The sequence below is a fragment of the Azospirillum aestuarii genome (genome assembly GCF_016632405.1).
GTDB lineage: Bacteria > Pseudomonadota > Alphaproteobacteria > Azospirillales > Azospirillaceae > Azospirillum > Azospirillum aestuarii.
Map to the genome: position 1 here is coordinate 82627 of NZ_JAEPIV010000012.1, position 90451 is coordinate 173077.

Here is a 90451-nt window from a genome sequence, read left to right on the forward strand (position 1 = left end):
AGCAACGCCGGCACCGTCAGCAACAGCGCGGTCGGCATCGGCAACACCGCCCAGCAGCAGGTCAAGGCCATGCAGTTCGGCGCGCCGGGCGCCCTGTTCAACCAGAACCTCGGCACCGTCTCCAACCTCGCCGCCGGCATCGGCAACAAGGCCCAGCAGCAGGTCACCGGCATCCAGAAGTAAGGCTCCCCCGCTTCGCGTCCCTCCCTCCCCGAACCTCGCGGCCGGCAGAACCTCTGCCGGCCGTCTTTTTGCGTGGCGCAGGAAATGGGTGGAACTCCATCGCGGCATCCGCGACGATCCCGGCTTCAGGATCGGGAGGACGCCATGGACGAGGACGCGATGTGGAGTGCGGTGACGCGCCGGGAGCGGGATGGTGACGGGCGCTTCGTCTACGCGGTGCGCACCACCGGCGTCTATTGCCGGCCGTCCTGTCCGTCGCGACGGGCCAAGCGGGAGAACGTCTCCTTCCACCCGGACGCCGCGACAGCCCAGGCGGCGGGCTTCCGCCCCTGCAAGCGCTGCCACCCCGACGCTCCGTCCTCCACGCTCACATGATTCCCAGCAGGCGGATCAGACCCAGCCCGATGGCGCCCAGTGCGGCCAGCGACAGCACCACCGCCGCGGTGACGCGCAAGCCCGCCCGTGACAGCATCCGCACATCCACCCCCAGCCCCAAGGCGGCCATCGACAGCACCGTCAGGACGCCCGCCGCGGTCTGGCTGGCCGCCAGGGCGGCCTCCGGGATCAGCCCCGCCGCCCGCAGCCCGGCCAGCGCCAGGAAGCCGAGGATGAACCACGGCACCAGCCGGCGCAGCGGGGGACGAATCTTGGCGCCCCCTTCCCGAGCAGCCCCTTCCGGCTTCGCCATCAGGGCCAGCCCCACCACCACCGGCCCCAGCATCAGCACGCGCAGCAGCTTCACCAGCGTACCGACCTGGACACTCAGCGCGCCGACCGGCGCCGTCGCCGCCAGGATCTGCGGCACCGCGTAGACGGTCAGCCCGGCGAACACGCCATACTGCATGGGGGTGAGGCCGAGCAGCGGCACCAGCAACGGCAGACCCAACACCACCAGAACACCCAGCACCGCCGTGAAGGCGATGGCCGCGGCCACGTCGTCGCCGTGCGCCCCGATCACCGGCGCCGTCGCCGCGATGGCCGAGTTGCCGCAGATCGAGTTGCCGCAGGCGACCAGCACCGCCATGCGCGGCGGCAGCCCCAGCAGGCGCCCGATGCCGTAGCTGACCGCCAGGGCCAGACCGACCACCCCGGCGATCCCCGCCACCAGCCCCGGCCCGGCCGCCAAAATCGTCTCCGGATCGATGGAGGCGCCCAGCAGCATCACCGCGACCTCCAGCAGGGTCTTGGCGCTGAAATCCGTCCCCGCCTTCCAGCGCCGCCCCGGCGCCCAGACGCTGCGCAGGGCCACCCCGATCAGGATCGCCAGGACCAACGCCTCCAGCCAGACCTGCCCGAAGACCTGCACCTCCAGGCTTTGCAGGGCCAGCGCCGCGCCGCTCACGCCGGAGCAGAGCAGAATCCCCGGCAGCAGGGCGCCCAGGGTGGGGTGAGGCGATGAAAGAGCGTGGTTCGGCATGGCGTCCTCGATTTCCGATGCCGGGAAGCTGCGCCCTCTGGACCGTTCGCTCCAACGGAATATAGTGGATGAATCGTTCGATGAAATCGAACGTTTGAAGGGACAAGGGGCCGGATGACTCTCGAGCAGCTCCGCATCTTCGTGGCGGTGGCCACGCAGCAGCATGTGACGCGGGCCGCCGCCGCCCTGAACCTGACGCAGTCCGCGGTCAGCGCCGCCGTCTCCAGCCTGGAGGCGCGGCACGCCGTCCGCCTGTTCGACCGGGTGGGCCGCCGCATCGAGCTGACGGAGGCCGGGCGCCTGTTCCTGGGCGAAGCCGTCGCGGTGCTCGCCCGCGCCGAGGCGGCGGAGCGCATGCTGGCCGATCTGTCGGCGCTGAAGCGCGGGCGCATCGCCATCCACGCCAGCCAGACCATCACCGGCTATTGGCTGCCCGAACGGCTCGTGGCGTTCCACCAGCGCTATCCGGACGTCGACGTCGCGGTGAAGGCCGCCAACACCGCCCAGGTCGCCAAGGCGGTGTTGGACGGCGCCGCCGATCTGGGGTTGGTCGAAGGGGAGGTGACGGACCCGCTGCTCGACCAGGACCGGCTGCCAGGCGACCGCCTGCTGCTGCTGGTGGGCAACCATCACCCCTGGCGTGGGCGGGGCGATCTTCTGGCGGAGGAACTGCACCGCTCCCCCTGGGTTCTGCGGGAGGCAGGGTCGGGCACCCGCTCCGAATTCGAGGAGGCGTTGCGCGGGCAGGGCAGGGCGCCGGAGGAGTTGTCGGTGGCGCTGGAACTGCCGTCGAACGAAGCGGTGCTGTCGGCGGTCATGGCCGGGGCGGGGGCCACCGCCCTGTCGGATCTGGTGGCCCGCGGCGCGCTGGCGGGCGGCCACCTGCACCGCGTTCCCTTTCCGCTGCCCGAGCGTCCCTTCCGCCTGCTGCGCCACCGCGAGCGCGGGTTGAGCCACGCCGCCCGCACCCTCCGCGATCGGCTGCTTGATGAGTAGGGAAGGGGAGGGGGGTCAGACCACCTCGTCGAACTCGACCCTGGGAATGTCGATCCAGCTTTCCGGCTCGCCGGCGTCCTTGCGCCAGAAGATGACCGGCAGATCGGCGTTCAGCACGCGGGCGATGGTGGCGCCGCGCGCCGTCATCAGCTCCTTGTACTCCGCGGTTTCGACGATGCGCACGCCGTAGCCGGGGATGCGGTCGGCCTGGAGCACGGGGCCGAGCGCGTTCTTGAACTTGCGCAGGTCGTTGTCGGAGCCGACCCGCTTGCGCAGCGGCTCCAGCGCCATCCAGAAGGCGTTGCCATGGCCCAGATGGGCACGGGCGATCTCGTAGAGCCGCTTCTCGATGGGCTTCAGCGCGAAATAGTCTTCCGAATAGGTCAGCAGGTTGTTGCCGAGCGCCGCGCGCACCACCCAGTTCGACAGGACCAGGGTGAGGCCGCGCACCTGCCGCTCGCCGTCCTTCTTGCCGCGGCGGTACAGCAGCTTGTAGTCCGAGATCCAGGAGAAGGCGCCGCTTTCGCCCTCGCCCCCGGCCTCCAGGTTGGTCTTGATCTGGGTGCCCTGGAGCCGCTCCAGCGCCCCTTCGATCTTGTCGTAGGCGCTGCCCCCGGCGGTCTTCCCGACGATGCGCTGAAGGTCGCTGGTGGTGAAGTGCAGCTTCCCCACCTCCGGCCCCATCTTGCCCTCCGCCATCTTCTCGCGCAGCAGCGAGACGGCGTAGATCAGCACCGACTTGTCCCAGATCGTCGCGACGCCGACGTCGCGCGGGGCGCGCACCTCGATCTTCACCTTGCCGTCGTCGTAGGTGGGAAGGCTTTCCACCTTGTCCTTGGACAGGCCGAACAGCGAATAGGCCATCAGGGCCCGGTCGTTGTTCACGTCGCCGCGCAACGGCGAATCCAGCCGCAGCGCCAGCTGGACCGGGCGGTCCAGCAGTTCGGCGTTTTCCTGGTCGGTCTTGTGGTCGTCCATGCACCAAATCTCCCCGGCCCCGCCGCTGGCGGTTACGGTATTGATTCCCGATACGCCCGGCATGTTCCACAGCGCAGGCGCAAACGTCGCCATTCTGCCGAAAGATTCCTCACCGGCCGGAAACGACGCTGTGACCGTGCGGACGAATGTCGCCGTTCTGCCAGTTTCCCCGGACGCTGTGCCCCGCCGGGGCGCTGCCCTGCCGAAAGCGTCCGCGTTCTGACGGTCCGGACTCCCGACAAGCCGGAAAATGGCGCTGAAAGGCTTGGATTCCCTGACTCTTTCCGGACTCTTGGGGGTCCGGAGGCCGCTGCGGAAGGAGCACATTGGCAGAACGGCGACACTCGGTTGCGCGAGTCGGAGTCCGATTCTCGGCCGATTCCCGGAGTCACCGAGGGGCCACAGCCCAGATTATTCGGCAGAACGGCGACATCCGGCGGACTCCGACGTCCCGGCGCGCCACCCCGTGCGCTGGAATCTTTCGGCAGAACGGCGACGTTTTCCACCCGGTTTCTCGGCAGAACGGCGACACCCAGCCGGTCCCAGCCACCGCCCCGAGGGGCTCAAAGCCTTGATTCCACTGACTCCACGCCCCCGCATCGGCGCAACCGGAGCGATTCCGACGCACGCATTTGAATCGTGGACAGCCTGTTGGGGCCACGACAACATCTTGCGTAACGGGCTCACCGAAGCCCGAACCGGTAGCTTTTGGATCATGATTTTCGGGCCATGGATTTGGCCTGCGGCTCCGAACAGCCGCGACACGCCGAAGAAGGCGACGATAAGGAGGCGACGATGACGTAACGGAGGACACGACCTCCGGAAACACAAAGGGCACAGGTTTGGCGACCTGTGCCCTCGTGCACACCGAAGTGTCGAAAACCGATGGAAGACCGGGAGAACCGGACCCCGCATCAGCGGTTTGGCGACTTCATGATGCCAGGGTAGGTCCGGAAAACCAAGTGGAATCGCGGATTCCACTGACGCTCCCGCTTTGTCTTCCGCCGGGATCGAAGCGCTGGATCATGGGAAGACAATGACTCCGTACACGACCTTGTACCGGCGATGGATCGCTGTGCCCGGCGTGGGAGCCGCGGAAATCGCGGTGCTCTCCGGCCTCTACGCGCGTGCGGATTCCGCCGGTGTCTGCGCCGGCCTGGTCCAGGACGAGCTGGCCGCCGAACTCGGCAGGAGCCGTCCCTGGCTGTCCGCCGTGCTGACGAAGCTGCAGGCGCCGGACCTCTCCCTGGTGGAAGCCCGCCGCGAACGCGGTTTCCGCGGGATGGTCTACGCCCTGGCGGGTGTGCAGGACACCGACTCTTCCGGTCGGTCGGCCGACTCCACCGGTCAGCCGGCTGACGGACTCCTAAGGACAGGGAATCCCCTGAATCCTGAATCTCAAAACTCCTCCTCCTTCCGGGCGGGGGGATCGGTTGGGCCTTCGGGCATCAGGAACCGGGACGCTCTCGCCGAAGACTGGCAGCCGGACGCCGCCGATCTGGCCTGGGCCGCGGACACCCGCCCGGAGGTCGATCCGGCCACGGTGACCCGCAAGTTCGTGTCCTGGTGCCGCAAGGCCAACATCCGCAACGGCTACAGCCCGGCCGACCCGTCCGGCGCCTGGCGCAAATGGGTGGCCCGCGAGCTGGTCGCCCCCGCAACGGCGCCAGCCGATGAAAAGCCCGAAGGCACCGTCGTCCCCTTTGAAACCGTTTCCCGCCGCCCCTCCAACCGGAGCGACCAGAATGACCGTCACAGCCCTGATCGCCAACCTTCCGAGCCTTCCCGTCAGCGCCGCCCCGCAGACGCCGGACACGGCGTGGCTGCCCGCAACGCCGGCGTCCTCTCTGCCCTGCGCGATCGCCTCGCTCGCCCGGCTTGAGCGCGCCGACCTGCGCTTCGAGATCGCCGACTGCGCGCCAGAGGAGATCGGCGCGCTGGCCGAGCGGGTGGAGGCCGCCCTTGAGACCGTCTGCCCGACGATCGGCGTCGAGAATGTGCTGACCGGCATCGAGAAGCTAGCGGCCCGCTTCGGCCTGGAGCTTCCGGACGCCGACATGCTGGAGGCCGACATTCTCGAAATGGCCGGCTGGCCCGCCGAGGACTGGATCGCCGGTTTCCGCGGCGTCTGGTCGTCCTTCCGCTCCGGCTACCGGCGCTTCCCCACGGTCGGCGACTTCCGCGCCGCTGTCGGGCCGGCATCGGCGACCGGCGGAACGGCGTCGCTGCGCCGGCTGGCCATGGCCCTGCGCCAGGAACAGCAGATCCGCGCCCGCGAGATCGCCCATCGCCGTCGCCAGAAGGAGAAGGAGGCGGAAACCGCTCGCCGTCAGCAGGCCGCCGCCCTGGCCGCTCCTCCCGTCGCCCCGGCGACGCCAGCGGTCCCGACGTGTCCGGCTCCGGTTTCCACCACGATCTCCGTCACGCCGGACGATCCGCAAGTGGACCTGGCTCGCGCGCAACCGTCGTCTCAGACGACACGGGCCATTCCCAAGAGCTTTAAAAGGGATCGGTCGGCCGGCGCTCCTCATACTAGGGTATGTGAAGGACAGGACTCCGCATTTTTCAGTAAGCGACCGCGCATGAAAAGTTCAATTCGAGAACCCAAGCGGTCCCATGACTGTGGATCGGGCCGAGCAGGTGGAGCGGAAGCTTGGCAGACCATTCATTATTCCGACAGGGTAATGCCGATATAATCAGGCTCATCCGATCGTTTCAGATTCCGGTGGCGAACCACGAAAGGGCGGAGCAAGATGCGATAATCTGTTTGTGACCCGAACCTTTCGGAATGTCCGTCCATGCCGCTGAAGACGGTGCCCCGTCAGCAACCGATGACTCTGCACGGGTACCTGCTGAGGCTTGTGCTCGTGACGCTGGTGCCGATGCTCCTGCTCGGCGGCATGCTCATCGGCTGGCTGGTGCAGCAACAGCGTGAGGCCGTCGAGAACAACATGTCCGACACGGCGGAGGCGCTGGCCCTGATCGTCGACCGGGAGTTGGAGGCGACCATCGAAGCGCTGCGGGCCTTGTCCCGCACGGACGCTCTGGCCGGCGACGATCCCGCCGGTTTCTATGAACGGGCGACGCTGGCGCTGACCCAGCATCCGTCCTGGACCAACATCGCGCTGATCGAACCCTCGGGGCGGCAGATCGTCAACACGGCGGTCAGGCTCGGCGTCCCATTGCCGGACGTGCCCCAGCGCGACGCGCTGCAGCGGCTGACCGCGACCGGTCAGCCGGCGGTGTCCGATCTGGTGACCGCGACGGCGGCAGAGCGCCCGTCGATCGCCGTGATGGTGCCGGTGCAGCGCGACGGCAACCTGCGCTACGTCCTGTCGGCGGTGGTCGATCCGCAGACCTGGAGCACCCTGCTGGAGGGTTTCGAAACCCGGTCCGGCCTGATCGCCGCAATCATCGACGGCCGGAACCGGATCGCCGCGCGTTCGCGCGATCATGCGGAGTATCTGGGGCGGGCGGTGCCGGATTGGTTCCTGGCGGCGCGCGGCACGGCGGACACCGGCAACTACCGCGGGGCCACGCTGGACGGGGTGGAGATCATCGGCGCCTTCCACCGCACGCAGCGCGCCGACTGGACCCTGGTGGCGGCGACGCCCACGGAAGCCGTGCTCAACCCGCTGAACCGCACGGTGGTTCTGGCGCTGGGGCTGGGCTTGGTCCTGCTGGGCGTCTCGCTGGCGTCGGCGGCGGTCTTCGCGCGGCGGCTCGCCCACCCCGTCCGCGAACTGGCCGCCCATGGCGGCAGCCTGATGGAGGGGCGGCCGATCCGCTACGACGGCGGCGTGCCGGTGCGCGAGATCGACGACCTGCACCGCGTCCTGGCCGAGGCCAGCGCCGCGCTGGTCGGCGCCAGCGAATCCGCCGCCCATGCGGAGGCGCGCTACCGCGCCATCGTGGACACGGCGGTTGACGCCATCGTGGTCATCGACCGGGTCGGCACCCTGCACGGCTTCAACCGCGCCGCCGAGCGCATCTTCGGCTACGCCGCGGAGGAGGTGATGGGCCGCAACGTCAGCATGCTGATGCCCGATCCCGACCGCAGCGCGCACGACGGCTATCTGAAGCGCTATCACCGCACGGGGGAGCGCCGGATCATCGGCATCGGGCGCGAGGTGACGGGCCAGCGCAAGGACGGCTCGGTGTTTCCGCTGGAACTGTCGGTCGCCGAATGGAAGGCCGACGGCGAGGTGCGCTTCACCGGCATCGTGCGCGACATCACCGCCCGCAAGACGGCGGAGGAGGCGTTGCTCGCCGCCAAGGACGCGGCGGAGCAGGCGATGGAGCGCGCCCTGAGCGCCGCGGACGAGGCCCGGCGGGAAAAGACCCGCGCCGAGAAGGCGGAGCGGGCGAAGACCCAATTCCTGGCAGCGGCCAGCCACGATCTGCGCCAGCCCGTGCAGTCGCTCTATTTCTTCGCGCAGGTGCTGGGCGACAAGCTGCATGGCCATCCCAGCCACGAGCTGGTGACCAGCATGGGCCATTCGCTGGACGCGCTGAAGCTCCTGCTGGACGGTCTGCTGGACGTGTCGCGGCTCGACGCCGGGGCGGTGGAGCCCAGCGTCACCGAATGCGCGGTCGGTCCGCTGCTCGACCGTCTGGCCGCGGAATACGGGCCGCGGGCGGACGGGCAGGGGTTGCGGCTGCGGGTCGTGCCGACCTCGCTGTGGGCGCGCACCGACCCGATGCTGCTGGAGCGCATCCTGCGCAACCTGATCGAGAACGCGCTGCGCTACACCGAACGGGGCGGCGTCGTGGTCGGCTGCCGGCGCCGCAACGGCGCGCTGCGCATCGAGGTGGCCGACAGCGGCATCGGCGTGCCGGAGGAGTTGCAGCAGGCCGTCTTCGAGGAGTTCTTCCAGATCGCCAACCAGGAGCGCGACCGCGCCAAGGGGTTGGGTCTCGGTCTCGCCATCGTGAAGCGGCTGGCCGGACTGCTCGGCCACACGGTCGCCCTGCGCTCCTGGCCCGGACGGGGCAGCGTCTTCTCGGTGGAGCTTCCCTCGGTGCGCGCCCGCGCCATCCTGCGCCGGGCCGGACCGGAACGGGCCAACGACGACGGGCAGGGGCTGGTGGTGGTCATCGACGACGAGGCCATCGTGCTGCTCAGCCTGCGCACCCTGCTGGAGCAGTGGGGCTACGAGGTGGTGGCCGCCGTGTCGGCGGAGGAGGCGGTGGACCTGCTGCACGGGCTGGGCCGGCTGCCGGACCTCATCATCGCCGATTACCGCCTGCGCGAGGGGCGGACGGGGGTGGAGGCGATCCGCGACATCCACGGCGTCTGCGGCGTGCGCATTCCCGCCGTGGTGCTGACCGGCGACACCGCGCCCGAGCGCATCACCGAAATCCGCGGCGCCGGCTTCCGCCTCGTCCACAAGCCGATCACCCCGCACATCCTGCGCGAACTGCTGAAGCCCGCGGCCTGATCCCGAAAGGCCCGAATGCGAAGGCTTGGTTCATCGAGGCCCGGTTTTTGACCCTGGCTGACCGCGGGCCGGGTCTTTAGCGTCTCCGCCTCCTTGGGGAAGACGGAGACGGGACATGAACTGGAGCAAGGGCCTGTGGCGGGGCTGGCTGGCCGCCGCCCTGCTGTGGGTGGCGGTGGTCGCCGCCTTCGCCGTTGCCGATCTGCAAGGGCGCCACCCTTTCGCCGGTCTGTACGCCTATTCGGACGCGAAGGACGCCTTCCTGCCGCAGCACTACGCCGCCGACGAGGCGGTGGTGGAGGACGGGGTGAAGCGGGGCGTCGTGGCGCGGACGGACTTCCCCGACGGCACCACCCTGGCCGCCCCGCCGGACCTCGGCGAGGAGCGCGTGCGGCAGATCGCCGACCGTTTCTGGGCGGAGCGCTGGGCGCGCCGGGCGGAGGTTCTGTGGCCCTGGGGCCTGCGCGCCGCCGTGCCGCCGCTGCTGATTCTGCTGTCCGGTGCGTTCGCCCTGTGGATCGTCCGCGGGTTCCGCAAGCCGGGCACCCTCGCGGAGACGGTTGCGGAGGAGAGGGTGGAGGAGGACACGCCGAAGGCGGCCTTCAACACGCGTTCCGCCGGCGGACTGCCGCCCTTCATCCGCTCGCTGGGTCCGGACCCCAAGCGCCGCCGCGTTTTGGGGGCGGGCCGGTAAGGGCGGCAAATTCCTTCCATGCATCGTTCGGACGGCGACCGTCCAACATCGCGGTACCCCGCGGTGGAGCGCAAGCGTCCCCGGCGGTCGGCATCCCGAAGGCAAAAAGGAACAGGAACACCGGCATTGGGTTGATGGTGGCGGAGCCGCTCCCGCGACGGGCGGGTGTTCTCCAGGCTGCGGCTTTGTCCGTCCGTTCGGGCGTTCGGGCCGTTCGCCATCACGGCGACGTGTGGCGCAAGGTGTTGCCAGCGGGCCAGACCAAGAGGAGACCTGGGTGTCGGAGCCGACCAAGACGGACAAGATCCTGACCGGAATTCCAGAATTCGACCTGATTCTACGGGGTGGCCTGCCCCGCGCGCGGCTTCATCTTCTGGAAGGCGCGCCGGGAACCGGCAAGACGACCATGGCTCTTCAGTTCCTGTTGAAGGGTCTGCGGGACGGCAGGCGCGGTCTTTACGTGACCTTGTCGGAAACCGAAACGGAGCTTCGCGCCTCGGCCGCCAGCCATGGCTGGTCGCTGGACGACATCGGGATCTTCGAACTCGTGCCGCTGGAAGCGCAGCTCGACCGCCAGCAGAGCATCCTTTATCCGTCCGAGGTGGAGCTGGGCGAAACCATGCGCCTGATCACCAAGCGGATCGAGGCCGACAAGCCGGACCTCGTGGTGATCGATTCCCTGTCCGAACTGCGCCTGCTCGCCCAGGACCAGCTTCGCTACCGGCGGCAGATCCTGGCGCTCAAGCAGTTCCTGCAGGGGCGCCACTGCACCACGCTGGCGCTGGACGACCTGACCAGCCAGACCGGCTCCATGGAACTGCACAGCCTGATGCACGGCGTGGTCAGCCTGGAGCAGATCGAGCGCTCCTACGGCGCGGCGCGGCGGCGCCTGCGGATCGCCAAGATGCGCGGCTCGGAATACCAGAGCGGCTGGCACGATTTCGCCATCACGCCCGGCAATGTGCTGATCTTTCCGAGCCTGATCGCGGACGAGCACAAGACGGAGTTCGAGCCGACCGCCGTGTCGAGCAGCCTGAGCGAGCTGGACGAGCTGATGGGCGGCGGGCTGACGCGCGGCACGACGACGATGCTCGTCGGCCCCTCGGGCGTCGGCAAATCCTCCCTCGCCCTGCAATATGTCATGGCGGCGGTGCGCCGTGGCGAGCACGCCGCTTATTTCTCCTTCGACGAATCCTTCGAAACCCTGGCGTTGCGCAGCACCGCGCTCGGCATCGACATCGAGGAGGCGGTGCGCCAGGACGAACTGGGCTGGCAGCGCGCAAACCCGTCGCGCCTGTCGCCGGGCCAGTTCGTCTGGCAGGTCCGCCGCCAGGTGGAGGACCAGAAGGCGCGCGTCGTGGTCATCGACAGCCTGAATTCGTACCTCAGCACGATGCCGGAGGAAAAGGCGCTCATCCTGCAGATGCACGAGTTGCTGACCTATCTGAACAACCAGGGCGTCGTGACCATCCTCATCCTGGCCCAGCAGGGGATCGTCGGCGACATCCAGAATCCGGTGGACCTGTCCTTCATGAGCGACACCGTGGTTCTCCTGCGCTTCTTCGAGGCGGCGGGAGAGGTGCGCAAGGCGATCTCGGTGGTCAAGAAACGCACCGGCGTTCACGAACTGGCGATCCGCGAGTTCCGGCTGTTCCCCGACGGCATGCAGGTCGGACCGCAGCTTCTGGAGTTCCAGGGTGTGCTCACCGGTGTGCCGAGCTATGACGGGGCGGTGGACCCGTTGTTGCGCGGGCGGAGCGGGACGGGCTGACGGCAGCGCATGGACGCCCCGATCCTCGTGCTCGCCCCGCATGGCCGGGACGCGGAGATCATCCGCCTCGTGCTGGGCGAGGTCGGCCTGACCGTGCAGCTCTGCGCCGATCTGCCGACCCTGTGCGACGGCCTGACGAGGGACGTCACGGCGCTGATCCTCTCGGAAGGCGCGTTGCCGGGGGCGGGGATGGAGCCTCTGATCGCCGGACTGGAGGCCCAGCCGCCCTGGTCGGATCTGCCCGTTCTGGTGCTCACCTCGCGGGGCAACCGGTCGGCCAGCAAGGCGCGTTGGGTCCAGTTCCAGCGGCTCGGCAACGTCACGCTGCTGGACCCGCCCCTGCACGCTGAGGCCCTGCAGAGCGCGGCGCAGTCAGCGGCGCGGACCCGCCTGCGCCAATACCGCACGCGAACGCTTCTGGCCGACATCGAGCGGGCCAACGACGCATTGGAAAGCCGGGTGGCGGAGCGGACCCGGTCCCTTCAGGCCGAAATGCAGGAGCGCCAGAAGGCCGAGGAGGCTTTGCAGCAGGCCCAGAAGATGGAGGCGGTTGGCCAACTCACCGGCGGGATTGCCCATGACTTCAACAACCTGCTTCAGGTCATGCTCGGCAACCTGCACATGCTGCGGGGCGCGCTGTCCGACGACGAGGCGCTGCTGCGGCACGCCGCCATGGCCATCACCGCGGGCGACCGCGCCGCGGCGCTCACCCGGCACCTTCTCGCCTTCGCCCGTCGCCAGCCGCTGACGCCCCGCAGCCTGGATATGAACACCCTGGTCGCGGCGATGAGCGGCCTGATCCAGCAATCCGTCGGCGAGTCGATCCAGGTGGAGACGGTGTCGGCCGACGGGCTCTGGCGCACCTGGGCGGACGCCAATCAGGTCGAAAGCGCCCTGCTCAACCTCGCCATCAACGCCCGCGACGCCATGCCGGACGGCGGGCGCCTGCGCATCGAGACGAGCAACGCCGTTCTGGACGAGACCATTTCCGACGCGCAGGGGGACATCCTTCCCGGCCGGTACGTCCTGCTTCGCATCACCGATACCGGAATTGGCATGCCGCCGGCCGTCCTGGAGCGGGCGTTCGAACCCTTCTTCACGACAAAGCCGATCGGCCAGGGCACCGGCCTCGGGCTGAGCCAGCTCTATGGCTTCGCCCGTCAATCGGGCGGGCACGCGGCCATTCGGTCGCAGCCCGGCCGCGGCACCACCGTCAGCCTGTACCTGCCGCAGCACGACGGTGAGGACGGCGCCGATACCGCAGTCCCCGCTGCGGAGGCGGTGCCGCAGGACCCGTCCCGCAACGATGAAACCATCCTGGTGGTCGAGGACGAGGCCCTCGTCCTGATGCTGTGGGTCGAGGCGCTGGAAGGGCAGGGATACCACGTCCTGCAAGCCGCCGAACCCGAGGCGGCGACCGCGATCCTGGAGTCGGACGCGGCGATCGACCTTCTGGTCACCGACGTCGGGCTTCCCGGAATGACCGGGCGGGATCTGGCGACCCTTGCGCGGGGCCTTCGCCCCGGGCTGAAGGTGCTGTTCGTGACCGGCTACGCGCATTACGCCGCTCTCGAAGCGGACAGCCTGGGAGCGGGCATGCGGATGCTCAGCAAGCCGGTCGGCGTGGACACCCTGCAGATCACGGTTCGCGGCCTGCTGGACGGGGATTCGGCCTGACGGTGCGCCGGCGGGCAAAGCAGGGAGGGTGAACGGCGGCAACTCGACAAGCTCCACGCACATCGCCTACAACCGCTCATCCGTCCTGTGGGTGGAATGGGAGCCGGTTTGAACGGGGCAATGTCAGCACGGCCATCGGCCTCCCCTCTCCGTTGCGGGGAGAGGGGAAGGGTGAGCGGGCATCGCGAGGAAGGCGCCGCGCTTGTGGCGCTTGCGACCCGCTGGCGATCCGGGCTGGCCGCGGCGCTGGCCGCCGTCCTTCTGCTGATGCTGGCCCAGGTGCCGGGGCAGGCGGTCGCCATGCTGTCCGCCGGGCTGGCCCAGTCCTTCTGGGCCGCGTCGATGTGCGGCCCGGATGGCGCATCGGACCGGATGCCCGCCGCGCCCGATCAGCCGAAGCACGATCTGGAACATTGCCTGGACTGCCAGATCGGCTGCGCGCCGCCGGCGATGCTGACCCCGGCGGACGTCGCCGTTCCGCCGCCGCGCCTGACCGCTGCGCTGCGCCGGCGTCCTCCCCCGAACCGCAAGCGCCGCCGTCCGCGCGGCCTGCGCCCGAACGCCCGTGCCCCGCCGATGACGTGTCCTGCCCCGACCAACTGACCCTTCGATTCATCATTCTCTTTGCAGGACATCGTCATCATGAAAAAGCACACCCTGGCGCTCGCCGCGCTGATCGCCCTGACCGCCGGCACCGCCCTGGCCCATGGTTTCAAGGCCGGGCCGGTCGACATCGAACATCCCTGGGCACGCGCCACGGCGCCCTCGGCCCCGAACGGCTCGGCCTACATGGTGCTGAGCACCCACGGCCCGGACAGCGACCGCCTGCTGTCGGCCAGCACGCCCGTCGCCGACAAGGCGGAACTGCACACCCACCTGATGGACAACGGCGTCATGAAGATGCGCCAGGTCGACGCCATCGAGGTGGCGCCCGGCTCGCCGACCGCGCTGCAGCCCGGCGGCCTGCACGTCATGCTGTTCGGCCTCAAGCAGCCGCTCGCTCCGGGTAAGGCGTTCCCGCTGACCCTGACCTTCGAGAAGGCCGGGCCGGTGACCGTCCAGGTGGACGTGCAGAGCGCCGGGTCCGCCGCCCCGTCGCATGGCGGTGCCGGCGGGCCGCAGGCCGGCGGCACGCAGCACAAGCATTGACGGACACGCGCCGCGCCGGCCTCTTGCACAGAACCGGCGCGGCCGCAGCCCGAGGTCCATACTGATATACCAGCATCGCATTTGACCGTCCGGCCCCATGGGCGCAGGGTGTGGCGCGCCGGTTCGGGATAAGGGCCGGCGCGCCACAGGAAGAACCGCCCCGCCCATGAGCGCCGCCCGATGACCGCCACCGAAAAGGCTCTGTCCGCCAATTCCTCCGGGCGGGCCGGCATCGCCTGGATGCTGCTGACCACGCTTCTGTTCGTGACGCAGGACGCGACCTTGCGCGTCCTGGTGCAGACCTACCCCTTCGCGGAGGTCGCCTGGGCGCGCTTCGCGGTGCATCTGGCCATCGCCTTCGTCGTGGTGGCGGTGCGCTCCCCCAGCCACCTGATCGCCAAGCGTCCGGGGATTCAGATCCTCCGCTCCGCCCTGCTGGCGGTGCTGACGCTGCTGGTGGCGGTGTCCTACAAGACGCTGCCCTTCGTGGACGTGGCGGCCATCGCCAACGTGGCGCCGGTCCTGGTCACCGTTCTCTCCGTTCCGCTGCTCAAGGAGAAGGTCGGCTGGCGGCGCGGTATGGGCGTGCTGGGCTGCTTCATCGGGGCGATGATCATCATCGGCCCGGCCAGCATCGTCTTCCAATGGGCGATCCTGCTGCCGCTGGCCGCCGCGCTGTGCAACGCGCTGTACCAGATCGTCACCCGTTTGCTGCGCGGCGGCGATTCCACCCTGACGACCTTCTTCTACACCAGCATGGCCGGGACGGTGCTTTGCGGGCTGCTGCTGCCCCTCGGCTGGGTGACGCCGGACCTGACGGGGGCGGCGCTGATGATCATGCTCGGCGTGCTGGGGGCGTGCAGCCATTACTGTCTGATCCGCGCCTACACGGTGGCGGACGCGGCGACGGTGGCGCCCTTCGGCTACACGACGCTGATCTGGGCGGTGCTCTACGGCCTTCTGGTCTTCGGGGAGTCGCCCAGCGCCTCGACCCTCGCGGGCGGTCTGGTGATCGTCGCCAGCGGCATCTACATCTTCCACCGCGAGCAGGTGCGGGCGCGCGAGGCAGCGGCCAAGGGGGCCTGAATGGCCCCCGTTTTCCCTATGCCGGAGGCACGTACACAGGACGTTCAGGTACCCGAAATATCACGGGCCGTACGCGTCGAACTGTAACATGCTCCGCGTACCGTACGCCTGCCGGTGAGGGCCGGCGTTTTTTCAACCCACAAGCAACGAGAACAGCAATGAACGGACTGCCCAAGCAGACGTGGCGCTGCCGCGTTGCCGAACTGTTGAACGATCCCGTGGTCCAGGCCGTGTTGCGCCGGGACCGCCTGACCCACGAGCAGGTTCTGGCACAGCTCACCCCCATTGCCGAGCACCTGCGCCGCAACACCTCCCCCGATCGACCCGCAAGGCGGCTTCCGCGCGAAGCCTTCTGACCTTTCCAACGAGAAAAGGCCGCCCGGTGAACGGGCGGCCTTCTTCTTCTTGTCAGCCGATTCCCTGCAAACCGGTTGAGGATCAGCCGGCGATCTCGAACTTGATGCCCTGGGCCAGCGGCAGGGAGCGGGAGTAGTTCACCGTCGCCGTCTGGCGGCGCATGTAGGCCTTCCAGGCGTCGGACCCGGACTCGCGCCCGCCGCCCGTCTCCTTCTCGCCGCCGAAGGCGCCGCCGATTTCAGCACCCGACGGGCCGATGTTGACGTTGGCGATGCCGCAGTCGCTGCCGGACGCCGACAGGAAGCTCTCCGCCTCGCGGATGTCGGTGGTGAAGATGCAGGAGGACAGGCCCTGCGGCACCGCGTTCTGAAGCGCGATGGCCTCCTCCAGCGTCTCGTAGGTCAGGACGTAGAGGATCGGGGCGAAGGTCTCGTGGCGGACGATGTCGGTCTGGCCCGGCATCTCGACGATGGCCGGCTGCACGTACCAGGCGTCCGGATACCGGTCGGCGAGCGCGCGGCCGCCGCCGGTCACCACGCCGCCGTCGGCCTTGGCCTGCTCCAGCGCGCGCTGCATGCCATCATAGGCGCCCTTGTCGTTCAGCGGGCCGACCAGCACGCCGGACTCCAGCGGGTTGCCGATGGGAACCGAGGCGTAGGCGGCCTTCAGGCGCGGCAGAAGCGTGTCGCGCACGTCCTTGTGGACGATCAGGCGGCGCAGCGTGGTGCAACGCTGGCCGCAGGTGCCCACCGCGGAGAAGACGATGGCACGCACCGCCATGTCGAGGTCGGCCGACGGCGCCACGATCATGGCGTTGTTGCCGCCCAGCTCCAGGATCGGACGGGCGAAGCGCTCCGCCACCTTCAGCGCGACCTCGCGGCCCATGCGGGTCGAGCCGGTGGCCGACACGATGGGGACCAGCGGGCTGGCGACCAGGGCCTCGCCGACGTCGCGTCCGCCGTTGACGACCTGCAGCAGGTCCGCCGGGGCGTCGCCGAAGCGGGCCACCGCGCGCTCGAAGATGCGCTGGCAGGCGAGCGCGGTCAGCGGGGTCTTCTCCGACGGCTTCCAGATCACCGGGTCGCCGCAGACCAGCGCCAGGGCGGCGTTCCAGGCCCAGACCGCGACCGGGAAGTTGAAGGCGGAAATCACCGCGCAGGGACCCATCGGGTGCCAGGTCTCGCGCATCGCGTGGCCCGGACGCTCCGACGCGATGGTCAGGCCGTAGAGCTGGCGGGACAGGCCGACCGCGAAGTCGCAGATGTCGATCATCTCCTGGACCTCGCCCAGGCCCTCCTGGACGATCTTGCCCATCTCCAGCGTGACGAGACGGCCGAGATCCTCCTTGGCGTCGCGCAGCTCCTCGCCCAGAAGGCGGACCAGCTCGCCGCGGCGCGGCGCCGGGACAGAGCGCCACGCCTCGAAGGCGCGCTGGGCGCGGGCGGCCACCTCCGGAATCTCCGACGCCGGGGTGACCGGCGCCACGCCCAGCGCAGCGCCGTCGATGGGCGAGCGGACGGACAGGCCGGCCCCGTCGGCGGGAAGCTCAAGGCCGAGGCGGGAGAGAAGGTCGCGGTGCTGCATGGAAAAGGTCCTCGGTAAGGCAACCGGTGGAGGGGTGGCGCATGGCGGGAGGTCCGGCAAAAGCGCAACCCCCTCACCCTAACCCTCTCCCCAGAGGGGAGAGGGGACTTTTGGTTAGCGCTGGCGCCCGGCGGCGCGGATGTCGGACAGGCTGCGGTTCGGCGTCAGGGCCTCGGGGTCGAGCCTGACGTGCAGGATGGCCGGCCGGCCGGCGGCGCGGGCGCGCTCGAAGGCCGGGGCGAACTCCTCCGTGCGCACCACCGTCTCGCCATGGCCGCCATAGGCGCTGGCGAGGGCGGCGAAGTCCGGGTTGGTCAGGGCGGTGGCGGACACGCGGCCCGGATACTCGCGCTCCTGGTGCATGCGGATGGTTCCGTACATGCCGTTGTCGATGACCAGCACGATGAGGTTGGCACCCTCCTGCACGGCGGTGCCGAACTCCAGCCCGGTCATCTGGAAGCAGCCGTCGCCGGCGAAGCAGACCACGTCCCGCTCCGGGTGGAGCAGCTTGGCCGCGACGGCGGCGGGCAAGCCGTAGCCCATCGAGCCGCAGACCGGTGCGGCCTGCGTGGCGAAGCGGCGGAAGCGCCAGAAGCGGTGGACCCAGGTGGCGTAGTTGCCGGCGCCGTTGGTCAGGATGGCGTCGTCGGGCAGGGTGTCGCGCAGCCAGGACATGACGGCGCCCATCTGGACGTCGCCGGGGATGGTGGCCGGCGGCTCGCTCCAGGCGGTGTAGGCGGCGTGCGCGGTCTCGGCCCGACCGGCCCAGGCGGGGGCGGTGGGCGCCTCCAGCCCGGCCACGGCGTCGAGGAAGCCCCCCGGCGTGGCGTTGATGGCGAGGTCGGGGTTGTAGACGCGGCCCAGCTCCTCCGGTCCCGGATGGACGTGGATCAGCGTCTTACCGGTCTCCGGGATGCCGAGCAGCCCGTAGCTCTGCGACGGCACCTCGGAGAAGCGGCCGCCGAGCAGCAGGATCACGTCGGCGTCCTTCACCAGGGCGACCAGCTTCGGGTTGATGCCCAGCCCGATGTCGCCCGCGTAGTTCGGGTGCGTGTGGTCGAACAGCATCTGGCGGCGGAAGGTGACGGCCACCGGCAGCGCGAAGGTCTCGGCGAAAACGCGCAGCGAGGCCACCGCGTCCTCGGTCCAGCGGGACCCCCCGGCGATCACCAGCGGGCGCTTCGCCCCGGCGAGCAGACGCCCGACCTCGGCGACCTGGGTGGGGGTGGGGGCGCTGTCCACCGGCTGGGCGGGGCGGGCGATGGCGACGTCCGCCGTCTCCACCAGCATGTCCTCCGGCAGCACCAGGACGACCGGGCCGGGACGGCCGGCGAGCGCGGTGTGGAAGGCGCGGCTGACCATCTCCGGCACGCGGTCGGCACTGTCGATCTCCGCCACCCACTTGGCCATGCCGCCGAACATGAGGGTGTAGTCGACCTCCTGGAAGGCGTCGCGCCCGCGCATGCCGCGCTCGATCTGGCCGATGAACAGGATCATCGGGGTGGAGTCCTGCTGCGCCACATGGACGCCCGGCGCGGCGTTGGTGGCGCCGGGGCCGCGGGTGACGAAACAGATGCCCGGCCGGCCGGTCAGCTTGCCCTCGGCCTCCGCCATCATGGCGGCGCCGCTCTCGTGGCGGGCGTTGATCGTGCGGATCGAGGAATCGTGCAGCGCGTCCAGCACGGCGAGGTAGCTTTCGCCCGGCACGCAGAACACGCGCTCGACGCCCTGCGCCTCCAGCGCCTCGACGATCAACTGGCCTCCGGTCTTCATGGCGCGCTCGTTCCTCGGCTGGGCGTTCAAATCCTCCTCAATCTGGCGGCAGGCCCCGCCCCGCGCAACCGACTTTCTTTCCCCGGGTCATGAGCTATAGTCATGACCCATGGGTCTGCAACGCCGCCTTCTCCCCTCCATGAGCGCGCTCTCCGCCTTCGAGGCGGCGGCGCGCACCGGCAGCTTCACCGCCGCGGCGCAGGAGCTGGCGCTGACCCAGGGCGCCGTCAGCCGCCAGATCAAGGCGCTGGAGGACCAGCTCGGCGTCCCGCTGTTCGTGCGCCGCGACCAGCGCGTGACCCTGACCCCTGCCGGCGAATCCTACGCGGCGGAGGTGCGGGAGGCGCTGCACCGGGTGGGGGCGGCGACGCTCAGGGTCATGACCGCGCCGCAGGGGGGCGTGCTGAAGCTGGCCGTTCTGCCGACCTTCGGCACGCGCTGGCTGGTGCCGCGCCTGCCCGCCTTCCAGGCGGCGCACCCGCAAATCATCATCCATTTCATGACGAAGATGGAGCCCTTCGACTTCCGGTCGGAGGATCTGGACGCCGCCATCCATTTCGGCGCCGCCGACTGGCCGGGGGCGGTGTGCGAACGGCTGATGGAGGAGGAGGTTCTGCCGCTCTGCGCCCCGTCCTTCCTGGCCGCCTACCCGATCCGCGCGGCGGCGGACCTCGTGGCGCTGCCCCTGCTGCACACCACCAGCCGTCCGGAGGCCTGGAGGGACTGGTTCGCCGCCCAGGGCATCGAGCGGCACGAGGGCGCCGGCATGTTCTTCGAGCAGTTCTCCACCACCGCCCAGGCGGCGATCACCGGGCTGGGGGTGGCGCTGCTGCCGACCCTGCTGGTTCAGGCGGAGATGCGGGACGGGGCGCTGGTCCCGGCGCTGGACCGCCCCTACCGGAACCCGGACCGCGCCTATCACCTCGTCCACCCCTCCTCACGGGCGCATCACCCGCCGCTGGTGGCGTTCCGGGAGTGGTTGCTGGGGGCGTGCGCGTCGGCTTCCGCCGGTCGCGGCTGCTGAAGGCACATGTCAGGATCGGCGGCTTGGCCACCCGGTGGGAACGTTCGATACTTGCGCCTCCGATCCGCTCCGCATCGTTGGGAGAAAGCCGCCTGTGATCGCCTTGTCGTCCCTGCGCCGTTTCTTCGAAGCCGGCTCGTTCGAGCGGGGGCAGCGCTATGAGCGGGAAGGCCACGTCGTCACGCTTGACGCGGTCGCCTGCGGGAAGGGCATCGTGTCCCTCACCGCCAGCGTCCAGGGCTCGGAGCGCCGGCCCTACGGGCAGGACATCGACGTGACGATCAAGGGCGATGCCGTCCAGCGGGTGGATGGCGAATGCAACTGTCCGGTCGGTTACAATTGCAAGCACGTCGCCGCCGCCGTGATCGCCTGGGCGCGGCGTCAGGACACGGCGGCCGTCGGCGCCGCCCGGCAGCCTCCCTCGCACCCTCCGGCCCATCCCGCGCCATCCTTTCCGCCGGAGCGGGCGCCCGGCCTGTCGGCCCCGACGCAAGCGCTGCTGTCCCGGCTGGATGAGGCTGCGGCGCGCGATGGCGGAGACCACTACCCCGAGACGGTGCGCAAGCGCCTGCTCTACGTGCTCGGGCTGGAGGAGGGCACGGACGGCGGGCGCCGGCTGACGCTGCGCGTCCTGTCGGTCTCGCTGCGCAAGGACGGCGGCTTCGCCAACGATGACAAGACCTACGACGGCCATCATTCGGGCAACAAGCCGGCGGCGAAGTTCGTCATGCCGTCGGACCACGCCATTCTGTCCGTCGCGATGCGAACCGGGTCCTATTCCTCCTCCGGCGGTTTTGCGCTGAACGTGGAGTGGGGGGCGTGGCTGGTGGAGCGGATGCTGCAGACCGGGCGCCTCTACTGGAACGACTTCCGGAGCAGCCGGCCCCTGGGCGCCGGAACGGTGCGGCCGGGGACCCCCCGTTGGGATCGAGACGCCGCCGGTCGGCAGCGCTTCACCATCACCCTGGATGCGCCTTCGGCCATCGCTCTGCCGACCGTGCCGCTCCTTTACCTCGACCCGGACAGCGGGGAGTGCGGTCCCATCGACACCGTGACGGCTCCGCATGTCGCGTCCACCTTGCTGGGCGCGCCGCCGCTGCCGCCACAGGAGATCGCCGCCTTTCGCGCGGCGGCGGAACGCCTTGGCGACCGGCTGCCGGTCCTGCCCGACCCGCCGACCCGCAAGGAAGAGCGGCGTGTGACGCCCCGGCCGCTGCTGCGTCTGCGGCTTGCCCGGATGCCGTACGGCTATGGGTATGGCTACGGCTACGGGACTGGCGCCCGTGGTTTGGTCATGGCGGACGGCATCCCCGTCGCCGAGCTGGCCTTCGATTACGCCGGCACGCGCGTCGCTTCGAACGGGCCGGCGGCGCCGCTGCAATGGCTGGAGGGCAGCGTTCTGTTCACGGCCGTCCGCCGGCCGAAGGACGAGGCGAAGGCGGCCCGGCGTCTGCGCGAGGCTGGGCTGCTCCCCAACACGGTGCCGCTCAGCGTCGGCGGGGGTCCGCCGGTGCAGAAGGCGCTGTTCGTGGCGTCCGGTGACGCGTTGGAGGAGCGATCCGTGTGGCTGGGCTTCTGCCATGCGGTGCTGCCGGGCCTGCGCGCCGAGGGGTGGGGCGTCGAGATCGACCCGGACTTCCCGGTCCAGGTTGTGGAGGCACCCATGGATTGGGCCTTCGAGATCAGCGACGGGACGGGGATCGACTGGTTCGGCCTGTCGCTGGGGGTCGAGGTCGGGGGTGAGCGCATCGACCTGCTGCCTGTGCTGCGGTCCGTCATCGAGGCGCTGGGCCGCTTCGATCCCGACGCATTCGCGGCCGAAGACCCGTTCTTCGACGATCCCGATTGGGACGGCGTCGACGGGGAGGCCGCCCCGCCGCGGGGGCTCGACGCGGTGCTTGAAATGATTGCTCCGGACGGGGTGCTGTTCGTTCCGGTGGACGGCACCCGCTTCCTGCCGCTGGAACTGGACCGTCTGCGTCCGCTGATCGGCGTTCTGATGGAGTTGTTCGGGCTGCAGCCGGACGGTGCGGGTTTGCGGATCGGACGGGCGCATCTGGGTGACCTCGCCGCGCTGGAGGAGGCCGCCGGCGCCGCCGGCATCCCGCTGCTGGGTGCCGACGCGGTCCGCCGCATGGCCCAGGCCCTGCGCGCCTCCGGCGGCGTGCCCGCCACGGCGGTGCCGGAGGGTTTGAGGGCGGACTTGCGACCCTACCAGAAGGCCGGGCTGGACTGGCTGCAGTTCCTGGCTGCGCACGGCTTCGGCGGCGTTCTGGCCGACGACATGGGGCTGGGAAAGACGGTGCAGGCGCTGGCTCACCTGCTGGCCGAGAAGGAGGCCGGGCGGCTCGACCGGCCCTGCCTGCTGGTGGCGCCGACCAGCGTGCTGGGCAACTGGCGGGCCGAGGTGCGGCGCTTCGCGCCGGGGCTGCGCACGCTGGTGTTGCACGGGCCGCAGCGCAAGGCGGCGCATGGCGCGCTCGGCGACTTCGACTTGGTGGTGACCTCCTACGCGCTGCTGCCGCGCGACCGCGAGGCGCTGGAGGCGCAGCCCTGGCATCTGGCGATCTTCGACGAGGCGCAGTACCTGAAGAACCCCGCCGCGCAGGCGACCAAGGCGGCCCTGGCGCTGGAGGCGCGGCAGCGGCTGTGCCTGACCGGCACGCCGGTGGAGAACAACCTGGACGAACTGTGGTCGCTGTGCTCCGTCGCCGTCCAGCCGCTGCTGGGCGACCGCACCGGCTTCCGCCGCCAGTTCCGCATGCCCATCGAGAAGCACGGCGACGCCGACCGGCAGCGCGTGCTGGCCCGGCGGGTCCGCCCCTTCCTGCTGCGCCGGACCAAGGAGGAGGTGGCGTCCGAGCTGCCACCCAAGACGGAGATCCTGGAGGCGGTGGAGCCGCACGCGGCGCAGCGTGACCTGTACGAGACGATCCGGCTCGCCATGGACAAGCGGGTGCGGGAGGAGGTGGCCCGCAAGGGGCTGGCGCGCAGCCACATCACCCTCCTGGACGCGTTGCTGAAGCTGCGGCAGGTGTGCTGCGACCCGCGGCTGGTGAAGCTGGAGAGCGCGCGCAAGCGGGTGGCGAAGGGGGCGGCCTCGGCGAAGCTGGAGCGGCTTCTGGAGATGCTGCCGGCGTTGCTGGAGGATGGACGGCGCATCCTGCTGTTCTCGCAGTTCACCTCCATGCTCGACCTGATCGAGCCGGAGCTGGAACGGCTGGCGATCCCCTTCGTCGCGTTGACTGGCGAGACGCGCGACCGCGAAACCCCGGTGCGGCGCTTCCAGGCCGGCGAGGTGCCGCTGTTCCTGATCAGTCTGAAAGCCGGCGGGACCGGGCTGAACCTGACGGCGGCCGACACGGTGATCCATTACGACCCCTGGTGGAACCCGGCGGTGGAGGCCCAGGCGACCGACCGCGCCCACCGCATCGGCCAGGACAAGCCGGTCTTCGTCTACAAGCTGGTGACCACGGGTACGGTGGAGGAGCGCATGGTCCAGCTGCAGGAACGCAAACGCCAGTTGGGCGAGGCTGTCTTCGACGAGGCGGGCGGCGCGGAACGCCTGCTCAGCGCCGAGGATGTGGACTTCCTGCTGGCGCCCATCGACGTCTGAGATGGCCTCCGTTTCCCGTCTTCCTGCGCTTTGCGTGGATTCGGATCGCCCTGGTCGGGCAGTCGGCGGGTGACCAGGCATCCGTGCCGGCACGGCCATGAGGCCAGGCCGCCGTCGCACCACGCAGTGCGCTTCAGCGGGCCGGCCTCACCCTTGGTCATCGTGGCGCATGGGAGAGCCTCGCTTTTCCCAGCGCGAACGTATCACAACTTGCGGTTCGCCAGGACGTAGACGACCTTGGCCGTTATCGTATTGTTGGCCAGCCAAGCATTGAACATGCCGCCCAAGTTATCGATCTTTGGCTTATAGGCATTGGGGCCGTTGTTGCACGAAGCATAGGTGCCGCTCGGGCCGAGGCCGTAAGTGCCACCGCCTTCCGCTTTGATTTGGCAGGGGTGGTCAACCGACCACTGTTTGAAAAGCCATCCTTCGCTATCCGTACCGAATTCGAAGACAACACCGGGTTCCGTATTGCTGATATATTGTGTAACGTAAGAAAATTTCGGTGCGATCCCAACGAAGGACTTTGGAGGTAGTCCAATTCTTGAGTAATTGCTGTTGATAAAGTCATTTGCCTGTTGCGTCGGCATGCCGCGATACCAGAATTTTGCGTTTCCAGCTTCAGCATCCGCGAAGGCCGCATAGTTTCTAACCAATTTCATGGCGTTATTGGTGGTGTTCTTGCTATCGAGAATCAGTACGCCTTTTTCATACATTGGGATAAGAACATCCATGTTGTTTCTTTTCAGGGTGTTGACGATATCGTTGGAGGTCATGGTATCGGCGGCAGCGATGCTGGGCAGCAAAGCCAAGATGATGCAAAACAGGAACCTCTTCATGATCGATTATTCCTTTCTGAAGTCGCATGGTGGGGCCTCTTCGGACCCAGGCGCTTGATGCAAGAACTGACGCCTGGATTGCGGTCTTTGTGAACGGAGACCCGCTTGTTTACTCATGGCGATTTAGCCCACCGGCTTGTTCAGAAAGCGCAGGCGATCGATCGATCTTGGCGAGACGGTGTCGATGGACTTGGTCCGCACGAAAGGCTTGGCGTCCGTGTTGCGGGCGCGAATGCCACGGGTAACGGCGTCTTTCAGACCGTCAACGGATTGGAGGATGCCGCGTGCGGTGCGTCGCCTGCAGGGGCTCGCGCGGTTGTTCTCACTGTGCCGCGCTTGTGCTGGCACAGCGAAAATCGGCATCATGAAATGCCTGGATTTCAACGACTTGGTAAGCGAGGGAAGGTTTTCTTTGTGGCTGTGCCAAGTCTGCGCTGGCTAAGCCGGTTTCACCTGATCCGCCATCAACGGCTTGATCGGTAAAAGGAAAATGGTGCCCAGGGACGGAGTCGAACCGCCGACACGGGGATTTTCAGTCCCCTGCTCTACCAACTGAGCTACCTGGGCGCCGCTGCGTGCGGGGGCGTCTTATAGGAAGAACAGGCGCGCTTGTCCAGCGCAATTCGTCACCCGTTCGAAAGAGATTTTTCCAGGGCGGCCGGGTGGGTCGGGCTTGCGGATTAGGGCCGGCGCTACCTCGAAAGTGGTCATACCAATTTTGACCTGAGTCATGTCGCTCCACCCGCGATGGGGGGATAGTTCTCTCGCCGCGCGGACCAGGGAAAAGCGCCGCCCGGCCATGACCGATTTTCCGTGCGTGCCCTGGATGCTGTTCAGAGGGGCCTCAAGCCCGCATCCGGTTTCCAGGACCGGCCCGACGAGGCCGGCGGCGCGCCAACCGCAGAGGCGACACGATATGCCCGTCACCACGCTTGCAGAACTGAACGATCTCGTCCTTCGGGTCCGGGAGGCGCAGAGGATCTACGCCGGCTTCCCGCAGGAGACCGTGGACCGCATCTTCCGCAGTGCCGCCCTGGCCGCGGCCAACGCGCGCATCCCGCTGGCGAAGCTGGCGGTTGCCGAGACGCGCATGGGCGTGATGGAGGACAAGGTCGTCAAGAACCACTTCGCCTCCGAATACATCTACAACAAGTACAAGGACGAGAAGACCTGCGGCATCCTCGAGGAGGACCCGGAATACGGCATCATGACGATCGCCGAGCCGGTGGGCCTGATCTGCGCCATCGTGCCGACGACCAACCCGACCTCGACCGCCATCTTCAAGGCGCTGATCAGCCTGAAGACGCGCAACGGCATCGTCTTCTCGCCGCACCCCCGCGCCCGCAAGGCGACCTGTGAGGCGGCCCGGATCGTGCTCCAGGCTGCGGTGGAGGCCGGCGCGCCGCCGGACATCATCGGCTGGATCGACGAGCCCTCGGTGGAGCTGTCGAACGCGGTGATGCACCACCCCGACATCAACCTGATCCTGGCGACCGGCGGGCCGGGCATGGTCAAGGCGGCCTACTCCTCGGGCAAGCCGGCCATCGGCGTCGGCGCCGGCAACACCCCGGCGGTGATCGACGAGTTCGCCGACATCAAGCGGGCCGTCGCCTCCATCCTGATGTCCAAGACTTTCGACAACGGCGTGGTCTGCGCGTCGGAGCAGTCGGCCATCGTCGTGGACGCGGTCTATGACGCGGTGCGCGACCGCTTCGCCCACCATGGCGGCCACATCCTGTCGGCGACCGAGGTCGACGCGGTGCGCAAAGTGCTGCTGAAGAACGGCGCGCTGAACGCCGACATCGTCGGCCAGTCGGCCGGCGCCATCGCCGCCATGGCCGGGCTGAGCGTTCCCGCCCACACCAAGGTGCTGATCGCCGAGGTCGAGGCGGTGACCGAGGACGAGCCCTTCGCCCACGAGAAGCTGTCGCCGACCCTGGCGCTCTACCGCGCCCGCGACTTCATGGACGCCTGCGACAAGGCGGCGGCGCTGGTCGCGCTGGGCGGCATCGGCCACACCTCCGCCCTCTACACCGACCAGGACCAGCAGCCCGACCGCATCCGCCATTTCGGGCAGGCGATGAAGACGGCGCGCATCCTGATCAACACGCCGTCGTCGCAGGGCGGCATCGGCGACCTCTACAACTTCCGGCTGGCGCCGTCGCTGACGCTCGGCTGCGGCTCCTGGGGCGGCAACTCGATCTCCGAGAATGTCGGGCCGCAGCACCTCATCAACCGCAAGACCGTGGCGAAGAGGGCCGAGAACATGCTGTGGCACAAGCTGCCGAAATCCATCTATTTCCGCCGCGGCTGCCTGCCCTTCGCGCTGGAGGAGCTGCGCGGCAAGAAGCGCTGCCTGATCGTCACCGACCGCTTCCTGTTCGAGAACGGCCACGTCGACGAGACCGTGCGCATCCTCAAGGGGCTGGGCCTCGCGGTGGAGACCTTCTTCGAGGTCGCCGCCGACCCCACCCTGGCGGTGGTACGGCGCGGGCTGGCGCTCGCCAACGCCTTCCAGCCGGACGTCATCCTGGCGCTGGGCGGCGGCTCGCCGATGGACGCGGCCAAGATCATGTGGGTGATGTACGAGGCGCCGGACGTCGCCTTCGAGGACCTGGCCCTGCGCTTCATGGACATCCGCAAGCGCATCTACACCTTCCCCAAGCTGGGGGTGAAGGCGCAGTTCGTCGCCGTCCCGACCACGTCCGGCACCGGGTCGGAGGTGACGCCCTTCGCCGTGGTGACCGACGAGCGCACCGGCATCAAGTACCCCATCGCGGACTATGAATTGACGCCGAACATGGCGATCATCGACGCCAATCTGGTGATGGACATGCCGAAGGGCCTGACCGCCGCCGGGGGCATCGACGCGGTGACCCACGCGCTGGAGGCCTACGTCTCCGTCCTCGCCAACGAGTACACCGACGGGCAGGCGCTGCAGGCGCTGAAGCTGCTGAAGGAGCATCTGCCCTCCGCCTACGCCAACGGCGCCAAGGACCCCAAGGCGCGGGAGCAGGTGCACAGCGCCGCGACGCTGGCCGGCATCGCCTTCGCCAACGCCTTCCTCGGCGTCTGCCATTCGATGGCGCACAAGCTGGGGGCGGAGTTCCACCTGCCGCACGGCGTCGCCAACGCGCTGCTGATCGCCAACGTCATCCGCTACAACGCCGCCGACATCCCGACCAAGCAGACCGCCTTCAGCCAGTACGACCGGCCCAAGGGTGTCGCCCGCTACGCCGAGATCGCCCGGCACCTCGGCCTCGGCGGCAGCCGCGACCACGAGCGGGTGGAAACGTTGGTGGCCTGGGTGGAGGAGTTGAAGCGCACGCTGGACATCCCGGCCTCGATCCAGGCCGCCGGGGTGCCGGAGGCGGAGTTCCTCGCCCGGCTGGACGCCATCGCCGAAGCCGCCTTCGACGACCAGTGCACCGGCGCCAACCCGCGCTTCCCGCTGGTCGCGGAGATCCGGCAACTCCTGCTCGACAGCTATTACGGCCGCGCCTACGTCGAAGGGGCGGAGCGGGCGCCGGAGGCCGGGGCGGAGCGCAAGCCGGTGGCGCTGGTCCGTTCGCGGTGATGCCTTTCTGATGGGCCGCCCGGCGCCGGGACACCGGACGCCGGGCGGCCCATTCGTTTGTCCGGAAAAAAAGCCGGTCCGCCGAAGACTTCACGCCCTGACGCCATGAAGCGTCGATTGGCTGTGAACCCATTGTCTGAAACGGCGGCAGGTGATTCCGGTCATGATTCGATCCTATCAATCCGATTACCGTCATCGCGGCTCCGCGATGCATGCATTCGTCTTCAAGGTGCGGCGCTCGCGGAAGACGCGGCACGGCTTTACCAAGGAGGCGGTGCGATGACTGTGTCGGTCTGTGGCACGCTGGACGAGATCCTGCACCCGGCCTCGGCCGATTTCCGCAGCCTGCCGGACCTGATCGGCGGGCTGATGGACCGGCTGGCCGACCGCGCGCCGCTGCGCGGCGGGGCGCTGTGGCTCCAGGACATGGGGACGCTGGTGCTCGCCCAGGACCAGGCGGGCGGCCGCCTGTGCTGGACGGCGGACGGCGACCCCAACGACGCCGCGGCCGATCCGGAGGCGGTGGTGGTGCCCATCACCTACGCCGACACGCCGGTCGGCGAGATGCGGCTGGTCCTGGACCACGCGCCGGACGGCGTCGCGCCTGAGGCGCCGATCCTGCACGACGTCGCCCGCCAGTGCGGCTATCTGGCCAAGCGCTACGAGGTGCGGCGCTGGGCGGAGCGGCGGTTCGGGCGGCCCCTGATGATGGTCGGCATGAGCCGTGCGCTGCGCGAACTGGACGCCTTCCTGGAGCAGGCGGCCCACAGCGCGCTGCCCGTTCTGCTGAGCGGGGAGTTCGGAACGGAGAAGGCGCCGTTCGCCGCGGCGATCCACGGCTGCGGGCCGCGGCGTGATGGCCCCTTCGTCCAGGTCAACGGGGCGGACCCGGCGGGGACGCCCGCCGACTGGTTCGCGCGGGCCGCCGGGGGCACCCTGTTCCTCAGCGGCGTGGACGAGATGACGCCGGCCCTTCAGGGGCAGATCGTTCAGCACATGCCGTCCCAGCTCGGCCAATGGCTCGACGCGCCGGGCGGCTGGACGCACTCCGCCAACGGGGCGGGCAACGGGGCGGCCAATGGGATTGGGGGCACGCGGGTCATCGCCTCGACCACCGCCGACCTGCGGCGGCTGGCGGAGGAAGGGCGCTTCTCCCGCCCGCTGCTGGCCGAGCTGGATTTCCTGTGCGCCACGGTGCCGCCGCTGCGCGACCGGCCGGCGGACATCGAGCCGCTGGTCCTCGCCGCCCTGGAGCGCCACGGCGGGCGGGCCGACGAGACGCGGACCGACGAGCTGATCGCCCTGTGCAAGGCCCACAGCTGGCCGGAGAACCTGTTCGAGCTGGAGCGGGTGATCGCCCGGCTGGCGGTGATGACCGGGGGCAGGCCGATCCGCCATGGCGACGTGCGGCGCCATGCCCCCTGGATGGTCGGCGGCGCCATGCCGGCGGAGCCGGAGTCCGCTGTCCATCCGAACGGCCATCCGAACGGCCATCTGGTTGGCCATCCGGAGGCCGCTCCGCTTTCCCCGCCGGCTCCGGCACCCGCCGATCATTGGGTGCATTGCGCGCTGACCCGTGAGCAGGCCGCGCTGGCCCGGCTGCACGGCGGCCTGCGCAAGGCGCTGGTGTTCCTGGGCGAGCGCTTCGCCGACCCGATCACGCTGGACGCGCTGTCCCGGCAGGCCCATGTCAGCCCGTCCCACCTCAGCTACCTGTTCCGGACGGAGCTTCAGACCTCCTTCAAGGGGCTGCTCGGCCGCATCCGCATCCACAAGGCGCGGGAAATCCTGGCCGCGGATCGCCGCCTGCCCATCACCGAGGTGGCGATGAACGTCGGCTACGGCGACCTCAGCCATTTCGAGAAGAGCTTCCGACGCATCGTCGGGCAGAGCCCTCGGGAATACCGGCGCAACCTGCCGGGAACCGCCGCGCGCGGCTGATCGGAGGAATCGTGGACGCGGGCCCGTTGGGTTTTCTCCCAACGGGCCCGTTTCATACGTGCGTCGGTACGCGGGACCGTGCCTGTGAGCGGATCGTGTGCCGGGCGTCGGACGGAATCGACAGGCTTCCGGCGCGTTGTCGGGCGGCCACCCGTCACATCCGCATCAGATTTGCCAGGCGCGCCACCAGACCGGGCGTGATGTCGGTGTTGGCCTCGATCACGGCCATCAGCATTCTCACGTCGTCCGGGTGGTCCAGAACGATGCCTATGGCGTCGATCTTGGACCTGTCCAACGATTCCGGTTGGGCGCGGATAAGCTGTTTGATCGCGCGCCCGAAGTCCGTTTCCTTCAAATTCGACTCTTCCAGGGCATGGTCGACCTGGCCTTCGAACGCGACCTGGACCCCGAAATTGAAATCCAATCTTTCATAGATCGGGAAGAGCCCTTTCTCGATCGCCTCGGACAGCGAGAAATTGCCGGTCGCCAGGGTGAGCGGCATGGCCACCATTTGCAGCGCGTTCATGACCGGGGCCGGCACGCTGTCCGAGATGATGACCGTGGAACTGGATTTGACTTTGGCCGGTAGCGCCGTCAATTGACCGGTCTTTCCTTCGGAATTGGGAATGCGATCGTTGACGAAGATCGCGTCGCTTTGGTCCATCTGAAACAGATCGGCGATCTTGGCCGCGCCATAGACTCCGATGATCAGCGCCGGCCTGCCGATCCTGGCCACATGCGCGCTGACCGCGGTGACCCAGCCCTGAACGCTGGGCGCCTTGTTGGCATAGCCGATGTAGATGTCGGGCTTTCCGTCGATGAGCTTGAGAATTTCTCGGGCGGTCCGGTTGGTCTCGGCGCCCGCCTTCAGCGCGGCGGGCAGATCGACCAGCCCGGATCGGCCTCCGGAATTGTAGAAGGCGCCGATTTCGCCGTGCCCCATGCCCATGAAGGCGTGATGCGGGCCGTTGGCGAAGTTGACCACGTTGGCCCTTCCGACCGGCGTGTTCTCACCGTCCTTTCCCAATTGCACCAATTGGCCGCCCCGGTAATCGATGGTTCCATATTCATAGAGCCGCAGATTGCGGACGTTCTCCAATTGCACATTGGTTTTGCGCATCGCATCCACCCGCGTGGGCAGCGACCCGTCTTTGAACGCAACCGGATCGGACAACGGCCCCTCGATCACGAAATCCCCGGCTTTGATCGCCTTCAGCATGGTTTCCGGAGTCATGAACCGGTTGGCGTTGAAGGAGGTGCCGGGGGAGAAGGCGCTTTTTTCCTCCTTCACCCCCGTCGCTGTCAGACCCAGCCCCTGGAGCAGACCGACCGTGCGCACGATGAAGGCGGTATCGCCCTGACCCATGGCGCTGAAACCCATCACATAGAACGTCGTGTCCGTGTCGGAGCGCAGAAGCGCCAGATTTTCCTCGTAGGAGGGACCATTCGCGAGGTGTTCGTTCAAGGCCTGCGCCGTTTCCTTCGCCCCGGTCGTTTTGGTCGGCGGACGGTCTGGCAACAGCGCCGGCGGGCGGAACCTGCCCGGTTTGATCGCCTGGCGGAGTTTCGCCTCCAGCTTGGAGAACCCAAATTCCTCCCGGGCCTGGGTGGCGCTGTGCATGAACCCCTCCCACGCCCGGCCCGAGCCGGGACTCTGGCCGAGGTTCTCGACCCACCGAAGCGTCGCGTTGCCCTGACCGCGCCGCAGTTCCGTCAGGGCTTCGCCGGCTTGCCGGTCGGCGGACGGCGCCGCGCGGCGGAGCATCCCCTCCAGCTTGCCGTCGAAGGTTTCGAAGGCGGCGTCGAGGCAAAGCTCGCCGGTCCCGGCGCTGTAGAGCGCGATCCTGGACGGGCAGCGCGACAGGCCGGGATCGAGGGCCAGAAGATGGGTCCAGCGGCTGTCGAGCCGGCTCCACAGATCATCCGCTTCCGATCCGGACATTTTCGATCTGAACAGGGGCAGGTCGGCCAGAGCCTCCGGGGCCAGGCCGATCCGCCAGACGGGATCGGTGAGAACCGCCATCACCCGGCTGCGCAGCCGGTTGCGCAGTTGCTCCAGGGAGTCCGTCGTCATCGCCCCGACCTCCGTCGGGAAATCCTTCAGCACGGCCTTGTCCGCGTCGGCGAAGTCGTTCCAGGGAAGGGGCGTGGTCCGCAGGGTCCGCAGCATGGTCTCGATGCGGTCGAGCGTCGCGTCGGGACTGCCGAGCGTCTCGCCGAGCGGCTTGAGGCAGCGCAGGAGCGACACCGCGTCCCGCCCGTCGGGATCACCGGTCAGGTAGCTGTTGATCTCCGTGTCCGTGGCGGTGAGGAAGCTCTTGAGATGGACGTGGCCGGTCATGCCGGTGGTCAGCCACCCGATCCGTCCGTCGATGGCCTTGTCGATGGATTTCGCGTCGTTGTCGGCGAGCGCCGGGCGGACCGCCTCCCACAGGCCGCGGTCCATGACGGGTTCGGTGCCGCCGTAGATCGTGCCGCCGTAAATGGTGCCGATGATCCGGCCGTTCGGGGCGCACAGCGGTGCGAAGGCCGGCATCGCCGCCACCGACATCGGATAGTCCAGAATGATGGTCCGGGCATCCAGCCCCGACTGCGTCAGCGGCAGCACGATGCTGCGGACCATCTCCTCCGTCGTCCACGGCCCCGGCGACAGGCGGTCGGCCCCGCCGCTTCCCTGGTTGACGACCAGCAGACTCAGGGTCCGGCCAGTGGCCCACTTGGCGAGGCGGGAAAGCTGGAGCGCGATCTCCGCCGGATTGGCGCCCAGCGTGATCCTTGCGGCGTCGTCGGGATAATAGCTGCGCGGGTAATCGGCGTCGGCGCCCTGCGCCAGCTCCGCGCTGCTCAGCATCAGATGGCGGCAACGGCCCAGGCGCGGAGCCGCCAGCGCCGGGTCGGCGCCTTCCGGCGTTCCGGCGCGCAGGCTTGCGTCGATCAAGGCGTTCAGCGTGCCGGCCAGCCGGTTGTGGACGGCGACATCGTCTGTCCGCACCACGCTGTCGCAGACCGACCGGATCGTGTCGGAGAGGGTGGCGACGGGCAGTCCGGCGATCAGCGAGAGGGGTGGCCCGCCTTGTGCGGCGACCGTCGCGGTGAGCGTGGCCCCGACCGGGGCGTAGCGGAAGGGGCCGAGATCCACCTCGGCGTTCCAGACGATGACCAGCCGCCCGCCGTCGCGCGTCAGCGCGAGGTTGCTGCCGTGGGTGACCAGCCAATCCTCGATCAGCGGGGCGGTGGCGGTGAGCAGCTCGTCCGGCTGGCGCCCGGTCTTGCCGTCCTGGAGCCGGATCGTGACGGGGGCCGCCGTCGCGGCGTTTTCCCGCCGCGGCCCGGAATGCTCCAGATGCAGCACCGCCGCCCACGGACCCTCGATCACCGGTTGGACGCCCGGACCTTTCAGCGTCGCCACCAGGGTGGGCAGCGTGTCGGGGTCGTCGAAGCGGGCGCGCAGGAAGGACGCGCGTTTCTCGATATGGCCTTCCATGACCGTCGACACCCACAGGCCGAAGCCCACGGCGCTCGCGGTGGTCGCGGCCCCGTCGTTCCAGGTCCCTTCGCTCTTGGCCCCTTCGCTCTTGGACGCCCTGATCGCCTCGCAGACCGTCTCAGGCAGGGTGGCCAGCTCCGCATAGTCGGGAAGCCGGGCGGCGAACCAGCCGTCGAAGGCCGCCGCCAGCGCCTTGTCCGTGGCAAGGCCGTAGCCCTGGCAGACCTGCTCCAGCGTCACGACGAGCAGCCGCCGGACCGTGGTGTCGTCGAGTCCGTCGATGGCCTTCAGCGACAGGGGGACGACGCCCTCGCGGATGCGGGCGCGGATCGCCGCGATGCCGTCCGCCGTGGCCTGATCCTGGCCCGCCAGCAGGCCGTGAAGCCGCGTGATCAGCGCTGGAGCGGCGTTCCGTGGCGGGGGCGAGGATTGGCACAGCGCATTGACCGCCCGCAAGGCCGAGGTGATGCGGTAAGCCTGTCCGGGGCGGGGCAGGCCGTCCTCAAGCCGCACGTCTCCGGTGAAGCGCCGCCACTGCTGCTGCACGGCCAGCGTGCCGTGGCGCGGGATGGTCACGTCGACCAGCACGGCGGCGCAGCCGTTGCGCCCGTAGTCCGCGGCGCCCCGGCTTCCGGTGCCCGCCACCCCGCCGTCCAAGTCGTCCGTCGGGAGTTCCGTGGGCGTCGCGCCGGCCAGCCGGTGCAGCAGGCCGTACAGCTCCAGCTTGAGCGAGAACAGCGCCATGACGAGTATGTTGTGCAGTCGCTGGAACAGGGCGAACCAGGACGGCGCCGGCAGGCTGGGGTTGACGAGCAGCTGGGCGGTCCAGCCGTTCGCGCCTTTGCTGCCGTCCTCCAGGACGATGAACCGGCTGTTCCCGGACGGATCGGTTTCCGCCATCCGCTGCGCCAGCGTCCGCAAGCGGCTGCGCAGCCACCCCGCCAGTTGCGGATAGCCGCCGTTGAGAAGGCGGGTCATCGCGCGGTCGGCGGCGGCCAGACGGTCCGCGGGCAGCGGGAGGTCATGCCGGACCTTGAAGCGGATGGCGAGCCGGAGGCGGCAGGCGGCTTCGGCGGCGTAGGACAGACGAACGCCCCCGGCGGCCTGCGTCGCGTCGCCCAGAGCGTCGGTGATCCGGGCGAGACCCGCCACGATGGCCTCCACCGCCTCCCAGCTCTGTGCGGCCGCGATGTCCTGGTCGAGGCCGAGCAGCTGGCGCCGCTCCTCCGCAAAGGGGGGGGTGCCGCCGGCCTCCTCCGGCCCGGCCAAAGCCGCGATCAGCGGCATCAGGATGTCGCGCACGTCGCGCAGCCGGCGCGAAATGGCGTCGGCCCCGATGGGCTTGTCGGCCTTCGCCTCGCCGACGACGCGCAGCGCCTGCTTCAGCAGATCGAGGGCGCCGTTCAGCCGGTCGTCGGGAAGGGGAAAGCGCCCGCCTTCATAGACCGCTCCGGGCGCCACCCCCAGCAGTGCCGCGTTTCCGTCGTCCGCCACGAACAGCCGGTCCATGGCGGCGATCTGGGCAGCGGCCCGCTCGCCGGGTGCCTCGATCCCCAGGGAGGACTCCCGGACCATCCGCAGCCAGGCGGTCTGCAGTGGTTGAAGCGGGTGGACGGCGGCGGCGGTCCAGCCGCGCATGGCGTCGCGTTGGGACGCCGCCGCCACCGGCAGGCCCAGCGCCGTTGCGGCGGCGGCCACCGCGTCCATGCTCGCCTCCACCGGGGTGGAGGACGGAATGTCGGACGCGACAACGATCAATCTCCGGCGCGTGCGGGACGGCATGCGGGATGTCCTTCGGCTCGGTTGGGGGCGTGTTCGGAAATGGGCGGAAACGCGCCCGCCCCGCGCGCCCTGAAGGGGCCGCGCGGCGTCGCGGTCCTTCCGGGGCGGCGGATCGTCGGGGGGGCTTACAGGGCCGGGTCGCCCTTGCTGTTCATCGCCCGCGCGATCTGAGCGCTGGCCGCGGCCATGGCCTGCTGCGCCGCCTCGCTGGCCGCGGTGACGGCCTTCTGCTGCTGCTCGCTGGCCTGCTGCATCGCCTGACCGCCGGCGCCGGTTCCGCTGGCGGCCTGGAGCGCCTGCGACATCGCCTCGTTCGCCTGGGACATCGCGCCCTGTTCGTCGGCGTGGCCGCCGGGGTGCGCGGTCAGGCCGGGGATCGCCTCGACGGCGTGGCCGGCAAGCTGGATGGCCTGTTCGACGGCGGCCAGCGCCTGCTCGGCGGCGGCGTTCACGCTCTTCACCGCGTGGTCGAGCAGCGCGCTGGCGATTTCGGCGGGCGTCTTGGTGCTCACCTCGAACGGCGCCGTATCGGGAGGCGCATTCGCCACGGGCGCGGTCGGAGCCGACGTATCCGGCGCCGCCGGAGCGGCCGCCGGTTCAGGGTTCGGGCTGTTGGGGGGCTGGGAAACGCCCATCCTTCGATCTCCTTCGTCCGGTTCGGATTTGCGGTGCGCTGACCGCCACGGCGGTCGGGGTGGATGGCGCAGAGGGCGGTGCAGAGGGCGGTGCGGAAGGGGCCGCCCCGGTCGCAGCCAGCTGAAGCGAGTCAGGCGGCGGTGGCAGCAGTGGTGGTGGCGGCAGTGGTGGTGGAAGCCGCTGCGGGGGGATCGGGGCGAAAGCAGCGCAGCGAGATCACCCCCGCGGCCCCCATCTGGATTTCCGCCTGATTGCCCTTGCCGAAGACGGGAAAGAGACAGGACGCGCCGTCCTGGCCCATGATGCCGCGCTGCGGCGGCGTCGCCGACAGCAGGGCCTGCGCCCCGGCCAAATAACCCGCCACCAGCACCCGCACCGCGTCGCCGGTCTCGTCCCGGAAGGCCGTGTCGCGGACGATCTGCAAGGCCCCGTCCGACAGGCGGGCGAAGCCGATCGGCCGGCCGCGCTTCTGCCAGTCGGAGACGGCCCGTGCCACCTCCGCCGGAGCGGCCAGCGGGCCGACCTGCGGGCATTCCAGAAAGCCGAAGAGCTGCGGCAGGATGGTGTCCAGCGCGCCGCCGGCCCGCTTCTTCCGGTCGTCCGGCGTCGCGGTCAGGGAACCCAGCCGGTTCACGTAGATCAGGTAGAATTGATAGTAGTCCGCGAACTCCTGCACGGTGCGCGCCTGATCCACCGCGAAGGCGGCCGCTTCCCTCTGAAGCTCGGGGTTGGCCGTTCCCTGGCTCTCCTTGCGATAGAGCAGCTCCTGCACCGCCAGCTGCTCGTCGAAGCCCATGAACTGGAAGACCGGAGCCCCGGAGACGGCCAGCCCGGCGAGGAAGGAGGCGCCAGCGGCGAAGTCATCCTGGGTCAGAAGGTTGTGGTCGGCGAGGATGCGCTTGACCTGGGCCGACACCGTGGCGCTGGTGTCGCCGGATTCGGCGTCGGCCAGCGTGCGCAGGCTGTCCACCCCCAGCGTCATCAGCTTCACCGGGCTGACCATCAGCTTCAGATTGGGCAGCAGGGCCAGCCGCGTCGCGTGAAGACCCTGCTGGACCTGCTCCACGAGCGTGCTCTCGTCCGGGAAACCGTAGCGCGGGCCGGCGTTGCTGATGGCCCAGTCGAGCCACTCCGACCCGCCATCGATGAAGGCGAGCGCAAGCCGCCCCAGGTCGGTGAGCCCGGCGCGGTTCTGGATCATCTTGTTGGCGACAGAGACGGTCATGGTGGGGACACCTGCGTAAGGGTCAGCTCGACGGGAAGCTATTCAGGACCGTGGAGGCCGCGGTACCGATGCTCGTGAAGTCGTTGGCGGCGCTGGTCATCATTCCCTGGGCCTGGGTCAAGGCGGTGACGTATTTCGGGTCGCCCGTCGCCAGAAGCTGCGCCATCGCGACGCCGATCGCCGTGGTGGCGATGGTCGAAACGTTGCGCAGCGTGTCCGTCGCGTCCTGCACGGCCATGGCCGTGGACTGGGCGACCGCCTGATAGGCTTTCCCCGCGCCGCTGGTGGTGACGACCTGCGGGCTCATGGTCGCCGTCTGCGTCTGGTTTATGACGTCAATGATCTGCGCATTGACCTTCGTGGGCTCCGACATGAAGGCTCCTTGCTCGTTGTGGCCTGGAAGGCCGGCCGCTGGGGGATGGGCGCGGGGTCAATCACGACCCGCCGGCGACGGTGCTGTTCCCGGCTCCGCCGGTGACGGTGCTGTTTCCGGCTCCGCCGGTGACGGTGCTGTTTCCGGTTCCGCCGCTGACGGTGCCGTTGCCGGTGCCGCCGGCGACGGTGCTGTTCCCGGCGCCGCCAGTGACCGTGGAGGGCAGGGTGGTGAGCGAGGTCGTCAGCAGCGGGGTCAGCGGCTGCAGCGGCGACGCGTTGCCCCCGGAGGTGGGCGAGCCCGAGGGCGGCGGCGGGGGCGTGGTGGGGAAGGGCACGGACAGCATCTTGGCGCAGGCGGCGGTGACCGCGGCGGAGTTGACCATGCCGGCGTTCTGCTGGCGGTGCACGGCGTTGTGCATCGCCATGCCGAGCGTCTCGACCATCACGGCGTCGAGCATGGCGAACGACTGCGCGGGGGACTGTCCCGTCAGAAGCGTGACGATGTCCGACGTCGCGTCGATCACCTGGGTGTTCACGGTGCCTTCGTCGCTCATGATTTTGCGGTTCCCTTGGTGATGATCAGCGTGAGGACCTGGGCGAGCGCGGCCTCGGTGATGACCTGGGCGCGCTGCTGGTTGGCGACGGCGTTCTGCATGGCCAGGCCGAGGCTGTCGGCCATGGCGACGTAGGTCATGTCCATCGCCAGGGATGGGGTCAGGCCAAGCGGTATCGCCGTGTTCGCCGCGACCGATCCGGCAAGACTGGCGGAGCTTCCATCCGGCATTCACACACTCCAGCCTTCAGACTCCCGCCACAGGCTCCTGCGGACACGGACTCATGCGCGACCGGGCGCTTCAACCTGCGGCGGAGGCCGCCCCCGGTATCCCGAGGGCGGCCCGCCGGCTCTCCTTAGGAGAGGCCCAGGATCTGGGTGGTGACGACGCCGGTCGAGGCCGTGTCGACCGAGTACAGGGTCGACAGGCCCTGCGTGGTGGCCGCCTGCATCACCACGTAGGACTGCTGCTGGTTGTTCGTGGCGTTGTGGGCCGCGTTCGACAGCGCCTGGCTGGTGGCGACGAACAGGTTGCCCATCGCAATGGCCGGGGCGTCGCCCAGGACCTTGGTGTTGACCTGGGAGACCGAGTCCGTGATCTGGTTGTTCAGGGCGGTCGGGAAAGCCATCGTGTTTGCTCCTTACATCGGATGTTGCGTTGGTTTGAGGCCAAAGCGCCGGCGGCGGTCCGGCGGACGGCGGCGGGTGCCGCGTCCGCCGTCCGGTCAGCCGAGGAGCTTCGACGTGGCGGCGCCGGTGGTCGCGGTGTCGATCGAGTAGAGCATCGCGACGCCCGTCGTCGTCGCGGCCTGCGCCGTGACGTACATCTGCTGCTGCGCCAGGGTCGCGTTGTGGGCCGCGTTGGCCAGCGCCTGGGCGGTGGCCTGATACAGGTTGCCCATGGCGATCGCCGGCGAGCTGCCAACGACCTGGACGTTGCTCTGGGCTACGGAATCGGTGATCTGGCTGTTGACTGCCGTCGGGAAAGCCATCTGACGTTATTCCTTGGCGAATGGTTCGGGTTGGACGGCCGGCGGCCTGTTCCGGGCGCCTGCCGGCCCCCGGTCCGGGCCGGTCGGCTCATCAGGCGCCCAGGATGCTCTTCGTGGCGACGCCGGTGGAGGCGGTGTCGATCGAGTAGAGCGTGGCGACGCCCATGGTGGTGGCCGCCTGCATGGTCACGTAGGACTGCTGCTGGTTGTTGGTCGCGTTGTGGGCCGCGTTGGCCAGCGCCTGGGCGGTGGCCTGGAACAGGTTGCCCATGGCGATCGCCGGGGCGTCGCCCAGGACCTTGGTGTTGGCCTGGGTGACGGAATCGGTGATCTGGTCGTTCACGGCGGTCGGGAAAGCCATTTGTTCGTCCTCTTCGGTTGCCTGTCGCCCACCCGCCGCCCGTCATGGAAGGCGGGGTGGCGCAGATGGTGTGAAACGTCGATGGTGGCGTGGGTCCGGCTTACGAGCCGAGGCCCTTGACGCCGGTGCTGAGGATGCTCTTCGTCGCCACGCCGGTGGTGGCGGTGTCGATCGAATAGAGCGTGGCCACGCCCTGGGTGGTGGCGGCCTGCGCGGTCACGTAGGACTGCTGCTGGGCGTTGGTGGCGTTGTGGGCCGCGTTGGCCAGCGCCTGAGCCGTGGCCTGGAACAGGTTGCCCATGGCGATCGCCGGAGCGTCGCCCAGGACCTTGGTGTTGGCCTGGGTGACGGAATCGGTGATCTGGTCGTTCACGGCGGTCGGAAATGCCATTGTCTTTCCTCACTGGTGGGGCCGGTTTCAAAGGCGGCCGCTGGTGGCGTCGAACATTCACGCAAGCCGCATGCGACCACGGGATGCGTGAACAGCGGACGATGCGACTGTAGCGAGGTGCCTTGCCGCGCGATTGGTCTATCCGGCGAAAAAATCCGGCGGACCGCGCGAATTTTGTGCGCTTGGGTTGCGCTTTGGCGAGCGATGCGGGGAAAGCGTGTGACGTCGGCGCGATCGATTCTTACGCGGCAAGCGCAACGATGGACGCAAGACCGTGCAATTCCGCGTCCCACCACCCACGCCCCCTGGTGCGAAAAACCGGCGCCATCCGGAGGAATCGACGGCGAGGGGAGGGACGACGGGACGCGAAGCGGCATCGCCCCACGGATTGCGGGAACGGCAAACGAACTCACGCCGCTCTATTCTTGGTCTGGTCTTTGATGATACTGTTGATGTGGAATGAAGTCTGGAAGGTGCCCAGAGTGCTCAAGAAAAATGCAGTATCCGTAGCCGTCAACACTGCCGCTGCAACAAATGAAGCCAAAAGGGCCTCGCACAGCGCATTTGATAATGCGCAGGGGCAGCTGTTCGGCATCATCATGACCGCGTTCGGAATTTCCATACTGCATGCCGCCGGATTGATCACCGGGCAGGCGGCGGGGCTGTCCTTCGTCATCGCCTACGCCACGGGGCTGGATTTCGGCCCGGTGTTCTTCTTGGTGAACCTGCCCTTCTACGCGCTGGCGCTGGCGCGTATCGGCTGGCGCTTCACCGCAAAGTCGCTTCTGGCGGTCACCAGCATCTCGGTGCTGACCACTCTGGCGCCGCAAGCGATCCGCTACGACGCGCTGCACCCCTATGTGGCGGCGGTGCTGGCGGGCTTTTGCATCGGCATCGGGGTCATCGGCCTGTTCCGCCACGGCTCCAGCGGCGGCGGGGTGGGCATCCTCGCCTTCTACATCCAGGAGAAGACGGGCTTCCGCGCCGGCTGGTTGCAGGCCATGTTCGACGTGGTGATCTTCTCCATGGCGGTCTTCGTGATCGACGGGAAGGCGGTGCTGGCCTCGATGCTGGGGGCGGCCGTGCTGAACGCCTTCGTCGCCTTCAACCACCGGACGGACTGGTACGTGGCCCGCTGACGGGCCGGGGTGAACCGGCCCATCCCGGCGGGCGCTATTCCCCCGTCGCGGCCTTCAGCAGGGTGATGCTGATCCGCCGGTTCTGCGGGGCCAGCGGGTTGGCGGCGTCGAGATGGTCGAGGTCGGCGCGGCCCTCCACCCGGACGATCCGCCGGGCCGGCACGCCGGCGGCGATCAGTTCGCGGCGGGCGGCGTTGGCGCGGTCGCTGGACAGTTCCCAGTTGCCGTACTTCGCCCCGTCCGCATAGCCCAGCGCGTCGGTGTGGCCGGTGATGCTGAGACGGTTCGGCGACGACGCGACGGCGCCGGCGACCAGCCGCATCAGGCGGCGCCCCTGCTCGTTCATCTGGGCGGAGCCGACGTTGTACATCGACACCTTCGCCTGATCGGTGAGCTGCACGCGCAGGCCCACGGACGTGTGCTCGATGACCACGCTCGCGGTGAGCGCCCCCAGCTCCGGCATCGTCTCCAGTGCCGTGCGCAGGTCGCGTTCGGCCTTCTCCAAGCCCTGTTGTTCGCTCAGCGCCGCGGTCTGGCGGTCGAGCAGGGCCTCCAGCTCCGCCCGCGCGTCGCGGTCCGTCTGGCTCCGTCCGCCGGGCGGGTTGGGCATGGGGTCCTTGCGCCCGGCGGGCTCGCGGTCGCTCTCGCCCAGCGAGGCGACGACGGGCGGCGCGGCCACCGGCACGCTGTGCTCCCCCGGCGCGTTGGGGGTGGACAGCGACCCCGTCCTGTCCACCGCCCGCCCGGCGAGCATGCCGTCGGCGCCCGAGTTGGACTGGGACAGGGCCACCGGGTTGAAATAGTCGGCGATGCCCTTGCGCTGCTCCACCGTGGTGATGTTCATCAGCCACATGATCAGGAAGAAGGTCATCATCGCCGTCACGAAGTCGGCGTAGGCCAGCTTCCAGGCGCTGTTGTGCTCCTCCTCCTCCTCGCCGTAGCGGCGCTTGATGATGATCGTCGGCTCGATGCGCTTGCGGGGCATGGCGGGGCCTCAGGCGGTCTGGCTCGCCTCGCGGGCCTTTGCCTGCGAGGAGAGGGTGGTGGCGACCTCGACCTCGGCGAGGCTCGGCTGCGTGTCGGCGAACAGCACCTTGCGGGCGAACTCCGCGCAGACCTGCGGAGGGCTGCCGCGCAGATAGGCGCCCAGCCCCGCGCGCACGCAGATGAACAGCGTCAGCTCCGACTCGCGGCGATGGCGGGCGGCGGCGGCAATCGGGCCGACCAGCCCGTAGGACAGCAGCACGCCCAGGAAGGTGCCGGTCAGCGCCCCGCCGATCATGTGGCCCAGCACCTCCGGCGGCTCGCTGATCGCGCTCATGGCGTTGATGACGCCCAGCACGGCGGCGACGATGCCCAGCGCCGGCAGCGCGTCGGCCAGATTCTGCAACGCCTTCGGCACCTGGTTCAGCTCGCGCCCGATGGTCTCGATCTCCTCGTTCATCAGGGCTTCCAGGTCGTGCGGGTTGTCCTGGCCCAGCGCGATCAGGCGCATGTAGTCGCACAGGAAGGTGACGCAGCGCGGCTGGCGGAAGACCGAGGGATACTGGGCGAAGATCGGGCTGTCCTCCGGCTTGTCGATGTCGCTCTCGATGTTCGACACGCCCTTGGACTTCGCCTGCCGCAGCAGGGCGTAGAGCAGCGAGATCAGGTCCAGATACTCGTCCTTGCTGGTGTGCCGCCCGCGCGCCACCGCGCCGATGGTGCGCATGGTGGCGCGCAGCACCGCCATCGAGTTGGCGATGACGTAGCCGCCGATGCCGGCGCCGACGATGATGACGATCTCCACGGGCTGCCACAGCACGCCCATCCGCCCGCCCATGGCGGCGAAGCCGCCCAGCACGCTCAGGAAGACCGCGACGATTCCGAACAGCAAACGCATGATGTGAGTCCTCCGGCTCGGCCGAAAAGGGGGATCGGGCTCAGGGAGCCGTCGTGTAAGGCGGGAGCGTTCAGGGTGTCTTCCACCGGCGCAACATGCCGGCCAGCGCGTCGGCGGCGGCAAGCTGGCCGTTGACCGTGGCGCTGGACAGCGGCTTGCCCGCCGGGTCGGGCGGGATGGCCAGGGCGTCGAGCAGACCGGCCCAGCGGGTGCCGGCCAGCGCCTTGCCGTGGCGCTCCGAGGCGGCGGTGACCGCAGCGTCGTCGCCCGCCCGGAAGGCGGCCAGCGCGTGGAAGGCGATGTCGTCCGCCAGGGGCGTGTCCGGTCCGCCGATCGGTTTGGCGATCAACTCGGCGTAGGCGGCGCGGGCCGCCGGCCACTCGCCGGCCCGGAACAGGCTGTCCGCCCGGATGCGCGCCGCCTCGGGGCCGGTCAGGCCGCGCAGCGCGTCGAAGGCGCGCATCGCCTCGCCCTCGGCGGCGAAGGCCTCGGCGCGCAGCAGAGCGCGGCGTTCGGCTGCGGCGGCGTCCGGTGCGGGGCCGGCGGTGTGGTCCAGCACGGCCAACGCCTCCGTTCCGCGCCCGGCGTCCAGCAGCACGCGGGCCAGCTCCAGCCCGACCGCCGCGCGCTCGGCGCCGCGCGCGGTCTCGGCGACGGTGTGGAGCAGGCGCGCGGCCTCCAGCGTGAAGCCGCCGCGGGCCAGCAGCCGGGCGAGCCGGCGCTGCCGCGTTCCGGCATCGTCGTCGGTCAGCGCCACCGTGCGGCCGTAGCGCACTTGGAGGGACAGCGCGTCGAGCGCGCTGCCAGGGGTCGTCTCCAGATGGCCGATCACCGCGTCGAGAAGCCCGCGCCCGGTGGTCAGCGCCGCCCGCCCGCGCGCCGTCGCGCCGAAGCGGCGGCCGAGCAGGCCGAAGATGTCGAGCGCAGCGTCGATCCGTCCGGCGCGGGTGTAGGCGGCGCCGAGGGCGGCCAGCGCGTCCGTCTCGACGTCGCCGCCGCGCCAGGCGTAGCGCAGGCTTTCCAGCTCAGCGATGGCGCCGGGATCGTCCAGCGCGCCGCTGGCCAGCCGCAGTTCGATGGAGCGGACCTGGGCGCGGTGGCCGTAGAGGTTGGGCAGGGCGGCGGCCCGCTTGTAGTGGGTCAGCGCCTCCGCCGTCTCGTTGTGCAGCTCCGCCAAACGCCCGCGGAAGAAGTCGAGCCGCCCGTCGGTGGAGCCGATGCCGTCCAGCGTGATCATCTCCAGCACGATCAGGTTCAGCGCCGCGCCGTCCGCCGCCTCACCCGCCGATTCGGCCAGCAGGGTCAGCAGCCGGCCGCGCAGATCGACGGGGTAGGACAGCAGCCGCTTCAACGCGATGGGCAGGCTCGACTTGGCGGCGGTCCAGCGGCTGGGGGCCAGGGTGGCGCTGCGCCAGACATGGTGGTCGGCGGCGGCGGGGGTGGGCTGGGCGCGGACGAACTGGCTGTCGCCGGGATCGGCGGTGCCGTCCAGCGCCCGGAAGGCGTCGCGCAGCAGGCGCAGCTCGTAGCGCTGGTCCGGCCCCGGTGTCAGGCTCTCCGCGGCGTCCAGCGCGGCGCGGCCCTCCTCCGGCAGGGCGCGGGCCAGTGTGAAGCGGGCCATGGCGAGCAGCGCGTCCACCCGCGCGCGGCCCTGGCTCTCGGCGATGCGTTGCTCCAGATGCTGCTTGCGCGCGGGGTAGTCGTCGCCGGCCCAGGCGTCCAGGTCGAAGGCTCGGATCGGCGGTTCGGTCTGGACGGCGGGGGCGGGGGCTACGGCCTGAGGCACGGCCGGCGGCGGCACGGCTGACGGTGACACGGCGGCCACCGTCTTGGCGGCCACCGTCTTGGCGGGCTCCGGCTTCGGCGTCGGGGCGGGGGGCGGGGCCTTGGCGACCAGCGGCGCTTGTACGACTGGCTGCGCCTGGGCGCTGGCGACCGGGTTCAGCCGCTCGGCGAGGCTGATGGGCGCTGCTTGGGCGGGCGCTGTCGGGGCGGGCGCCGGTTCGGGAGCCGGCGGTGGCGCGATCACCGGAAACACCGACGCGCCCGGCGCCTCGGCCAGCAGGCTGGCTTCAGTTGGGACCGCCGTGCCGGGCTTGCGCGCCGGGCGCGGCGGGTCGGCCACGTCGATGAAGGTGATCCGCCGCTCGCGGCGCACGGTGACGCGGGCGCCGCAGGGCCAGTCCACCGTCAGGCTGCGCCCCTCCTCCCCGGTCTGGAAGCCGGTCAGCCGCCGCGAATAGGTGCCGTTCAGCGCCTCCAGCGGCCAGGGGACCGTCTGCGAAAAGGCGATGCGCCCGCCGCAGCTTCCCACATCGACCGCCGGGGCGCCCTGCGCGTTGACCAGGGCCAGCCGCGAGAAGTCGGCATGGTCGCCCGTCTGCACGGTGATCGGCGCCGGCTCCTCCGCCGCGGCGGGAGGCGCCGTCAGGGCGGTGGTGACCGACAGCAGGGCCAGGGAGATGGACAGAGTCCGGCAGGGATGCATCGCGACTGCCCCAAATTTTATCTAAATCGGAATCAAATCCCCCAAGACACCGGTCAGTTCCCGTCGCGGTGCCTCAGGTTGAAACCCGGCTTTAAACTGCATCACCTAGGTTAAGGCGGCGTTCAAACCGAAGGTGTCCGGCGATGGAGAATCCCCTTTACATTGGATTGTCGCGGCAAGTGGCGTTGCGCCGGCAGCTCGATGTCGTGGCGAACAACGTCGCCAACATGAACACTGCGGGGTTCCGCGGTGAACGCATGCTGTTCGAAGCGGCGATGGAGCGCGGCGGCATGAAGCCGTCCGACAAGATCGCCTTCACCATCGACCGCGCCACCTACACCGACTTCACCGCCGGCAGCCTGAAGCCGACCGACAACCCCTACGACGTGGCGCTGGACGGCGACGGCTGGCTCCAGGTGCAGACGCCGGACGGCCCGCGCTACACCCGCGACGGGCGGATGCGGCGCGATGTCGACGGGCAGCTCGTGAACGCCGGCGGCTTCCCCTATCTGGACGACAACCAGCAGCCCATCGTCATCCCGGCCGACCGCAGCCGGATGGAGATCGGCAGCGACGGGCTGGTCTCCGCCGACAACGAGATGATCGCCCGGCTGCGCGTCGTCCGCTTCGAAAGCCCGCAGGCGCTCGCCCAGACCGGCGACGTGCTGTTCGACGCCATGGACGCCCAGCCCCTGCCGGCCCCCGACACCCGGATCATCCAGGGCAAGGTGGAGCAGTCCAACGTCCAGGCCATCGCCGAGATGTCGCGGATGATGGAGCTGACGCGCGACTACCAGTCGGTCACCCGCATGATGGACGACGGGCAGGACCTGCTGCGCTCCGCCATCAACCGCCTCGGCAAATCCGCTTAAATCAGGAGATTGCGTCCATGCGCGTGCTCAGCATCGCTTCGACCGGCATGATGGCCCAGCAGTTGAACGTCGAGGTCATCTCCAACAACATCGCCAACATCAACACCACCGCCTTCAAGCGCGGGCGCGCCGAGTTCCAGGACCTGATGTACCAGTCGGAGCGTCGCCAGGGCAGCCAGTCCACCGACGCCGGCACCATCATCCCGACCGGCATCGAGGTCGGCCTCGGCGTGCGTCCGGGGGCGGTCAACCGCATCAACACGACCGGCAACCTGACCTCCACCGGGAACGAGCTGGACCTCGCCATCGAGGGGCGCGGCTACTTCAACATCCGCATGCCGGCGGGCGAGACCGCCTATTCCCGCGCCGGGGGCTTCAAGCTGTCGCCGGAGGGCACCATCGTGACCAGCGACGGCCATCCGGTGCTGCCGGAGGTCACCGTGCCGCAGGGCACGCGGGAGATCGCCGTGAACGCGTCGGGCGAGGTGCAGGCCTTCGTCGACGGGCAGACCCGCCCGCGCGTGCTGGGCCAGCTGGTGATGACCGTGTTCGTCAACGAATCCGGGTTGGAGGCGATGGGCGACAACCTCTACCGCGCCACCCCCGCCTCGGGCGAGCCGCAGGACGGCACCGGCGGGCAGGCGGGCTTCGGCACCATCCGGCAGAAGTATCTCGAATCCTCCAACGTCAACGTCGTCCAGGAGATCACCGAACTCATCTCCGCCCAGCGCGCCTACGAGATGAACGCGAAGGTGGTCGAGGCCGGCGACCAGATGGCCTCCACGCTCTCCAACATGCGGTGACCGCCATGCGGCGTTCCGTTCGGCGTCTCACTGGCCTCGCGCTGGCCCTGCATCTGCTCTGCGCGCCCGCCCAGGCGGCCTATCTGTCCGACGGCGAAGGCACGGTGGAGGCGCTGCTGGCGCAGGAGCTGGCGGCCTCGCTCGGCCCGGCGGTGCCGCCGGACGCGCGGGTGTCGGTGGTGCTGACCGTGCCCTTCTCCGGCACGGTGGAGGCGGTGCGCGACCTGTCCTACGACCCGCGCGGCGGGCTGGTCCGCGCGCTGGTCAGCAGCGACGGGCGCATCGTCGAAGTGAAGGCCAAGGCCGACATCATGGTGGAGGTGCCGGTGCCGACGCGCCGTATCCTGCCCGGCGAGGTGATCGCCGACAGCGACCTGACCACCATCCCGATGCCGCTGGAGCGGCTGAACGGCGCCGTCGTCACCTCCCGCGACGCTCTGGCCGGGCTGGCCAGCCGCCGCCAGCTGTCCGCCGGGCGGCTGATCCAGACCTCCGCGGTCGGCGCCCCGCTGGTGGTCCAGCGCAACAAGCCGGTCAGCCTCGTCTACGAGGACGGGCCGCTGCAGCTGATGGCGCGCGGCCGCGCCCTGCAGGACGGCGGGGTGGGGGAGCTGGTGCGGGTGATGAACGTCGCCAGCAACATCGTCGTCACCGGCACCATCACCGGTCCGCAGACCGTCACCGTCAGCGGGCCGCCGGACGCCATGCCGCCCTCCGCGGCTTCCGCGAAATTCTGAGTCCAATCAAGGACACGCCCATGCGCACGCTCCCGCCCCGCCTCCTGTTTCCGTTCCTCGCCCTGACGGTGGCGCTCGCCGGCTGCGGACGGCTGGCCGACGTGGGGCAGGCGCCGCGCCTGTCGGAGATCTCAAACCCGGCCATGGCGCCGGAGGCGCGCGTCATCTCCATGCCGATGCCGCGCCCCAACACCAACGAGCAGGTGCCGAGTTCGCTGTGGCGCACCGGGTCCCGCGACTTCTTCCGCGACCCGCGGGCCAAGCAGGTGGGCGACCTGCTGACCGTCATCATCAACATCGCCGATCAGGCGCAGTTGCAGAACCAGACGCAGCGCCAGCGCTCCAACGCCGAATCGGCGGCCGTGCCGAACTTCTTCGGGCTGGAGTCGCGGCTGCCGGCGGTGCTGCCCGACGCGGTGAACCCGTCCAGCCTCGTCGACATGGACAGCTCCTCCTCCTCCTCCGGCACCGGGACCATCCAGCGCAACGAGCGCATCGCCATGCGCGCCGCGGCGGTGGTGACCGAGGTGCTGCCCAACGGCAATTTCGTGATCGCCGGCCGGCAGGAGGTGCGGGTGAACTACGAGCTGCGCGAGATGCGCATCGCCGGGGTCATCCGGCCCGAGGACATCACCAACGTGAACACCATCGACTACGACAAGATCGCCGAGGCGCGGATCACCTACGGCGGGCGCGGCCAGATCACCGACGTGCAGCAGCCGCGCTACGGTCAGCAGGTCTTCGACATCATCATGCCCTTCTGAGCCAAGAGCCATGCCGTCACGCCCCGGACCCAGCCGTTACTCCGTGTTCGTGCTCTGCGCCGCCCTGGCGGCCGCGACCGGGTACGGCATCGGGCGCCTGCAGCTGACGCTCGGTGCCGAGGAGAAAACCGCGGAGCAGCAGGCCGGCGTCGGGCCGGACCTGCCCACCGACGGCCCCGGCCCCTTCTATGTCGAGGTCGGGCAATTGATGGTGCCGGTGCTGGTGGAGGGCCGCACCAACGCCTTCATCCTGACCCAGATCACCTTGCAGACGGGCAGCACCGATCAGGCCAACCTCTTGCGCCGCCATCTGCCCCACGCGCGCAACGCCCTGCTGCAGGCCCTGTTCGGCATGGCGGGGGCGGGCGCCTTCGACGGCCCGTCGGTCGATCCCGCCGCCGTCGCCAAATCCCTGAAGCAGGCCGCCGCCGAACAGCTCGGCCCCGACCTGGTGCGCGGCGTGCTGATCGACCGCCTGATGCGCCAGGAGAACACCCGGCTGTAAGCCGTTCAATCCCGGTTCGCTTCCTCAACCCCTCCCCCGCACCCGACGAGGGAGGGGTTTTGCGTTGACGTGCGGCAAAACGTCCAGAACGACAAAAGTACCGGTACTTAAGGACGGAGTAGGTGCCGGCACTTGACCTCGGTCAAGCCGCTCATGATGCGAAAGGATGAAGCTCCGCCGTGACACCGCAAGGTGATCGCATTTGCCCTTCATAGCCCTCTTCCCCCTGGGGAGAGGGAATCTCAAGTGCGAAAGCCGTGCGCGATACCGTCCGATCAATTTATGGGATCGCCATGAACGCGCCCGCCCGCACCGCCGACACCGCCGCTCCGACCCGCCGCTTCGAAGGGCTGGTCTTCTTCGTCCTGTCCATCCTGATCTGGCCGTTCCTGGCGATCGGCATGGTCGGAGCCTACGGCTTCTCCGTCTGGATGTACCAGATCCTCTCCCACTCCGGCGGGATGTGAGGCGGCCATGCCCGAACTGCACATTTCCAGCCTCGTCATCCAGCACGCGCCGGACCGCACCGCCGCCCTGAAGGAGGTGGTCCTGGCGCTCGCCGGCGCCGACTGGCACGCGTCGGAGAACGGCAAGGCCATCGTCACGCTGGAAACGGCGTCCGAGGCCGAGGTTCTGGACCGCATCGCCGACATCAACGCGATGGCGGGCGTCCACACCACCACGCTGGTCTATCACCACTACGAGGACGCCGAGCGCTGCGCGGAGCCGATGCCCGCCGACACCGCCCTCGTCCCGCACACCCATTGACGCCCGTCCAAGAAAAGACGACCGCCCCAGGAGGCACCCCCCTATGTCCCTGACCCGCCGTGATTATCTGAAGGTCCAAGCCGCCGTGACCGCGGCGGCGGCGGCCGGCGTGAGCCTGCCGGCCGCCCTTCAGCCCGCCGAGGCCGGCACCTTGCCGGCCGGCGCCGACGCCAAGCTCACCTGGTCCAAGGCCCCCTGCCGCTTCTGCGGCACCGGCTGCGGCGTCATGGTCGGCGTGAAGGAGGGGCGTATCGTCGCCACCCACGGCGACGTGAAGGCCGAGGTCAACCGCGGCCTGAACTGCGTGAAGGGTTATTTCCTGTCCAAGATCATGTACGGCGAGGACCGGCTGACCCAGCCGCTGCTGCGCATGAAGGACGGCCAGTTCCACAAGGAAGGCGAATTCACCCCGATCAGCTGGGACCAGGCCTTCGACATCATGGCCACCAAGTGGAAGGAGACCCTGAAGAAGAAGGGTCCGACCGCGGTGGGCATGTTCGGCTCCGGCCAGTGGACGATCATGGAAGGCTACGCCGCCTCCAAGTTCATGAAGGCGGGCCTGCGCTCCAACAACCTGGACCCCAACGCCCGCCACTGCATGGCGTCGGCGGTGGTCGGCTTCATGCGCACCTTCGGCATGGACGAGCCGATGGGCTGCTACGACGACATGGAGCAGGCCGACGCCTTCGTGCTGTGGGGCTCCAACATGGCGGAGATGCACCCCATCCTGTGGACCCGCGTCACCGACCGCCGGCTGACCCACGAGGGCTGCAAGGTCGCCGTCCTGTCCACCTACGAGCACCGCAGCTTCGACCTCGCCGACATCGGTCTGGTGTTCACGCCGCAGTCCGATCTGGCGATCCTCAACTACATCGCCAACCACATCATCAAGACGGGCCGCGTGAACCAGGAGTTCATCGCCAAGCACGTCAACTTCAAGCGCGGCCGCGACGACATCGGCTACGGCCTGCGGCCCGAGCATCCGCTGGAGCAGAAGGCGAAGAACGTCGCCAAGGCCAACGAGTCCGACCCGATCTCCTTCGAGGAGTTCGCGAAGTTCGTCGAGCCCTACACCCTGGATAAGGCGCACGAGCTGTCGGGCGTGCCGAAGAACCGGCTGGAGGCGCTGGCCGAGCTGTACGCCGACCCCAAGGTGAAGGTCATGTCCTTCTGGACCATGGGCTTCAACCAGCACACCCGCGGCGTCTGGGCCAACAACCTCGTCTACAACATCCATCTGCTGACCGGGAAGATCAGCCAGCCGGGCTGCGGCCCCTTCTCGCTGACCGGCCAGCCGTCGGCCTGCGGCACGGCGCGCGAGGTCGGCACCTTCGCCCACCGCCTGCCCGCCGACATGGTGGTCACCAACCCGGAACACCGCAAGCACGCCGAGGAGATCTGGAAGCTGCCGGAGGGCACGATCCCGGACAAGGTCGGCTATCACGCCGTGCTCCAGGACCGCATGCTGAAGGACGGCAAGCTCAACGCCTACTGGGTCCAGTGCAACAACAACATGCAGACGGCGCCGAACACGGCGAACGAGACCTACCTGGGCTATCGGAGCCCGGAAAACTTCATCGTCGTGTCGGATGCCTATCCCACGGTGACGGCGCTCGCCGCCGACCTGATCCTGCCGACCGCCATGTGGGTGGAGAAGGAAGGCGGCTACGGCAACGCGGAGCGCCGCACCCAGGTCTGGCACCAGCTCGTCGGCGCGCCCGGCGAGGCGCGCTCCGACCTCTGGCAGATCATCGAGTTCTCCAAGCGCTTCAAGATCGAGGAGGTGTGGCCGGAGGAGCTGATCGCCAAGAAGCCCGACGTGCGCGGCAAGACCCTGTACGACGTGCTGTACTGCAACGGTCAGGTCAACGCCTTCCCGCTGTCGGACTGCGACCCCGCCTATGAGAACCGGGAATCGCAAGCGTTCGGCTTCTACGTCCATAAGGGCCTGTTCGAGGAATACGCCGCCTTCGGGCGCGGCCACGGCCACGACCTCGCCCCCTACGACATGTACCACCAGGAGCGCGGCCTGCGCTGGCCGGTGGTGAACGGCAAGGAGACGAAGTGGCGCTACCGCGAGGGCTTCGACCCCTACGTTCCGGCGGGCGAGGGCGTGCGCTTCTACGGCAACAAGGACGGCAAGGCGAACATCTTCGCGCTGCCCTATGAGCCGGCGGCGGAATCGCCGGACAAGGACTACCCGTTCTGGCTCTGCACCGGCCGCGTGGTCGAGCATTGGCACTCCGGCTCCATGACGCTGCGTGTTCCGGAGCTGCGCAAGGCCTTCCCCAACGCCGTCGTCTTCATCCATCCCGACGATGCCAAGGACCTGAACCTGCGGCGCGGGCAGGAGGTGCGCATCGCTTCCCGCCGCGGCGAGGTGCGGGTGCGGGTCGAGACGCGGGGCCGCAACAAGCCGCCGCGGGGCCTCGTCTTCGTGCCCTTCTTCGACCACACGGTGCTCATCAACAAGGTGACGCTGGACGCCACCGACCCGCTGAGCAAGCAGACCGACTTCAAGAAATGCGCGGTCAAGATCATTCCTGTCGCGTGAGGAGCCCGTCCATGAAGACCCGCATCACCTTTGCCGCCCTCGCGCTGGCCGCGGCCATGCCGCTCCTGGTGTCCGGCGTGTTCGCCGCGGACGGGGCCGCCCCCGCGAAGGTTTCCTCCGGCCCGCACCCGATCACCCAGGAGATCCCCGCCGACCCGATGGCGAAGGAGATCACCGACGATCACAAGCGGGCGCGGAACTACGCCGACCAGCCGCCGCTGATCCCGCACGCGATCCGCGACTACCAGATCGACCTGAACATCAACAAGTGCATGACCTGCCATGACCGCAAGAACACCGAGGGCTCGCAGGCCCCGATGGTCTCGGTCACCCACTTCCAGGACCGCGACGGCCAGACGCTCGGCGCGGTCAGCCCGCGGCGCTACTTCTGCACCCAGTGCCACGTGCCGCAGACCGACGCCCAGCCGATCACCGGCAACCGCTTCCGCGACATCGACAGCATCCTGGCGGGCGGAAAGGAAGGCGCCAAATGAAGGGCCTTCTGAGCCTCGCCGGACGCTTCTGGCGCGTTTTCTCGCGGCCCAGCGTGCATTTCAGCCTGGGCTTCCTGACGCTGGGCGGCTTCCTGGCCGGCGTGATGTTCTGGGGCGGCTTCAACACCGCCCTGGAGGTCACCAACAAGGAAGCCTTCTGCATCTCCTGCCATGAGATGAAGAACAACCCCTACGAGGAATTGAAGCAGACCATCCACTTCACCAACCGCTCCGGCGTGCGCGCTACCTGTCCGGACTGCCACGTCCCGCATGACTGGACGCAGAAGATCGGACGCAAGATGCAGGCCTCGAAGGAGGTCTGGGGCAAGATCTTCGGCACCATCGACACCCGCGAGAAGTTCCTCGACAAGCGGCTGGAACTCGCCACCCACGAATGGGACCGGCTGAAATCCAACAACTCCCTGGAATGCCGCAACTGCCACAGCGCGGAATCCATGGACATCACCCGCCAGAACCCGCGGGCCGCCAAGATGCACGAGACCTACCTGTTCACCGGCGAGCGGACCTGCATCGACTGCCACAAGGGCATCGCCCACCGGCTTCCCGACATGAAGGGCGTCGAGCCCGGCTGGACCGGAACCGTATCGGCGAAGTGAACCACTAAGGGTTGATCTTTGGCTCCGGCCTCTCCGTCTCGCGGCGGAGGGGCCGGAGTCGTTTTGAAAATTATCTATTTTGATAACATATCTGGAGTTCCTGTTCGACTTCAGGATCAATTTCCGCGTTATGATGTATTCTGTAAGTTGTTCTCCTTGGTCACCGGTTGCTCATAAGAAGAAGTACCATGATCGGCATGGGAGGCCCTTTCTCATGGCATTGTGGCGCTATCTCTAAGGTCCTGTTTTTACGGGAATTTGCATGCGGCATGTTGCCGCATAAGATGTTTTCATGGGATTAAACGCAGTTTCTGGTTTTTGCGGATGCATGCCATGCTTCTTAATCGCGTAATTCGCAGCATAGATGACACCTGAAAAATACACAGAATTAAACATTTTTAATTTTAAGATGATTTAAGGATCATAGAAAAAACTAGAAGTTGATATGACATTCGCACAAAGGTAGGAGGAAAGTAGAAGAAATTTCTTTCCAACGGGGTATTCGATGTCCGAGCTGACTGGCACTTCGGGAAGCGACACGCTGACGGGCGGTAACGGCGACGACACGCTGGACGGTTACGGCGGCTACGACGTCCTGACCGGCGGTGCGGGCAACGATACCTTCCGCTTCTCCAGCCTGAGTGACATCGGCTATGACCGGATCACCGATCTCGCGCCGGGTGACCGCATTGACCTGTCGGCGTTCAACCTGACCTTCATCGGCGACGGGGCCTTCACCGGGTCCCCGCAGAACAAAGGGCCGGCGCAAGTCCGCACGCGCACCGACTTCACCGGCCCGATCTTAGAGATCGACAGCGACGGCGACGGTTTCCCCGATCGGTTCATCACCGTCAGCGGCTCTGTCGTCCTTCGGCAGGTCGACGGCGTGCCCGGCGTGCTGGAGGCCACGCCCGGCCAGTCGCTCACCGGCACAAGCGCGGCGGATATATTGGAAGGCGACGGCGGCCCGGACACCATCAGCGGCGGCGACGGCAACGACACGCTGCGCGGTTTCGCCGGCAACGACAGCCTGAGCGGTGGCGACGGCGACGACACGCTGGACGGCGGCACCGGAAATGACACGCTGACCGGCGGCCTGGGAAACGACACCTTCCTGATCTCCAAGCCCGCCACCATGGGCTACAACGAGGTGCGGATCACCGACCTCGCGCCGGGGGAACGCATCGATCTGTCTGCCTGGAACGCCACCTTCATTGGCGAAGGGGCCTTTACCGGGACGAACGCCGCCCATGGGCCGGCTCAGGTGCGCGTGCGCACCGACATGGCCAACACCACGCTGGAGATCGACAGCAACGGTGACGGCTACAACGATTGCTCCATCTACATCGCCGGTTCTCCCGGATTGCAGGCGGTGGCCGGTTCCCCCGGCGTGTTCGAGCGGGCCCCGGACCAGTCGATCACCGGCACCGCGGCGGGCGAGACGCTGGAGGGCGCCGCCGGGCGCGACACCATCAGCGGCGGCGGCGGCAACGACCTGCTGCGCGGCCTGGGCGGCCATGACAGCCTGTCCGGCGGTGACGGCGACGACACGCTGGACGGTGGCACCGGCAACGACACGCTGACCGGCGGGGCCGGCAACGACATCTTCGTGATTTCCAAGCCGGCCACCGTGAGCTACGGCGAAGTTCGCATCACCGACTTCGCCCAGGGCGACCGTATCGACCTGTCGGCCTGGAACGCCACCTTCATCGGCGAAGAGGCGTTCACCGGGAAAGATTCGGCCCGTGGTTCGGCGCAGGTGCGTGTGCGCACCGACATGTCCGACACCATGCTGGAAATCGACAGCAACGGCGACGGCTGGAACGATTATTCCATCCGGATCGCCGGATCACCCGGATTGCAGCCGGTGGACGGCTCGTCCGGCCTGGTCGAGCGGGCGCCGGACCAAGCGGTCACCGGCACGGCGGACGGCGAAACGCTGGAGGGCGGCCCCGGGCGCGACACCATCGACGGCGGTGCCGGCAACGATCTGCTGCGCGGCCTGGGCGGCAACGACAGCCTGATTGGCGGTTCGGGCGACGACACGCTGTCCGGCGGCTCCGGCAACGACACGCTGGCCGGCGGGGCGGGCAACGATACCTTCCTGATCTCCAAGCCAAGCACGACGGGTTACAGCGAAAAGCGCATTATCGATTTCGCGCAGGGCGACCGCATCGACCTGTCGGCCTGGAACGCCGCCTTCATCGGTGAGGGACCCTTCACCGGCTTCTACAAGTGGGATGGGACGACCGCTTCCTACGGGCCGCCGCAGATGCGCGTTCGCGTGGATTCCACTTCCACCGTGCTGGAGATCGACAGCGACGGCGACGGCATGGCCAATAACTACCTTTACTTGACCGGCGCGCATATGCTGCAGGAGGAGACGGCGGGTTCGGGCGTGTTGGTGCGCATCCCCGACCAGACGCTGACCGGCACGGCGGAAGCCGAGACGCTGGAGGGTGGCGGCGGTCGTGACATCATCAGCAGCGGCGGCGGCAACGACCTGCTGCGCGGTCTGGGAGGCAACGACAGCCTGTCCGGCGGTTCGGGCAACGACACGCTGGACGGTGGGGCCGGCGGCGATACGTTGACCGGCGGCCTCGGCAGCGACACCTTCCTCTTCGCCAGCGCGGCCGAGATCAACGGAGACACGATCACCGACTTCGCCCAGGGCGACCGTATCGACCTGTCGGTCTTGAACGCCGCCTTCATTGGCGAGAAGTCCTTCAATGGAGTCTCCATCGTCGGTGGAGGGGCGGCGGAGATCCGTCTCAACCAGAACTATTACGGTTCCACCGCGCTGGAGATTGACAGCAACGGCGACGGCATGGCCGATCGCTACATCTATCTGACCGGCGCGCCTTCCCTGCAGGAGGAGACGGCGGGTTCGGGCGTGTTGGTGCGCATCCCCGACCAGACGCTGACCGGCACGGCGGAAGCCGAGACGCTGGAGGGCGGGGTCGGGCGCGACACCATCGACGGCGGAGCCGGCAACGACCTGCTGCGCGGTGTGGGAGGCAACGACAGCCTGATCGGCGGTTCGGGCGACGACACGCTGGATGGCGGGGCCGGCGGCGACACGCTGACCGGCGGCCTCGGCAGCGACACCTTCCTCTTCGCCAGCGCGGCCGAGATCAACGGAGACACGATCACCGATTTCGGCCAAGGGGACCGCATCGACCTGTCGGCCTTGAACGCCGCCTTCATCGGCGAGGGACCCTTCACCGGTTCCTACAAGTGGGATGGGACGACCGCTTCCTACGGGCCGCCGCAGATGCGTGTTCGCGCGGATTCCGCTTCCACCGTGCTGGAGATCGACAGCAACGGCGACGGTATGGCCGATCGCTACCTTTACCTAACCGGCGGGCAAGCGCTGCAGGAGGAGACAGCGGGTTCGGGCGTGCTGGTGCGCATCCCCGACCAGATGCTCGCCGGCACGGCGGAAGCCGAGACGCTGGAGGGTGGTGCAGGTCGCGACACCATCAGCGGCGGCGGCGGCAACGACCTGCTGCGCGGCCTGGGAGGCAACGACAGCCTGTCCGGTGGCGAGGGCGACGACACGCTCGAAGGCGGCGCCGGAGCCGACACGCTGACCGGCGGGGTCGGCAACGACACCTTCCGCTTCGCCAGCCTGAGCGACGTCAACGGCGACGTTATCGAAGACTTCGCCCTGGGCGACCGTCTCGACCTGTCTGCCCTGGGCGCCACCTTCATCGGTGATGGGGCTTTCACCGGCTCCTTCATGAACACCGGGCCGACGCAGATCCGCGTCCGCATGTACTCTGGGCAGACGTCTCTGGAAATCGACAGCGACGGCAACGGCTACGCCGACCGCTACATCTATCTGAACGGCGCACCCGCGTTGCAGCAGGTGGCCGGTTCGCCCGGCGTCTTCGAGCGCATCCCCGACCAGACGCTGACCGGAACGGCTGAGGCCGAGACGCTGGAGGGCGCCGCCGGGCGCGATACCATCAACGGCGGCGGCGGCAACGACCTGCTGCGGGGAATGTCCGGCAACGACAGTCTGACGGGTGGCGAGGGCGACGACACGCTCGAAGGCGGCGCCGGAGCCGACACGCTGACCGGCGGTCTCGGCAACGACGTCTACCGCTTCGCGCTCGCCGACATCGACGGCGACATCATCGCCGACTTCGGCTTCGGCGACCGGCTGGAGATCACCGGCCTGACCGCCAATTTCATCGGCGAGGAGCCCTTCACAGGCACCTATTCCAGCAACGGCCCGGCGCAGATCCGCGTCCGTGCCGACGCCACCGCGACGGTCCTGGAGATCGACAGCAACGGCGACGGCTATTCCGACCGTACCATCACTCTGACCGGTGGGCCGGCGCTGCAGCCGGTAGCCGGTTCCCCCGGCGTCTTCGAGCGCATTCCCGACCAGACGCTGACCGGCACGGAGGAGGCCGACACGCTGACCGGAGGACTCGGGCGCGACACCATCAACGGCGGCAACGGAAACGACCTGTTGCAGGGCCTGGGCGGCAACGACAGCCTGTCTGGCGGCTTCGGCAACGACACGCTGGACGGCGGGCCCGGCGGCGACAGCCTGACGGGCGGGGCGGGTAACGATATCTTCCGCTTCTCCAACCCGACCGACGCCGGCGGGGACATCATCACCGACTTCGCGAACGGCGACCGCATCGACCTGATGGGGTTGGATGCTGCCTTCATCGGCGAAGGCAACTTCACCGGCACCAGCATCGGCAACGGACCTGCGCAGGTGCGGGTCCGCCAGGACTACGGCACCACCGTCCTGGAGATCGACAGCAACGGCGACGGCTATTCCGACCGCAGCATTTCCCTGACCGGTCAGCACGCGCTGCGGGAGGTGGCCGGTTCGCCCGGCGTGCTGGAGCGTGTTCCCGACCAGACCCTGACCGGTACGGCGGATGCCGATATCCTGACCGGCGGCGCCGGCAAGGACACCATCAGCGGCGGCGCCGGCAACGATCTGCTGCAGGGTCTTTCCGGCAACGACAGCCTGTCCGGCGGCGACGGCGACGACACGCTGGAGGGTGGCGAGGGCAACGACACGCTGACCGGCGGCAACGGCACGGACACCTTCCGCTTTGCCGCGGGGCCGATGAGCAACGGCTTCACCACCTACAGCTATGATGACATCACCGACTTCGCGGTGGGCGACCGCATCGATCTGACCGGTCTGAATGCCACCTACATCGGCAACGGCGCCTTCACCGGCAGTTACAGCAACAAGGGGCCGGCGCAGGTGCGCCTGCGCCAGGACAGCACCAGCGCCACGCTGGAGATCGACGCCAACGGCGACGGCAGCGTCGACCGCAACATCCAGTTGCCCAACGGGGCGGCGCTCGAGGAACTGGCGAACGCGCCCGGCATCCTGGTTCGCGTGCCCGACCGGGCGCTGACCGGCACGGCCGGCGACGACGTCCTGGACGGTGCGGCGGGCCGCGACACGCTGTCCGGCGGCACCGGCAACGACACGCTGCGTGGCTTCGCCGGGAACGACAGCCTGTCCGGCGGCGCCGGCGACGACCTTCTGGAAGACGGCATCGGCTTCGACACGCTGTCCGGCGGCACCGGCAACGACACCTTCCGCATCGCCGCGGCACCGGCCGGAACCGCTTTCAGCTATTCCATCTATTCCAGCACCTACATCAGCGATTTCGCGCAGGGCGACCGCATCGACCTGTCGGCACTGAACGCTGTCTTCGTGGGTGAGAACGGCTTCCCGGGGAACGGCACCGCGGCGGTCCGCCTCCGCACGGATCTCAGCAACGGCACGCTGCTGGAGATCGACAGCAACGGCGACGGCGTCACCGACCGCCAGATCCAACTGGCCGGCGCCCATGCCCTGGAGGAACTGGCGGGCTCGCCCGGCATCCTGGTGCGCGTGCCCGACCAGACGAAGACCGGCACGGCGGGCGACGACGAGCTGAATGGCGGCGCCGGGCTCGACACCATCAATGGCGGGGCGGGCAACGATCTGCTGCGCGGCATGGGCGGCGCCGACAGCCTGAACGGCGGCGACGGCGACGACACGCTGGACGGCGGCACCGGGCGCGACATCCTGACCGGCGGGGTGGGCAACGACGACTTCCGGTTCGATGGGATCGGCGACGTCGGCAGCGACGTCATCACCGACTTCGGTCCGGGCGACCGCATCGACCTGTCCGAGATGGACGTCCAGTTCATCGGCGAACGGGCCTTCACCGGCAGCTATCCCAACTATGGCCCGGCGCAGGTGCGCTACCGCACGGACGTCGGCAGCACGGCGCTGGAGTTCGACAGCAACGGCGACGGCGTCGCCGACCACTGGATCGTTCTGACTGGCGCCCACGCGCTGGAGGAGCTTGCGAACACGCCGGGCGTGCTGGTGCGGGTCGCCGACCGCTCCCTCGTCGGGACCGAGGCGGCGGACACGCTGACCGGCGGTCCGGGCTTCGACAGCCTTTGGGGCGGCGGCGGCAACGACCTGCTGAACGGGCTGGGCAGCGGCGATGTGCTGGACGGCGGAGCCGGCGACGACACGCTGATCGGCGGCGACGGTGCCGATCTGCTGATCGGCGGCGAGGGCAACGACACCTTCCGCTTCACCGAGGCCAGCCAGCTTGCCGGCGACCGCATCGCGGACTTCTCCACCGGCGACCGCATCGACCTGTCCGCCCTGAACGTCACCTATATCGGCGAACAGCCCTTCACCGGCACCTTCCAGCAGAAGGGAGCGCCGCAGGTCCGCCTGACCACGTCGGGCGACGACACGCAGCTCGACTTCGACCTTACCGGCGACGGCACCGTCGACGGCCGGATTATCCTGTCGGGCTCGCACGCCCTGATTGTCGATCCGAGCACGCCGGGCGTGCTGGTCCGGGCGCCGGAGACGGTCCGGACCGGAACCGGCGGCAACGACACGCTGGAAGGCGGTGCGGGCAGCGACACGCTGTCCGGTGGGGCCGGCGACGACACGCTGTCCGGCCTGGGCGGCGCCGACAGCCTGGACGGCGGGACCGGAAACGACCTGCTCCTCGGCGGGGCGGGGGCGGACCTGCTGCGCGGCGGAGCGGGCGACGACACGCTGGACGGCGGGGCCGGTTCCGACCAGCTCTTCGGCGGCGAGGGCAACGACACCTTCCGCTTCATCAACGCCAGCGAGATTCTGGGCGACCGCATCGCCGATTTCGCCGACGGGGACCGTATCGACCTGTCGGCTCTGAACGCGGTCTACATCGGCTCCGCCATGTTCACATTTCAGCCCAACGGTGGTGGCCCGGCCCAGGTGCGCTCGGTCATCTCCGGCGGCGTGACCCGCGTCGAGTTGTCCACCGACGGCTATGGGTGGGCCAACGCCTCCTTCACGATCATTGGCGAGCATGACCTCAAGGTCGATCCGAACGCGCCGGGCGTGCTCGTCCGCATTCCGACCCAGGCGGTGACCGGCACCGACGGGAACGACAGCCTGACGGGTGGTCCCAGCCGTGACACGCTGACGGGCGGTGCGGGCAACGACACGCTGGTGGGCCTGGGCGGCAACGACCTGCTCCAAGGCGGCGTCGGTGACGACGTGCTGATCGGTGGCGACGGGGCGGACACGCTGGAAGGCGGCTTGGGCAACGACCGTTTCGTCGTCGGTTCGGCATCGGAGATGAACTTCGACCGCATCCTCGACTTCGGCCCCGGCGACCAACTCGACCTGTCGGCGCTGAACGCCCGCTTCCTCGGCGAGGGGGCGTTCACCGGCAGCGTGTCGAATCCGGGACAAGCCGAACTGCGCGTCTACTACAGCGCGGACACCACGACGGTCGTCCTCGACTCCAACGGCGACGGCGTGGCCGACGTCGGCATGTGGCTCAACGGCGTGGTGCCTCTGGTCGAGATGGCGGGGACCCCCGGCGTCCTCATCACGGAATACGGCAAGTCCCAGACCGGCACGGCCGGCGACGACAGCCTGACCGGCGCCTCCGGTCCGGACACGCTGATCGGCGGGGATGGCAACGACACGCTGAGCGGCGATTACGGCAACGACCTGATCGTCGGCGGGGCCGGCAACGACACGCTGATTGGCGGCGACGGCGTCGACACGCTGGAAGGTGGCGACGGCGACGACACGCTGAACGGCGGTCCGGGCGGCGACCTGATGACCGGCGGGGCCGGGAGGGACAGCTTCCGCTTCAACCGGGCCGGCCACATCGACGGCGACCGCATCACCGATTTCGGTCCCAACGACCGCATCGACCTGCGTGACATGAACGTCACCTTCATCGGCTCCGCCGCCTTCACCGGCAGCGTCGCGCAGCCCGGCCCGGCGCAGGTGAACGTCCTTATCCTCGGCAGCGGCCCGCTGGGCGAAACCCGGCTGGTCTTCGACATGAACGGTGACGGCTTGGGCGAGCGGATGCTCATCCTGTCCGGCGTGCACACGCTGATGGCGAGGCCCGACAACGCCGCCATCCTGATCCGCGTCGACGATCTCATCCTCACCGGGACGGACGCGGGCGAGACGCTGGAGGGCGGCGCCGGGCGCGACAGCCTGTCCGGCGGCGCCGGCAACGACACGCTGTCCGGCGGTGTCGGCAACGACACGCTGTCCGGCGATGCCGGTGACGACACGTTGGTCGGCGGGGCGGGCACCGACCGCCTGACCGGCGGTGCCGGCCACGACACCTTCGTCTTCGCCGCGGACGACATCGCGGGCGACCGCATCACCGACTTCGCGGACGGGGATCGCATCGACCTGTCGGCGTTGAACGCCGCCTTCATCGGCACGTCCATCTTCAGCGGCACGGGGAGCGCGGAGATCCGCATGTCCGCGGTGGGCGAGCCGGGCTTCCGCAACACGCTGCTCGACATCGACCTGAACGGCGACGGCGTGACCGACCGCAGCATCGAGATCACCGGGGAGCACATCCTCCAAGTCGATCCGCAGGCGCCGGGCGTCCTGGTTCGCGCCGCCGGCCAGCGCTTCGAGGGCACGGACGCCGCCGACACGCTGACCGGCGGTGCCGGCGACGACACGCTGACCGGTGGGGCTGGAATCGACAGCCTGACCGGTGGGGCGGGCCGTGACCGGCTCGACGGCGGCGATGGCGACGACACGCTGCTGGGCGGCGACGGGGCCGACACGCTGACCGGCGGTGCCGGCGACGACACCTTCCGCGTGCTGACCGTGGGCGACGCCGCGGGTGACCGCATCCAGGACTTCGCGGACGGCGACCGTCTCGACCTGTCGGCGCTGGGCGCCGGCTTCATCGGCGGCGGTGCCTTCACCGGCTCGTCCGTCAATCTTGGCCCGGCCCAGATCCGCGTCGCGGTGACCGGCGTGGAGGGCCAGCAGCGCACCCTCGTGGAGATCGACGGCAACGGCGACGGCATCGCGGACTCCGTGATCGAACTGGCCGGCGCCCACGCCCTGCGGGAGGACGGCACGGGCATCCTGGTCCGTGTCTCCAACAAGACCCTGACGGGCACGGCCGCCGCCGAGACGTTGACCGGTGGCGACGGCGCCGACAGCCTGTCCGGCCTGGGCGGCGACGACCGGCTGGAGGGGCTTGGCGGCGACGACCGGCTGGACGGTGGCGACGGCAACGACACTCTGGATGGTGGCGAGGGCAGCGACACGCTGACCGGCGGGGCCGGCAACGACAGCCTGACCGGTGGGGTCGGCAGCGACACGCTGAGCGGCGGCGACGGTGACGACACGCTGGTGGGGTCGGAAGGCCGCGACGAGCTGACCGGCGGTGCCGGCAACGACACCTTCGTCTTCGCCCGCGCCACCGACATCGACGGCGACCTGATCACCGACTTCGCCACGGGCGACCGCATCGACATTTCCGGCCTGTCGGCCAGCTTCCTCGGCACCACACCGCTGTCCCAGCGCTTTGGTTCCGGCGTGGCGGTGAATTACGTCAACTCCGGCACGGGTGCCTTCGCCACCACCGATCTCCAGTTCGATGTGGACGGCGACGGGGTGGCGGACCGCGTCATACATCTGGCCGGCACCCACGCGCTGGCCGCCGATCCGTCCAACAGCGGCGTCCTGGTCCGCGTCACCGCCATCTCCGCCACCGGCGGCGACGGAGCGGACACGCTGACCGGCGGCGCGGCGTCCGACACGCTGACCGGCGGGGCCGGCGACGACCGGCTGGACGGCCTCGGCGGGGCGGACTTCCTCTATGGCGGTGCCGGCGACGACACGCTGGCCGGCGGAGCCGGCGAGGATGTGCTGAGCGGCGGCGAAGGCAACGACACCTTCCGCTACGCCAGCGTGGCGGAGGCGAACGGCGACCGCATCACCGACTTCGCGGCGGGCGACCGTATCGATCTGTCCGGCATTCCCTTCACCTTCGTCGGCAGCGGTCCCTTCACCGGCACCGTGGCCCAGCCGGGCGGCGCGCAGGTCGGCTTCCGCTTCGTCACCTCCGGCGGCGCCATCACGCAGCTGCTGTTCGACACGAACGGCGACGGCGTGGCCGACGCCACCCTGACGCTGGCCGGCTTCCACGAGCTTCAGGAGGCGGAGGGCAGCGCCGGCGTTCTGGTCCGGGCCAACGGCCTGACCCTGACCGGCACCGCCGACGCCGACACGCTGACCGGCGGCGACACGCCCGACCGGCTGATGGGCCAGGCCGGCGACGACCGGCTGTTCGGCAACGGTGGCAACGACAGCCTGTCCGGCGGTCAGGGCAACGACAGCCTGAGCGGCGGCGACGGGGCCGACCTGCTGTCCGGCGACGCCGGCGACGACACGCTGAACGGCGGGGCCGGCGACGACACGCTGAACGGCGGTGACGGCAACGACCTGTTCCAGGCCAGCAGTGGCACCGACGACATCAACGGCGGCGCCGGCCTCGACGCGGTGGTCTTCACCGACGCGAAGGCGAACTACGACATCGTCAACAACGGCGGGACGATCACCGTCACCCACGCCCGCGGCACCAAGGCGGACGGCGTCGCCCGCATCACCGCGGTGGAGGAGCTGCGCTTCACCGACCAGACGATGGACCTGACGCCGGCCACGGCCATCGGGGCGCGGCTGCTCGGCGGCCTGGGCGGCACGGCTGGCTTCGGCGAGAACGAGCTGGACCGCAGCAACGACGGGTCGAGCGCCTTCATCGACATCCGGTCGGTCTTCGCCGACGGCATCAACGTCTTCGGCAAGGTCTATACCGGTTTCTACATCAACACGAACGGCAGCATCTCCTTCGACGCGCCGCTGCCCGCCGGTCTGACGGCCGAAGCGCTGTCGGCGTCGGCCCCGGCGATGATCGCGCCCTTCCTGTCCGACGTGGACACGCGGAGCGGCACCGGCTCGGCGACTCCGGGCGGCACCTCGCAGGGCACCAACCGCGTCTACTACGACCTCGACCCGGTCACTGGGACCATCGTCATCACCTGGGACGACGTGGCGGCCAACGGCGGCACGGACGGCGCGCGCAACGCCTTCCAGCTCGTCCTGACCAACGCCGCCGGCGCCTCCGGGCGCAAGGCCGGGGACTTCGACGCGGAGTTCCGCTACGAGTCGGTCAACTGGGCGCAGACCGGCGGAAACACGGTCGCGCGGGCCGGCTACACCGCCGGCAACGGCGATGCGTCGGGCCTGTTCATCCTGCCGCAGTCGGGCGGCGAGGCGGGGATGCTCGCCCTCGACACCACGGCGGGCAACACGGGCGTGAACGGACTGTGGCGCTTCGAGATGACCGGTGGCGCGGCGACCAACGCCCTGCCGGCGGTCGTCGCCATCGAGCCGGGCCAGCTGTCGAAGGCGGAAGGCAACAGCGGCACCACCCGCTTCACCTTCACGGTCACCCGCTCCGGCGACACGACCAGCGCGGTATCGGTCGGCTACACGGTGGCCGGCACGGGCAGCAACCCGGTCGGCGGCGGGGATCTGGCGGGCGGTTTCCTGCCCTATGACGGCACGGTCACCTTCGCGGCGGGCGAGACCAGCAAGACCATCTCGGTGGACGTGCTGGGCGACACCGTGGCCGAGGCGAACGAAACCTTCGCGGTGACGCTGGCGAACCCGGCGGACGGGTCCAACATCAAGCTGGGCAACCGTCAGGCGACCGGCACCGTCCTGAACGACGACAACCAGGCGCCGCCGCTGCCGCCGGGCTTCCGTCCGGGCGCCAACTGGGGCGACCCGCATCTGGTGACCTTCGACGGCTTCTACTACAGCTTCCAGGCGGTCGGCGAGTTCACCTACGTCAACGCCAAGTCGGGCGACGAGCGGATCGTGCAGCTCCGCACCGCGGCGCTGGGCGACGCGGTGTCGATCAACACGGCGGTGGCGACGAAGATCGGTTCGGTCCGGGTGTCCATCAACGCGAAGGACGCCGCCCACCCGCTGCGCATCGACGGGGAGGCGACCGACATTCCGGACGCCGCCGGGTCGCTCGCCGTCGGCGACGGGCACATCTTCCGGTCCGGCAACGTCTACACCATCGTCTATTCGAACCAGGAGCAGCTCATCGTCACGGTCGAGGCCGACCGCGTCGACCTTCAGCTCTACCTGTCGCCGAGCCGTGCGGCGGGGTCGATCGAGGGCCTGATGGGCAACCTCGACGGCGACGCCTCCAACGATCTGGCGCTGGCCGACGGCACGGTGCTGTCGCAGCCCATCGACTATGCGGTCCTCTACGGCAGCTACGCGGACGGTTGGCGGGTGTCGCAGCAGACCTCGCTGTTCGACTATGGCCAGGGCGAGACGACGGCGAGCTACACCGACCGCAGCTTCCCGCGGCAGGTGCTGTCGGTCGACTCCCTGCCCGCGGCGCTGCGCGAGCGGGCGGAGGCTCTGCTGGACGCCGCCGGCATCACCGACCCGGCGCTGCGGCAGGCGGCCCTGCTCGACGTGGCGCTGACCGGTGACGCCAGCTTCCTGAAGGGAGCAACGCAGACCAACGCTCCGACGCAGCAGTCCAACACGTCGAACGCCCCGGCTGCCGCTCCGGTCATCACCATCGCGGCCCGCACCGCCACGGTGACGGAGCGCAACAGCGGCAGCACGAACGTCGTCTTCGACGTCTACCGGACGGGCGACTCCAGCGCCGATCTGGTGCTCGACTTCGCCGTGACGGGCTTCGGCACCTGGGCGGCGGACGCCGCGGACTTCGGCGGGCAGCTCCCCAGCGGGACGGTGACCCTGGCCGCCGGCCAGACCTCCGCGACGATCACCGTCGCGGTGGCCGGCGACGCGGTGGCGGAGGCCGACGAGACCTTCGCCGTCACCCTGTCGCAACAGGCCGGAGCCTCCACCCAGGCGGTCATCGCGGCGCCGCGGGCGACGGTGACGATCGAGAACGACGACGGCGCGTTGACTCCCCGCCTGGACATCGCGGCGGCCTCGGCCATCGTGCAGGAAGGGGCGAACGCCAAGGCGACCTTCACGATCGTCCGCAGCGACAATGCCCTCGACCCGGTCAGCGTCACCTACACGGTGGCCGGCAGCGGGCCGAGCCCGGCGTCCGGGGCGGACTTCGCGGGCAACGCCTTCCCGACCGGAGTCATCAGCCTCGCGGCGGGTGAAACGACGAAGACGGTCGAGATCGCCATCGCGACGGATGCCCTGAACGAGGCGGACGAGACCTTCACGGTCACGCTGTCCAACCCGAACGGCGCCACCCTCGGCACCGCGGTGGCGACGGGGGTCATCAAGAACACGGCTCCGCCGCCGCCGTCACTGTCCATCGCGGCGGAAAACGGCAGCGCCGTGGAGGGCAACGACGGTACGACGGCGCTGACCTTCCTGGTGACCCGCACGGGCGACACGTCCGGTTCCACCACCGTGTCCTACGCGGTGGCGGGCAGCAGCAGCGCCCCGACGTCCGCCGGTGATTTCGTCGGTTACACCCTGCCGCACGGCACGGTCACCTTCGCGGCGGGCGAGCAGACCGCCCGGATCACCGTCAACGTCCAGGGCGACCGGGACGTCGAGGCCGACGAAACCTTCACGGTCACGCTGTCGAACGCCAGCGGCGGCACGATCGGGACGGCCTCGGCGACCGGCACCATCCGCAACGACGACGCGGCGACCGGCGGCAACAACGCGGGCGGTGGTTCCAAGCCGGTCGGCGACGAGACGGTGAACGGCGTCGTGGTCCAGACCCGGACGGGCAGTGCCCCGGAGGGTGTCAATGTCGCCTTCGTCGAGACCGGCCTCGCCCAGGCGGTGCCGGAGGGCAACCGGGACGGCGTGACCGTCGCGCTGATGCAGGACGCGGGCAACGCCCCGCTCCTTCAGGCCAATGTGGCGGCGGGCTGCGGGCTCTCCGCCTATGGCCCGCAGTCCACGGTGGAGAGCGGCCAGATGGCCGGCGTCTTCGCCGGCATGCTCGCCGCCCTGCTGCCGGACAGCCGGACCACGGCGATCCGGAACGAGGTGGCGACCTTCGCCGCCGCCGCTGCCGGTGCGATGACGCTGCGCACGCTCACTCCGACGGGTACGGGACCGGTCACCGTCACCGGCACCGCCACCGCCGGGGCGCCGCGCGAGGCGCTCATCATCAACATGGGCGGCAATCCCGGCGGTTCGGTCATCCTCAACCAGGTGGACTTCGCGGTGCTGGTCGGCCAGGGCACCTTCACCGGCGGGGAGGGCAACAGCCTGACCATCGGTGACGACAGCGCCCAGACCATCAACCTCGGTCCGGGGGACGACACCACCCGCGGCGGCGGCGGCAACGACGTGGTGGCCAGCACCACCGGCCGCGACCTGCTGGCCGGCGACGCGGGCAACGACACCCTCCACGGCGGCGGCGACGACGACACCCTGCTGGGCGGCGACGACGACGACGTGGTCGGCGGCGGCAACGGCAACGACCTGCTCAGCGGCAATGCCGGCAACGACTGGCTGATGGGCGAGGACGGCAACGACACCGCCATCGGCGGCGACGGCAACGACGTTCTGTTCGGCATGAACGGCAACGATCTGCTGACCGGCGACGCGGGCAACGACACCATCGTGGGCGGGGACGGCAAGGACTCCATGCTCGGCGGTGTGGGCGACGATCTGATCGGCGGCGGTGCGGGCGACGACCTGATCGACGGCGGCGACGGCAACGACGCCCTGGTCGGCGAGGACGGCAACGACACGCTGTTCGGCGGGGCCGGTGACGACGTGCTGTGGGGCTTCGGCGGTGACGACTGGCTGATCGGCGGTGCGGGGAAGGACATCTTCGCCTTCACGCTCGGCGGCGGGAACGACTATGTGTTCGAGTTCAACCCGGACGAGGACATCCTCGGCTTCGCGATCGCCGGCATCAGCATCGCGGACATCAAGGCGAGCGCCCAGACCGTCGGCAAGAACACCGTCTTCACCCTGTCCGACAAGAGCACCATCACCGTGGTCGGTCTGACCGGCGTCACCGACTCCTGGTTCTCGTAAAAAGGCGACGGGCCGGCGGGGGAACAGCCTTCCCCCGCCGGCCCGCGTGCCGTTTCCACCGTTGCAAGGATCAGGACGCGGACAGGATGTCCGTGCCCTTCACCGTGGCTCCGCCCTTCAGGACGAACTGCGTCTCGCCGTTGACGCTGCGCACCTCCGCCACCGTGTCGGTCGTCACGGTGGCGGTGGTCAGCGACGCGCCGGCCTTGTCCTTCGCCGTCACGCGCACGAGGTAGGTGCCGTCCGCGGCGGCCGTGCCGTCGCTGCGCTTGCCGTCCCAGGTGAAGGTCTGCCGGCCCGTCTTCGGGCTGCCGGGGGCGCTGTAAATCACCTGCCCGGCGTCGTTCACCACCTCGATCTTCACCGACGCGGCGGCTCCGTCGATGGCGTAGGCCATCTCCGCCTTGCCTTCCGACAGGCTGATGCGGTCCGACGCGGCCTCCACCTTGCGGCCCAGATAGGCCATGTCCAGCCGCATGCCGCTGTTCTTCAGCGTGTCCAGCACCTGCCCCAACGTCTCGTTCGTCCGCACGCCCTGCTCCACAGTGGAGAGCTGGGCGAGCTGCGTCATGAACTGAGTGGCGTCCATGGGTGACAGCGGGTCCTGGTTGCGGAGCTGCGCGGTCAGCAGCTTCAGGAACGCCTCGTAATCCACCGTCTGCTTCTTCGCGGCGGCGGAGGGGGGTGTGGTGGCCGTGTTGGTGGCCGCGGTCGTGGTCATGGCGGGTCCTTGCGGCTAGACGGAGATGTCGACGAGGCCGTCGATGGGGCGGGCGGCGCGTTCGGGGGGCAGGGCGGCGGGATCGACGGGACGGAAGGCCCGTCCGGGGCCGTCCTGGCGCCCTCCCGTCCCGTCGCCCTGGCCGGAGAAGGCGAAGCCGCGCGGCTCGCCGTCGCCGCGCAGCGAGAAGTTCAGGGTGCCGCCGTCCAGCTCGAACCCGGCGTCGGACAGGGCGCGCTCCAAGTGATGGATGTCCCGGCGCAGCAGGGCCAGCGTTTCCGGGCTTTCGGCCTGGACATGCAGGGCGACGCGGGCCCCGCTCAGCTCGGCGACGACGCGGACGGGGCCAAGCTCCTCCGGCTTCAGGTCGATGTGGAACTCGCCGCCGCCCGCCTCGACGACGCGCACCAACTGGCCGGCCACCTGGGCGGCGGGCAGCCGCGCCGCGGCGTTGTCGCCGGGATGCGCGGCGTAGTGAGCCGCCGCGTGGGCCGCCGGCGGGGCGATGGCTGAAGGCAGCGGCGCCGCGCCGACGGGGTCCGCCGGGGAGGACAGCGCTGACAAGGCTTCCGGTCCGCCGGGCGGGGTGCCGCGGCCTTGCCCCTGGCCCGGATTCTGGCCGGTGCCGCCGTTGGACGCGGCGTTGCCGCCCGCCTGGGCCATCGCCTGTTGAAGCTGGGGGGAGGGAGCCTGCGTCGCGTCGCCCTTGGCGGGCGTCGCGGGGTCCTTGGCTTGGAACAGCGGGGCCGAGTCCGGTTTGGCCCCGGAAGCCGGCAGGGGAACGGACGGGGTGGCGGGTGCGGCTGAGTCGGTCGTGGCCTCCGGCGTCGTCCCGTCCGGCCCGGCGTCCGGTCTGGCGTTCGGCGGCGCCGCGGCGGTGGGCACCATGGGAAGCGACGCGGCCGGTTGCGGCGGACCGGGTTGGGCCGGAGCCGGCGGCTGGGGCGTCGCGGCGGTCTCCGCCGGGGGGGCCGTGACGGGTGGCACCACCGGCAGGGCGCCGGTCGAAGGCAAGGAGTCCGGCAAAGCTGCGGCGTCCGCGATGCCCGGCGCCGTGGCGGGCGGCGGGGCGGTCAGCAGCGGCAGGAGCGCGGCCAGGGCGGCGTCGGCGCCGGCCGGCGCGCCGCCGGTCTGGGCGGAGGAGTCCGCCGGGTCGCCGTCCGCATCGGCGCCGCCGCGCCCCGCCGCGTCGTCCAGCAGGTCGGCGAAGGGCGTGCCGGACGCCTCGCGCTCACCCGGCGCGCCGGGGGACGGCGCCGCGGTTCCCTCCGCGGAACGGGCGGGGCGGGGCGGCGGAGCGGCGATGACGTCGGAAAGGCTGGGCATGATGTCTCTTGGTGAGAGAACCGCGACCGGGTTCAATTCGTCGGCGTCTGCATCAGGCGGACGGGCAGCGGGGCGGGCGGCGGTGGGCGGTCGCCGGGCAGGGCGCGCCGTTGCAGGACGAGGCGGGTGACCTCGCGCGCCTTGCCATCCTCCAGTTCCGCGATGATCGGGGCGGAGCGGCGCTCGGCCATGCGGTCCAGCACGTCGATGATGATGTCGGTTTCCAGGTCGTTGAAGATGCGCGCGGCGTCGCGCGGCTTCATCGTCTCGTAGATCGTCACCATGCGCTTCAGATCCTCCTGCTGGAGGTTGGAGCGCTGCTGCATCAGCGCCTCTACGTCGCGCTTGATGGCGCTGAGCTTCTGGATCTGGGCGGTGGCGCGGGTTTCGGCGGCGGCCAGCACCGCTTCGGCCTCGCCGAGATGGCGGGTGCGGGCGGTCACGTCGGCCTTCTGCTCCACGATGGCGGCGCGCAGGGCCGGGTCGGTGCAGCTCGCCGCGGGCAGGGCGGCGTCCGCGGGCGAAGCCGCCGCGGTCATCGGCAGCGCGGCCAGAGCGGGGGCCGGCGCTGGCGGGGCGTCCAGGGAGGAGGACTCCGCGTCGCCCTTCAGGTCCTTGGCCCAGGGGCGCTCATGCTTGCCGAACTCGCGGTCGAACTGCTGGGCAACCACCGGCAATCCTTCCATCAGCGAGCCGAGCTTGAGCGGCAGCACCATCAGGATCGCCACCAGCGTGATGGGAAGTACGCGCAGCATGGCTCAGCGCTCCGGTCCGATGGCCCGCAGCCGGGCGTAGAAGGCGTTGGCGGCCTGCTGCCGCGCGCCGCCGGTGTCCACGATGGATTCGGCGGTCTCAGTGGTGGTCTGCGGGACGGGCGGCGGTTCCTCCGCCGGGCGGGTGGCGGCTCCGGCCAGGGCGGCGACGCGCATCGGGCGGAAGCCGTCCTCGTCCTCCGGCGCGTCGCCGTCCAGCGCGGGAGCGGCGTTCGCGGGGGCGGGCACCGGTTCCGTGACGGTGGCGGGGACGGCCGCGGACGGCGGGACCGGGCGGGGTCGCGGGCGCGGCGCCGGGCCGTCCTCCAGCCGGCGGACCAGGGCGCGGGCCTCCTGCACGGACGCCTCGATGCGCTTGGACGCCCGCTCGCAGGAGCCGAGCACCAGCGCCGCCTCCTCGGTCACGCCCTTGGCGCGGTCGAGCCCGTCGGACAGCTTGGCCGAGGCCTCCGTCGCGGCGGCGACCAGCCGCTGCACCGAGGCCTCCGTCTCGTCGATGGTCTTGGAGAAGGTGCCGATCAGCGCGCCGATCTCGGCCTGGCTGGAGCGCATCACCTTCAGCCGCTTGTTGACGATCACCAGGAACACCGTGGCGGTGACGAGCATGACCGCCAGAACGGCGTCAATGAGGAATGAGACCATCGATCAGCTCCTGCTTGGTCTCCAGGTCGGTGTCGATCTTGACGGAGATGTTGCCGTTGCGCTGGCCCATGTGGCCGGCGAAGAGGGGGGTGGTCTTGCTTTGCAGCACCACCGGCGCGTCGGGGTCGATGCGCAGCTTCAGCGAGGTGCCCTTTTCCCAGTTCAGCACCTCGCCCAGCGAGACCTGCGTCTGCTGCAGCACGGCGACGAGGTCCAGCTTGGCCCGCATCAGCTCGGCCTTCAGGTGACTTTCCCACACCGTGTCGTGGCCGAACTTCTCGCCCATGAAGGTCTGCACCAGCTTGCCGCGCACCGGCTCCAGCGTGGCGTAGGGGATGACCACCTCGGCATGGCCGACGCGGCGCTCCACCTCCACCGCAATGCGCACGCGGATCACCGCGTTGGTGGCGCGGGTGATGGTGGCGAATTGCGGGTTCGTCTCCAGCCGGTCGAAGGTGAAGTCGATGGGCGTGATCGGGTCGAAGGACTGGCTGAGATCCTGGAGGATGACCCGGATCAGCCGCTCGGTGATCTTGCGCTCGATGGAGGTGTAGGTGCGCCCGTCGATGCGCCGGGCGCGGCTGCGCCGTCCGCCCAGCAGCACGTCCATCATGCAGTAGATCAGCGCGCTGTCGACCGACACGACGATGTGGTTGTCCCACTGCTCCGCCCGCGCGACACCGACCAGGGCCGGAAGCTCGATGGTGTCGAGGAACTCGTTGTAGCGCAGCCAGTCGATGCGCAGCAGGCTGGCCTCCACGCTGGTCGAGGAGAACTGGCGCAGCGACGTGTTCAGCAGCCGGACCATGCGGTCGAAGACCACGTCCAGCATCGGCAGACGGTCCTTGTTGACCGTCGTGGTGCTGATCAGCCGTTCGATGGCACGGGTCTGCCCGACGGATTCCGTCTGCGGCCCGACGGCGAAGTTCAGCAGGCGGTCGATCTCCTCCTGGCTCAGCTCCTTGGTGTCGGCCATCAGGGTGGCGGCCTCGGACTCACCGGTGCTGCTGTCCAGGCCCCAGTCCAGATCGTCCCCGGTGCCGCCGTTTTCGCCGCCGCCGTCGTTGTCGATGGGAGTGCTCATCCGTTCCTCTGGGTCGGCTATTGGGTGAGAAGGCTGCGCAGCAGGACGTCGGACACCGTGTCCGGGCCGAGGATCAGGTTGAAGCGGCGGCGCAGCTCCTCGCGCAGCCGCAGCAGACCGGCGGAGCCGCGCAGGTCGTGCTGGTCGATGTTGCGCAGGAACTCCTGCTGGGCGTTGACGATATGGGGCATCGCCTGCTCCACCCGGCCGCGGTCCTTGGGCGCCAGCGCCAGCGTCACCCCGATCTTCATGAAGCGCGACGGCGTGTCGGGGCGCAGGTTCACCAGCAGCTCCGGCATGTCGAGCGTCGCCTGCGCCGGTTCGGCGATGGGCGTGCCCTCGAACAGCCGCGCCACCCCGTCCGGCCCGACGGCCATCCAGTAGCCGCCGAACCCGGCCGCGGCGACGCCGCACAGGGCGGCCGCCCCCAGCGCCAGCCGGGCCAGCGGCAGCACGATGACGTACATCCGCTGCCGGCCCGGCGTTCCCGTCCTTGCCTTTCCAGCATCTGTATTCATCGCGGCCGGCGCCTCCAAAATACCGAAAATTTGAGAGACTGTTTTAAACGATCAAGTTTTAGCGACTTCCTTCCGGTCTATCTTCGCGGCTTTTACTCCGCTTAAAAGTCATCCCGGTAGGTTGTGAAGGCTCACGGGGTGAACATTACGGTCCCCGCTTTTCGGAAACTTTAAAGGTGCGGGTGTCGTGACGGGACTGATCGACAATCTGCGGACGCTTGGGCGCACGCGCCTTCTGGTGCTGGCCGGCACGGGTGTCGGCATCGTCCTGGCGGTCGCCACCATGGCGGTTCTGCTGTCGCGGCCGCACATGACGCCACTCTACACCGGGCTGGAACCGGCGGAGGCCGGGCGCATCGTCAAGGCGGTGGAGGCCATGGGAGTGCCGGTGTCCGCCGCCTTCGACGGCACCGCCGTCCAGGTGCCGGAGGCCGAGGTGCCGCGGCTGCGCATGCTGCTGGCCGAGAAGGGCCTGCCGTCGCGCGGCGGCATCGGCTACGAGCTGTTCGACACCGACAAGCCGCTGGGCATCACCAGCTTCATGCAGCGGATGAACCGGCTGCGCGCCATGGAAGGCGAACTGGCCCGCACCATCGAGACGCTGTCCGGCATTGAGGCGGCGCGCGTCCACATCGTGCTTCCTGACCGCGAGGAGTTCTCGCGCGCCGCCCCCACCCCGACCGCCTCCATCGTGGTGCGCATGCGCGGCCGGGCGCCGCTGGAGCGGCGGCAGGCGCTGTCCATCCGCCACCTAGTCTCCGCCGCTGTACCAAACCTGAAGCCGAGCGCGGTCACCGTGCTCGACGCCTCCGGCGAGGTGCTGCTGACCGAGGAGGACGGCGACGCCCGGTCCTCGGCGAAGGTCGACGGGCTGCGCGCCGGCCACGAGACGCGCATCTCCCGCGCCATCGAGCAGATGCTGGTGGCGCGGCTGGGGCAGGGGAATGTTCGCGTTCAGGTTGCTGTCGATGTCGAAACCAAGCGCGAGGTCGTGCGCAGCCAGAGCTTCGACCCGAACAGCCAGGTCGTCCGCTCCACCCAGACGGTGCAGGAGCAGGACCGCAGCCTGGACAGCACGGGCGAGCCGCCGGTCACCGCCGAGCAGAACCTGCCGCAGCGCGAGGTCCGCGCCCAGGCCCAGAACAACCGCTCCTCCTCCGACTCCAAGCGCCAGGAGGAGACGGTCAATTACGAGATTTCCAACGTCGCCCGCGAAACCGTGATCGAGCCGGGCGACATCCGCCGGGTCAGCGTCGCCGTGCTGGTCAACGGCACCTGGGCGACCGCGCAGGACGGCACGCGCAGCTACGAGGCGCGCTCGCCCGAGGAGCTGCAGCGCATCACCGAGCTGGTGCGCTCCGCCATGGGCTTCAGCGAGGCGCGCGGCGACCGGGTGACCGTCGACAACCTGGAGTTCGTCAACCTCGCCCCCGAGCTGGGCGCCCGCGAGCCGATGGCGGAGATCGTCGACACGCTCAGCCGCAACGTGATGACGCTGATCCAGTGGGTGATCCTGCTGGTGCTCTGCGGGCTGCTGATCGTGCTCGGGCTGCGCCCGCTGATCCGCCGCGTCTTCCCGGCGCCGGAGCCGGTGGCGGCGGAAGCGGCTGCCCCGGCGCTGGCCGCCGGAGCGGCGATGCCGCAGCTCACCGGTCCGGCCATGGGCAGCGATCCCGCCATGCAGGCGGCCCAGCTCACCGACGCGGGCGAGCAGGCAACCGCGGCCCTGCCGGGCATCGAGGAGACGATGGACCAGCTCATCGAGCTGCGCACGGTGGAGGGCCGGGTGCGCGCCTCCTCCATCCGCCGGCTGGGCGACATCGTGGACCAGTACCCGGATGAGGCGATCGATATCCTGCGCTCCTGGCTCTACGAGGAGGCGGTCTGATGGGCTACCCGCGCTACCGCTTCGACCTGCGCTTCGACAGCACGGCCCAGGCCGCGGCGCAGGCGGCGGCGGAGTTCGGCGTTGCTCCCGAACCGGACCCCATCGACCCGCTCGACGAGATCGTCCATTCCGAACGCCACCTCCAGGCCGCCGTCTACGGCGCCGAAGTCCGCGCCTTTGCCGAGGGGGTGGAGCAGGGCCGGCGCGAAGGGGCGGCGGAGGCCGCGGCGCGCACCGACGCCGCGCTGGCGCAGGCGCTCTCCCATCTCGACGAGCAATTGGCTGCCCTGGACGACCGTTTCACCGACGCCCTGCGCGGGGTGGAGGCGCAAGGGTCGGCGGTGATGCTGGCGCTCGTCCGCCGCCTCGCCCCGGCGCTGCTGGAGCGCATCGGCGCGGCGGAGACCGAACGGCTCGCCACGGATGCCCTGCGTCTGGCCGGCGGGTCGCCGCGGCTGCGGCTGCGCGTCCATCCCGATCTGGCGGAGCCCGTTCGCGCCAAGCTGGCCGACCCGGACTCCCTTGGCTTCAAAGGCTCGCTGGAGGTCGTCGCCGACGCATCCCTGCCGCCCGGCGGGCTCGACGCCGCCTGGGAGGCCGGGGGCCTGCGCTACGACCCGGCAGCGGTGGAGCGCGCCGTCGACGGCCTGTGCGACCGCGCGCTGGCTGCCCTGTCCACCGAACATGACCTCTTCACCGACACGGAAAGCACCGCATCATGGCCCCACTGAACCTCGACGTTCTGGAAGACGACGCCAAGCCCGCCGAGAAGGACGCCGCCGGCATCCCCGCCGCGGCGGTCGCCGGAGGCTCGATGAACGCCATCTACAACGTCCCGGTGGACGTGCAGGTGGTGCTCGGCCGCACCAGCATGCTGGTGGCGCAGCTCCTGAAGCTCGGCCGCGGCGCCGTGGTGGAGCTGGAGCGCAAGGTGGACGAGCCGGTGGAGGTCCTGGTGAACCACCGTCTGGTCGCCCGTGGCGAGGTGGTGATCGTCGAGGACCAGCGGCTGGGCGTCACGTTGACCGAGATCGTGCGCACCGATCTGGCGATCGATTGACACCCCCGGCACCGCATCCACGGGTTCCCGCCATGATCCGACGCCTGTCCTTGTACGGCCTTCCCGCCGCGCTCGCCGTTCTGCTTCCCGCGGCGGCCTGGGCGCAGAGCGGCGGGCTGGACCTGTCCTCCATCGGCAGCGCCCTCGGCGGCGCCACGGGGGAGAGCGGGTCGCTGTCCGGGCGCGTCATCCAGGGCATCGTCCTGCTGACGGTGCTCAGCGTGGCGCCGGGCCTGCTGGTCATGGCGACCTCCTTCACCCGGATCATCGTCGTGCTGTCGCTGCTGCGCTCGGCGCTCGGGCTTCAGCAGTCGCCGCCGAACATGGTGCTGATCAGCCTCGCCATGTTCCTGACCTTCCACATCATGGGGCCGGTCTTCGACACGGCGTGGCAGGACGGGCTGCGCCCGATGCTGAACGAGCAGGTGACCCAGGAGCAGGGGCTGGAGCGGATGGTCGAGCCCTTCCGCAACTTCATGGCCTCCCAGGTGCGGGACAAGGACCTGTCGGCCTTCGCCGGCTTCTCCGGCAAGCCGGAGGCCGAGCAGCCGAAGACGGCGGCCACCGCCGACCTGCGCGTGCTGGTTCCGGCCTTCCTGCTGTCGGAGCTGCGCCGCGCCTTCGAGATCGGGTTCCTGATCTTCCTGCCCTTCCTGGTGATCGACATGGTGGTGGCGGCGGTGCTGATGGCGATGGGCATGATGATGCTGCCGCCGGTGATGATCGCACTGCCCTTCAAGATCATCTTCTTCGTGCTGACCGACGGCTGGTTCCTGATCGCCAACAGCCTGATCCGCTCCTATGGGGGAACCTGACGCGATGACCGAGCCCCGGCTGCTGCCCGCCGTTCCCTCCGCCGGTCTGTCGGCGCCGCCCGCCGCACCCCCCGCCGGGGCGTCGGGGATGGCCGACAGCGTGACCGCCTTTGCCAGACGGCGGGGCGTCACGGTGGACGACGAGACGGCCGTCATTACCCTTCTGAACGCGCTCGACCCGAACCCGCTGGTGCCGCACCGCATGGTGCTGGTCGCCGGCAGCGTCCTGGCGAACGCCTTCCGTCACGACCGCCTGCAGGGCGACCGCCCCCTGGAGCGGGATGACGACTCCGACCACTCCACCCTGACCGCCGACCGCTTCTTCTGAGGTGCCAGCATGGGCATGCCGATCAAGATCCGAGACAATTTCAAGAGCCTGAGCGGGTCGGAGAGGACCGCGGTGATCTTCCTGGCGCTGGGCGAGGAACGCGGCTCCCGCCTGATGGAGAAGCTGGACGACGACGAGATCCGCATGGTCAGCCGCGCCATGGCCAGCCTGGGCAACGTCACCTCCAACCTCGTCGAGGCGCTGCTGCGCAGCTTCACGGAGCGCTTCGCCAACACCGGCTCCGTCGTCGGCTCCTACGACAGCACGGAGCGCATGCTCTCCCGCTTCCTGCCCGACGACCGCGTGTCGGAGATCATGGGGGAGATCCGCGGCCCGGCCGGCCGCACCATGTGGGAGAAGATGTCCAACGTGAACGAGGCCGTGCTCGCCACCTATCTGGCGGGCGAGTACCCGCAGACGGCGGCGGTCATCCTGTCGCGCATGCGCAGCGACCACGCCGCCAAGGTGCTGCCGCTGCTGGCCCCGGCGCTGCGGCTGGAGGTGATCGAGCGGATGATCCAGATCGAATCCGTGCAGCGCGAGGTGCTGCTGGACATCGAATCCATCCTGCACAACGAGTTCATGGCGAACTACGCGCGCACCCACGGCGCCGACACGCACGAGCGGATGGCCGACATCTTCAACCGTATCGACCGCGACACCATGGCGGACATCTTCACCGACCTGGACGCGGTGATGCCGGATTCGACCCACCGCATCCGCCAGCTCATGTTCACCTTCGAGGATCTGCTGCGGCTCGACCGCGTGTCGCTGCAGGCGGTGATCCGGCGCTGCGACACCGGCCAGCTCGCCATCGCGCTGAAGGGGGCGGAGGCGCTGCAGCGCGACCATTTCCTGTCCGTCCTGTCCGAGCGCGCCCGCATGATCCTCCAGGACGAGATCGAGAACATGGGGCCGGTGCGCATGCGCGACGTCAACGAGGCGCAGGCGGAGATCGTGCAGGTCGCCAAGGCCATGGCCGACGACGGGGCGATCGTCCTTCCGCAATCGGACGAAGCGGACGCCGTCGTTTACTGATGGCCGTCGTTTACTGATGGGTGTGCTCATGCCGGACGCGGTCGCCGAGGTCGGCCATCTGCTGGCGGTGGTGGAGGCGCTGGACCCGCGGGCGGCGCAGGAACTGCGCGGCGGGCTGCCGCGCTGCGATTCCACCTTCGGCCTCGGGCTGGCCTTCTTCCTAGCGGCGACCGCCAACGGCGCGCGGGCGTGGCTGGGGCCGAAGCGCTGCCGGTTGCTGGAGCAGCTCGACGGCGGCGCCCTGCTGGACGATCTCGACCTGGCGCTGGCCCCGCGCCACCGCCGGACCGCCGACGGGCGGGAGTGGCGGGTGATGAGCATCCCGGTGATGGACGGCACGGTAGCGGGCGGTTGCCGCGGCCTGCTCTGCGCCATTTCCGACGGGGTGGATCTTCAGACGGGGAGCGCGCTGGTCCTGCAGATGCGTTTGCCGGCGCTGGGGGCGGTGCAACTCGTCGCGGCGGGGGAGGGGCGGCGGTTCGACGTGACGCTGCAGACCGGCGGCGGTCTGTCCTCCGCCGCGCTGGCCGACATGCAGGACGGCTTCGCCGGCGCCATGGGCGACGCGGGTTTGGGCGGCGACCTGACGGTGGGACCGCTGGCCGGGGCGTGGCTGGATCTGGAGGAGGAGGCTCTCAGCGCAGACTGGTCGGGGTGAGGGCTCGACGCGACCACTTCCCCCTCACCCCGCCAGCCGTGCCTCGCCAACCCCGCGCCCGAACGCCGCGTAGCCCGGCAAGACCCGGCGCGTCGGCAGTGCCGGGGCAGGGTCCTCATGCTCGGGCGGAGCTTCGAACTTGTAGCCGCGTCCGTAGACGGTCTCGATGTAGCGGGCGCCGCCGGTGGCCTCGGCGATCTTCTTGCGCAGCTTGCAGATGTATACATCAATGACCTTGTCCAGCGGGTCGGCGCCGGACAGGCCATAGACCTCGTCGTAGATGTGCTCCTTGGACACCACGCGGCGGTGATGGGCGGCCAGGACGCCGAGGATGGCGTGCTCGCGCTGGCTCAGCCGCAGCCGCTCGCCGCCGACCTCCGGGTCGCGCCCGTCGAGGAACACCGTCAGCCGGCCCACCCGCACCGCGTTGCTCAGCAGGCCGCGCGAGCGCCGCCGCGCCACCTCGATGCGCGCCCGCACCTCGGCGCTGACCACCGGCTTGACCAGAACGTCGTCGGCCCCGGCGTGCAGCAGCTCCACCGTCGTCGTCACGCAGCGCCGGTCGAGCAGGCAGAGGATCGCCGCCCCGACCTGATGCGCGCGCAACGCCGCCACGCAGCGCGCCGGGTCGTCGACGCTGCCCAGGACGATGGCGTCGTAGCCCAGCCCGTCCGCCCCCTGTTGTTGCAAAAGTTCCTCCAGCCCCGCCCAATCCTGGCGGTCGTAGCGGATCTTCCCCATGCCGAGCTGACGGCCGAGGGCGTCGGCGATCAGGGGATTCGGTTCAACCAGGACAGCACGCATGGGGTTCTCCGCAGAATCGGATCGGCCAGGGCGATTGATTTGCTTTTTAGGAAAAGTCTTTTTTCGCGCCTGCAAACGTCATTCAAAAAACCAATCGAATTCCGTACTGTCAATCGTTGGTGTTAATACCTTGGCGGGAGCCGGGAGTCGGCGTTAAAGCGGTTTTAAAACCCGTTAACAAACATGATTTTGCAAAATTTGCCGACGAAAACAGTGAAAATACAGGACGAATTCTCGGCTCCGCTTTCTCCGGGCTGTCACCGGCCCTGGCCTATGGAAAAAAGGTTCCTGTGCGGGGCGCGCGGGACGCGCTACTGTGGCGGTGCAGGCCCGACTGTCAGGATAAGCCGCGATGACCGAGATGATGCCGCTCTCCAACGCCGAGGATACGCCGCCTCCGCCCGCGGCACCGGCCAAGCGCGCCACGCGGCAGCGCACGGCGAAGGCGCCGTTGGAGGAAACCACGCAACTCCTGCGCGTCTATGGGGATCAGGTCGCCACGCTGGGCGAACAGATCGCCAAGGCCGAGGCCGCGGCGGACAGCGAACGGGCGGAACGGCTGCGGGTGATCGCCGAGCACGCCTCCGAACGCGACCGCTGGCGCGAGGCCATCGGGCAGGTGGAGCGGGCACGCTCCGGGGAGATCGGGACCCTCCAGGGCGACCGCGAGGCGGAGCGCGAGCGGATCAACCAGCTGGTCGAGACGCTGATCGCCGAGACCTCGGCGCGCGAGCAGGGCATGGCCCGCGCGCTGCAGGACGCGGAGGACCGGCTGTCCGCCGTGAACGCGGAGATCGCCGCCCTGCGCCTGTCCCACGCGGTGGCGCTGGACCGGTTCCAGGCCGACCGGGAGTCGGAGCGCAAGCGCATCGGTGATCTCGTGGAACGGCTGATCGCCGACGCGGAGGCGCGGGAGCGCGGCTTCCGTCAGCGCATCGAGGCGGCGGAGCGCCGCAGCGAGGAGGCGCAGACGGCCTTGGAGCGGGAGCGCCGGACCGGCGTGGAGCTGGAGAAACGGCTGGAGCGGTTGACCGGCACGCTGGACGGCCTGCGCCGCGACCGCGAGGCCGAGGTCGCCGCCTACGAGGCGATGCGCGACCAGTGCCGCGTCCTGGTGACCGAACTGGCTCGGCGGCAGCGTCCCTGGTGGCGCCGCATGTTCCGTCGCTGAGCTTTACTCGTCATCTTTGTCGTCGCCGCCCCGGAAGGGCGCGGTCGCCACATGGGCCGTGGCCGACACCACGTCGCCGGCGACGCTGACCGCGGAGCCGGCGACGCTGGCCGCCGTGTCCACCGTGGCGACCACCACGCCGCAACCGGCCAGAAGCAAGGCCGCCGGGAGGACCAGGGCGGCGGCAAACAAGCTGGAGCGGGGCAGGCCGGAGCGCGACAGGGCGGGGCGGGGCATGGTCTTCGACCTTTGAATGGAGTGACGCCGCTCCACTATGCCCCGGACGCGCGACGGCGCGCCTGTGACCAAACGGCGGCGCTCATGCTGGCACGCCGCCGTATCGCTGCCAAGCGGGTCGTGCTTAGGGCAGCTTCTTGAAGACCACGCGCCGCATCGGCTGGTCGAATTCGGTCATCCCCTCCGCGTCGGTCCGCCCGTTGGCGGCGAAGCGGCGGCGGACCTCGGCCTCGACCGGAGGCAGACGTTCGCGCCGCGCCGGGTCCACGGCGGTGACGTGGCTCAGGTAATGATCGGCGTCGCGGTAGCGCACCACCGTGCCGTAGACCGTCTCGTCCACCGCCTGCAGCGGCAGCGGCGGGTGCTTCAGCGTGTCGTAGGCGGCGGCGCGCACCTCGGTCTCGTCCTCGATGGGCAGGATGACCTCGAAATAGGCCCCGTCGGCGATCGGCTCCACCACCACCAGCGTGCCGCCGGGCTTCAGCACCCGCGCCGCCTCGGCCATCGCGTCGGCCATGACCGCGAGCGGCAGGTGGTGGAAGCTGTTGGAGTAGACGACGGCGTCCACCGACGCGTCCTCCAGGGGCAGCGCCTCTCCTTTGCCGACGCGGTAGTCGGCGCCGGACACCGGCTCCGCCTTGCGGGCGCGGGCGAGCTGGCCCTCGCTGATCTCGATGCCGATGGCCCGCGCGCCGAGCCCCGCGAAATGGCGGGTCAGCGCCCCGTCGCCGCAGCCGACATCCACCACGGTCCGGTCCCGTGGGTCCAGAACCTCGGCCAGGGCTTCCTTCAAGGTCATCGTCGTCATGGTGCGTTTCCGTTTTTCTTGGTGGTTGGCAGGTGTTGAGGGCGTTCCGGCCACGGTGGGTCAGGGCGCGGCGTTCAGCGTCCGCCGGAAGTAATCGAGGACCTCATCGTTCAGCCGCGCGTGGAAGCCGGCGCGGTCGAAGCCCGGCGGGTCCTGCACCGTCGCGCCGAAGCGGGCGGCGGCGCTGGCCGGAACCGGCGTCAGGAAGGCGTAGTGGCCGGCGCCGGGAACGAGGTCGTATTCCGGTTGCCGGGGCAGCAGGCCGCGCACCCGCGCCACCTGGAGGGCGCCGCTCTCGTCGCCCTTCTCCGCCTCGTACAGCCGGACCGGGACGGTGACGCGGGAGAGGGCGCCGTCCCCGAACAGCGCGCCGACCGGGTCCATCAGCAGCAGCGACCGGATGCGGGGATCGGTGGCGGCTTCCAGCCGCTTCGGCGAGGTCGCGGCGGTGGTCTTGGCGCCCGCCGGGCAGAGGCTGCGGTTGTCCGGATGGTTGACGCAGATCTGGGCCAGCCGCCCCGGATCGGCGATCCCGCCCGCCGCCGCCAGCGCCGCATGGCCTCCGGCCGCATAGCCGAGAACGCCGATGCGCTGCCGGTCCACCCGGAAGCCCATGGGCGAGGAGTCCAGGACGGCGTCCAGCGCCGCGCGGAGCTGCAGCGGCAATTCCGGCCACAGCGGGACGGTGCCGATCCGGTCGCCCTTGCCGGCCCTGGGGTCCGCGTCCGGTTCCATGCCGCCGAGATGGGTCACGATGGCGGTCATCATCCCGCGGCGCGCCAGGAACAGGGCGACGCTGACCATCGCCAGACCATTGCGCGCCGGTCCCTGGGTCATCATCACCAGCGGCACGGAATCCAGCGCCGGCCCGCCCTCCGGGGCGACGTTCAGATGATAGGGTCCCCGGCGGATCGGCTGGACGGGATCGCGCGTCGGGTAGAGCAGCAGGATCGGCACCGTCTTTCCGGTGCCCGGATCGGCGTAGGCGATCTGCGACACCGCCGCCCGGAACTGGGCCGGCGTTTCCGCCCGCGCGGACAGGACCGGAAGCAGCCCGGTCATCACAAGAGCAAGAACCCACCGCCGTGTTCGCGGACCCATCGCAGCCCCTCCGGCATCACGTCTCGAAGCCTTCCCCGCCGGGGGGAGTGTGGCCGTCTTGCCGGCCGAACGGCAAGCACGACGTTTCCTGCCTGAACAATGGGGTCCGCGAATCATAGCGCCTTGCCAAGGAACGGACCGCGCTGTACCACGGCGGTGAGCCCAGCGAACCGCCAAGGCACAGGCCGGCCCGTCCCATGTTCGACAGCTTCCTTCTCGCCTTCACGGCGCTGTTCTCGATCGTCAACCCCATCGCCATGGCGCTGATCTTCAGCCAGGTGACGGCGGAGCGCAACCACGGCGAGCGGGTGCAACTCGCCACGCTGGTCGCCGTCTATTCGGCCATCGTCATGCTGACGGCTTTGTGGGCAGGGTCCTATGTGCTGAATTTCTTCGGCATTTCGCTGGCGGCGCTGCGGATCGCCGGCGGCTTCGTGGTGGCGGAGCGTGCCTGGGCGCTGTTGAGCGCGCCGGAAGCCCACGAGGCCCGCAAGCAGGAGCAGGCCGCCCCGGCGGAGGATGCCGGGGAATCCGATGTCGGGGAGTCGGCCTTCTTTCCCCTGACCATCCCCTTCACCACCGGTCCGGGCACCATCTCCGTCGCCATCGCGCTGGGCGCCACCCGCCCCAGGGGCACAGAAGGGCTCACCGAATTCTTCATCGGCGTGTCGGCGGCGGCGCTGGCCATCGCGCTGTTGATCTGGTTGTCCTACCGCTCCGCCGACCGGCTGGTGGCGCTGCTCGGCCACACCCGCGCCCGCGTGCTGACGCGGCTGTTCGCCTTCTTGCTGTTCTGCGTCGGCGTCCAGATCCTGCTGACCGGCATCCTGGACGCCTTCCCCGCGCTGGCCTCGGGGCGCTGACCAGCCCAAATCAGCGCGCGCGGCCCACGCGCTGGCGGGCCATGCGGTCGGCCACGGCGGCGGTCGGCTTGCGCTCCATGTCGGCGCGGGCGAAGATCTCGGTCAGCGTGTCGGCGATCCGCTCGATGTGGCTCATCACGCGACCGTGGTCGTAGCCGGCGCGCTCGTAATGGACGTCGATCACCCCGCCGGCGTTGATGACGTAATCGGGGGCGTAGAGGATGCCGCGGTCGGCCAGCGCCTGCCCGTGCCGGGCCTCGGCGAGCTGGTTGTTGGCCGCCCCGGCGACGACCGGGCAGGTCAGCCGCGGGATCGTGCCGTCGTTGAGGACGGCGCCCAGCGCGCAGGGGGCGAAGACGTCCACCTCCAGATCGAAGATGGCGTCGGCGGACACCGGCGTGGCGCCGACGCGGTCGGCCACGCGGCGGGCCTGCGCCTCGTCGATGTCGGCGACCCACAGCCGCGCCCCGGCCTCGGCCAGATAGCGGGCGAGATGCCCGCCGACGCTGCCCACGCCCTGGATGGCGACGGTCAGACCCTCCAGGTCGGTGCGGTGCAGGCGATGGAGCACCGCCGCGCGGAGCCCGACGAAGACGCCGTAGGCGGTGGAGGGGGAGGGGTCGCCGCTGCGCGTGCCGCCGCCCGTGGTCGCCTTCTCGACCACGCCGGAGACGTGGGCGGTCTCCAGCGCCATGGTCTTGATGTCGGGCACCCCGGTGCCGGAATCCTCGGCGACGATGTAGCGTCCGCCCAGCCGTTCGACGTGGCGCCCCATGGCGCGCAGCAGCGCCTCGCTCTTGTCCGTGCGCGGGTTGCCGATGATGACCGACTTGCCGCCGCCCAGCGGCAGGCCGGCCAGGGCCGACTTGTAGGTCATGCCGCGCGACAGGCGCAGCACGTCGCGCAGGGCCTCCTCGTCGCTGGTGTAGGGCCACATGCGGCAACCGCCCAGCGCCGGGCCGAGCGCGGTGTCGTGAACGGCGACGATGGCGCGCAGGCCGGACGCGGCGTCGGAGCAGAAGACCACCTGCTCATGGTCGTCGAAATCGGGATGGTCGAACAGCTGCACGGTTTCCTCCTAATTTTTTCTTTTTGAAAAGCGGGGATCACCGTGACGCAAAGCTCGGGCGTTGCACGCGGAAGAGTTCCGCGCGCCGTGCGGTGGTACGGCGTGTCCGCTTTTCCTTGCCCTGTGCTTCACCCCTGCATGGTCGGGCGGGGAAGCGACGGGATGTTCTCTTGAAGGAAACTAGATGCGCCTGAAAATGCTGGCAAGACGGACGGTTGGCCGGCCTGCAAAAAGCAAGGAGATGAGCGCCGGGGCGGTCCGGCGGCGGGAAAGTGTCGCGGACGGGACCGCGAACGATAATTTCCGGTCCGCTCTCAAAAGGGGGAAGGAGGCCGGGAACCGGCCGGGCGGTGGGGGGAGGCCGCCCGGCCGGTTCCCGCGGGGATCAGAATTCCTCCTCGTCCCCGCCGAAGCCGCCCCACGAATCCTCTTCGCTGGGGATCTCCTCGGCCACCTGATCGACGGCGCCCTGGGCCTCCTGGGCGATGGCCTCGCCGCCGCCGGAGAAGGCGCTGGACAGCGCGCTGCCGATCAGCATGCCGCCGGCCACGCCCATGGCGGTCTGCATGGCGCCGGCCATGAAGCCGCCGCCGGCCCGCTGCGGCTGCTGGGCATAGGCCGCGACGCGCGGGTCGCCATAGGCCGGGGCGGCGCCGGGCGCCTGACCCCAGGGCGAGCCGCCGGGGCGCTGCTGCGGGGCCGGGGCGGGCTTGGAGGCGCCACCGCCACCGAACAGGCCGCCGAAGATGCCACCGCCACCGGCCGCCGCGGCCGGGCGCTCCTGAAGCTGGCGCTCCAGCTCCTGGTTCTGGTTCTGCGAGGCGGCCAGCGCCTGCTCCAGCATGACGATGACCTGGGCCATCAGGTAGGGCGCCGCCGGCTGGCGGGCGATGGTGTCGCGGATGTGGGCTTCGGCCTGCGGGTCGCGCGGGCCGGACTGGGCCTCGGCCTGACGCAGCTTGGCGAAGAGGTCGTCAATGATCTGGCGTTCGGTCTGGTCCATGGCGGTGCTCGTGCTCTCGGTGGTTTGCGGGATGGTCCGGGCGTGCCCCGGCGCGTCGTCCGTGGGGCGGGCGGCGGCGTCCGGAGGGGGCCGGGAGGGTATGGGGAGTGTGGGAGAGGTCTGGGGATCGCGGGTCCATGGGAGCATTCAGTCCCTCCAAGTGCGGTCACGCCCGTCGGCGCAAGAGCAGGTGAAGAGATCCGACATCGCGACCACGTCTAAGTCGCCAGAGGGGCCCGGATCACAGGTCCCGGAGACGTGGGGAGGGCCGGGAAACCTGTCAAGAGAGGGGGGCGCCAGAAAAATAACGGAAAACAGCGCTGCGTTATTCCGGCCGGGTGCGCGCCTCGAAGCGGCGGCGGTCGCTCTTGTCGCTCAGCACGAAGGCGAAGGGGCGCAGCGCGTCGATGTGGCTGAGCGCGATGGCGATCAGGACAGTCATCGGCACCGCCAGCACGGTCCCGGCCGCCCCCCACAGCCAGCTCCACAGCAGCAGCGAACTGACGATCACCAGCGGGGAGATGGCGAGCTGCTTGCCCTCCAGCCGGGGGCCGATGAAGTTGCCCATCACCTGCTCGATCACCAGCAGCCCGCCGGCGACCATCAGGGCGGTGGACGAGCCACCCTGGGCCAGCGCCATCAGCACGGGCAGCGTGGCCGCTCCCACCGACCCGATCACCGGGATGTAGTTCAGCAGGAAGGCCAGGAAGCCCCACAGGAACAGGAAGTCGATCCCGAACAGCGACAGCCAGCCGATGTAGAGCGCCCCGGTGATCAGGCCCAGCGTCGTGCTGACCAGCAGGAAGCGGCGGAACTGCTGGGCGATGGCGGTGACCGCGGTGACGGTGGTGGCGCAGCGCTCCGGCCCCAGCGTCTTCACGATCTTCTCGCGCCAGACCGGCGCTTCGACCAGCATCAGCAGGGCGAGGAACAGCACGATGACCATCGTCGAGACGGCCTCCCGCGCCGCCGTCAGCACCGACGCGACGAGTCCGGACAGCGCCTCCGCCCCGCCTCCGCCCCCGTCGCTGCCGGAGCCGCCGCCTGAATCGCCGCCTGAATCGCCGAGGAACTGTTCGCGCAGCCCGTCGATCCAGCCGTTCGCCTGCCCCCACAGCCGTTGCAGCTCCTCGGCATGGCGCGGCACCTCGCCGGCCACGCGCTGGCCGATGAACCACAGGCCGCCGGCGAAGACGGCGAGCACCAGCAGCACCGTCAGCATCGCGGCGAGCGGGCCGAGCAGGGCCAGCCGCGGCGGCACCCGGTCGCGCACCCAGCGCCCGACTGGCGCCACGGCGACCGCCACGAAGAAGGCCCCGGCCAGCGGGATGAGCACCGGCGAGGCGGCGCCGAGGCCCCACAGGACGGCCAAGGCGGCCAGCAGGCCGACCAGCCAGAGGCCGAGCGTGATCCGGTCGATGGACCAGCGCCGATTGCCGTCCGTGTCCTCTCGCTGTGCCAAGGTGTCCGCTCCCCGCCGTTGCGCCCGTCGTTGCAATCCGCCGCCCGAGGGGCAGCATGAGCTTGACGCGGAACCGGCCGCGATGTTCCGCCGCGCCCCGTTCCCGGCGGGGGCGCAGAATTGCCGCCGGGGGGACGTTGCGGCGCAGCAGGCCCGGCACCAACTCACTGGGGCCGGCTCCGCCGGAGCGGGATTCAGCCTTGGGGACACACGCCATGGACCGCATCAACACGGCTTTCCTGTTCGACCTCGACGGCACGCTGATCGACAGCGTCTACCAGCATGTGCTGGCCTGGCAGGAGGCGCTGGACCATGAGGGGATCGAGCTGTCGGTCTGGCGCATCCACCGCAAGATCGGCATGAGCGGCGGCCTGTTCGCCAACATGCTGTTGCGCGAAACCGGCCTCGCCATCAGCCCGGAGCTTCTGGAAAGGCTGCGCCGCCGCCACGCCGAGGCGTTCCGCGGGCTTGCCGGGCGCGTCCGCCCGCTGCCCGGTGCGCAGGAGCTGCTGTCCCACCTGACGGCGGCGGGCATCCCCTGGGCCATCGCCACCAGCGGGCGGATCGAGACGGCGCGCTCCGGGCTGGAGGCTCTGGGCGTGGACCCGGACCGGGTGCCGGTGGTCACGCGCGATCAGGTGAAATACGCCAAGCCCGACCCCGACCTGTTCCTGGCGGCGGCGGAGCGGCTTGGCGTCCCCATCGAGTCGGCCATCGTGGTCGGCGACAGCGTGTGGGACATCCTGGCCGCGCGGCGCGCCCGCGCGCTCAGCATCGGGCTGCTGTCCGGCGGCTACGGGCAGGACGAGCTGGAGCGGGCCGGCGCCTTCCGCGTCTATGAGGACCCGGCCAGCCTGCTGGAGCATCTGGACGAGGTGGGAGGCCGACGCTGAGCGCCGACCGACGCCGCGCGCTGCTGATCGTCAACGGGAAGGCCCGCCAGGGGCAGCGCGCGCTCGACGACATCCGGGAGGAGGCCGCGAAGGCGGGCGTCACCCTGATCCGCGCCGAGTGCCGCGAGCGGGAGGACATCGCCGAGGCGATCCGCGACCATGCCGACTCGGTGGACATGGTCATCATCGGGGGCGGTGACGGCACGCTGAACGCCGCCGCCCCGGCGCTGGCCGACACCGGCCTGCCGCTCGCCATCCTGCCCATGGGCACGGCGAACGATCTGGCGCGCACGCTGGGAATCCCGCTGGATGTGCGGGAGGCGGCGAAGCTGGCCGTCAGCGGGCCGATTCGCCGGATCGACCTGGGCGAGGTCAACGGCGTGGCCTTCTTCAACGTCGCCAGCATCGGTCTCAGCGTCGAGCTGGCCCGCGAACTGACGCGCGAGATGAAGCGGCGCTGGGGCGTGTTCGGCTACGCCGTGGCGGCCTTCCGCGTGGCGCGGCGCATGGCGCCCTTCCGCGCCGAGATCCGCATCAACGGAAAGCGGCACCGGGTCAAGTCGGTGCAGATCGGCGTCGGCAACGGGCGTCATTACGGCGGCGGCATGACCGTGCAGGAGAACGCCGCCCCCGACGACGGGCAGCTGGACGTCTACAGCATCGACCTGCGCGGCTGGTGGGAGTGGCCCCTCCTCTACCCGGACTTCCGCCGCGGGCGGCATGGGCACTGGAAGAACGTTCATGCCTGGTACGGGCAGGAGGTGGAGATCACCACCCGCCACCGCCGCCCGGTGAACACCGACGGTGACATCACCACCCACACCCCGGCGCGCTTCCGCGTGCGGCCGGGAGCCGTCGCGGTCATCGCGCCGCCGCGGTGAGGCTTGCCCCCACCCCGGCCCTCCCCCGCTATCGCAGGGGAGGGAGCCTTTTGCAAAGCGGCGGCAGTTCCCTCCCCTGCGATAGCGGGGGAGGGTTAGGGTGGGGGCTCGTCTTCGTTCAGATTTTCGCAGTTCCGCCCCGCAACCCCGGCGCGACATTCCCCTCCATTCCAAGTGCGTTCGTGAAACAGTTCGCTGAGCGAACATAATCGCTTGCGGGCTAGTGGTATCTGGTATACCGTATCACCAATCCAAGCCGCTTCCCTTCTCCGGGGCAACGAAACCGCGGCCCAGACCCCTTCAGCCGGGGGCCCCTCCCACGCGAGGGGAAAGAAGAGTCAGGGACGGGAACAGCCATGCAGACGATGAGTTTCTCGGTCGCACCCCTGGATCAGGGGATGAGC

At 69.5% G+C, this 90451-nt stretch carries 72 protein-coding genes, 1 tRNA gene and 1 pseudogene; 40 read left to right on the forward strand and 34 right to left on the reverse strand.

Features of this window, described 5'->3' with window-relative positions; translation table 11 throughout:
- A pseudogene (locus JJL56_RS19930) lies at window positions 1–183 on the forward strand (hypothetical protein); the annotation flags it as partial.
- Between the two features lie 144 nt (window positions 184–327).
- A complete protein-coding gene (locus JJL56_RS19935) occupies window positions 328–558 on the forward strand; it encodes an Ada metal-binding domain-containing protein (RefSeq protein ID WP_200528545.1) in 231 nt (76 codons plus the stop codon).
- Here the strand turns inward: JJL56_RS19935 and JJL56_RS19940 are convergent.
- A complete protein-coding gene (locus JJL56_RS19940; RefSeq protein WP_145626263.1) occupies window positions 551–1600 on the reverse strand; it encodes a YeiH family protein in 1050 nt (349 codons plus the stop codon). The two genes, JJL56_RS19935 and JJL56_RS19940, sit on opposite strands and share 8 nt — an antisense overlap.
- A 114-nt stretch (window positions 1601–1714) precedes the next feature.
- On the opposite strand from JJL56_RS19940, the gene JJL56_RS19945 reads away from it, so the two are divergent.
- Window positions 1715–2596 (forward strand): LysR family transcriptional regulator, encoded by an 882-nt coding sequence (locus tag JJL56_RS19945; RefSeq protein ID WP_200486059.1) that lies wholly within the window; start codon window positions 1715–1717, stop codon window positions 2594–2596.
- A 15-nt stretch (window positions 2597–2611) separates the two neighbouring features.
- Here the strand turns inward: JJL56_RS19945 and JJL56_RS19950 are convergent, their stop codons facing one another.
- Window positions 2612–3574 carry a replication initiator protein A gene (locus JJL56_RS19950; RefSeq protein WP_145626265.1) on the reverse strand — a complete coding sequence of 321 codons (963 nt, stop codon included), beginning with the start codon at window positions 3572–3574 and terminating at the stop codon, window positions 2612–2614.
- A 1036-nt stretch (window positions 3575–4610) separates the two neighbouring features.
- On the opposite strand from JJL56_RS19950, the gene JJL56_RS19955 reads away from it, so the two are divergent.
- From JJL56_RS19955 to JJL56_RS19995, 10 genes are all read left to right on the forward strand, one after another.
- Window positions 4611–5456: a hypothetical protein gene (locus JJL56_RS19955; protein ID WP_200486060.1), complete on the forward strand. Its 846-nt coding sequence runs from the start codon at window positions 4611–4613 to the stop codon at window positions 5454–5456.
- Window positions 5338–6270, forward strand: coding sequence for a hypothetical protein (locus JJL56_RS33945; protein WP_247889471.1), 933 nt, complete (start codon window positions 5338–5340; stop codon window positions 6268–6270). Before JJL56_RS19955 ends, JJL56_RS33945 begins: the two co-directional genes overlap by 119 nt.
- Before the next feature lie 102 nt (window positions 6271–6372).
- Window positions 6373–9015: a PAS domain S-box protein gene (locus JJL56_RS19960; protein ID WP_200486061.1), complete on the forward strand. Its 2643-nt coding sequence runs from the start codon at window positions 6373–6375 to the stop codon at window positions 9013–9015.
- 115 nt (window positions 9016–9130) lie between these two features.
- Complete coding sequence (locus JJL56_RS19965) at window positions 9131–9709, forward strand: hypothetical protein (RefSeq protein WP_200486062.1); 579 nt, start codon at window positions 9131–9133, stop codon at window positions 9707–9709.
- 277 nt (window positions 9710–9986) lie between these two features.
- Window positions 9987–11480 carry an ATPase domain-containing protein gene (locus tag JJL56_RS19970; RefSeq protein ID WP_200486063.1) on the forward strand — a complete coding sequence of 498 codons (1494 nt, stop codon included), beginning with the start codon at window positions 9987–9989 and terminating at the stop codon, window positions 11478–11480.
- Between the two features lie 9 nt (window positions 11481–11489).
- The gene (locus JJL56_RS19975) at window positions 11490–13157 is read left to right on the forward strand and encodes an ATP-binding protein (protein ID WP_200486064.1); all 1668 of its coding nucleotides are present in this window, start codon (window positions 11490–11492) and stop codon (window positions 13155–13157) included.
- 171 nt (window positions 13158–13328) lie between these two features.
- Entirely contained in the window at window positions 13329–13760 is a 432-nt protein-coding gene (locus JJL56_RS19980; RefSeq protein WP_345772611.1) for a DUF2946 family protein, read from the forward strand.
- Between the two features lie 39 nt (window positions 13761–13799).
- Entirely contained in the window at window positions 13800–14306 is a 507-nt protein-coding gene (locus JJL56_RS19985) for a copper chaperone PCu(A)C (protein ID WP_186452947.1), read from the forward strand.
- Window positions 14307–14486: 180 nt separating this feature from the next.
- On the forward strand, window positions 14487–15392 hold the full coding sequence (locus tag JJL56_RS19990; RefSeq protein WP_145626274.1) for a DMT family transporter: 906 nt from the start codon (window positions 14487–14489) through the stop codon (window positions 15390–15392).
- Between the two features lie 158 nt (window positions 15393–15550).
- Entirely contained in the window at window positions 15551–15748 is a 198-nt protein-coding gene (locus JJL56_RS19995; protein ID WP_145626275.1) for a hypothetical protein, read from the forward strand.
- A gap of 82 nt (window positions 15749–15830) precedes the next feature.
- Here the strand turns inward: JJL56_RS19995 and amaB are convergent, their stop codons facing one another.
- Together amaB and JJL56_RS20005 are read right to left on the reverse strand one after the other, a co-directional pair.
- Window positions 15831–17333 carry an L-piperidine-6-carboxylate dehydrogenase gene (amaB, locus tag JJL56_RS20000; protein WP_200486066.1) on the reverse strand — a complete coding sequence of 501 codons (1503 nt, stop codon included), beginning with the start codon at window positions 17331–17333 and terminating at the stop codon, window positions 15831–15833.
- Window positions 17334–17447: 114 nt separating this feature from the next.
- Window positions 17448–19106 carry a thiamine pyrophosphate-binding protein gene (locus JJL56_RS20005; protein WP_200486067.1) on the reverse strand — a complete coding sequence of 553 codons (1659 nt, stop codon included), beginning with the start codon at window positions 19104–19106 and terminating at the stop codon, window positions 17448–17450.
- Between the two features lie 109 nt (window positions 19107–19215).
- Here JJL56_RS20005 and gcvA point away from each other — a divergent pair, with 109 nt between their 5' ends.
- Together gcvA and JJL56_RS20015 are read left to right on the forward strand one after the other, a co-directional pair.
- On the forward strand, window positions 19216–20130 hold the full coding sequence (gcvA, locus tag JJL56_RS20010) for a transcriptional regulator GcvA (protein ID WP_200486068.1): 915 nt from the start codon (window positions 19216–19218) through the stop codon (window positions 20128–20130).
- 94 nt (window positions 20131–20224) lie between these two features.
- On the forward strand, window positions 20225–23746 hold the full coding sequence (locus JJL56_RS20015) for an SNF2-related protein (protein ID WP_200486069.1): 3522 nt from the start codon (window positions 20225–20227) through the stop codon (window positions 23744–23746).
- Window positions 23747–23949: 203 nt separating this feature from the next.
- On the opposite strand, the gene JJL56_RS20020 is transcribed toward JJL56_RS20015, so the two are convergent.
- The 3 genes from JJL56_RS20020 to JJL56_RS20030 all read right to left on the reverse strand — a co-directional run bounded on the left by JJL56_RS20020 (window position 23950) and on the right by JJL56_RS20030 (window position 25152).
- Window positions 23950–24585, reverse strand: a complete 636-nt coding sequence (locus JJL56_RS20020) for a hypothetical protein (RefSeq protein WP_200486070.1) — start codon at window positions 24583–24585, stop codon at window positions 23950–23952.
- Between the two features lie 123 nt (window positions 24586–24708).
- Entirely contained in the window at window positions 24709–24951 is a 243-nt protein-coding gene (locus JJL56_RS20025; protein ID WP_200486071.1) for a hypothetical protein, read from the reverse strand.
- Window positions 24952–25076: 125 nt separating this feature from the next.
- A tRNA-Phe gene (locus JJL56_RS20030) sits at window positions 25077–25152 on the reverse strand.
- 349 nt (window positions 25153–25501) lie between these two features.
- On the opposite strand from JJL56_RS20030, the gene adhE reads away from it, so the two are divergent.
- Together adhE and JJL56_RS20040 are read left to right on the forward strand one after the other, a co-directional pair.
- A complete protein-coding gene (gene adhE / locus JJL56_RS20035) occupies window positions 25502–28162 on the forward strand; it encodes a bifunctional acetaldehyde-CoA/alcohol dehydrogenase (RefSeq protein ID WP_200486072.1) in 2661 nt (886 codons plus the stop codon).
- A gap of 279 nt (window positions 28163–28441) precedes the next feature.
- Window positions 28442–30103: an AraC family transcriptional regulator gene (locus JJL56_RS20040; RefSeq protein ID WP_200486073.1), complete on the forward strand. Its 1662-nt coding sequence runs from the start codon at window positions 28442–28444 to the stop codon at window positions 30101–30103.
- A gap of 154 nt (window positions 30104–30257) precedes the next feature.
- Here the strand turns inward: JJL56_RS20040 and JJL56_RS20045 are convergent, their stop codons facing one another.
- The 11 genes from JJL56_RS20045 to JJL56_RS33230 form a co-directional block, all read right to left on the reverse strand.
- Entirely contained in the window at window positions 30258–35372 is a 5115-nt protein-coding gene (locus tag JJL56_RS20045; RefSeq protein WP_247891161.1) for a hypothetical protein, read from the reverse strand.
- Between the two features lie 125 nt (window positions 35373–35497).
- On the reverse strand, window positions 35498–36007 hold the full coding sequence (locus tag JJL56_RS20050) for a hypothetical protein (RefSeq protein ID WP_200486074.1): 510 nt from the start codon (window positions 36005–36007) through the stop codon (window positions 35498–35500).
- 131 nt (window positions 36008–36138) lie between these two features.
- Window positions 36139–37233 (reverse strand): hypothetical protein, encoded by a 1095-nt coding sequence (locus tag JJL56_RS20055; protein ID WP_200486075.1) that lies wholly within the window; start codon window positions 37231–37233, stop codon window positions 36139–36141.
- A gap of 22 nt (window positions 37234–37255) precedes the next feature.
- Window positions 37256–37606: a hypothetical protein gene (locus JJL56_RS20060; RefSeq protein ID WP_035680645.1), complete on the reverse strand. Its 351-nt coding sequence runs from the start codon at window positions 37604–37606 to the stop codon at window positions 37256–37258.
- 61 nt (window positions 37607–37667) lie between these two features.
- Entirely contained in the window at window positions 37668–38162 is a 495-nt protein-coding gene (locus tag JJL56_RS20065; RefSeq protein ID WP_200486076.1) for a RebB family R body protein, read from the reverse strand.
- Window positions 38159–38392: a RebB family R body protein gene (locus JJL56_RS20070; RefSeq protein ID WP_040138293.1), complete on the reverse strand. Its 234-nt coding sequence runs from the start codon at window positions 38390–38392 to the stop codon at window positions 38159–38161. The genes JJL56_RS20065 and JJL56_RS20070 overlap by 4 nt, the downstream gene beginning before the upstream one ends.
- A 125-nt stretch (window positions 38393–38517) precedes the next feature.
- The gene (locus JJL56_RS20075; protein ID WP_145626297.1) at window positions 38518–38790 is read right to left on the reverse strand and encodes a RebB family R body protein; all 273 of its coding nucleotides are present in this window, start codon (window positions 38788–38790) and stop codon (window positions 38518–38520) included.
- A gap of 96 nt (window positions 38791–38886) precedes the next feature.
- A complete protein-coding gene (locus JJL56_RS20080; protein WP_014200161.1) occupies window positions 38887–39153 on the reverse strand; it encodes a RebB family R body protein in 267 nt (88 codons plus the stop codon).
- A gap of 91 nt (window positions 39154–39244) precedes the next feature.
- Window positions 39245–39514, reverse strand: coding sequence for a RebB family R body protein (locus JJL56_RS20085; protein ID WP_145626298.1), 270 nt, complete (start codon window positions 39512–39514; stop codon window positions 39245–39247).
- Between the two features lie 100 nt (window positions 39515–39614).
- A complete protein-coding gene (locus JJL56_RS20090) occupies window positions 39615–39905 on the reverse strand; it encodes a RebB family R body protein (protein ID WP_145626299.1) in 291 nt (96 codons plus the stop codon).
- Between the two features lie 409 nt (window positions 39906–40314).
- Window positions 40315–40506 (reverse strand): hypothetical protein, encoded by a 192-nt coding sequence (locus JJL56_RS33230; RefSeq protein ID WP_247889465.1) that lies wholly within the window; start codon window positions 40504–40506, stop codon window positions 40315–40317.
- Between JJL56_RS33230 and JJL56_RS20095 the strand changes: the two genes are divergently transcribed.
- Window positions 40505–41044 (forward strand): YitT family protein, encoded by a 540-nt coding sequence (locus tag JJL56_RS20095; protein WP_247891162.1) that lies wholly within the window; start codon window positions 40505–40507, stop codon window positions 41042–41044. The two genes, JJL56_RS33230 and JJL56_RS20095, sit on opposite strands and share 2 nt — an antisense overlap.
- Window positions 41045–41078: 34 nt before the next feature.
- Here the strand turns inward: JJL56_RS20095 and JJL56_RS20100 are convergent, their stop codons facing one another.
- The 3 genes from JJL56_RS20100 to JJL56_RS20110 form a co-directional block, all read right to left on the reverse strand.
- Window positions 41079–42029, reverse strand: coding sequence for a flagellar motor protein MotB (locus tag JJL56_RS20100; protein ID WP_200486077.1), 951 nt, complete (start codon window positions 42027–42029; stop codon window positions 41079–41081).
- 9 nt (window positions 42030–42038) lie between these two features.
- Entirely contained in the window at window positions 42039–42926 is an 888-nt protein-coding gene (gene motA, locus JJL56_RS20105; protein WP_145626302.1) for a flagellar motor stator protein MotA, read from the reverse strand.
- Between the two features lie 70 nt (window positions 42927–42996).
- Window positions 42997–45414: a hypothetical protein gene (locus JJL56_RS20110; RefSeq protein WP_247891163.1), complete on the reverse strand. Its 2418-nt coding sequence runs from the start codon at window positions 45412–45414 to the stop codon at window positions 42997–42999.
- Window positions 45415–45557: 143 nt separating this feature from the next.
- Between JJL56_RS20110 and flgF the strand changes: the two genes are divergently transcribed.
- The 11 genes from flgF (at window position 45558) to JJL56_RS33235 (ending at window position 68904) form a co-directional block, all read left to right on the forward strand.
- On the forward strand, window positions 45558–46286 hold the full coding sequence (gene flgF, locus JJL56_RS20115; protein ID WP_145626303.1) for a flagellar basal-body rod protein FlgF: 729 nt from the start codon (window positions 45558–45560) through the stop codon (window positions 46284–46286).
- A 17-nt stretch (window positions 46287–46303) separates the two neighbouring features.
- Window positions 46304–47089: a flagellar basal-body rod protein FlgG gene (gene flgG / locus JJL56_RS20120; protein ID WP_145626304.1), complete on the forward strand. Its 786-nt coding sequence runs from the start codon at window positions 46304–46306 to the stop codon at window positions 47087–47089.
- A 5-nt stretch (window positions 47090–47094) separates the two neighbouring features.
- Window positions 47095–47826 (forward strand): flagellar basal body P-ring formation chaperone FlgA, encoded by a 732-nt coding sequence (flgA, locus tag JJL56_RS20125; protein WP_211111922.1) that lies wholly within the window; start codon window positions 47095–47097, stop codon window positions 47824–47826.
- Between the two features lie 20 nt (window positions 47827–47846).
- Complete coding sequence (gene flgH, locus JJL56_RS20130; RefSeq protein WP_145626306.1) at window positions 47847–48590, forward strand: flagellar basal body L-ring protein FlgH; 744 nt, start codon at window positions 47847–47849, stop codon at window positions 48588–48590.
- A 10-nt stretch (window positions 48591–48600) separates the two neighbouring features.
- The gene (locus tag JJL56_RS20135) at window positions 48601–49095 is read left to right on the forward strand and encodes a hypothetical protein (RefSeq protein ID WP_145626307.1); all 495 of its coding nucleotides are present in this window, start codon (window positions 48601–48603) and stop codon (window positions 49093–49095) included.
- A gap of 293 nt (window positions 49096–49388) precedes the next feature.
- Entirely contained in the window at window positions 49389–49562 is a 174-nt protein-coding gene (locus tag JJL56_RS20140; protein ID WP_145626308.1) for a periplasmic nitrate reductase, NapE protein, read from the forward strand.
- A gap of 7 nt (window positions 49563–49569) precedes the next feature.
- The gene (locus JJL56_RS20145) at window positions 49570–49863 is read left to right on the forward strand and encodes a chaperone NapD (protein ID WP_145626309.1); all 294 of its coding nucleotides are present in this window, start codon (window positions 49570–49572) and stop codon (window positions 49861–49863) included.
- Between the two features lie 43 nt (window positions 49864–49906).
- Window positions 49907–52417 (forward strand): nitrate reductase catalytic subunit NapA, encoded by a 2511-nt coding sequence (gene napA / locus JJL56_RS20150; RefSeq protein WP_200486079.1) that lies wholly within the window; start codon window positions 49907–49909, stop codon window positions 52415–52417.
- Window positions 52418–52428: 11 nt separating this feature from the next.
- A complete protein-coding gene (locus JJL56_RS20155) occupies window positions 52429–52911 on the forward strand; it encodes a nitrate reductase cytochrome c-type subunit (RefSeq protein WP_145626311.1) in 483 nt (160 codons plus the stop codon).
- Window positions 52908–53528, forward strand: coding sequence for a NapC/NirT family cytochrome c (locus tag JJL56_RS20160; protein WP_145626312.1), 621 nt, complete (start codon window positions 52908–52910; stop codon window positions 53526–53528). Before JJL56_RS20155 ends, JJL56_RS20160 begins: the two co-directional genes overlap by 4 nt.
- 505 nt (window positions 53529–54033) lie before the next feature.
- Entirely contained in the window at window positions 54034–68904 is a 14871-nt protein-coding gene (locus JJL56_RS33235; protein WP_247891164.1) for a Calx-beta domain-containing protein, read from the forward strand.
- 70 nt (window positions 68905–68974) lie between these two features.
- Here the strand turns inward: JJL56_RS33235 and JJL56_RS20230 are convergent, their stop codons facing one another.
- The 6 genes from JJL56_RS20230 to JJL56_RS20255 are packed head-to-tail and all read right to left on the reverse strand — an operon-like array spanning window position 68975 to window position 73968.
- Window positions 68975–69625 carry a flagellar hook assembly protein FlgD gene (locus JJL56_RS20230; protein ID WP_145626314.1) on the reverse strand — a complete coding sequence of 217 codons (651 nt, stop codon included), beginning with the start codon at window positions 69623–69625 and terminating at the stop codon, window positions 68975–68977.
- 15 nt (window positions 69626–69640) lie between these two features.
- Entirely contained in the window at window positions 69641–70951 is a 1311-nt protein-coding gene (locus JJL56_RS20235) for a flagellar hook-length control protein FliK (protein WP_200486080.1), read from the reverse strand.
- A gap of 32 nt (window positions 70952–70983) precedes the next feature.
- Window positions 70984–71706, reverse strand: a complete 723-nt coding sequence (locus tag JJL56_RS20240) for a MotE family protein (RefSeq protein ID WP_145626316.1) — start codon at window positions 71704–71706, stop codon at window positions 70984–70986.
- A 3-nt stretch (window positions 71707–71709) separates the two neighbouring features.
- Window positions 71710–72366, reverse strand: a complete 657-nt coding sequence (locus JJL56_RS20245; RefSeq protein WP_145626317.1) for a DUF6468 domain-containing protein — start codon at window positions 72364–72366, stop codon at window positions 71710–71712.
- Window positions 72347–73450 (reverse strand): flagellar motor switch protein FliM, encoded by a 1104-nt coding sequence (gene fliM / locus JJL56_RS20250; protein ID WP_145626318.1) that lies wholly within the window; start codon window positions 73448–73450, stop codon window positions 72347–72349. The genes JJL56_RS20245 and fliM overlap by 20 nt, the downstream gene beginning before the upstream one ends.
- A 17-nt stretch (window positions 73451–73467) precedes the next feature.
- On the reverse strand, window positions 73468–73968 hold the full coding sequence (locus JJL56_RS20255; protein ID WP_200486081.1) for a flagellar basal body-associated FliL family protein: 501 nt from the start codon (window positions 73966–73968) through the stop codon (window positions 73468–73470).
- A 187-nt stretch (window positions 73969–74155) separates the two neighbouring features.
- Between JJL56_RS20255 and fliF the strand changes: the two genes are divergently transcribed.
- Genes fliF through JJL56_RS20290 form a run of 7 tightly spaced genes read left to right on the forward strand, consistent with a single transcriptional unit; the run spans window position 74156 to window position 79755 of the window.
- Window positions 74156–75856, forward strand: a complete 1701-nt coding sequence (gene fliF / locus JJL56_RS20260) for a flagellar basal-body MS-ring/collar protein FliF (RefSeq protein WP_145626319.1) — start codon at window positions 74156–74158, stop codon at window positions 75854–75856.
- Window positions 75856–76587, forward strand: coding sequence for a FliH/SctL family protein (locus tag JJL56_RS20265; RefSeq protein ID WP_145626320.1), 732 nt, complete (start codon window positions 75856–75858; stop codon window positions 76585–76587). Before fliF ends, JJL56_RS20265 begins: the two co-directional genes overlap by 1 nt.
- Window positions 76575–76916 carry a flagellar motor switch protein FliN gene (gene fliN / locus JJL56_RS20270; RefSeq protein ID WP_094305794.1) on the forward strand — a complete coding sequence of 114 codons (342 nt, stop codon included), beginning with the start codon at window positions 76575–76577 and terminating at the stop codon, window positions 76914–76916. Before JJL56_RS20265 ends, fliN begins: the two co-directional genes overlap by 13 nt.
- A 32-nt stretch (window positions 76917–76948) precedes the next feature.
- Window positions 76949–77731 (forward strand): flagellar type III secretion system pore protein FliP, encoded by a 783-nt coding sequence (gene fliP, locus JJL56_RS20275; protein ID WP_145626321.1) that lies wholly within the window; start codon window positions 76949–76951, stop codon window positions 77729–77731.
- A 4-nt stretch (window positions 77732–77735) separates the two neighbouring features.
- Entirely contained in the window at window positions 77736–78059 is a 324-nt protein-coding gene (locus JJL56_RS20280) for a hypothetical protein (RefSeq protein ID WP_247876591.1), read from the forward strand.
- A gap of 9 nt (window positions 78060–78068) precedes the next feature.
- Window positions 78069–79097, forward strand: a complete 1029-nt coding sequence (locus JJL56_RS20285; RefSeq protein WP_014200129.1) for a flagellar motor switch protein FliG — start codon at window positions 78069–78071, stop codon at window positions 79095–79097.
- Between the two features lie 28 nt (window positions 79098–79125).
- Entirely contained in the window at window positions 79126–79755 is a 630-nt protein-coding gene (locus JJL56_RS20290; protein ID WP_247889467.1) for a hypothetical protein, read from the forward strand.
- Window positions 79756–79779: 24 nt separating this feature from the next.
- Here JJL56_RS20290 and JJL56_RS20295 read toward each other — a convergent pair whose 3' ends face one another.
- Window positions 79780–80559 carry a response regulator transcription factor gene (locus JJL56_RS20295; RefSeq protein WP_200486082.1) on the reverse strand — a complete coding sequence of 260 codons (780 nt, stop codon included), beginning with the start codon at window positions 80557–80559 and terminating at the stop codon, window positions 79780–79782.
- Between the two features lie 352 nt (window positions 80560–80911).
- On the opposite strand from JJL56_RS20295, the gene JJL56_RS20300 reads away from it, so the two are divergent.
- On the forward strand, window positions 80912–81730 hold the full coding sequence (locus JJL56_RS20300; protein WP_200486083.1) for a coiled-coil domain-containing protein: 819 nt from the start codon (window positions 80912–80914) through the stop codon (window positions 81728–81730).
- Between the two features lie 3 nt (window positions 81731–81733).
- On the opposite strand, the gene JJL56_RS20305 is transcribed toward JJL56_RS20300, so the two are convergent.
- The 3 genes from JJL56_RS20305 to JJL56_RS20315 all read right to left on the reverse strand — a co-directional run bounded on the left by JJL56_RS20305 (window position 81734) and on the right by JJL56_RS20315 (window position 83837).
- Window positions 81734–81967: a hypothetical protein gene (locus JJL56_RS20305; RefSeq protein WP_145626325.1), complete on the reverse strand. Its 234-nt coding sequence runs from the start codon at window positions 81965–81967 to the stop codon at window positions 81734–81736.
- Window positions 81968–82091: 124 nt separating this feature from the next.
- Complete coding sequence (locus JJL56_RS20310; RefSeq protein ID WP_345772612.1) at window positions 82092–82829, reverse strand: class I SAM-dependent methyltransferase; 738 nt, start codon at window positions 82827–82829, stop codon at window positions 82092–82094.
- Between the two features lie 6 nt (window positions 82830–82835).
- On the reverse strand, window positions 82836–83837 hold the full coding sequence (locus tag JJL56_RS20315) for an alpha/beta hydrolase family protein (protein ID WP_247889468.1): 1002 nt from the start codon (window positions 83835–83837) through the stop codon (window positions 82836–82838).
- A gap of 236 nt (window positions 83838–84073) precedes the next feature.
- Between JJL56_RS20315 and JJL56_RS20320 the strand changes: the two genes are divergently transcribed.
- Window positions 84074–84739 carry a MarC family protein gene (locus JJL56_RS20320; RefSeq protein ID WP_145626328.1) on the forward strand — a complete coding sequence of 222 codons (666 nt, stop codon included), beginning with the start codon at window positions 84074–84076 and terminating at the stop codon, window positions 84737–84739.
- A gap of 10 nt (window positions 84740–84749) precedes the next feature.
- Here the strand turns inward: JJL56_RS20320 and JJL56_RS20325 are convergent, their stop codons facing one another.
- From JJL56_RS20325 to JJL56_RS20335, 3 genes are all read right to left on the reverse strand, one after another.
- Complete coding sequence (locus JJL56_RS20325; protein ID WP_145626329.1) at window positions 84750–85808, reverse strand: Glu/Leu/Phe/Val dehydrogenase dimerization domain-containing protein; 1059 nt, start codon at window positions 85806–85808, stop codon at window positions 84750–84752.
- A 385-nt stretch (window positions 85809–86193) separates the two neighbouring features.
- Window positions 86194–86811 (reverse strand): DUF2076 domain-containing protein, encoded by a 618-nt coding sequence (locus JJL56_RS20330; protein ID WP_200486085.1) that lies wholly within the window; start codon window positions 86809–86811, stop codon window positions 86194–86196.
- Window positions 86812–87136: 325 nt separating this feature from the next.
- Window positions 87137–88273, reverse strand: a complete 1137-nt coding sequence (locus tag JJL56_RS20335; protein ID WP_200486086.1) for an AI-2E family transporter — start codon at window positions 88271–88273, stop codon at window positions 87137–87139.
- 215 nt (window positions 88274–88488) lie between these two features.
- Between JJL56_RS20335 and JJL56_RS20340 the strand changes: the two genes are divergently transcribed.
- A complete protein-coding gene (locus tag JJL56_RS20340; protein ID WP_145626332.1) occupies window positions 88489–89166 on the forward strand; it encodes an HAD family hydrolase in 678 nt (225 codons plus the stop codon).
- A complete protein-coding gene (locus tag JJL56_RS20345) occupies window positions 89163–90047 on the forward strand; it encodes a lipid kinase (RefSeq protein WP_145626333.1) in 885 nt (294 codons plus the stop codon). Before JJL56_RS20340 ends, JJL56_RS20345 begins: the two co-directional genes overlap by 4 nt.
- Window positions 90048–90451 lie beyond the last annotated feature (404 nt).

Coding starts and splice junctions, on each gene's coding strand:
- JJL56_RS19945 (WP_200486059.1), top strand. CDS start 1,715: ATGACTCTCGAGCAGCTCCGCATCTTCGTGGCGGTGGCCACGCAGCAG.
- JJL56_RS20330 (WP_200486085.1), bottom strand. CDS start 86,811: ATGGACCAGACCGAACGCCAGATCATTGACGACCTCTTCGCCAAGCTG.
- JJL56_RS20095 (WP_247891162.1), top strand. CDS start 40,505: ATGACCGCGTTCGGAATTTCCATACTGCATGCCGCCGGATTGATCACC.
- JJL56_RS19935 (WP_200528545.1), top strand. CDS start 328: ATGGACGAGGACGCGATGTGGAGTGCGGTGACGCGCCGGGAGCGGGAT.
- fliM (WP_145626318.1), bottom strand. CDS start 73,450: ATGAGCACTCCCATCGACAACGACGGCGGCGGCGAAAACGGCGGCACC.
- JJL56_RS20280 (WP_247876591.1), top strand. CDS start 77,736: ATGACCGAGCCCCGGCTGCTGCCCGCCGTTCCCTCCGCCGGTCTGTCG.
- flgH (WP_145626306.1), top strand. CDS start 47,847: ATGCGCACGCTCCCGCCCCGCCTCCTGTTTCCGTTCCTCGCCCTGACG.
- JJL56_RS20070 (WP_040138293.1), bottom strand. CDS start 38,392: ATGCCGGATGGAAGCTCCGCCAGTCTTGCCGGATCGGTCGCGGCGAAC.
- JJL56_RS19985 (WP_186452947.1), top strand. CDS start 13,800: ATGAAAAAGCACACCCTGGCGCTCGCCGCGCTGATCGCCCTGACCGCC.
- JJL56_RS20305 (WP_145626325.1), bottom strand. CDS start 81,967: ATGCCCCGCCCCGCCCTGTCGCGCTCCGGCCTGCCCCGCTCCAGCTTG.
- JJL56_RS20085 (WP_145626298.1), bottom strand. CDS start 39,514: ATGGCTTTCCCGACCGCCGTGAACGACCAGATCACCGATTCCGTCACC.
- gcvA (WP_200486068.1), top strand. CDS start 19,216: ATGGGTCTGCAACGCCGCCTTCTCCCCTCCATGAGCGCGCTCTCCGCC.
- JJL56_RS20005 (WP_200486067.1), bottom strand. CDS start 19,106: ATGAAGACCGGAGGCCAGTTGATCGTCGAGGCGCTGGAGGCGCAGGGC.
- flgA (WP_211111922.1), top strand. CDS start 47,095: ATGCGGCGTTCCGTTCGGCGTCTCACTGGCCTCGCGCTGGCCCTGCAT.
- JJL56_RS20230 (WP_145626314.1), bottom strand. CDS start 69,625: ATGACCACGACCGCGGCCACCAACACGGCCACCACACCCCCCTCCGCC.
- JJL56_RS20135 (WP_145626307.1), top strand. CDS start 48,601: ATGCCGTCACGCCCCGGACCCAGCCGTTACTCCGTGTTCGTGCTCTGC.
- JJL56_RS20155 (WP_145626311.1), top strand. CDS start 52,429: ATGAAGACCCGCATCACCTTTGCCGCCCTCGCGCTGGCCGCGGCCATG.
- JJL56_RS20235 (WP_200486080.1), bottom strand. CDS start 70,951: ATGCCCAGCCTTTCCGACGTCATCGCCGCTCCGCCGCCCCGCCCCGCC.
- JJL56_RS20110 (WP_247891163.1), bottom strand. CDS start 45,414: ATGCATCCCTGCCGGACTCTGTCCATCTCCCTGGCCCTGCTGTCGGTC.
- napA (WP_200486079.1), top strand. CDS start 49,907: ATGTCCCTGACCCGCCGTGATTATCTGAAGGTCCAAGCCGCCGTGACC.
- adhE (WP_200486072.1), top strand. CDS start 25,502: ATGCCCGTCACCACGCTTGCAGAACTGAACGATCTCGTCCTTCGGGTC.
- flgG (WP_145626304.1), top strand. CDS start 46,304: ATGCGCGTGCTCAGCATCGCTTCGACCGGCATGATGGCCCAGCAGTTG.
- JJL56_RS20255 (WP_200486081.1), bottom strand. CDS start 73,968: ATGAATACAGATGCTGGAAAGGCAAGGACGGGAACGCCGGGCCGGCAG.
- JJL56_RS20100 (WP_200486077.1), bottom strand. CDS start 42,029: ATGCCCCGCAAGCGCATCGAGCCGACGATCATCATCAAGCGCCGCTAC.
- JJL56_RS20025 (WP_200486071.1), bottom strand. CDS start 24,951: ATGATGCCGATTTTCGCTGTGCCAGCACAAGCGCGGCACAGTGAGAAC.
- JJL56_RS20045 (WP_247891161.1), bottom strand. CDS start 35,372: ATGCCGTCCCGCACGCGCCGGAGATTGATCGTTGTCGCGTCCGACATT.
- JJL56_RS20320 (WP_145626328.1), top strand. CDS start 84,074: ATGTTCGACAGCTTCCTTCTCGCCTTCACGGCGCTGTTCTCGATCGTC.
- fliP (WP_145626321.1), top strand. CDS start 76,949: ATGATCCGACGCCTGTCCTTGTACGGCCTTCCCGCCGCGCTCGCCGTT.
- JJL56_RS19990 (WP_145626274.1), top strand. CDS start 14,487: ATGACCGCCACCGAAAAGGCTCTGTCCGCCAATTCCTCCGGGCGGGCC.
- JJL56_RS19995 (WP_145626275.1), top strand. CDS start 15,551: ATGAACGGACTGCCCAAGCAGACGTGGCGCTGCCGCGTTGCCGAACTG.
- JJL56_RS20340 (WP_145626332.1), top strand. CDS start 88,489: ATGGACCGCATCAACACGGCTTTCCTGTTCGACCTCGACGGCACGCTG.
- JJL56_RS19950 (WP_145626265.1), bottom strand. CDS start 3,574: ATGGACGACCACAAGACCGACCAGGAAAACGCCGAACTGCTGGACCGC.
- JJL56_RS20160 (WP_145626312.1), top strand. CDS start 52,908: ATGAAGGGCCTTCTGAGCCTCGCCGGACGCTTCTGGCGCGTTTTCTCG.
- fliN (WP_094305794.1), top strand. CDS start 76,575: ATGGCCCCACTGAACCTCGACGTTCTGGAAGACGACGCCAAGCCCGCC.
- JJL56_RS20290 (WP_247889467.1), top strand. CDS start 79,126: ATGCCGGACGCGGTCGCCGAGGTCGGCCATCTGCTGGCGGTGGTGGAG.
- JJL56_RS20055 (WP_200486075.1), bottom strand. CDS start 37,233: ATGACCGTCTCTGTCGCCAACAAGATGATCCAGAACCGCGCCGGGCTC.
- JJL56_RS20240 (WP_145626316.1), bottom strand. CDS start 71,706: ATGCTGCGCGTACTTCCCATCACGCTGGTGGCGATCCTGATGGTGCTG.
- JJL56_RS20315 (WP_247889468.1), bottom strand. CDS start 83,837: ATGACCGGGCTGCTTCCGGTCCTGTCCGCGCGGGCGGAAACGCCGGCC.
- motA (WP_145626302.1), bottom strand. CDS start 42,926: ATGCGTTTGCTGTTCGGAATCGTCGCGGTCTTCCTGAGCGTGCTGGGC.
- JJL56_RS19955 (WP_200486060.1), top strand. CDS start 4,611: ATGACTCCGTACACGACCTTGTACCGGCGATGGATCGCTGTGCCCGGC.
- JJL56_RS20295 (WP_200486082.1), bottom strand. CDS start 80,559: ATGCGTGCTGTCCTGGTTGAACCGAATCCCCTGATCGCCGACGCCCTC.
- JJL56_RS19975 (WP_200486064.1), top strand. CDS start 11,490: ATGGACGCCCCGATCCTCGTGCTCGCCCCGCATGGCCGGGACGCGGAG.
- JJL56_RS19960 (WP_200486061.1), top strand. CDS start 6,373: ATGCCGCTGAAGACGGTGCCCCGTCAGCAACCGATGACTCTGCACGGG.
- JJL56_RS20060 (WP_035680645.1), bottom strand. CDS start 37,606: ATGTCGGAGCCCACGAAGGTCAATGCGCAGATCATTGACGTCATAAAC.
- JJL56_RS19965 (WP_200486062.1), top strand. CDS start 9,131: ATGAACTGGAGCAAGGGCCTGTGGCGGGGCTGGCTGGCCGCCGCCCTG.
- JJL56_RS20245 (WP_145626317.1), bottom strand. CDS start 72,366: ATGGTCTCATTCCTCATTGACGCCGTTCTGGCGGTCATGCTCGTCACC.
- JJL56_RS20020 (WP_200486070.1), bottom strand. CDS start 24,585: ATGAAGAGGTTCCTGTTTTGCATCATCTTGGCTTTGCTGCCCAGCATC.
- JJL56_RS20145 (WP_145626309.1), top strand. CDS start 49,570: ATGCCCGAACTGCACATTTCCAGCCTCGTCATCCAGCACGCGCCGGAC.
- JJL56_RS20065 (WP_200486076.1), bottom strand. CDS start 38,162: ATGAGCGACGAAGGCACCGTGAACACCCAGGTGATCGACGCGACGTCG.
- amaB (WP_200486066.1), bottom strand. CDS start 17,333: ATGCAGCACCGCGACCTTCTCTCCCGCCTCGGCCTTGAGCTTCCCGCC.
- JJL56_RS20040 (WP_200486073.1), top strand. CDS start 28,442: ATGACTGTGTCGGTCTGTGGCACGCTGGACGAGATCCTGCACCCGGCC.
- JJL56_RS20265 (WP_145626320.1), top strand. CDS start 75,856: ATGGGCTACCCGCGCTACCGCTTCGACCTGCGCTTCGACAGCACGGCC.
- JJL56_RS20090 (WP_145626299.1), bottom strand. CDS start 39,905: ATGGCATTTCCGACCGCCGTGAACGACCAGATCACCGATTCCGTCACC.
- JJL56_RS33230 (WP_247889465.1), bottom strand. CDS start 40,506: ATGATGATGCCGAACAGCTGCCCCTGCGCATTATCAAATGCGCTGTGC.
- flgF (WP_145626303.1), top strand. CDS start 45,558: ATGGAGAATCCCCTTTACATTGGATTGTCGCGGCAAGTGGCGTTGCGC.
- JJL56_RS19940 (WP_145626263.1), bottom strand. CDS start 1,600: ATGCCGAACCACGCTCTTTCATCGCCTCACCCCACCCTGGGCGCCCTG.
- JJL56_RS20080 (WP_014200161.1), bottom strand. CDS start 39,153: ATGGCTTTCCCGACGGCAGTCAACAGCCAGATCACCGATTCCGTAGCC.
- JJL56_RS20285 (WP_014200129.1), top strand. CDS start 78,069: ATGGGCATGCCGATCAAGATCCGAGACAATTTCAAGAGCCTGAGCGGG.
- JJL56_RS20300 (WP_200486083.1), top strand. CDS start 80,912: ATGACCGAGATGATGCCGCTCTCCAACGCCGAGGATACGCCGCCTCCG.
- JJL56_RS20140 (WP_145626308.1), top strand. CDS start 49,389: ATGAACGCGCCCGCCCGCACCGCCGACACCGCCGCTCCGACCCGCCGC.
- JJL56_RS20075 (WP_145626297.1), bottom strand. CDS start 38,790: ATGGCTTTCCCGACCGCCCTGAACAACCAGATCACGGACTCGGTCTCC.
- JJL56_RS33235 (WP_247891164.1), top strand. CDS start 54,034: ATGTCCGAGCTGACTGGCACTTCGGGAAGCGACACGCTGACGGGCGGT.
- JJL56_RS20050 (WP_200486074.1), bottom strand. CDS start 36,007: ATGGGCGTTTCCCAGCCCCCCAACAGCCCGAACCCTGAACCGGCGGCC.